The sequence below is a fragment of the Spirillospora sp. NPDC052269 genome (assembly GCF_040679435.1).
Lineage (GTDB): Bacteria > Actinomycetota > Actinomycetes > Streptosporangiales > Streptosporangiaceae > Spirillospora.
Genome location: NZ_JBFAUU010000010.1, coordinates 1 through 114,400, shown reverse-complemented (window position 1 = coordinate 114,400; position 114,400 = coordinate 1). Strand labels below are relative to the sequence as shown.

The 114,400-nt window shown below is 72.4% G+C and carries 100 protein-coding genes and 1 pseudogene (1 of these 101 cut by a window edge); 54 read left to right on the top strand and 47 right to left on the bottom strand.

All coding sequences use genetic code 11. From position 1 onward, the window contains the following. On the bottom strand, nt 1-573 hold the beginning of the coding sequence (locus AB0L06_RS22420; protein ID WP_500233004.1) for a hypothetical protein. 1,680 nt of this gene lie to the left of the window's left edge; 573 of the gene's 2,253 nt are visible here — the first part of the coding sequence; its start codon is at nt 571-573; its stop codon lies off the left edge, out of view. 271 nt (nt 574-844) lie between these two features. Then, complete coding sequence (locus tag AB0L06_RS22415) at nt 845-1,501, bottom strand: YbhB/YbcL family Raf kinase inhibitor-like protein (protein ID WP_500233003.1); 657 nt, start codon at nt 1,499-1,501, stop codon at nt 845-847. A gap of 406 nt (nt 1,502-1,907) precedes the next feature. Between AB0L06_RS22415 and AB0L06_RS22410 the strand changes: the two genes are divergently transcribed. Then, nucleotides 1,908-3,269, top strand: coding sequence for an NAD(P)/FAD-dependent oxidoreductase (locus tag AB0L06_RS22410; RefSeq protein ID WP_500233002.1), 1,362 nt, complete (start codon nt 1,908-1,910; stop codon nt 3,267-3,269). Between the two features lie 114 nt (nt 3,270-3,383). Next, on the top strand, nt 3,384-6,782 hold the full coding sequence (locus AB0L06_RS22405; RefSeq protein ID WP_500233001.1) for an AfsR/SARP family transcriptional regulator: 3,399 nt from the start codon (nt 3,384-3,386) through the stop codon (nt 6,780-6,782). A gap of 17 nt (nt 6,783-6,799) precedes the next feature. On the opposite strand, the gene AB0L06_RS22400 is transcribed toward AB0L06_RS22405, so the two are convergent. Both AB0L06_RS22400 and AB0L06_RS22395 read right to left on the bottom strand, forming a co-directional pair. Next, a complete protein-coding gene (locus AB0L06_RS22400) occupies nt 6,800-7,612 on the bottom strand; it encodes an ABC transporter permease (protein WP_500233000.1) in 813 nt (270 codons plus the stop codon). After that, complete coding sequence (locus AB0L06_RS22395; protein ID WP_500232999.1) at nt 7,609-8,598, bottom strand: ATP-binding cassette domain-containing protein; 990 nt, start codon at nt 8,596-8,598, stop codon at nt 7,609-7,611. Before AB0L06_RS22395 ends, AB0L06_RS22400 begins: the two co-directional genes overlap by 4 nt. Nucleotides 8,599-8,875: 277 nt before the next feature. Between AB0L06_RS22395 and AB0L06_RS22390 the strand changes: the two genes are divergently transcribed. Beyond that, a complete protein-coding gene (locus AB0L06_RS22390; RefSeq protein WP_500232998.1) occupies nt 8,876-9,409 on the top strand; it encodes a PH domain-containing protein in 534 nt (177 codons plus the stop codon). Then, nucleotides 9,406-10,932 (top strand): PH domain-containing protein, encoded by a 1,527-nt coding sequence (locus AB0L06_RS22385; RefSeq protein ID WP_500232997.1) that lies wholly within the window; start codon nt 9,406-9,408, stop codon nt 10,930-10,932. Before AB0L06_RS22390 ends, AB0L06_RS22385 begins: the two co-directional genes overlap by 4 nt. A 72-nt stretch (nt 10,933-11,004) precedes the next feature. Here AB0L06_RS22385 and sepH read toward each other — a convergent pair whose 3' ends face one another. Beyond that, nucleotides 11,005-13,848: a septation protein SepH gene (sepH, locus tag AB0L06_RS22380; RefSeq protein ID WP_500232996.1), complete on the bottom strand. Its 2,844-nt coding sequence runs from the start codon at nt 13,846-13,848 to the stop codon at nt 11,005-11,007. A 448-nt stretch (nt 13,849-14,296) separates the two neighbouring features. Here sepH and AB0L06_RS22375 point away from each other — a divergent pair, with 448 nt between their 5' ends. Continuing rightward, nucleotides 14,297-15,436, top strand: a complete 1,140-nt coding sequence (locus AB0L06_RS22375) for a hypothetical protein (protein ID WP_500232995.1) — start codon at nt 14,297-14,299, stop codon at nt 15,434-15,436. Between the two features lie 113 nt (nt 15,437-15,549). Here the strand turns inward: AB0L06_RS22375 and AB0L06_RS22370 are convergent, their stop codons facing one another. Both AB0L06_RS22370 and AB0L06_RS22365 read right to left on the bottom strand, forming a co-directional pair. Continuing rightward, nucleotides 15,550-16,860, bottom strand: coding sequence for a D-arabinono-1,4-lactone oxidase (locus tag AB0L06_RS22370; RefSeq protein WP_500232994.1), 1,311 nt, complete (start codon nt 16,858-16,860; stop codon nt 15,550-15,552). 9 nt (nt 16,861-16,869) lie between these two features. After that, nucleotides 16,870-18,087 carry an MFS transporter gene (locus AB0L06_RS22365; RefSeq protein ID WP_500232993.1) on the bottom strand — a complete coding sequence of 406 codons (1,218 nt, stop codon included), beginning with the start codon at nt 18,085-18,087 and terminating at the stop codon, nt 16,870-16,872. A 165-nt stretch (nt 18,088-18,252) separates the two neighbouring features. Between AB0L06_RS22365 and AB0L06_RS22360 the strand changes: the two genes are divergently transcribed. Genes AB0L06_RS22360 through AB0L06_RS22350 form a run of 3 tightly spaced genes read left to right on the top strand, consistent with a single transcriptional unit; the run spans nt 18,253 to nt 21,268 of the window. Further along, nucleotides 18,253-19,416: a lytic murein transglycosylase gene (locus AB0L06_RS22360; protein ID WP_500232992.1), complete on the top strand. Its 1,164-nt coding sequence runs from the start codon at nt 18,253-18,255 to the stop codon at nt 19,414-19,416. Between the two features lie 47 nt (nt 19,417-19,463). Continuing rightward, a complete protein-coding gene (locus AB0L06_RS22355; protein WP_500232991.1) occupies nt 19,464-20,465 on the top strand; it encodes a ferrochelatase in 1,002 nt (333 codons plus the stop codon). Further along, entirely contained in the window at nt 20,462-21,268 is an 807-nt protein-coding gene (locus AB0L06_RS22350) for an inositol monophosphatase family protein (protein ID WP_500232990.1), read from the top strand. Before AB0L06_RS22355 ends, AB0L06_RS22350 begins: the two co-directional genes overlap by 4 nt. A 90-nt stretch (nt 21,269-21,358) precedes the next feature. Here AB0L06_RS22350 and AB0L06_RS22345 read toward each other — a convergent pair whose 3' ends face one another. After that, a complete protein-coding gene (locus AB0L06_RS22345; RefSeq protein WP_500232989.1) occupies nt 21,359-21,535 on the bottom strand; it encodes a hypothetical protein in 177 nt (58 codons plus the stop codon). Nucleotides 21,536-21,723: 188 nt separating this feature from the next. Here AB0L06_RS22345 and AB0L06_RS22340 point away from each other — a divergent pair, with 188 nt between their 5' ends. Together AB0L06_RS22340 and AB0L06_RS22335 are read left to right on the top strand one after the other, a co-directional pair. Continuing rightward, a complete protein-coding gene (locus AB0L06_RS22340) occupies nt 21,724-22,377 on the top strand; it encodes a response regulator transcription factor (protein ID WP_500232988.1) in 654 nt (217 codons plus the stop codon). Between the two features lie 152 nt (nt 22,378-22,529). Then, nucleotides 22,530-23,876, top strand: coding sequence for a sensor histidine kinase (locus AB0L06_RS22335; RefSeq protein ID WP_500233215.1), 1,347 nt, complete (start codon nt 22,530-22,532; stop codon nt 23,874-23,876). A 117-nt stretch (nt 23,877-23,993) separates the two neighbouring features. On the opposite strand, the gene AB0L06_RS22330 is transcribed toward AB0L06_RS22335, so the two are convergent. Then, a complete protein-coding gene (locus AB0L06_RS22330; protein WP_500232987.1) occupies nt 23,994-25,697 on the bottom strand; it encodes a serine/threonine-protein kinase in 1,704 nt (567 codons plus the stop codon). Nucleotides 25,698-26,207: 510 nt separating this feature from the next. Here AB0L06_RS22330 and AB0L06_RS22325 point away from each other — a divergent pair. Both AB0L06_RS22325 and AB0L06_RS22320 read left to right on the top strand, forming a co-directional pair. After that, the gene (locus AB0L06_RS22325; RefSeq protein ID WP_131740700.1) at nt 26,208-26,504 is read left to right on the top strand and encodes a DUF4193 domain-containing protein; all 297 of its coding nucleotides are present in this window, start codon (nt 26,208-26,210) and stop codon (nt 26,502-26,504) included. A gap of 108 nt (nt 26,505-26,612) precedes the next feature. Then, nucleotides 26,613-27,761, top strand: a complete 1,149-nt coding sequence (locus AB0L06_RS22320; protein WP_500232986.1) for a hypothetical protein — start codon at nt 26,613-26,615, stop codon at nt 27,759-27,761. 82 nt (nt 27,762-27,843) lie between these two features. Here AB0L06_RS22320 and AB0L06_RS22315 read toward each other — a convergent pair whose 3' ends face one another. Both AB0L06_RS22315 and AB0L06_RS22310 read right to left on the bottom strand, forming a co-directional pair. Continuing rightward, nucleotides 27,844-28,455: a maleylpyruvate isomerase family mycothiol-dependent enzyme gene (locus tag AB0L06_RS22315; RefSeq protein ID WP_500232985.1), complete on the bottom strand. Its 612-nt coding sequence runs from the start codon at nt 28,453-28,455 to the stop codon at nt 27,844-27,846. 76 nt (nt 28,456-28,531) lie between these two features. Further along, on the bottom strand, nt 28,532-28,819 hold the full coding sequence (locus AB0L06_RS22310; RefSeq protein WP_500232984.1) for a DUF4235 domain-containing protein: 288 nt from the start codon (nt 28,817-28,819) through the stop codon (nt 28,532-28,534). Nucleotides 28,820-28,947: 128 nt separating this feature from the next. Between AB0L06_RS22310 and valS the strand changes: the two genes are divergently transcribed. From valS to AB0L06_RS22295, 3 genes are all read left to right on the top strand, one after another. Further along, nucleotides 28,948-31,530 (top strand): valine--tRNA ligase, encoded by a 2,583-nt coding sequence (valS, locus tag AB0L06_RS22305; protein ID WP_500232983.1) that lies wholly within the window; start codon nt 28,948-28,950, stop codon nt 31,528-31,530. Between the two features lie 119 nt (nt 31,531-31,649). After that, nucleotides 31,650-32,831 carry an acyl-CoA dehydrogenase family protein gene (locus AB0L06_RS22300; protein ID WP_500232982.1) on the top strand — a complete coding sequence of 394 codons (1,182 nt, stop codon included), beginning with the start codon at nt 31,650-31,652 and terminating at the stop codon, nt 32,829-32,831. Then, the gene (locus tag AB0L06_RS22295; protein ID WP_500232981.1) at nt 32,828-33,955 is read left to right on the top strand and encodes an acyl-CoA dehydrogenase family protein; all 1,128 of its coding nucleotides are present in this window, start codon (nt 32,828-32,830) and stop codon (nt 33,953-33,955) included. The genes AB0L06_RS22300 and AB0L06_RS22295 overlap by 4 nt, the downstream gene beginning before the upstream one ends. 36 nt (nt 33,956-33,991) lie before the next feature. On the opposite strand, the gene AB0L06_RS22290 is transcribed toward AB0L06_RS22295, so the two are convergent. The 11 genes from AB0L06_RS22290 to AB0L06_RS22240 form a co-directional block, all read right to left on the bottom strand. Continuing rightward, nucleotides 33,992-35,161 (bottom strand): NADH:flavin oxidoreductase, encoded by a 1,170-nt coding sequence (locus AB0L06_RS22290; RefSeq protein WP_500232980.1) that lies wholly within the window; start codon nt 35,159-35,161, stop codon nt 33,992-33,994. A 21-nt stretch (nt 35,162-35,182) separates the two neighbouring features. Next, the gene (locus AB0L06_RS22285) at nt 35,183-36,010 is read right to left on the bottom strand and encodes an SDR family oxidoreductase (RefSeq protein ID WP_500232979.1); all 828 of its coding nucleotides are present in this window, start codon (nt 36,008-36,010) and stop codon (nt 35,183-35,185) included. 17 nt (nt 36,011-36,027) lie between these two features. Continuing rightward, entirely contained in the window at nt 36,028-37,314 is a 1,287-nt protein-coding gene (locus tag AB0L06_RS22280) for a cytochrome P450 (RefSeq protein ID WP_500232978.1), read from the bottom strand. A 107-nt stretch (nt 37,315-37,421) separates the two neighbouring features. Then, on the bottom strand, nt 37,422-38,105 hold the full coding sequence (locus tag AB0L06_RS22275; protein ID WP_500232977.1) for a YidC/Oxa1 family membrane protein insertase: 684 nt from the start codon (nt 38,103-38,105) through the stop codon (nt 37,422-37,424). Nucleotides 38,106-38,133: 28 nt separating this feature from the next. Further along, the gene (locus tag AB0L06_RS22270; protein ID WP_500232976.1) at nt 38,134-38,460 is read right to left on the bottom strand and encodes a DUF6412 domain-containing protein; all 327 of its coding nucleotides are present in this window, start codon (nt 38,458-38,460) and stop codon (nt 38,134-38,136) included. 40 nt (nt 38,461-38,500) lie between these two features. Beyond that, complete coding sequence (locus AB0L06_RS22265) at nt 38,501-39,058, bottom strand: hypothetical protein (protein WP_500232975.1); 558 nt, start codon at nt 39,056-39,058, stop codon at nt 38,501-38,503. Nucleotides 39,059-39,076: 18 nt separating this feature from the next. Continuing rightward, nucleotides 39,077-39,253, bottom strand: coding sequence for a hypothetical protein (locus AB0L06_RS22260; RefSeq protein ID WP_500232974.1), 177 nt, complete (start codon nt 39,251-39,253; stop codon nt 39,077-39,079). Then, a complete protein-coding gene (locus tag AB0L06_RS22255; protein WP_500232973.1) occupies nt 39,241-39,798 on the bottom strand; it encodes a hypothetical protein in 558 nt (185 codons plus the stop codon). The genes AB0L06_RS22260 and AB0L06_RS22255 overlap by 13 nt, the downstream gene beginning before the upstream one ends. After that, nucleotides 39,795-40,268: a hypothetical protein gene (locus tag AB0L06_RS22250; RefSeq protein ID WP_500232972.1), complete on the bottom strand. Its 474-nt coding sequence runs from the start codon at nt 40,266-40,268 to the stop codon at nt 39,795-39,797. The genes AB0L06_RS22255 and AB0L06_RS22250 overlap by 4 nt, the downstream gene beginning before the upstream one ends. Then, nucleotides 40,265-40,795, bottom strand: a complete 531-nt coding sequence (locus AB0L06_RS22245; RefSeq protein ID WP_500232971.1) for a MauE/DoxX family redox-associated membrane protein — start codon at nt 40,793-40,795, stop codon at nt 40,265-40,267. The genes AB0L06_RS22250 and AB0L06_RS22245 overlap by 4 nt, the downstream gene beginning before the upstream one ends. Then, nucleotides 40,795-41,490, bottom strand: coding sequence for a hypothetical protein (locus tag AB0L06_RS22240; protein ID WP_500232970.1), 696 nt, complete (start codon nt 41,488-41,490; stop codon nt 40,795-40,797). Before AB0L06_RS22240 ends, AB0L06_RS22245 begins: the two co-directional genes overlap by 1 nt. 141 nt (nt 41,491-41,631) lie before the next feature. Here AB0L06_RS22240 and AB0L06_RS22235 point away from each other — a divergent pair, with 141 nt between their 5' ends. The 4 genes from AB0L06_RS22235 (at nt 41,632) to AB0L06_RS22220 (ending at nt 43,776) form a co-directional block, all read left to right on the top strand. Further along, on the top strand, nt 41,632-42,186 hold the full coding sequence (locus AB0L06_RS22235; protein ID WP_500232969.1) for a PaaI family thioesterase: 555 nt from the start codon (nt 41,632-41,634) through the stop codon (nt 42,184-42,186). 63 nt (nt 42,187-42,249) lie between these two features. Beyond that, nucleotides 42,250-42,732, top strand: coding sequence for a dUTP diphosphatase (gene dut, locus AB0L06_RS22230; RefSeq protein WP_500232968.1), 483 nt, complete (start codon nt 42,250-42,252; stop codon nt 42,730-42,732). Nucleotides 42,733-42,735: 3 nt separating this feature from the next. Then, nucleotides 42,736-43,563, top strand: a complete 828-nt coding sequence (locus AB0L06_RS22225) for a DUF3710 domain-containing protein (protein WP_500232967.1) — start codon at nt 42,736-42,738, stop codon at nt 43,561-43,563. A 132-nt stretch (nt 43,564-43,695) separates the two neighbouring features. After that, nucleotides 43,696-43,776 carry a hypothetical protein gene (locus AB0L06_RS22220; protein ID WP_500233214.1) on the top strand — a complete coding sequence of 27 codons (81 nt, stop codon included), beginning with the start codon at nt 43,696-43,698 and terminating at the stop codon, nt 43,774-43,776. Nucleotides 43,777-43,846: 70 nt separating this feature from the next. Here AB0L06_RS22220 and AB0L06_RS22215 read toward each other — a convergent pair. The 3 genes and pseudogenes from AB0L06_RS22215 to AB0L06_RS22205 form a co-directional block, all read right to left on the bottom strand. Then, nucleotides 43,847-45,022: pseudogene (locus tag AB0L06_RS22215) on the bottom strand (Cmx/CmrA family chloramphenicol efflux MFS transporter); the annotation flags it as partial. A gap of 435 nt (nt 45,023-45,457) precedes the next feature. Continuing rightward, nucleotides 45,458-46,273, bottom strand: coding sequence for an aldo/keto reductase (locus tag AB0L06_RS22210; RefSeq protein WP_500232966.1), 816 nt, complete (start codon nt 46,271-46,273; stop codon nt 45,458-45,460). Between the two features lie 67 nt (nt 46,274-46,340). Then, entirely contained in the window at nt 46,341-47,015 is a 675-nt protein-coding gene (locus tag AB0L06_RS22205; protein ID WP_500232965.1) for a flavin reductase family protein, read from the bottom strand. Nucleotides 47,016-47,162: 147 nt separating this feature from the next. Here AB0L06_RS22205 and AB0L06_RS22200 point away from each other — a divergent pair, with 147 nt between their 5' ends. Next, complete coding sequence (locus AB0L06_RS22200) at nt 47,163-47,858, top strand: TetR/AcrR family transcriptional regulator (RefSeq protein WP_500232964.1); 696 nt, start codon at nt 47,163-47,165, stop codon at nt 47,856-47,858. Between the two features lie 30 nt (nt 47,859-47,888). Here the strand turns inward: AB0L06_RS22200 and AB0L06_RS22195 are convergent, their stop codons facing one another. Together AB0L06_RS22195 and AB0L06_RS22190 are read right to left on the bottom strand one after the other, a co-directional pair. Further along, nucleotides 47,889-48,425, bottom strand: a complete 537-nt coding sequence (locus AB0L06_RS22195) for a GNAT family N-acetyltransferase (protein ID WP_500232963.1) — start codon at nt 48,423-48,425, stop codon at nt 47,889-47,891. Nucleotides 48,426-48,466: 41 nt separating this feature from the next. Continuing rightward, nucleotides 48,467-49,099: an alpha-ketoglutarate-dependent dioxygenase AlkB gene (locus AB0L06_RS22190; protein WP_500232962.1), complete on the bottom strand. Its 633-nt coding sequence runs from the start codon at nt 49,097-49,099 to the stop codon at nt 48,467-48,469. A gap of 104 nt (nt 49,100-49,203) precedes the next feature. Between AB0L06_RS22190 and AB0L06_RS22185 the strand changes: the two genes are divergently transcribed. Further along, on the top strand, nt 49,204-50,064 hold the full coding sequence (locus AB0L06_RS22185) for a GNAT family N-acetyltransferase (protein WP_500232961.1): 861 nt from the start codon (nt 49,204-49,206) through the stop codon (nt 50,062-50,064). Between the two features lie 51 nt (nt 50,065-50,115). Here AB0L06_RS22185 and AB0L06_RS22180 read toward each other — a convergent pair whose 3' ends face one another. Next, nucleotides 50,116-50,490, bottom strand: a complete 375-nt coding sequence (locus AB0L06_RS22180; RefSeq protein WP_500232960.1) for a helix-turn-helix domain-containing protein — start codon at nt 50,488-50,490, stop codon at nt 50,116-50,118. 9 nt (nt 50,491-50,499) lie between these two features. Then, nucleotides 50,500-51,492: a zinc-binding dehydrogenase gene (locus tag AB0L06_RS22175; protein WP_500232959.1), complete on the bottom strand. Its 993-nt coding sequence runs from the start codon at nt 51,490-51,492 to the stop codon at nt 50,500-50,502. Nucleotides 51,493-51,695: 203 nt separating this feature from the next. On the opposite strand from AB0L06_RS22175, the gene AB0L06_RS22170 reads away from it, so the two are divergent. The 10 genes from AB0L06_RS22170 (at nt 51,696) to AB0L06_RS22125 (ending at nt 65,124) form a co-directional block, all read left to right on the top strand. Then, the gene (locus tag AB0L06_RS22170; RefSeq protein WP_500232958.1) at nt 51,696-52,385 is read left to right on the top strand and encodes a hypothetical protein; all 690 of its coding nucleotides are present in this window, start codon (nt 51,696-51,698) and stop codon (nt 52,383-52,385) included. Nucleotides 52,386-52,457: 72 nt separating this feature from the next. Beyond that, nucleotides 52,458-52,547, top strand: coding sequence for a K(+)-transporting ATPase subunit F (gene kdpF / locus AB0L06_RS22165; protein WP_064744317.1), 90 nt, complete (start codon nt 52,458-52,460; stop codon nt 52,545-52,547). Then, a complete protein-coding gene (gene kdpA, locus AB0L06_RS22160; RefSeq protein ID WP_500232957.1) occupies nt 52,547-54,208 on the top strand; it encodes a potassium-transporting ATPase subunit KdpA in 1,662 nt (553 codons plus the stop codon). The genes kdpF and kdpA overlap by 1 nt, the downstream gene beginning before the upstream one ends. Continuing rightward, the gene (gene kdpB / locus AB0L06_RS22155; RefSeq protein ID WP_500232956.1) at nt 54,208-56,352 is read left to right on the top strand and encodes a potassium-transporting ATPase subunit KdpB; all 2,145 of its coding nucleotides are present in this window, start codon (nt 54,208-54,210) and stop codon (nt 56,350-56,352) included. The genes kdpA and kdpB overlap by 1 nt, the downstream gene beginning before the upstream one ends. Nucleotide 56,353: 1 nt before the next feature. Beyond that, nucleotides 56,354-57,271 (top strand): potassium-transporting ATPase subunit C, encoded by a 918-nt coding sequence (locus AB0L06_RS22150; protein ID WP_500232955.1) that lies wholly within the window; start codon nt 56,354-56,356, stop codon nt 57,269-57,271. Between the two features lie 31 nt (nt 57,272-57,302). Continuing rightward, nucleotides 57,303-59,972: an ATP-binding protein gene (locus AB0L06_RS22145; protein ID WP_500232954.1), complete on the top strand. Its 2,670-nt coding sequence runs from the start codon at nt 57,303-57,305 to the stop codon at nt 59,970-59,972. Continuing rightward, nucleotides 59,969-60,646 (top strand): response regulator, encoded by a 678-nt coding sequence (locus AB0L06_RS22140; protein WP_500232953.1) that lies wholly within the window; start codon nt 59,969-59,971, stop codon nt 60,644-60,646. The genes AB0L06_RS22145 and AB0L06_RS22140 overlap by 4 nt, the downstream gene beginning before the upstream one ends. Before the next feature lie 152 nt (nt 60,647-60,798). Next, nucleotides 60,799-62,622, top strand: coding sequence for an APC family permease (locus tag AB0L06_RS22135; protein WP_500232952.1), 1,824 nt, complete (start codon nt 60,799-60,801; stop codon nt 62,620-62,622). 20 nt (nt 62,623-62,642) lie between these two features. Then, complete coding sequence (locus AB0L06_RS22130; protein ID WP_500232951.1) at nt 62,643-62,978, top strand: SdpI family protein; 336 nt, start codon at nt 62,643-62,645, stop codon at nt 62,976-62,978. A 169-nt stretch (nt 62,979-63,147) separates the two neighbouring features. Further along, a complete protein-coding gene (locus AB0L06_RS22125) occupies nt 63,148-65,124 on the top strand; it encodes an APC family permease (protein ID WP_500232950.1) in 1,977 nt (658 codons plus the stop codon). Between the two features lie 12 nt (nt 65,125-65,136). Here the strand turns inward: AB0L06_RS22125 and AB0L06_RS22120 are convergent, their stop codons facing one another. Beyond that, the gene (locus tag AB0L06_RS22120) at nt 65,137-66,282 is read right to left on the bottom strand and encodes a L,D-transpeptidase (RefSeq protein ID WP_500232949.1); all 1,146 of its coding nucleotides are present in this window, start codon (nt 66,280-66,282) and stop codon (nt 65,137-65,139) included. Between the two features lie 270 nt (nt 66,283-66,552). On the opposite strand from AB0L06_RS22120, the gene AB0L06_RS22115 reads away from it, so the two are divergent. From AB0L06_RS22115 to AB0L06_RS22085, 7 genes are all read left to right on the top strand, one after another. After that, nucleotides 66,553-69,246 carry a sensor histidine kinase gene (locus tag AB0L06_RS22115; RefSeq protein WP_500232948.1) on the top strand — a complete coding sequence of 898 codons (2,694 nt, stop codon included), beginning with the start codon at nt 66,553-66,555 and terminating at the stop codon, nt 69,244-69,246. Then, on the top strand, nt 69,243-69,917 hold the full coding sequence (locus tag AB0L06_RS22110; RefSeq protein WP_500232947.1) for a response regulator: 675 nt from the start codon (nt 69,243-69,245) through the stop codon (nt 69,915-69,917). Before AB0L06_RS22115 ends, AB0L06_RS22110 begins: the two co-directional genes overlap by 4 nt. A gap of 108 nt (nt 69,918-70,025) precedes the next feature. Next, nucleotides 70,026-72,101 (top strand): APC family permease, encoded by a 2,076-nt coding sequence (locus tag AB0L06_RS22105; protein ID WP_500232946.1) that lies wholly within the window; start codon nt 70,026-70,028, stop codon nt 72,099-72,101. Between the two features lie 72 nt (nt 72,102-72,173). Further along, nucleotides 72,174-72,587 carry an OB-fold nucleic acid binding domain-containing protein gene (locus AB0L06_RS22100; RefSeq protein ID WP_500232945.1) on the top strand — a complete coding sequence of 138 codons (414 nt, stop codon included), beginning with the start codon at nt 72,174-72,176 and terminating at the stop codon, nt 72,585-72,587. A gap of 1 nt (nt 72,588) precedes the next feature. Next, nucleotides 72,589-73,434 (top strand): DUF3159 domain-containing protein, encoded by an 846-nt coding sequence (locus AB0L06_RS22095; protein ID WP_500232944.1) that lies wholly within the window; start codon nt 72,589-72,591, stop codon nt 73,432-73,434. 122 nt (nt 73,435-73,556) lie between these two features. Beyond that, the gene (locus AB0L06_RS22090) at nt 73,557-76,025 is read left to right on the top strand and encodes a serine/threonine-protein kinase (protein ID WP_500232943.1); all 2,469 of its coding nucleotides are present in this window, start codon (nt 73,557-73,559) and stop codon (nt 76,023-76,025) included. Next, on the top strand, nt 76,025-77,512 hold the full coding sequence (locus AB0L06_RS22085) for a GlnX family signal transduction membrane protein (RefSeq protein WP_500232942.1): 1,488 nt from the start codon (nt 76,025-76,027) through the stop codon (nt 77,510-77,512). The genes AB0L06_RS22090 and AB0L06_RS22085 overlap by 1 nt, the downstream gene beginning before the upstream one ends. A gap of 84 nt (nt 77,513-77,596) precedes the next feature. Here the strand turns inward: AB0L06_RS22085 and AB0L06_RS22080 are convergent, their stop codons facing one another. Continuing rightward, nucleotides 77,597-78,256, bottom strand: coding sequence for a potassium channel family protein (locus AB0L06_RS22080; protein ID WP_500232941.1), 660 nt, complete (start codon nt 78,254-78,256; stop codon nt 77,597-77,599). Further along, nucleotides 78,256-78,921, bottom strand: a complete 666-nt coding sequence (locus AB0L06_RS22075) for a potassium channel family protein (RefSeq protein WP_500232940.1) — start codon at nt 78,919-78,921, stop codon at nt 78,256-78,258. Before AB0L06_RS22075 ends, AB0L06_RS22080 begins: the two co-directional genes overlap by 1 nt. A 166-nt stretch (nt 78,922-79,087) precedes the next feature. Here AB0L06_RS22075 and AB0L06_RS22070 point away from each other — a divergent pair, with 166 nt between their 5' ends. Continuing rightward, nucleotides 79,088-81,157, top strand: coding sequence for an APC family permease (locus tag AB0L06_RS22070; protein ID WP_500232938.1), 2,070 nt, complete (start codon nt 79,088-79,090; stop codon nt 81,155-81,157). Further along, entirely contained in the window at nt 81,147-82,502 is a 1,356-nt protein-coding gene (locus AB0L06_RS22065) for a class I SAM-dependent RNA methyltransferase (RefSeq protein WP_500232937.1), read from the top strand. The genes AB0L06_RS22070 and AB0L06_RS22065 overlap by 11 nt, the downstream gene beginning before the upstream one ends. A 132-nt stretch (nt 82,503-82,634) precedes the next feature. Here AB0L06_RS22065 and AB0L06_RS22060 read toward each other — a convergent pair whose 3' ends face one another. Further along, nucleotides 82,635-82,955, bottom strand: a complete 321-nt coding sequence (locus AB0L06_RS22060; RefSeq protein ID WP_500232936.1) for a hypothetical protein — start codon at nt 82,953-82,955, stop codon at nt 82,635-82,637. Nucleotides 82,956-83,612: 657 nt separating this feature from the next. Between AB0L06_RS22060 and AB0L06_RS22055 the strand changes: the two genes are divergently transcribed. Further along, the gene (locus tag AB0L06_RS22055; protein ID WP_500232935.1) at nt 83,613-84,533 is read left to right on the top strand and encodes an NADP-dependent oxidoreductase; all 921 of its coding nucleotides are present in this window, start codon (nt 83,613-83,615) and stop codon (nt 84,531-84,533) included. 123 nt (nt 84,534-84,656) lie between these two features. Here the strand turns inward: AB0L06_RS22055 and AB0L06_RS22050 are convergent, their stop codons facing one another. After that, nucleotides 84,657-85,781: a serine hydrolase domain-containing protein gene (locus tag AB0L06_RS22050; RefSeq protein WP_500232934.1), complete on the bottom strand. Its 1,125-nt coding sequence runs from the start codon at nt 85,779-85,781 to the stop codon at nt 84,657-84,659. After that, on the bottom strand, nt 85,778-86,050 hold the full coding sequence (locus tag AB0L06_RS22045; RefSeq protein ID WP_500232933.1) for a hypothetical protein: 273 nt from the start codon (nt 86,048-86,050) through the stop codon (nt 85,778-85,780). The genes AB0L06_RS22050 and AB0L06_RS22045 overlap by 4 nt, the downstream gene beginning before the upstream one ends. A gap of 85 nt (nt 86,051-86,135) precedes the next feature. Between AB0L06_RS22045 and AB0L06_RS22040 the strand changes: the two genes are divergently transcribed. Further along, a complete protein-coding gene (locus AB0L06_RS22040) occupies nt 86,136-86,585 on the top strand; it encodes a MarR family winged helix-turn-helix transcriptional regulator (protein WP_500232932.1) in 450 nt (149 codons plus the stop codon). A 46-nt stretch (nt 86,586-86,631) separates the two neighbouring features. Here AB0L06_RS22040 and AB0L06_RS22035 read toward each other — a convergent pair whose 3' ends face one another. Beyond that, entirely contained in the window at nt 86,632-87,048 is a 417-nt protein-coding gene (locus AB0L06_RS22035) for an organic hydroperoxide resistance protein (RefSeq protein ID WP_500232931.1), read from the bottom strand. Between the two features lie 91 nt (nt 87,049-87,139). Here AB0L06_RS22035 and AB0L06_RS22030 point away from each other — a divergent pair, with 91 nt between their 5' ends. Continuing rightward, entirely contained in the window at nt 87,140-87,595 is a 456-nt protein-coding gene (locus tag AB0L06_RS22030; RefSeq protein WP_500232930.1) for a MarR family winged helix-turn-helix transcriptional regulator, read from the top strand. A gap of 7 nt (nt 87,596-87,602) precedes the next feature. Here AB0L06_RS22030 and sigJ read toward each other — a convergent pair whose 3' ends face one another. Beyond that, a complete protein-coding gene (gene sigJ, locus AB0L06_RS22025; RefSeq protein WP_500232929.1) occupies nt 87,603-88,547 on the bottom strand; it encodes an RNA polymerase sigma factor SigJ in 945 nt (314 codons plus the stop codon). A 153-nt stretch (nt 88,548-88,700) separates the two neighbouring features. On the opposite strand from sigJ, the gene AB0L06_RS22020 reads away from it, so the two are divergent. Further along, entirely contained in the window at nt 88,701-89,318 is a 618-nt protein-coding gene (locus AB0L06_RS22020) for an LUD domain-containing protein (protein ID WP_500232928.1), read from the top strand. Nucleotides 89,319-89,375: 57 nt separating this feature from the next. Here AB0L06_RS22020 and AB0L06_RS22015 read toward each other — a convergent pair whose 3' ends face one another. The 3 genes from AB0L06_RS22015 to AB0L06_RS22005 all read right to left on the bottom strand — a co-directional run bounded on the left by AB0L06_RS22015 (nt 89,376) and on the right by AB0L06_RS22005 (nt 93,504). Continuing rightward, the gene (locus AB0L06_RS22015) at nt 89,376-89,918 is read right to left on the bottom strand and encodes a hypothetical protein (protein ID WP_500232927.1); all 543 of its coding nucleotides are present in this window, start codon (nt 89,916-89,918) and stop codon (nt 89,376-89,378) included. 86 nt (nt 89,919-90,004) lie between these two features. After that, complete coding sequence (locus tag AB0L06_RS22010; RefSeq protein WP_500232926.1) at nt 90,005-93,025, bottom strand: NACHT domain-containing protein; 3,021 nt, start codon at nt 93,023-93,025, stop codon at nt 90,005-90,007. A gap of 167 nt (nt 93,026-93,192) precedes the next feature. Then, nucleotides 93,193-93,504, bottom strand: coding sequence for a hypothetical protein (locus tag AB0L06_RS22005; protein WP_500232925.1), 312 nt, complete (start codon nt 93,502-93,504; stop codon nt 93,193-93,195). A 196-nt stretch (nt 93,505-93,700) separates the two neighbouring features. On the opposite strand from AB0L06_RS22005, the gene AB0L06_RS22000 reads away from it, so the two are divergent. The 4 genes from AB0L06_RS22000 to AB0L06_RS21985 all read left to right on the top strand — a co-directional run bounded on the left by AB0L06_RS22000 (nt 93,701) and on the right by AB0L06_RS21985 (nt 97,262). After that, nucleotides 93,701-94,090, top strand: coding sequence for a helix-turn-helix domain-containing protein (locus AB0L06_RS22000; protein WP_500232924.1), 390 nt, complete (start codon nt 93,701-93,703; stop codon nt 94,088-94,090). Nucleotides 94,091-94,269: 179 nt separating this feature from the next. Then, entirely contained in the window at nt 94,270-94,536 is a 267-nt protein-coding gene (locus AB0L06_RS21995; RefSeq protein WP_500232923.1) for a hypothetical protein, read from the top strand. A 119-nt stretch (nt 94,537-94,655) separates the two neighbouring features. Then, nucleotides 94,656-96,128 carry a hypothetical protein gene (locus AB0L06_RS21990; protein ID WP_500232922.1) on the top strand — a complete coding sequence of 491 codons (1,473 nt, stop codon included), beginning with the start codon at nt 94,656-94,658 and terminating at the stop codon, nt 96,126-96,128. Nucleotides 96,129-96,335: 207 nt separating this feature from the next. Further along, nucleotides 96,336-97,262 carry an LLM class F420-dependent oxidoreductase gene (locus AB0L06_RS21985; RefSeq protein ID WP_500232921.1) on the top strand — a complete coding sequence of 309 codons (927 nt, stop codon included), beginning with the start codon at nt 96,336-96,338 and terminating at the stop codon, nt 97,260-97,262. Nucleotides 97,263-97,421: 159 nt separating this feature from the next. On the opposite strand, the gene AB0L06_RS21980 is transcribed toward AB0L06_RS21985, so the two are convergent. After that, complete coding sequence (locus tag AB0L06_RS21980) at nt 97,422-99,161, bottom strand: MFS transporter (protein ID WP_500232920.1); 1,740 nt, start codon at nt 99,159-99,161, stop codon at nt 97,422-97,424. A gap of 256 nt (nt 99,162-99,417) precedes the next feature. Next, on the bottom strand, nt 99,418-100,296 hold the full coding sequence (locus AB0L06_RS21975) for a TIGR02452 family protein (RefSeq protein WP_500232919.1): 879 nt from the start codon (nt 100,294-100,296) through the stop codon (nt 99,418-99,420). Between the two features lie 117 nt (nt 100,297-100,413). Here AB0L06_RS21975 and AB0L06_RS21970 point away from each other — a divergent pair, with 117 nt between their 5' ends. From AB0L06_RS21970 to AB0L06_RS21960, 3 genes are all read left to right on the top strand, one after another. Next, nucleotides 100,414-101,673 (top strand): DUF3152 domain-containing protein, encoded by a 1,260-nt coding sequence (locus AB0L06_RS21970; protein WP_500232918.1) that lies wholly within the window; start codon nt 100,414-100,416, stop codon nt 101,671-101,673. 103 nt (nt 101,674-101,776) lie between these two features. Next, on the top strand, nt 101,777-103,300 hold the full coding sequence (locus AB0L06_RS21965; protein ID WP_500232917.1) for a 3' terminal RNA ribose 2'-O-methyltransferase Hen1: 1,524 nt from the start codon (nt 101,777-101,779) through the stop codon (nt 103,298-103,300). Further along, nucleotides 103,297-105,828, top strand: coding sequence for a polynucleotide kinase-phosphatase (locus tag AB0L06_RS21960; RefSeq protein WP_500232916.1), 2,532 nt, complete (start codon nt 103,297-103,299; stop codon nt 105,826-105,828). The genes AB0L06_RS21965 and AB0L06_RS21960 overlap by 4 nt, the downstream gene beginning before the upstream one ends. A 129-nt stretch (nt 105,829-105,957) precedes the next feature. On the opposite strand, the gene AB0L06_RS21955 is transcribed toward AB0L06_RS21960, so the two are convergent. The 4 genes from AB0L06_RS21955 to AB0L06_RS21940 all read right to left on the bottom strand — a co-directional run bounded on the left by AB0L06_RS21955 (nt 105,958) and on the right by AB0L06_RS21940 (nt 110,653). Then, the gene (locus AB0L06_RS21955; protein WP_500232915.1) at nt 105,958-106,197 is read right to left on the bottom strand and encodes a TFIIB-type zinc ribbon-containing protein; all 240 of its coding nucleotides are present in this window, start codon (nt 106,195-106,197) and stop codon (nt 105,958-105,960) included. 50 nt (nt 106,198-106,247) lie between these two features. Further along, nucleotides 106,248-107,075 carry a phosphotransferase family protein gene (locus tag AB0L06_RS21950; protein ID WP_500232914.1) on the bottom strand — a complete coding sequence of 276 codons (828 nt, stop codon included), beginning with the start codon at nt 107,073-107,075 and terminating at the stop codon, nt 106,248-106,250. Between the two features lie 10 nt (nt 107,076-107,085). Then, the gene (locus AB0L06_RS21945; protein WP_500232913.1) at nt 107,086-109,779 is read right to left on the bottom strand and encodes a PQQ-dependent sugar dehydrogenase; all 2,694 of its coding nucleotides are present in this window, start codon (nt 109,777-109,779) and stop codon (nt 107,086-107,088) included. A 157-nt stretch (nt 109,780-109,936) separates the two neighbouring features. Continuing rightward, complete coding sequence (locus AB0L06_RS21940) at nt 109,937-110,653, bottom strand: TetR-like C-terminal domain-containing protein (RefSeq protein WP_500232912.1); 717 nt, start codon at nt 110,651-110,653, stop codon at nt 109,937-109,939. Between the two features lie 52 nt (nt 110,654-110,705). Here AB0L06_RS21940 and AB0L06_RS21935 point away from each other — a divergent pair, with 52 nt between their 5' ends. From AB0L06_RS21935 to AB0L06_RS21925, 3 genes are all read left to right on the top strand, one after another. Continuing rightward, entirely contained in the window at nt 110,706-112,193 is a 1,488-nt protein-coding gene (locus AB0L06_RS21935; protein WP_500232911.1) for a carotenoid oxygenase family protein, read from the top strand. A gap of 123 nt (nt 112,194-112,316) precedes the next feature. Then, nucleotides 112,317-112,715: a spore-associated protein A gene (locus AB0L06_RS21930; RefSeq protein WP_500232910.1), complete on the top strand. Its 399-nt coding sequence runs from the start codon at nt 112,317-112,319 to the stop codon at nt 112,713-112,715. Between the two features lie 162 nt (nt 112,716-112,877). Next, nucleotides 112,878-114,077 carry an FAD-dependent oxidoreductase gene (locus tag AB0L06_RS21925; RefSeq protein WP_500232909.1) on the top strand — a complete coding sequence of 400 codons (1,200 nt, stop codon included), beginning with the start codon at nt 112,878-112,880 and terminating at the stop codon, nt 114,075-114,077. A 98-nt stretch (nt 114,078-114,175) separates the two neighbouring features. On the opposite strand, the gene AB0L06_RS21920 is transcribed toward AB0L06_RS21925, so the two are convergent. After that, the coding region (locus tag AB0L06_RS21920; protein WP_500232908.1) for a hypothetical protein at nt 114,176-114,400 on the bottom strand (225 nt) is incomplete at its 5' end.

Here is a 114,400-nt window from a genome sequence, read left to right as displayed (position 1 = left end):
AGCGCCGAACTGGTCGCCAGGACCGCCGAACTGGTCACCTGGGCCACCGAACTGGTCACCGGGACCGCCGAACTGGTCGCCAGGGACGCCGAAGGGGTCGCCGGGACCGCCCGGTCCCCCCTGGCCGCCGGGGCTGCCCGAGCCGCCGAAGGGGTCGGGGACGGCGAACGGGTCGGGGGCGGCGTTCTGGAGGCCGAGGCCCTGCCCGCCCAGGCCCGGACCGGCGAGCGCGCCGGGGGCCGGGGGCGCCTGCCCGCCGGTGGGAGCGGCCATCGGGGACGGCCCGCCGACCGGGACGTCTCCGCCGGGACCGGCCACGCGGCGGTCGAAGCCGGGCTCGAAGCCCTGGTCGCCGCCGTCGAAGCCCTGGTCGTATCCGTCGTCGTAACCGCCGGGCTGGGGCTCGGGCGCACGCCGGCGACCCCGTCCGCGTTCGCGGGGCCGCTCGTCCTCGGCCGTCCAGTTGTCGTCGGCGTCCCCGCCGTCGCCCCGGGCCCGCAGGCCCAGGACCACCAGGACGACCACCAGGACCACGACCAGCACGAGGCCGAAGACCACGATTGTAGAAGTCATGCCACCACCCATTGTCTTGGCCCGGCGAGAGTCGCCAGCGCGGACCGCGGGTCGGTCCCGATCATCGTGCGCGGTCGGTACCCGGCGGACCTCAACCGATTCTGTCCGACCGCTATGACCGTTGTCACACCTTTCGCGCACATAATCCCTCACCCGATGCGTGTCGGACGGCTGTTGCGTGCCGTCCGGAACGCCGATTTCCTCCGGTCCCCGCGGGGTCCGCACTCCTCAGCGCCGCTCCGGCGACCCGAGGGTCTCCGGGGGAACGCGTCTACTTGCCGCCGAAGTTCCCCGTGATCCTGCCCCGCCCGACGGTGTGCTTGGCGATGTCGCCGAGCGCGGTCTGCAGCGAGGCCCCGTTCGCGAAGGGAACCCTGGTGTCCAGCGCGTAGACGGTGAACCGGTACCGGTGCCGCTCGCCCTTCGGCGGACACGGCGCGGTGTAGCCCACCTTCTTCGCGGTGTTGCGCGCCTCGACCATCGTGTCGAGGCGTCCTCCCTCGACCAGCTCGTGCTGAGCCTGGTCGATCCCGGCGACCACCCAGTGCACGTACGTGCCGCCGGCGGCGTCCGGGTCGTCCACCACGATCGCATAGGACTGTGCGGTACGGACGCCACCCGCCGACCAGCGAAGTGGCGGGGTCTTGCCCAGCGCGGCGGAACCAGAGTACGTCGCGCAGGCGTACCGCGCGGGCAAGTCGCCGCCATCACGGAACACGGGGCTGGTCACGGTGAACCATTCCGCGAGTTCGGCGCTCTTGTTCTGGGGCTGCCCGATGAGTCCGCACCCCGACAGGCCGACGACCAGCGCCGCCAGTGCGGCGGTGCCCGTGACACGCCGTCCGCGTCGGCGGTTCCCGGCGTGTGATCCGGCTCCCATGTCCGGACGGACCGGCGCGTTCTCGTGGGGCCGTGCGTTGTCGCTCATGTGGCTTCGTCGCTTCGGAGAGATGCTGTTCATCGTCGATACGCTCCCGGGCGAGATGCTACGCCGCGCCCCACCGTTTTCCCTTCGTTCTCGGCGGTGCGCGAGCCCAGGCCGGCGCCCCCTTCCAGGTCCGCCCCAACCCTAGGGGTTCCGGCGGGGTGGATCGGGTCTTTCGACGCTCGCGGGGACGGCGCCGCCTGCGGCGGTCGCTGTGATCTCGCTCATGTGAGTTGAGTCCCACCAGTCCCCTAGGATGGTAAAGACGTGACGTGTTTCACGGCGTTACAACGCTCCAAGTTTTCCACTCTGGAAACAACTGTCCTTCTTCGGGTTGTTGACCCTTCAAGGCAGTACAAACCGGAGGTAGCTTGTGAATACCTTCACAAGCAGAAAATAGGAGGCCGCGATGGCCAGGACCGCCGAGGGCACCCCTGGCGCTCCCCACATCCTGATCGTGGGTGGCGGCTACGTGGGCATGTACACCGCGCTGCGGCTTCAGAAGAAGCTCAAGCGCGAGCTCAAGCGGGGCGAGGTCAAGGTCACGATCGTCGACCCCAACTCGTACATGACCTACCAGCCGTTCCTCCCCGAGGCCGCGGCGGGGAACATCTCCCCCCGGCACGTCGTCGTCCCGCTGCGCCGGGTGCTCCCCAAGTGCACCGTGCGCAAGGCGCGGGTCACCGAGCTGAACCACGACGAGGGCTGGGCCATCGTGCAGCCGCTCGCCGGACCGCCGGAGCGGATCAACTACGACTACCTGGTGATGGCCGCCGGCGCCGTCCCCCGGATCCTGCCCATCCCCGGCCTGGCCGAGGAGGGCTTCAGCCTCAAGACCGTCGGTGAGGCCATCCACCTGCGCAACCACGTGCTGGAGCAGCTGGAGGTCGCCGAGTCGACCGACGAGGTGGAGATCCGCCGCAAGGCGCTGACCTTCGTGTTCGTCGGCGGCGGCTTCGCCGGTGTCGAGGCGATCGCCGAGGTCGAGGACATGGTCCGCGACGCGACGAAGTACATGCGCAAGATCACGCCGCAGGACCTGCGGTTCGTGCTGGTGGAGGCGTCCGACCGGATCCTTCCCGAGGTCGGGCCGGACATGGGCAAGTGGACGGCCGAGCAGCTGCGCGGCCGCGGCATCGACGTCAAGCTCAAGACCTTCCTGCAGTCGGCGGTCGGCGGCGAGATCGAGCTGTCGGACGGCAGCCGCTTCCCGTCCGGGACGCTGGTGTGGAACGCGGGCGTCAAGCCGTCCCCGGTCGTCCGGCACACCGACCTGCCGCTGGACGAGCGCGGCCGCATCAAGGGCACCGAGTACCTCACCATCGAGGGCATGGTGCGCGCGTTCACCGCGGGCGACAACGCCGCCATCCCGGACCTCACCCAGGAGGGCATGTTCTGCCCGCCGAACGCCCAGCACGCGCTGCGGCAGTCCAAGGTGCTGGCCGCGAACATCGTCCGCTCGCTGCGCGGCAAGTCCCTCAAGCCGTACGTCCACGGCAACCTCGGCGCCGTGGCCGGACTCGGCCTGCACAAGGGCGTCGCGAACCCGCTCGGGTTCAAGCTCAAGGGCTGGCCGGCGTGGTTCTTCCACCGGACCTACCACGGTCTGATGGTCCCGACCTTCAACCGGAAGATCCGCGTCCTGGCCGACTGGACGCTCGCGCTGTTCCTCAAGCGCGAGACCGTCTCGCTGGCCACCGTCGAGCAGCCGCGCGCCGACTTCGAGCTGGCCGCGCTGGACGACGCCAAGCCCAGGCAGAAGGCGTCCTGACCGGGTACGACACGTTCCCGGCATGAGCCCGGCGGATCCGTCCGCCTCCACTGACGACACCCCCGGCGCGCCGTACCGCGCCGGGGGTGTCGTCGCTTCATGGACAATCGGGACGTGCGGATAGCGATTCTGGGGCCGGTCGAGGTCCGGCGCGGGGGCGGCCCTTCCGCCGGGGACGGCGGGGAGCGCGGCGTCGTCGAGCGCAGCGGGGACGTCGTCGAGCTCAGCGGGGCGCGGCTGCGGGTCCTGCTGACCCGGCTCGCCCTGGATCCCGGCCGGACGGTCCCGGCCGAGAGGCTGATCGACGACCTGTGGGAGGACGATCCGCCCGCCGGGGCCCCCAACGCCCTCCAGGCCCTCGTCTCGCGGCTGCGCGCGGCGATCGGCCGCGAGGCGATCGAGTCGCGTCCGGGCGGCTACCGGCTCGCCGTCCCGCGCGAGGCCGTGGACGCGCACGAGTTCGAGGCCCGTGTCTCCGCCGCGCGCGACGTCCCGGACGCGCGGGCCCGTGCGTCCGCGCTTCGCGAGGCCCTGGCGCTCTGGCGCGGTCCCGCGCTCGCCGACGCCGCGCAGCTGCCGTTCGCGTCCGCGCCGTCCGCCCGCCTGAACGAGCTGCGCCGTGCGGCCCTCGAGGACCGCGTCGCGGCCGATCTCGAGGCCGGACGCCACGGTGATCTCGTCCCTGAGCTGCAGGCCCTCGCCGCCGCCGATCCGCTTCGTGAGCCGCTGCGGGCGCTGCTGATCCGCGCGCTCTACGCGTCAGGGCGTCAGGCGGACGCGCTCGCCGAGTACGCATCGCTGCGGACGGCCCTGGCGGACGGTCTCGGCGTGGATCCGTCGCCGTCCGTGGAGGAGCTCCACGTGGCCGTCCTGCGGCAGGATCCGTCGCTGCTCACCGGCCGGGCCGTGGCCGCTCCTCCCGAACCCGTGGCCGGGAACGCGGTGTCCGAGGCGTCCGCCGGGAACCTGCCTGCGCAGTTGACCAGCTTCATCGGGCGCGACGAGGACCTGCGGCGCGTCGGCGCGATGCTCTCCGAAGGGCGGTTCGTCACGCTGACCGGCCCTGGCGGCGCGGGCAAGACGCGGCTGTCGCTGGAGGCGGGACGGCACGCGGCGCGCCTCGCGCCGGACGGGGTGTGGTTCGTGCCGCTCGCGTCCGTCACCGATCCGGGCGAGGTGCCGTCCGCCGTGCTGGCGGCGCTGGGACTGCGCGAGGTGGCGCTGCTGTCCACCAAGTCCGGCTGGCTGACCGCGCCGGAGAACGCCGACCCGCTGGACCGGCTCGCCGGGGCGCTCGCGGACCGGCGTCCCCTGATCATCCTCGACAACTGCGAGCACCTGCTCGACGCGGCGGCGCGGCTCGCCGACCGCGTGCTGGCCGACTGCCCCGGCGCGCGGATCCTCGCGACCAGCCGCGAGCCGCTCGGCGTCACCGGCGAGGCCCTCTGGCCCGTCGAGCCCCTCGATCGGCCACCGGCGCACGTCGACGCCGATCGCGCGGCCGGGTATCCGGCCGTCCGGCTGCTCGCCGACCGCGCCGCGGCCGCCTCCCCGGGCTTCACGGTGACCGGGGAGAACGTCGCCGACGTCGTCCGGATCTGCCGCGCCCTGGACGGCATGCCGCTCGCGATCGAGCTCGCGGCGGCGCGGCTCCGCGCGCTCACCCCCGCGCAGGTCGCCGACCGCCTGGACGACCGCTTCCGGCTGCTCCGCGAGGGCAGCCGCACCGCCCTGCCCCGGCACCGGACGCTCCGCGCCGTCGTCGAGTGGAGCTGGGACCTCCTGGACGCCCGCGAACGCGTGATCTGGCGCCGCCTCGCAGCCTTCCCCGGCGGCGCCGACCTGGACGCCGCCGAAGCCGTCTGCGCCGACGCGCCCCGCGAGGCCGGTGAGGCCGGTGAGGTGCAGGCCGGGGGTGTTCGCGTCGACGCGTCCGGAAACGCCGAGGACGTGCCCGCCGGGGACGTCCTGGACGTGCTGGCCGCGCTCGTCGACAAGTCGCTGGTCACGGTCGTCACCGGCGGCGCGGACGGCGCGCCGAGGTACCGGATGCTGGAGACGATCCGCGCGTACGGGCTGGAGCGGCTGGCCGAGGCGGGCGAGGAGGGCCGGGTCCGGCGCGCGCACGCCGAGTACTTCGCGAGCTTCGCCGAGACCGCCGAGCCGCATCTCACCCGGGCCGAGCAGGTCACCTGGATCGCCCGGCTGAACGCCGAGCAGGACAACCTGCACGCCGCGCTGCGCTGGGCGCTCGACGAGGGCGACGGGCTGCTCGCGACCCGGCTCGCGGCCGCGCTCGGCTGGTACTGGTTCCTGGGCGGACGGGTCAACGAGGCCGTGGACAGCGTGGTCGCGCTCGCCGCCCTGCCCGGCCTGCCGCCGGGGCAGGCGACGGCGCGCGCGTTCGCGCTCGGCGCGATGGCCGTGTTCGAAGGATCGTCCCGCGAGGACGCCGACGCCAACGGATGGCTGCTGCGCGCCAGGAGGCTCACAGAGGAGCTCCCGGACGGCGAGCCGCTGCATCCGGTGCTGCGGATGATGATGGTCACGATGCAGGTGTACGTGGACGGCTGGAACGACCACGTGTTCGGCGGACTCGTGCCGCTCATGGACGACCCCGACCCGTGGGTCCGCGGCCTGGGCCGGTTCATCGCCGGTCACGTCGAGCTGAACTTCGGCCGTACCGCATCGGGGGAGCGGCACCTCGCCGCCGCGCAGGAGGCCTTCCGGGAGTCGGGCGACCGCTGGGGCCTGTCGTTCACCCTCACCGGGCAGGCCGAGCTGCTCGGACGGCGCGGCGAGCACCGTGCGGCGGTCCGGATGCACGAGGAGGCCGTCCGGCTGAACAGGCGGCTCGGCGGCGGCCCGATGGTCATACTGCAGACCGAGATGCAGCTGGCCGTCCAGCTCACGCTGCTCGGCGAGTTCGAGCGGGCGGAGGGCATCCTGGCGTCCGCGCTGCGGGAGGCCGAGCGGATCGGATCGATCGAGGGGACGGCGGCGCTGTTCCACGCGTCCGCGCTGATCGCCCGGCGGCGCGGCGAACTCGCCGAGGCCGTCCGGCTGCTGGACCACGCGATCGGCATGACCGAGGGCTACACCGGATCACCGCAGTTCCGGTCGATGGCGCTGGCGGCCCGGGCCCTGTGCGACCTTGCGGCGGACGACCCGGACGCCGCCCGCCCCCGGCTGGACGAAGCCCTGGCACAGGCGGCCTCGGCCCCCGACTTCCCGATCGTCTCCACCGTCCTCGGCGGGCTGGCCGCCCTGGCCCGCCAGGACGGTGACCCGGTCCACGCCGCCGAGCTCCTCGGCCACGCGGAGGCGCTGCGCGGCGGCCCCGACCTCTCCCAGCCCGACGCGGTCGCCCTCACCGCGACCCTGCGTGCCGAGCTGGGCGACGCGTCGTTCGAGGCGGCCTTCGCCCGTGGCCGCGCCCGGACCTTCGAGGACCTCCTGAAGATCTACGACCTGCCCAGGCCCGAACCGTCGGGTCTCCCGCCGTCCGCCTAGAGGGCCGGCCCGGCCGGTCAGGCGCGCCGCTTGAACGCCCGGAGCGACAGCGGGGCGAAGATCAGCGTGATCCCCAGGCCCCAGGCCAGCGAGACCACGGCGTGGTCCAGGACGGGACCGCCGAGGAGCAGGCCGCGCATCGCCTCGACCAGCTGGGTGACCGGGTTGTTGCGGATCACCCAGGCGAGCCAGCCCGGGATGCCGTGGGTCGACTTGATGAAGGCGGTGCTGAGGAAGCTCAGCGGGAAGATCACCACGAACCCGAAGATCTGCACCTTCTCCGGCTCGTTCACCTTCATCGCGATGAACACCGACGTCCAGGAGAACAGGATCGCGAAGGCGAGCAGCAGCAGGAACGCGCCGACCACCGCGAGCGGGTTCGTGTGGATCCGGAAGCCGATGATGAAGCCGACCGAGAGCAGGACGAACATCGACCACGCCTGCTTGACGGTGTCGGCGATGATCCGTCCGGCGAGCGGCGCGGAGCGGGCGATCGGGAGGCTGCGGAACCGGTCGTAGACGCCCTTGGTGAGGTCGCTGTTCAGGCCGAACCCGGTGCTCATCCCGGCGAACAGGGCGTTCTGGGCGATGATGCCGGGGATCACGATCGGCAGGTACGCCTGGACGCTCCCGGTCATGGACGGGCCGAAGACGTACGCGAACAGCAGCACGAACATGATCGGCTGGATGGAGAGGTCGACCAGTTCCATCGGGTTGTGCTTGATCTGCACCAGGTTGCGCCAGGCCAGCGTGGCGGTGTGGCGCACCGCGGCGGCGGGGGAGACCCGCCGGGTGAGCGGCTGCTCGGGGGCGAGCGCGGCGGTGGTCACGCGCGGGCTCCTTCCGTTTCGGCGCGGACGAGCTCGTCCGCCTCGGCGTCGACGTCGTCGGTGTGGTGGCCGGTGAGGGCGAAGAACACCTCGTCCAGGCTGGACCTGCGCAGCGAGAGCTCGCCGACCGGCACGCCCGCGTCGTCCAGGCGGCGGACCACGGCGGGCATCAGCGCGGGATCGGTGATCGGGACGGTGACCAGGCCGTCCACCGTCTCGGGGGTGGCGCCGGAGAGGTCGGCGACGATGGCCGTGACGGTCTCGGCGTCGGACGCGTCGACCGGACGGACCTCGAGCACCTGCCCGCCGACCTGGGCCTTCAGCGCGTCGGACGTGCCGTGCGCGATGACCTGGCCGCGGTCGATGACGACGATGTCGTCGGCGAGCTGGTCGGCCTCCTCCAGGTACTGGGTGGTCAGCAGGACGGTCACGCCGTCGGCGGTGAGGCCGCGCACGATGTCCCACAGGCCGTTGCGGGAGCGCGGGTCGAGGCCGGTGGTCGGCTCGTCCAGGAACAGGATCTGCGGACGGCCGACCAGGCTCGCGGCCAGGTCGAGCCGGCGCCGCATGCCGCCCGAGTAGGTCTTGGCGGGGCGCCCGGCGGCGTCGACGAGGTCGAACCGCTCGAGCAGCTCGGCCGCCCGCGCCTTGGACGCGCGCCGGGACTGGCCGAGCAGCCTGCCGATCATGACGAGGTTCTCGGTGCCGGTGAGCATCTCGTCCACCCCGGCGTACTGGCCGGTCAGGCCGACGAGCTGGCGCACCTGGTGCGCCTGCCTCACCACGTCGTAGCCGCCGACCGTGGCGTGCCCGGACGTCGGCTCGATCAGGGTCGCGAGAATGCGGGTCGTGGTGGTCTTCCCAGCGCCGTTGGGGCCGAGGACGCCGAGCACGGTGCCCGACTCGGCGGTCAGCGACACCCCGGACAGGGCGCGCGTCTCACCGAACCGCTTCTCCAGGCCTTCGGCCTGGATGGCGTGGGACATGGGGGGTCTCCTTCGTCGTCGCGTACCGGACCTGCCGGGTCCATCAGAAGGTCGGACAAATACGGCGATGTCCGGGTTGATGTGGATCCAGTCTTGCCGCCCGCGCTGTCAGGAGGCTGATCTCCCGCTGACAGCCGCGAGGTTCTTCGCTGAGCCGACCCTCCCCGACCGTCGCACGGGGGTCTGACAAAACCGTCCGTGGAGTCTGGCCCGCCGGACCGCCGATCCGGCGGACCGGTCCGCGGGCGGGCGCCGCCCGGGCAATAGACTGCGACACGTGACGGCGCGGAGCACTCATGCGGTGCGGCTGAGGGAGCCCGCGAACCGGGTGTCGCCGCGCGCCATCGCGCACTGGGCGATCGAGTACCTGCTGTTCTGGGGCCTCGGCTTCGGCCTTTCCTGGGGCGTCGCCGCCTGGCTCGGGAACCGGCCCCGCGACGGCGTGCCGCGCTGGACGACCGCGCACGTCGGCTGGCTGCCCGTCGTGGTCGGGGTCGTCGGCGTCCTGTCGGTCACGGTCGCGCCCGTCTGGCGCTACCGCGTGCACCGCTGGGAGGTCAGCGCGGACGTCGTCTACACCCGGACGGGCTGGTTCACCCGCGACTGGCTCCTCGTCCCTGTGAGCCGCATCCAGAACGTCCACACCGAGCAGGGATGGCTCGAACGGCTACTCGGCCTCGCGCGCCTGCGCATCCACACGGCGTCCCATACCGGCTCGTCCGAGGTGTCCGGCCTGCCCGTGGCGGTCGCCAACCGGCTCGCCGAAGACCTCGCGCACCGCGCCCACGCCCTGAGCGACGACGCCACGTGACCACGCCGCAGGACGCTCCCGTCCCGAGCCCGCCCGTCGACACCGGCGAGGTGCGGTCGGGGCGTTCTCCACGGGACGCGTCCGTTCGGCGCCTGCACCCGTTGACGTTCGTGGTCGGCGCGGCACGGGAGATGGCGGCGCTCGTGGGCGCGGGCGCGACCGGACTGCTCGTCGGCGGCATGTCCACGGCGTTCTACTTCGCGCTCATCGGGCTCGGCTTCGGGCTGGCATGGCACGCCGGGACGTGGGCGACGTTCACCTACCACGTGCACGAGGACCGCTTCCAGACGCGCAGGGCCCTGGTGGGACGGACGGTCAAGAGCATCCCGCGCGAACGGATCCGGGGTGTGGACATCTCGTCCACACTCGGCCACCGGCTCCTGGGCCTCGCGATCGTCCACGTGGACGCGGGCGCGGACGGCGGGGAGATCGTGCTCAACGCGGTGGCGCAGCGCGAGGCCGAGCGGCTCCGGAAGGTCCTCCTCGCGCGCGCCCGCGTGGCCGAGGCCCCGCCGCCGGTGAAACAGCGCCGCGAACTCGCGCACATCCGCCGGCGCTGGTTCCTCTACGCGCCGCTGAGCGGGGCGTACCTGCTGACCCCGTTCGCGGTGGCGGGAAGCCTCCTCGGCACGCTCTACAACCTCGGCGACGATCTCGGGCTGATCACCCGCGACCGCGTCGAGCACCTCGGACGGGACGCGGCGGGCCTGCCCACCGGCGTGGTCGTCCTGATCATCATGCTGTTCCTGGTCGCGATGCCGGTCGCCTCGGTCATCGCGTTCACCCTGTTCAACTGGGACTTCACCGTCTACGAGCGGGACGGCTCGATCGTCGCCGAACGCGGCCTGGTCACCCGGCGCAGCGTCGCCCTGGAACGCCGCCGAGTGCGCGGCGTCGAACTGTCCGACAACCCCTTCGAACGCGTCGCGCGTGTCGTCCGGCTCGGCGCCCTGGTCACGGGCCTGGGTGACGCCGCCCACCGGGGCCGCCTCCTGCCCGCCGCGCCCCGCTCCGTCGCGCTCGCGCTCGCCTCCCGCGTCCTCGGCCCTGTCCCCGCGCCCCTGATCCCGCATCCGCACGCCGCCCGGGGCCGCCGCCTCGTGCGCGCGATGTCCCCGCCCTTGGCGGCGGCGGCCCTCTGCGCCCTCGCCGGAAACTTTTGGCTCACGGGTGTGTCCCTGGTCGCCGCCCTCATGGCCGTCCCGCTGGGCCTGGACCGCTACCGCCAACTCGGCCACGCCGACGACGGTGTCCGCCTGACCGTCCGCTCCGGTTCCCTGCGCCGCCGCCAGTACGTCGTGGAACACGACGCGATCGTCGGCTGGCGCGTCCGCCGCACCCTCTTCCAACGCCGCGCGGGCCTGGCCACCCTCCACGCCGCCGTGGGCGCGGGCGAAGGCGGCTGCGCCGCCGTGGACATGTCCGAATCCGACGCCCTCGCCCTGGCCTGGACGATCACCCCCGACTGGATCGCCCCGTTCCTGGCCCCGCCCGGCCCCGCGAAGACCCCGCGCCGCGCCTGAGCGCGTCTGCCGGGGGCGGAAACGCGAGCGCCCGGCCCCTTCACGGAGACCGGGCGCTGATGCGGGTGGGACTTATTCGGGGCGCCGGGCTCCGAACATGATCTCGTCCCAGGACGGGACGGAGGCGCGCTTGCCCTTCGGCTTGCGGCGGGCGCGCGCGGCGCGCTGCGTGGCCGGCGTGTCGGCGGGCTTCTCGGCCGCAGCTGCGGGCATCGCCGACCGCGCGGCCTTCTTCGCCGCCGGACGGTGCGGGGCGCGCGGTACCGGATGCTCGTCGTCCGCGTCGTCCTCGAGGTCGTTGGACGCCGCGTTGCGCGTGGCGGCGGCCGCCGCCTTGCGCGTGGCCTCCTCGTCCTGCTGCTTGGCCGCGGCCTCACGCTCCGCTGCCTCCTCGGCGGCGGCCTTCTTCCTGGCGCCCGCCTCCTCGGCGTCGCGAGCGTCGTCGTCCGGTGCCGGCTTCCGCTTGGACGCCGAAGCCTTGGCCGCGCGCGTGCTCTCGGCATCGCGCACCGACTCGTCGTCGTCCTCGGCGTCCACCGAGGCGTCGCGCGCGGAGGAAGCGCTGGTCAGCTCGTCCTCAGCCCGCGTTCCGGCCCCGCCGCGCACACCCTCGGCCGCGCGGGGCTCTTCGGACGCGTACGAGTCCTCGTCCACGCCCTGGTCGACACGCGAACCCTCGTCCTCACGCATGTCCTGAGCGTCACGCATGCCCTCGGCAGCGCGTCCGCCCGACGTGCGAGTGGCTTCGGCGCTGCCGGAGTCCTCACCACGCGTTCTGGACGCGCGGGTGCCTTCGGGTGCGTACGAGCCTTCGTCCGCGCGCCCGTCCTCGCTCTGGCCACCGCGCGACCCCTCGCCCGTGCGCACGTCCTGAGCGCCGCGGACGCCTTCAGAGGCGCGTCCGCCGGAGGCGCGGGTGCCTTCGGGCATGTACGAGTCCTCGTCAACGCGCGCGTCCTCGGCCACATGACCGCCCCGGCCACCGCGCGAAGCCTCGCCCGCGCGGGCGTCCTGAGCGGCGCGTCCGCCGGAGGAGAGGGTGTCTTCGAGCGCGTAGGAGTCTTCGCCCACGCGCGAGTCCTGAGCAGCGCGGACGCCTTCAGAGGCGCGTCCGCCGGAGGTGCGGATGCCTTCGGGCGCGTAGGAGTCCTCGTCCAGGCCCTCGCCCGCGCGCGTGGGCGCGGCACCGTGTGAACCCTGGGCACCGCGCGTGCCCTGGGCGCTGCGTGAATCCTCAGCGCTGCGCGAACCTTCAGCGTCGCGCGATTCCTCAGCGGCGCGCCTGGCCTCGCCCGTGCGCATGTCCTGGGCGGCGTGCGAGGCTTCAGAGACGCGGCCATCGGTGGCGCGGGTGCCTTCGGCGCTGCGGAAGTCCTCACCTGCGCGCGCGCTCTGGGCCATACGGGCGTCGTCGTCCTGCGCGCCTTCGGCTGCGCGGACGCTCTCGGAGGCGCGCGTGCTTCCAAGCGCCCCCCCGGTCGCGGACGGCGCCTCGGTTGCGCGTGAGGTCTGAGACCTGCGGGCGCTCTCCGCGTACTCGTCGCCAGACCCGCGCCCGCCCTGAGCCATGCGGGAGTCTTCGGCCCCGTACTCGCCGTCCAACGCGCGCGGGTCGTCCAACGCGCGGGTGGCGTCAGTCGCGTAATCGTCTTCGGCCGGGCGCAGGTCGCGGGTCCCGCGCGTGCCTGCGGACGCGCGGGATCCCTCGGGTGCGTACCGGCCCTCGGGCTGCTGGGCGTCCTCGTACCGGGATGCGCGCGAGGGCCTGGTCGCGTACTCGTCCTCGAACGTGTCCTGACGCCTGCGTGCGCCTTCAGAGGTGCGCGAGTCGTCGGTGTGGTTCTCCTCGGACGCGCGCGGGGTCAGGCTCGTGCGCGAGGACTCGGAGCGGTACGGGCCCTCGGACGCGCGCGAGGAGCGGCGGGTGGGGTCGCCCCCGTAGGGGCCCTCGGCGGCACGCATCGGCTGGGACGTGCGCTCGTCCCCGTACGCGCCCTCGGAGGGGCGGCGCGGGGCGAGGGAGTCGGTGTCCTGGGAGATGGCGGTGTCGCGGAGGATGGCGGCCTCGCGGGCCACGGCCTCACGGGCGGCGATGTCGCGGGACGCGGGGTCCAGGTCGGGACGGACCGGGAACTCGCGCGGGACGCCGTCCAGCGTGCGCGGGGCGTCGTCGGTGAACGGGTCGAAGGCGCGGCGCGCCTCGGTGGCGCGCGGCGCCTCGCCCGGCTCGCCCGCGGGCAGGCCGCGGGAACGGCCGGACACGGTGGAGTCGGAGACGACCTTCATCGCCGGACGGCGCGGGACGAGCGGGGTGACGGTGTCGGACAGGGCCTCGTCGTCCCACTCGACGGCGGTCAGCCGCGCGGCGACCTCGTCCAGCGGGGTGACGTGCCGGCGGCGCGGGTCGAAGGACCACTCGGCGGCGTGCGGACGGCCGCCCTCGAAGAACGACAGGCGGATGCGCCAGGTGCCGTCCTCGCACTTCCAGGAGTCCCACTCGACCTCCTCGAGGTCGACGCCGCCGCGGCCGAGACGCTCCTCGACGGTCTCGCCGAGCGGCGGGCCGGGCTGGGTGTCGCCCGGACGGCGCACCGCGACCCGCTGCGCCTGCTGGGCCATGTACTCGCGTTCCTGCAGGACCGGTCCCTCGAACCAGCGGACGCGTTCGACGGGGATGCCCGCGGACTCGGCGATCTCCTCAGCGGTCTCACCGGACCGGATCCGAGCCTGGATCTCCTTGGGTCGCAAGGGACTCTCCACTTCGATCTCGAACTGGCCGAGGCGGGAGAAGTGCCCTCGCACGGCTGCGCGCAGCCGGTCGTCGACGGGCAGGGTGAACCGGGTGCCTCGGCCCGCGGTGGCCAGGACGAGGTACGTACCGTCCTCGCTGACCGCGACGAGGCGCAGCTCCTGCATGCGTGTCCTTCCTGCCCTGTCCCAACGGCACCGGAGGGGTGCCGAACCACACGCCCGTTCGCGAGTCCGCCTCCCCGCGCTCGCATCGGCCGGTCGTTCGGTCCCCACCAGGGGCGCATGCGTGCCCTTCCCCCGGATTCCCGAGTCTCTCTTTCGGACACACCTGCTGCCAGCACCGTACCCGGCATGTCCGAACATCGCCGCTCTCAAAGCCCTCATCACAGCCGTGAAGAGGGCCGTCCGACCAAGCTTGCCCGTCTCGCGCGCCCATCGGGGGGCGACTCCCCGAACTTGTGGATCCTTTTCCACACCGTGCCTGACCATGCCGGGCGGCCCCGATCCCCGGGCGTTGCGATCGTCACGTCCCGTGCCGGAACAACGTCCGAGTCGCCGTGAGTTCCTGTTGTGGGGACTTTTGAGACGGTTTCGGGTAGAGAGGGAAGATTCGATGGCGCAGCGGAAGCTGCCGGACCTGAGCGCCACGCAGTTGATCGCGAGCGGGGTGGCGACCACGGTCGCCGCCTACGGGGCGTCCTACCTGGGGGTGTACGGGACGATCGTCGGCGCCGCCTTCATGAGCGTGGTGTCGACGGCGGCCTCCGTGGTCGGCAAGCACTACCTGGATCAGGGCAAGGAGCAGATCAAGGAGCGCACCCACCTCATGGTGCCCGATGATCAGGAGCTCGATCCGGGAGAGGCCGCCCGCGCCGCGACCAGCGCGGCCGCGACACGCGCGGCGGGCTCGCCGCTGACGGCGAATCTCCCGGGGGCCACCAGGGTCGCGGACGCGCGTGTCGCCGGGGCCAGGGCCGTGGCGCCGACGGGCCGGGCCCCCGGCCATTGGGCCGAGGGTGATCCCAATTACACCCGGATGGACGACCTGTCCGGCATGGCGTCCGTGTCGGGCGGTGACTCGAACGCGACCCGGCGTGACCTGCCCGCCCTGGGCGACCCCAACGCGACCCGGTTCGACGCGTCCGCGCTGGACGCCACGCATCTCGACCGGAGCCCCGCCGAGACCGTCGCCGACGAGCTGGAGGCCGAGGCGCTCGGGCATGGCGAGGAAGCGGGGGCCAAGGCGTCCCTGCAGGCCGCGCTGGACGACACGCTCGTCTGGGCCAGGCAGCGCTGGAAGATGCTGTCGGCCTCGGCGGTGGTGGTGTTCGCCCTGGTGATCGGCGGCATCACGCTGTACGAGTCGGTCACCGACCGGACGTTCGGCGGGGTCAAGGGCGCGGGCGGGACGATCGGCAACGTGATCCGCGGCCAGAACGAGGGCCATGCCGAGGCGCCGTCGCACGAGCCGTCCCAGAAGCCGACGGACGAGCCGACCGATCCGGCGACGTCCACCCCGGACGGCGGGACGGGTGTGACGGACGGGCCGACGAACCAGCCCAGCGGCCGCCCGACCGAGCAGCCGTCCGAGACGCCGACCACGCCGAGCACGCCCACGCAGGAGCCGACCGACACGCCCACGCACGAGCCGTCCTCCGCGCCGAGCGGCGGCCAGAGCGGTGGCGGCCAGGGCGGCGGTGGCGGCGCGCCGGGCAAGACGGGCGTCCAGGCGCCCGTCCCCGGCGCCAACTAGCCCGACAGGGCGTGGCCGGGCCGGTTAGGCCGGAATAGCGCGAACGGGCCGGGCTCCCTCCGAGGGAGCCCGGCCCGTTCGCGTGCGCGGGACGTTCGCGTGCGCGGGAGGGGTCAGTCGCCGAAGACCTGGCGGGTGTAGGGGTTGGCGAACCGGCGGTCCGGGTCGAGCTCGTTGCGGATCGCCTGGAAGTCCTTGAAACGCGGGTAGACCGTCTCCAGGTAGGCGGCGTCGCGGGTGTGCATCTTGCCCCAGTGCGGGCGTCCGCCCAGCCCGGTCAGGACGTCCTCGACGCCGCCGAAGTAGTAGGCGTGGTCGTCGCGGTGGTAGACGTGCACGGCGATGAACGCGCTGCGGCGGCCGTGGGCCATCGACAGCCAGGCGTCCTCCTCCGGCAGCAGCCGGACCTCGATCGGGAAGCTGATCTTCCAGTCCCGCCGCTCGAACAGGCCGCGCACCTCGCGCAGCGCCTCCGCCAGGCGCTCGCGCGGGATCGCGTACTCCTGCTCCTTGAACCGGACGGTCCGGGGGCTGGTGAACACCTTGTAGGACGTGTCGGTGAACGTGCGCGCGCCGAGCGCCCGCGCCGAGAGCTGGTTGATCGACGGGGTGATCATCGGGGCCGCGTGGGTGATCTTGTTGATCACCTCGAACAGCGAGTTCGACATGAACTCGTCGTCCAGCCAGCCCTTGAACCGCGACAGCGGCTCCGGCGGGCCGTCGACGCGGTTGTTCCGCTTGGTGAGGCAGCCCTCGGTGTGCGGGAACCAGTAGAACTCGAAGTGCTCGTTCGCGGCGTCGAACTCGTCGATGCGCGAGAGGACCTCGTCCCACTTCATCGGCTGTTCCTGCGCGCGCAGGAGGAAGGCCGGGACGGTCTTCCAGGTGATCGCGGTGATGATCCCCAGGGCGCCCACGCTCGCGCGCGCGGCGTCGAACAGGTCGGGGCGCTCGTCGCGCGAGCAGGTGACCACCGAGCCGTCGGCGAGGACGAGTTCCAGCGCGTGCACCTGGGACGCGAGGCCGGCGGCGTCGCGTCCGGTGCCGTGGGTGGCGGTCTGGAGGGCGCCCGCGACGGTCTGCTCCTGGATGTCGCCCATGTTGGCCAGGGCGCGGCCGTGCTCGGCCAACATCCGGTTGAGCGCGTGCAGGGGCAGGCCCGCCTCGACGGTGACCAGGCCGCTCGTGGTGTCCACCGAGCGGACGGCGGTCATCCCGGCCGGCCGGAGCAGGACGTCCTCGGCGACGGCCGCTCCGGTGAAGGAGTGGCCGGTGCCGGTCATCCGGACGGTGTGCCCGTCGGCCGCCGCGGCGCGCACGGCCGCGGAGACCTCTTCGGTGCTGGTCGGAGTGGTGACGCGCCGGGGAGTGGCCGTGTGGTTCCCGGCCCAGTTGCGCCATTTCTGGGTGTTCACGGGGGACATGGCCGAACCCTACTCGGCAATCGTTTGTGAGGAAAGTTCACGTTTACTGATGGCCCGGATCCCGGCCACGGCGACCAGCGCGGCCAGGACCGCCGCGGTCAGCGGGACGCCGAAGGAGGCCGTGGCGCCGTAGCCGTCGGCGACCCGTCCGGCCAGCGCCGCGCCCGCCGCCGCGCCGATGCTCAGCGACGTCGACACCAGCGCCAGGCCCTCGGTGAGCTGGCCGGGTGGGACGATCCGCTCCACCAGCCCGAACGCCGGGATGATCGTCGGCGAGATCGCCAGCCCCGCCACGAACACCACCGGCAGCATCAGCCAGAAGTTCCCGATCAGCGGCAGCGGCACGAGCAGGACGGCCTGCAGGACGATCCCGATGAGGAAGCGGTGGTCCAGCGAGGACGTCCAGCCCCGCGCGCCGTACCAGAACGCGGCGGTCGCGCTGCCGCCCGCGTAGCAGGCGAGCAGCAGCCCGGCCAGCGGCTTGTGGCCCTGGCCGGCGGCGAACGCGATGCCGCCGACGTCCATCGCGCCGAACACGATCCCGATGAAGAGGAAGATCGGCGTCATGATCCGGACGGCCGGGTTGGCGAACACCCCGCCGCGCGGGGACTCCCCGGGCACGTGCGGGCGCGGCGGCGGTTCCGTCCCGCGCAGGCGCGCGAAGGACAGGCCGCCGACGAGCGTGCAGGACGCCGCGACCGCGAGCCCCGCCGCCGGATGCACCCCGGTCGCCAGCGAGGTGACGAGCATCGGCCCGGCGACGAAGATCAGCTCGTCCATCACCGACTCGAACGAGTACGCCGTGCCCATCGAGATGGACGTCCCGCTCAGCACGTGCGACCAGCGCGAACGCACCCACGCGCCCAGCGAGACCTGGGTCATTCCGGCGAGTGCGCTTGCCGGGTACAAGGTCCACAGGGGAGCCTCGAACAGGGCGAACGAGATCAGCAGGGAGAAGGCGGCCGCGTTGGCCGTGACCAGCGGGACGAGCACCCTGCGCTGCCCGTAGCGGTCGGCGAAGCGGGCGCTGAGCGGCGCTGCCACCGCGTATGCGACCGCCATCGTCGCGGAGACCGTTCCGGCGATGCCGTACGATCCGGTCACCGCGGAAACAAGGAGGACGATTCCGATCCCGACCATGGACATCGACATGCGTCCCACGAAACCCGCGGTGACGAACGCCCTTGCTCCGGGAACGGCCAGCAACGCCCTGTACGGACTGGCCAACGTGCTCCTTTAGGTCGGATCTGGATAACTTGATCACGTTACCCGGACTGTTCAACCGATTTTCTCCGGGTAACCACCCCTTGGCGACGTTCGTTGGGATTGGTTGTGGTTACTCCTACGCCTGAGTCGGACTCGGCCGGTGAACCGGCCTTCGAGCCGGCGCCCGTGCCCGCTCCGTCCGGTACCGGCACGAAGAGCCCGCGGCGACGACCGCGCCTCGCCGCGGTCGGGGTCGGCGTGCTGGTCGCCGGGAGCATCGCCGGCGGCGTGTACGGCGTCCTGACCGTGCGGTCCCCCGAGCCGGCCCGCAGGGACGCCGCCGCGACCGCGAGTCCGGACCCGCTGCGCAACGGCCCGGTGGCCAACCTCGACACCGCGCGCGGGCAGGTCGCGCCGCTGCGCCGGGTCGTCCCGCCGGACGTGCTCGCCGTCGGCGGCACGACGATCACCCGCGCCCAGGTCGCCAAGATCGCCAAGGTCGGGCACGTCAAGGACGTGATCGCGGTCGCCGGGGGCGCCGTCCAGCTGCAGGGACGGCAGGTCAACGCGTTCGCCGTCGACCCGTCGGTCTTCCGGTCCTGGACGCCGCCCGGCACCGCCAAGCGCACCGAGCTCTGGAACGCCCTGGCCGCCGACCAGTTCGTGGTGTCGTCGAACGCCGCCGACCAGCTCCAGCTCAGCCGCGGCTTCCAGTACCCGGTCGTCGGCCGGACGGTCCCGAACCTGGTGCTCGGCGGGTCCGGGAACCTCGGCCTGCCCGGCATCGACATGCTGGTCAGCACGAAGTCCGGCACGGGCATGGGCCTGGTGGACGACATCGCCGTCCTGGTCAACGCGCCCGGCGCGAACCCCGGCAAGGTCGCGGGCCAGGTGAAGAGGATCCTCGGCGCGGGCGCCAGCGCGGTGAACCTGCACGAGACCAAGTACCAGCCGTCCGGCCAGGGCGGGAAGGCCGGCAGCTACCTCGACCTCTACCGGCGGGCCGCCACGACCTGCCCCGGCCTGTCCTGGACGGTCCTCGCCGCGATCGGGCAGGTCGAGAGCGACCACGGCCGCAACCCCGGCCGGTCCAGCGCGGGCGCGCTCGGGCCGATGCAGTTCCTGCCGTCCACGTGGGCGACCTACGGCGTGGACGGGGACGGCGACGGCAAGGCCGACATCATGAACCCCTACGACGCGATCCCCGCCGCCGCCAAGTACCTGTGCGCGAACGGCGCGGGCAAGGGCGGCCAGTCGCTGTACCGGGCGATCTTCGCCTACAACCACGCCGACTGGTACGTCCAGAAGGTGCTCGGCCTCGCGCGCGCCTACGCGGCCCAGTACCGATAACCGGGGGTCAGAGGGCGCGTTTGGCGTCGCCTGGTTGGATTGGAGGCATGAGCCAGGCGACGACGGCAGGCTATGACGCGCTGCTGCTGATGTCGTTCGGCGGCCCGGAGGGCCCCGACGATGTGATCCCCTTCTTGGAGAACGTCACGCGCGGGAAGGGGATCCCGCGCGAGCGGCTCGCGAAGGTCGGTGAGCACTACCACCTGTTCGGCGGCGTCAGCCCGATCAACGCGCAGTGCCGCGCCCTCAGGGCCGCGATCGAGGCGGACTTCGCCGAGCACGGCCTCGCGGACGTCCCGGTCTACTGGGGCAACCGCAACTGGGACCCCTACCTCGCCGACACCGTCCGGCAGATGAAGGCGGACGGGATCCAGCGGGCCGCCGCGTTCGTCACGTCCGCCTACGACGGGTACTCCTGCTGCGGCCAGTACGTGGAGGACATCGAGCGCGCGCGAGCCGAGGTCCCCGGCGCGCCCGAGATCGACAAACTGCGCGTCTACTACAACCACCCGGGCTTCGTGGAGCCGTTCATCGAGGCCACCCGCGCCGCCCTGGACGATCTTCCCGAGGATGTCAGGGACGGCGCGCACCTGGTGTTCAGCGCGCACAGCGTCCCGCTCTCCCAGCCGGGCCGCGAGCTGTACCAGGCCCAGCTGGAGGACATCTCCGCCCACGTCGCCGAGCACGCCGCCCCCGGACGGCCCTGGAAGCTCGTCTACCAGAGCCGCAGCGGCCGTCCCACCCAGCCGTGGCTCGAGCCCGACATCGGCGACCACCTGGAGGCCCTGGACGCCGAGGGCGTCAAGGCCGTGGTGAACGTCCCGATCGGGTTCGTCTCCGACCACATGGAGGTCAAGTACGACCTCGACGTGGAGGCGACCAAGCTCGCCGAGAAGCTCGGCCTGGCCTTCCGGCGCGCCGCCACCCCCGGCACCCACCCCCGATTCGTCGCCATGGTCCGCGAGCTGGTCCAGGAGCGCGCAGGGACGGACCGTCCCGCGCTCGGCTCGCTCGGCCCCCGTCCCGACACCTGTGGAGAATGCCGATGACCGCCCCCTCCGAACTGCTGGAACTCGCGCTCGAGACGGCCCGCGAGGCCGCGCGCATGCTGGTGGACAAGCGGCCCGCCGACCTCGGCGTCGCCGCCACCAAGTCCAGCCCCACCGACGTGGTCACCGAGATGGACCGGACGTCCGAGCGGCTGATCACCGAGCGGATCCTCGCCGCCCGGCCGCGGGACGCGTTCCTCGGCGAGGAGGGCGGCTCCACCGGCGGCGACAGCGGCGTCCGCTGGGTCGTGGACCCGATCGACGGCACCGTGAACTACCTCTACGGCCTGCCCGACTGGGCGGTCAGCATCGCCGCCGAGGTGGACGGCGTGGCCGTCGCCGGGGTCGTGGAGATCCCGAACCGGGGCGAGACCTACACCGCCGTCCGGGGCGGGGGAGCGCTGCTGCACACCGCGTCCGGCGTCCGCGAGCTGCGGGTCAACGCCGGCGTCCCGCTGGACCGGGCCCTGGTCTCCACCGGCTTCGGCTACTTTCCCGAGCGCCGTGCCCACCAGGCCGAGGTGCTGACCACGGTCCTCCCGCGCGTGCGCGACATCCGGCGCGGCGGCTCGTGTTGCGTGGACCTCTGCTCCCTGGCCGCCGGACGGATCGACGCCTACTACGAGCGCGGCGTCCAGGCCTGGGACGTCGCGGCGGGGGCGCTGATCGTCGAGGAGGCCGGCGGACGCGTCCAGGGGCTCGCTGGGGCGCCTGTCAGCCCTGAGCTGTGCATCGCCGCGTCCCCGGACCTGTTCGACGCCCTGCACGCCGTTCTGGAGCCCCTGGACCCGGCCAGGGACTGACCGGAGGGCGGGAACGCGGCAGGCCCCGGACGCTATGGGTCGTCCGGGGCCTTCGTGCGTTCACGCAGCGGGGGGCTGGTCGCGCCGGTGCTAGTCGCACCGGGGCGCGTCGACGCCGATGTCGTTGTTCGCTGCGATCCGGCGCAGTTCCTTGATCTCCTCCTGGCGTATGTCCACCAGGTAGACGTCACCTTCTGCGTGGGCGTGGCGCAGCGACTCGTAAGCGTTGTCGAGACGCTGCTGGATCTGACGTGACAGCTCGCCCATGGGCCTCCTCCCGGATCTGACCGTGCCTACCCACGCCTACGCTGGACTCAAACCTGTTTCCAGGCGCGAGTTCGCCGTGTGGCGGGCGGCGGCACGGCCGCCGGACCCGCGACCCCTTACGAGGCTCTTACGAGCTCTGTGGCATACCGGAGGGGTAAGGCGAGGGCGCTGAGCCAAGGGGGATGTACGTGAGGGTTCTGGTCGTCGAGGACGAGCGGGTGCTCGCCGACGCCATCGCCACGGGCCTGCGCCGGGAGGCGCTGGCGGTGGACGTGGCCTATGACGGCGCGGGCGCGCTGGAGCGCACCGGCGTCAACGAGTACGACGTGGTCGTCCTCGATCGCGACCTGCCCAAGGTGCACGGCGACGACGTGTGCAGGCAGCTGGTCTCCGACCGGTATCCGGCCCGCATCCTGATGCTGACGGCGGCGGGCGAGCTCGACCAGCGCGTCGAGGGCCTGTCGATCGGGGCGGACGACTACCTGCCGAAGCCGTTCGCGTTCACCGAGCTGGTCGCCCGGGTCCGGGCGCTCGGACGGCGCGCGTCGGCGCCGCTGCCGCCCGTCCTGGAGCGTTCGGGGATCACGCTCGACCCGTCCCGGCGCGAGGTCACCCGCGACGGGCGGCCGATCGAGCTGACCCGCAAGGAGTTCGCCGTCCTGGAGGTGCTGATGGGCGCCGAGGGCGCCGTGGTCAGCTCCGAGCAGCTGCTCGAGAAGGCGTGGGACGAGCACATCGACCCGTTCACCAACGTGGTCCGGGTCACGATGATGACCCTGCGCAAGAAGCTCGGCGACCCGCCCGTCATCGAGACCGTCCCGGGTGTGGGGTACCGGCTGTGAGCGCGCCCGAACCCACCTCGAACGACCTGCCCGAGCCCGGTTCCGGTTCCGATTCCGGCTCCGGAGACGGCAAGAGGATCCCGGACGAGGCCCGGGGCAAGTCGAGCGACAAGGCCCGCGACAAGGCCCGCGACAAGGCCCGCGACAAGGCGATGGACGGCTCGCCCGTAGACCCGGGGCGGAACGGCGAGCCCTCGCCCGTGCGGCCCTCGGTGACGCCGCCCGGCGCGTCGGCCGGACGTCCCCCGGGGCAGAACGGCGGGCCTTCGGGGCCGTCCGACACCGGGCCCGGCGGGCAGGTCGGCGTGGTCACGACCGGCTCGTTCGCCATGCCGGGGGAGAAGAACGGGGAGCCCAGGAACGGCGAGAGCTCGTCGCTGCTGTCCGACCTGCGGTCCCTGCCGAACCGGATCAGCGTCCGGCTGCGGCTGACCGTCCTGTACGGCGCGCTGTTCTTCCTGGCCGGGGTGCTGCTGCTGTTCGTCACCTACCTGCTGCTGCGGTCGGTGCTCGACTCGGTGTTCCCGGCCGGCACCGGCATCCGCTACCCGGACGGCAGCTACATCTCGTCCGAGGCGATCCGCGACCTGGCCATGCGGCGGATGCTGACCCGCTCGCTGCTGGCGCTGCTCGGCGTCGGGATCATCGCGGTCGTCATGGGCTACTTCGTGGCCGACCGGGCGCTGTCCCCGCTGCAGCGGGTCACCGCGACCGCCCGCCGCCTCTCCGAGTCCACCCTGCACGAGCGGATCGCGCTGGACGGCCCGGAGGACGAGATCAAGGAGCTCGCCGACACCTTCGACGCCATGCTGGAACGGCTCAGCGAGGCGTTCGACGCGCAACGCCGGTTCGTCGGCAACGCCTCGCACGAGCTGCGAACGCCCCTGGCGATCAACCGCACGCTGCTGGAGGTCGCGCTCACCGATCCGGACGCGTCCGACGACCTGAGGACGGTCGGCAAGACGCTGCTGGCCAACAACGCCCGGCACGAGCGGCTGATCGAGGGCCTGCTGCTGCTCGCCCGCAGCGAGCGCGAGCTGACCACCCGCACCCCGACCGACCTGTCGGAGGTCGCGGCGACCGTGCTGACGAACGTCGCGCGCCGCGAGCAGCCGAACGAGGTCACGGTGCACCGCGAGCTGACCCCGGGCACCACCCTCGGCGACCCGGTCCTGCTGGAGCACCTGGTGAGCAACCTGGTGGACAACGCGATCAAGCACAACTCCGACGGCGGCGAGGTCTGGATCCGCTCCGGCGTGCTGTCGGGGTACGCGACCGTCCAGGTGGAGAACACCGGCCCGCTCGTGCCCGCGTACGAGATCGAGCGGCTGTTCGAGCCGTTCCGGCGGCTGAACGCCGACCGGCTGGAGTCCGCCAAGGGCGCGGGCCTGGGGCTGTCGATCGTCCGCTCGGTGGTGCTGGCCCACCGCGGCCGCGTCTACGCCGCGCCCAGGCAGGGCGGCGGCCTGGTGATCACGGTCCGGCTGCCCCTCGCCTGAGCGCGCGGGGGCGGCCGGCACGGAACGGCGAGGGGCGGTGATCCGGCGGGGGCCGGATCACCGCCCCTCGTGCGTGGACGGAGCCGATCGGCCGCTCGGCGGCCGATCAGCCGTTGATCACCTGCTGACGGTGCCGAGCGCGTCCGGGCTGGTGTCGGAGAGGCTCGGCCGCCAGTCCCAGCGGATCGTCTTGAGTGACAGGACGTCCCCGCTGGTCGGGTAGAAGGTCACGTACCCGGCCGCGCACTTGTCCCCTTGGTTGATCATCGGGGTCTCCCGGAAGACCGCCTTGCCGGAGGCGGCAGAGCCGGAGATCGCCGTCAGCTTCGTGATGCAGGTGTCCTTGCCGTCCGGGTAGGTGTAGGTGGCCGTCCCGTACGTGTAGACGAGCGCGAACTTCGCGTTGAAGTTCCTCCGGTTGGCGGCCTTCACCGCCGGCTGCTGCGCGGGACCCGTCCACACGCCGACCATGCCGGTGCTGGTCGACCCGCCGGACGAGGTCGGCGGGTCGTACGTCGGACCGCTGAGCGTCGGACGCGGCGTCGGGGTGTCCTTGGCGGCGAGGGCGATGGCCACGATGACGATGACCGCGATCAGGACGAGCACGCCGCAGCCGATGCCGATCACGAGCGGAGCGTTCGACCCGCCGGACTTCGGCGGCGGGCCGTAGGCAGGCGGCGCGGGACGGTTCGGCGGGCCGTAGGCGGGCGGGCGCTGCCCCTGCTGCTGCTGCTGCGGCGGCGCGCCCTGGTACATCGCCATCGGCGGGGGCGTGATCTGCGGCGACGGGGTGGCCGGCCCGGCGCCGCCCTGACCCGGATAGCCGCCCTGTCCCTGGTACCCGCCCTGCATCGGCATGGGCGGAGGGGTGATCTGGGGACCGCCGCCGTACGGCGACGAGAGCGGGACCGGCGGCGCGGGCGGGGCGTCCAGCCGCGCGGCGATCCGGGTGCCCTGGTCGAGCAGCGCGTCGCCGCCCATCGCGCCGGCCGGGGTCGCGTTGACCGACTGGAGCAGCTGCAGCAGCAGCTGCGGCGCGGGCGGGCGCAGCCCGGCGTCCTTGGACAGGGCGCGCTGCACCATGTCGCGGACGGGCCCGGCGGGCACGCCGGACAGGTCCGGCTCCTCGTTGAGGATCCGGTTGATGATCACCGGCAGCGTCTCCGCCTCGAACGGGGACGTCCCGGTCGCGGCGAACACCATGGTCGCGCCCCAGGCGAAGATGTCCACCGCGGGCGTGAGCGGCGCGCCGGTGAGCTGCTCGGGCGCCAGGTAGCCGGGGGTGCCGACGACCATGCCCGTCGCGGTGACCGCGCTCTCCTGGGAGTTCACGGTGCGGGCGATGCCGAAGTCCACCACGCGCGGGCCGTCGCTCGCCAGCATGACGTTGTTCGGCTTGAAGTCGCGGTGCACGATCCCGGCCTCGTGGATCGCGGCGAGCGCGGTCGCGGTGCCGATCGCGAGCAGCAGCAGGTCCTCGGCGCTCATCCGGCCGCTGTGCGCGATCACGTCGTGCAGCGACGGCCCGTCGATGAACTCGCTGATCACATAGGGCTGGTCGGCCTCGACGTCGAAGTCGTAGACGCGGGCGGTGCACTGCGGGTCGACCTTGGAGGCCGCGGTGACCTCGCGGGCGAACCGCGCCCGAGCCGCCTTGTCGCTCGCCATCTGCGTGTGCAGCAGCTTGACGGCGACGTATTCCCCCGCCGGGGTGCGGCCGAGGAAGACCGCGCCCTGGCCGCCTGCCCCGAGCCGCCCGACGACCTCGTACTGTCCCAGTGCCCGCGGATCGCCCGGCTCCAGCGGAGCGGCTTCCGGCATCAGACCTCCCGTGACCCGCTTGTGTTGTGTGGCGCTGCACGATATCGCGTTAGGTCAGACGTTTCATCGACACGTTGGGTTCAGTGCCTGATCGCGGCATTCCTGGCGATATGCGGGACGGGTGGGGGTCTTGGGGGCCGGGTGTGTGAACCGGGGCGCGACCGGGTACCCGAGCGGTCCCGGAGGCCTTCGGGAGACGCGCCGGGCGCGCGCGGGGGCGGTCGGTGCGCGAGTGGGCGCGGAGAAGGATATGATCCGGCCGCCGTTGTTGCGCCCCGGGCGTCACGGCTCTGTTTCGCAGCGTGGCACCCGGCGGGTGGGTGACGTGCGCCACATCTTCGCGGTCCGGGACGGGTGATCGGTGTCACTCGTGAGAACGGTCGCGCCTCGTGTGGCACAGCTCACTGCCCGTGACAGAATTTCCCGCCCGGATCGGGCACAAGAACGGCCCCCCGAGCGTTAGATCCGCGCGACGGGGCGCATAAAGCATCGAGGGGGATGGAGACGAAGATGGCGACCGATTACGACAGCCCACGCAAGACCGACGACGACCTGAACGAGGACAGCCTTCAGGAACTTCAGGCTCGCCGCGCCGACAAGGCCGCGAGCATCATCGACGAGGACCTGGACGCCGGCGAGGTCGCCGAGCTGCCGGGCGCCGACCTGTCCAACGAGGAGCTGACCTTCCGGGTCGTTCCCCGGCAGGCCGACGAGTTCACGTGCACCCGGTGCTTCCTGGTGCACCACCGCAGCCAGCTGGCCACCGAGAAGAACGGCCAGCCGATCTGCCGTGAGTGCGCGGCCTGACGGACGGCCCGTTCCTCGACGGCCCGTTCCAGGGCCCGATCCCCGGCCCGGTCCCGGCCTGAACCACGGGCCGGCCGACAGGGCAGTTCCGATCCACGGGAGCCGCTGGTGAACGAGGTTCCGGAAGTCAACGAGCGGCGCGGTCCCTCCGGGGACCCCGCCGCCGCACCCGTGCCGGGCGCGGCCTCCGCCGCGCCGGGCGCACACCCGTCCTCTTCCGCGTCGCCGCACGTGCCGGGCCCCACGCCCGGCCGCGAGCGCGACGCCACGCCGGGTGGGACGTCCGACGCGACGTCCTCCGCCATGCCCGGCGACACGTCCGAAGGCACGTTCGGGGACGCCTCCGGCGTCCTGCCCGAGGGCACATCGAGTGCCCGGCCCGAGGGCACCTCCGGTGCCGTGTCCGGCGGCGCGTCCGATGCCGCGTCCGGCGGAGCTCCCGGCGGCACCTTCGACACCACCCCGGGCGGGACGCCCGGGCCGGACGGTCCGGGGACCGACCGGGAGATCGGGGAGCTGGTCGGCCGGCTCGCCGCCGACGAGGGGATGGACCGCGAGACCCGCGGACGCCTGCTCGCGCGGCTCGCCAGGCTCCTCGCGGGAAGCGCCCGCGCCGCGGGCGCCACGGGCGTCGCCCGCGGCCGCTGGCTGGCCGACCTGTTCACCGCCGTCCTCCCGCACGTGCCGATCCGCGACCGGGCCACCCTGGTGGCCCACCACCGCGGCCTCACCGGCGAGGCCCTCGCCGACAACATGGTCAAGGTCGCCGCGAACGCCACCACCGCCGTGGGCGCGGCGGGCGGGGCCCTGGCGGCCGTCGAGTTCGCCGCGCCTCCGCTGCTGCTGTCGGCCCCCGCGCAGCTGGCCGCCGAGACGCTGGTGGTCGCGGCGATCGAGGTGAAGATGATCGCCGAGCTGCACGAGGTCTACGACGTGCGGGTGCAGGGGTCCGGCACGCTCCGGGCCGCGCTGTTCGCGACGTCGTGGGCGCGCCAGCGCGGCCTCAACCCGCTGGAGGGCGGCTCGCTCACCGGCGCGCTCGGCGCGGCGTCCAAGGCGGCGCTGCGCAAGCGGCTGCTCCGCACCCTCGGACGCAGCCTGACCACGATGGGCCCGTTCCTGACCGGCGCCGCCGCCGGAGCCGCGCTCAACCGCACCGCCACCAAGAAGCTCGCCCAGGCCGTCCGCGGCGACCTGCGCAAGCTCGGCGCACCGGCCTCCGAGCTCCCCGGCGATCGCCCCGGCCTCCAGAACTGACCACCACCCCCAGGTCAAAGACGCGCAAAGAAAAGGACGGCCCGCCCGGCACCCCGGGCGGGCCGTCCTTTCACGTTCTCGGTCAGGCGAATTCGAGTTCGTCGGTGACGGAGTCGCGGCCGCAGAGCCACATGCCGAGGGCTTCGCGGGTGCCGCGGACGGTGGGGCCGTTCTTCGCGCTGGGCAGGGCGACCGGGTGGTGGCCGTCGGTCGGCTCCAGGCGGTGCCGCAGCACCCGCCGGTTCAGGAACATGCTGAGCTGGAGGCCCTCGCGGAAGATCGCGGAGGCGGTCCCGTCCGGGACGTTCCGGGTGAGACCGAGGCCGCGCAGGACGTCCTGGTGGTGGACGCCGAGGTCGCCGAGCAGGATCGGCGCGGCGATGCGGCTGGTGGTGCTGGGCTGGTCGGCCCAGTGCCGGGCCCACTCCATCAGGCGGTCGCGGGAGACCGCGCGGGCCCGGTCGGCCTGCGCCTGGTTGGCGTCGTTGACCTTCGGGCCGAACGGCAGGTACGAGGTGAGGAAGTAGTCGAGCCCGATCACGTGGCCGAGGACGTCGCGCGGGGCCCATTCGCTGCACAGGGTCGTCCCGGCGTCGAAGTCGTCGTCGGACAGGCCGGAAAGCGTCTCGATCAGCCGGAAGCGCTCGGCGCGCAGCTCGTCCTCGAAGGGCAGGCGGATCCGGTCCAGCAGCATCGTGGTCGATCCCTTCGTCGCCGGGGGACCGACCACGATACTGGACGGTTCGTCCAATGCCCCGCCGGGGCCCGCGTCAGGACTCGGCGCGCAGCTGGGCGGGCAGCTCGCCGGTGCCCTTGGACCACTGCCTGGCCGCCGCGCGGGTGGCGAGCAGCCGCGCGACCTCCACGCCCACGCCCATGACGACGGCCCAGGCGACGGCCTCGGTGAGCGCGACCTCCGGCGACTCGGGGTTGGCCGGCGGCTCCTTGCCCGTGCTCTTCTTCCACGCCATCGTGATGGCCTTCTTGGCGGCGAAGCCGCCCGCGAAGGCCGCGGCCCCGGCCAGCACCCGCCAGCCGATGTCGCCCTTGTCCGCCATCGAAACCTCCCAGTTCCTCTTCTCGTCCGACGCTATCGGACCCGCCCCGGCCCAAGAGCGCCGCAGGCCGCGGTGCGGCGCGCGGAAAACCGGACCGATCAGTTCGCGGTGGTCAATAGCATTGCGTCATGAACCTTCAGCCGCGTACACCGAGCGTCCCCTCCAAGCCCTCCCTGGACGGCCTGGAGGAGAAGTGGGTACGCCGCTGGGAGGACGACCGGACCTACCGGTTCGACCGGTCCCGTCCTGCGGACGAGGTCTACTCGATCGACACGCCGCCGCCCACGGTCAGCGGATCACTGCACGTCGGCCACGTGTTCTCCTACACCCACACCGACACGATCGCCCGGTACCGCCGCATGCGCGGTCAGGAGGTCTTCTACCCGATCGGATGGGACGACAACGGGTTGCCGACCGAGCGGCGCGTCCAGAACTACTTCGGCGTCCGGGGCGACGCGTCCCTGCCGTACGACCCCGCGTTCGAGCCGCCGGAGAAGCCGGACGCGAAGCGCCAGGTGGCGATCTCGCGCCGGAACTTCATCGAGCTGTGCGACCGGCTCACCGAGATCGACGAGAAGGCGTTCGAGGACACCTGGCGCCGCGTCGGCCTGTCGGTCGACTGGAGCCTGCTCTACACGACCATCGGCGAGGCCGCGCGGGCCGCGTCGCAGAAGGCGTTCCTGCGCAACCTGCGGCGGGGCGAGGCGTACCTGTCGGAGGCCCCGACCCTGTGGGACGTCACGTTCCGCACGGCCGTCGCGCAGGCCGAGCTGGAGGACCGCGAGCAGCCCGGCGCGTTCTACCGGCTGCGTTTCCACACGGGCGACCAGCTGCGTTTCCACGCGGGCGGCCGGCCCGTCCACATCGAGACGACGCGTCCGGAGCTGCTGCCCGCGTGCGTCGCGCTCGTCGCGCACCCGGACGACGAGCGGTACAAGGAGCTGTTCGGGACGACCGTCCGGACGCCGGTCTTCGGCGTCGAGGTCCCGGTCCTCGCGCACCGGCTGGCCGAGCCGGACAAGGGGTCCGGCATCGCGATGATCTGCACCTTCGGCGACGTCACCGACGTCGTCTGGTGGCGCGAGCTCGACCTGCCGACCCGCGCGGTCGTCGGCTGGGACGGCCGGTTCGTCGCCGAGCCGCCCGCCGGGGTCCCGGCGGAGACCTACGCGGAGCTGGCCGGGAAGACCGTCCACTCGGCGCGCGAGCGGATGCTCGAGCTGCTCGGCGAGTCCGGCGACCTTGCGGGCGAGCCCCGGAAGGTCGTCCGGGCGGTGAAGTTCTTCGAGAAGGGCTCCAAGCCGCTGGAGATCGTCACCACCCGGCAGTGGTACATCCGCAACGGCGGGCGCGGGCCGGAGCTGCGCGCCGAGCTGCTGGGGCGCGGCCGCGAGCTGGAGTGGTACCCGGGGTACATGCGCGCCCGGTACGAGAACTGGGTCGAGGGCCTGAACGGCGACTGGCTGATCTCCCGGCAGCGGTTCTACGGCGTCCCGATCCCGGTCTGGTACCGCCTGGACGAGTCGGGCGAACCGGTCTACGGCGAGCCGATCGTCCCGGCCGAGGACACGCTGCCGGTCGACCCGGCGTCCGACGTCCCGCCCGGTTTCACCGAGGACCAGCGCGGCAAGCCGAACGGGTTCACCGGCGACCCGGACGTGATGGACACCTGGGCGACGTCCTCGCTGACCCCGCAGATCGCGGGCGGCTGGGAGCGCGACCCGGACCTGTTCTCCCGCGTCTTCCCCTACAGCCTGCGGCCGCAGGGGCACGACATCATCCGGACGTGGCTGTTCGCGACGGTCGTCCGCGCGCACCTGGAGAACGGGTCGCTGCCGTGGAAGGCCGCCGCGCTGGCCGGATGGATCCTGGACCCGGACCGCAAGAAGATGTCCAAGTCCAAGGGCAACGTCGTCACTCCGATCGGGCTGCTCCAGGAGTTCGGTTCGGACGCCGTCCGGTACTGGGCGGCGAGCGGCCGTCCGGGCACCGACACCGCGTTCGACACCGGGCAGATCAAGGTCGGCCGGCGGCTCGCGATCAAGATCCTGAACGCGTCGAAGTTCGTCCTGGGCTTCGCCGAGCAGCCGCTGGACGAGGACGTCGACACCGAGGCGATCTGGTACCCGGGCGACCTGGCGATGCTGGCCGCGCTGCGCGGGCTGGTCGCCGAGGCGACCGAGGCGTTCGAGGCCTACGACTACGCGCGGGCGCTGGAGCGCACCGAGCGGTTCTTCTGGCAGTTCTGCGACGACTACCTGGAGCTGGTCAAGCAGCGCGCGTACGGATCGGACGCGAAGGCGGCGTCCGCGCGGGCGGCGCTGAACCGGGCGCTGTCGGTGCTGCTGCGGCTGTTCGCGCCGTTCCTGCCGTTCGTGGCGGAGGAGGTCTGGTCGTGGTGGCAGGAGGGTTCGGTCCACCGCGCCTCCTGGCCGACGCAGGACGAGCTGCCGGACGGCGGCGACGCGTCCCTGCTGGACGTGGCGGCCGAGGCGCTGCGCCAGGTCCGCAAGGCCAAGTCGGACGCGAAGGTCTCGATGCGCACCGAGCTGTCGCGGGCGTCGGTCACGGGCGAGCGAGCCGGTGACCTCTCCGCGGTCTCGGACGACCTCCAGGCCGCAGGCCGCATCGCGGAACTGGACCTGGACGGCTCGTCCGAGGGGCCGCTCACGGTCGCGGTGACCTTCGCCGAGACCGACACCGCCCCATAGCCGCGGGGTGACCGAACGGGGTTCGGGCGCTAGCGTAAGCGCGTACTGACACGCGTGGCGGCGGCCTCGTCGGGCCGGGCGCCGCGCGGGTCGTGTCGTCCCCCGGGAGGAGCCGCCCCGTGACGGATCTCGACGAGTACCGGAGCCGGGCGCGCGCCTGGCTGGCGGAGCGCACGGCCGATCTGCCGCCCGATCCGGGCCTGGCGGAGTCGCGCGCGTTCATGGCAGACCTGTACGACGCGGGCCACGTGGGGATCACGTGGCCCGCCGAGTACGGCGGACGCGGGCTGACGGCGGCCGAGGAACGCGCGTTCCAGCAGGTCGCGGCTGATTTCCCGCTGCCGGTCTCGGTGTTCGGGATCGGCCTCGGCATGTGCGGGCCGACGCTGCTGTCGCTCGGCACCGAGGAGCAGAAGCGCCGGTACGTCCGGCCGCTGCTGCGCGGCGAGGAGATCTGGTGCCAGATGTTCTCCGAGCCGGGCGCGGGCTCGGACGTGGCGTCCCTGCAGACCCGCGCGGTGCGGGACGGCGACCACTGGATCGTGGACGGCCAGAAGGTGTGGACGTCGGTCGCGCGGCAGGCCGATCTCGGGCTGCTCATCGCGCGCACCGACCCGGACGTCCCCAAGCACCAGGGCATCACGATGTTCGTCATCGACATGCACGCCCCGGGCGTGGACGTCCGGCCGCTGCGGGACATGACGGGCGAGTCGCACTTCAACGAGATCTTCTTCACCGGCGTCCGCGTCCCGGCGGAGAACGTGGTCGGCGAGGTGAACGGCGGCTGGTCGGCGGCCGTGACGACCCTGCTGCACGAGCGGGTGTCGATCGGGATGGGGGCGACCCGCACCGAGCGTCCGGCGTCGTTCGCGGCGCTGCGCACCGCCGCCCGCGAGCGCGGCCTGCTCGGCGAGCCGGGCGTCCAGGACCTGCTGCTGGACCTCTACCTGCGTGAACGCGCCTTCGACCTGCTCAACGCGCGGATGTCGCAGGAGGTGAGGGCCGGGATCCAGCCGGGCGCGCGCGGCTCGGTGAGCAAGCTGCTCCTGGCCGACCTGACCCTCGGGAGCGCCGACCTGGCGAGCGAGATCCTCGGCCCGGAGTGCCTGACCGGGGACGTTCCGATCGCGCGGGCGCTCGCCTGGGCGCCGGGCATGGCGCTCGGCGGCGGCACCAACGAGATCATGCGGAACATCATCGGCGACCGGGTGCTCGGCCTGCCGCGCGAGCCGCAGGTCGACCGGAACATCCCGTTCAAGGCGCTGAAGGTCGGCACGCAGGCGAAGGAGGACGGCGAGTGAGGCTCATCCCGACCGAGGAGCAGCGGGAACTGGCCGCGACCGTGCGGTCCTTCCTGGCCGACCGAGTGCCGATGAGGCGGGTCCGCGAGATCGCCGAGTCGGACGAGCCGTACGACCGGACGGCCTGGACGCGGCTGTCGTCCGAGCTGGGACTGGCCGGGCTCGCGGTGCCGGAGGCCCACGGCGGCTCGGGAGCCGGGTTCGGCGAGGTCGCGGCCGTCCTGGAGGAGTTGGGCGCGGCGCTGACGCCCGTCCCGTACTTTTCAGCCGTTGTCGCGGCGTCGTTGCTGGTCACGCTGGACGCCAAGGATCTGCTGCCCGGCGTCGCGTCCGGGGAGACGGTCGCGGTCGTCGCGCTTCCCGACGGCTCCGACGGCTCCGACGGCTCCGGCGGTGAGGCGCCGGTGGGGCGGATCGTCGATCGGGGGGAGTGGGTGCTGGAGGGCGCGGTCGAGCGGGTCCCGGACGGGCCGTCCGCCGACCTGCTGCTCGTCGCCGCCTCGACCGGGGAGGGCCGCCGGGGCGTCTTCGCCGTCACGGCGGACGCGCCTGGCCTCACCGTGACGCCGCTGGCCTCGTTCGATCTGACCCGCCCGCAGGCGCGGGTCGAGCTGGGCGGGGCTCCGGCGCGGCTGCTCGGGATGAACGAAGCGGGCGCGGCGTCCGACGCGGGCGCGGCGATCGACCGGACGGCGGACGTCGCGCGCGTGCTGCTGGCCGCCGAACAGCTCGGCGGCATGCGGCGCTGCCTGGACGTGATCGTCGAGTACGCCAAGCTGCGCGTCCAGTTCGGGCGGTTCGTCGGGTCGTTCCAGGGGGTGAAGCACAAGCTGGCGGACATGCACTGCGTCCTCGAACAGGCCGAGTCGGTCGTCCGGTACGCGGTGTGGGCGGCGGACGAGGCGCCGGACGAACTCCCGGAGGCCGCCGCGTTCGCCGCGTCCTTCATGGGCCGCGCCCACTTCCAGGTCGCCAAGGACCACCTGCTCCTGCACGGCGGCATCGGGTTCACCTGGGAGCACGACGCGCATCTCCACTACAAGCGCGCCAAGGCGGACGAGCTCATGCTCGGCTCCCCGCGCGCGCACAGAGCGCGGCTCGCCGAGGCCTTGGGCCTGACCTAGGCGTTCACGCGTTCACGCGTTCACGCGCTCAGCCGCTCAGGCGTAGACGCAGTGCGTGCCGGTGAAGATGGTCGGCATGCACTTGTTGCAGTGGATGCAGAGGGAGGGCGTCGCGGGCTCGGCCTTGATCCGGTTGATCAGGTCGGGCTCGCGCAGCAGTGCCCGCGCCATCGCGACGAAGGCGAAGCCCTCGGTCATGGCCAGGTCCATCGTGGCGCGCTCGGTGATCCCGCCGAGCAGGACGAGCGGCAGGTCGAGGGCGTCCCGGAAGCGTCGCGCCGTCCCCAGCAGGAACGCCTCCTCGTACGGGTAGGCGCGGATGAACCGCTTCCCGACGAGCTGGACGCCGAGCCGCTGCGGCTGCGGGAACGTCGCGGCGAACTCCTTGACCGGCGCGTCCCCGCGGAACAGGTACATCGGGTTCAGCAGGGAGCTGCCCGCCGTGAGTTCGAGCGCGTCGACCGAACCGTCCTCTTCCAGCCACTTCGCGACCTGGACGCTCTCGTCCGGGCGGAGGCCGCCGCGGACGCCGTCGTCCATGTTCAGCTTGGCGAGGACGGCGACGCGGTCGCCCACCTCGTCCCGGACGGCCCGCGCCACGGCCCGCGCGACCCTCGCCCGGTTCTCCAGCGACCCGCCGAAGCGGTCCTCGCGCCGGTTGATCCGCGGACTGAGGAACGAGCTGGCGAAGTAGTTGTGGCCGAGGTGGATCTCCACGGCGTCGAAGCCCGCCTCGATCGCGAGCCGCGCGGCCGTCGCATGGGCGTCCGTGATGCGCTGGATGTCCTGTTCGGTCGCGCGCCGGGTCCTCTGCAGGCTCTGCGGGTTGAACATGCCGACCGGCGCGAGCGACGGCACCCGGTTGGAACGGCTGTTGGCGACCGGTCCAGCGTGTCCGATCTGCGCCGACACCGCCGCGCCCTCCGCGTGGACGGCGTCCGCGAGCCGCCGCAGCCCGGGGACGGCCTCGGGACGCATCCAGATCTGGTTCCGCTCGGTGCGTCCCTCGGGTTGGACGGCGCAGTACGCGACCGTCGTCATGCCGACGCCGCCCGCGGCGTGCCGCCGGTGGAACTCGACCAGGTCGTCCGAGACCAGCGCCCCCCGGCTCATCCCCTCGAACGTCGCGGCCTTGATGATCCGGTTGCGCAGGGTTAGCGGCCCCAGCCTCGCGGGCTCGAACACCTCGGGCACGGTCGTGGGCACGGTCGACTCCTCACAAGGTCGTCAGAAGGTCATCGCGGACGGGTGGCCGTCCGGGCGCATGGCCGCGTCGGTGCCGCCGTCCACGTACAGGACGGCGCCGGTGGTGAACCGCGCCTCGGGCCGGAGGAACTGGTGCACCCAGAACGCGATGTCCTCGGCCTCGCCGAAGACCCCGAGCGGCATCGGGGTGGGGAACTCGTCCGGGTCCTGCCCGGCCGCGTCGCCCAGGGAATCCGTCATCAGCGGCGTCAGCACCGCGCCGGGCGCGATCGCGTTGAGCAGGACGCCCTGTCGCGCCCATTCGGGGGTCACGGCCGTCCGCCGGACCCAGTGCGCGACGGCCAGCTTGGACGTCGTGTAGGCGGTGATGCTCGGCGCGAAGGCGAGGATCTCGGCGGGCATGGCGGCCTGACCCGCGCGGGCCCGGTCGCGCGCGCCGTCCTCGTCGCCCGCGAGGGCGAGCGCGGCCAGTTCGTCGTCCACGAGCGGGACGGTGCTGGCCGAGTTCGAGCTGATCACGACCGCGCGGCCCGCGCCGGACGCGGCGAGCGCCCCGCGCAGCCCGTCCAGCAGCACGACCGGGCCGAAGTAGTTGATCGACATGACCGCCGCGGCGTCCGGGACGCTCGGGCCGACCCCGGCGATCGCGGCGACGCCGTCGAGGCGTCCGCCGCTGAGGGAAAGGACCTCCTCGACCGCGTGGGCGCGTCCGCCGGGGGTGCCGAGGTCGGCGATCACGGACGCGTCGCGCAGGTCGACGCCGATGACGGTGTGCCCGGCCCGTTCCAGCAGCGCGGCGCTGGCCGCGCCCATCCCGGACGCCGATCCGGTGACGGCGAAGGTGCCCATGGCCCGCCCTTTCGGTATCAGTACGTGAAGGACAGGTGTTTGATGCCGTTGATGAAGTTCGAGTAGAGGCGGTCGGGTTCGCCCTCGGCGCGGATCGTCGGGACGCGCTCGAACAACTCGCGGAACATGACGGTGATCTCGCGCCGGGCCAGGTTCGCGCCGAGGCAGAAGTGCGGGCCGGGGCCGCCGAACCCGACGTGCGGGTTGGGGGAGCGCAGGATGTCGAAGCGGTCCGGCCGCTCGAAGACCGTCTCGTCCCGGTTCGCCGAGTTGTAGAAGAGCAGCACCTTGTCCCCGGCGCGGTACCGGTTGCCGTTCATCTCGTGGTCGCGGGTCAGCGTCCGGCGGAACTGGATCACCGGCGTCGCCATCCGGACGATCTCCTCGACCGCGCCCGCGATCCGGCCGTCGAAGTCGTCCAGCAGCAGCGCGCGCTGGTCGGGGTTGTCGGTGAGCAGCTTCAGTCCGTGCGCCATGGCGTTCCGGGTCGTCTCGTTGCCCGCCACCACCAGCAGGATGAAGAACGAGCCGATCTCCTGGTCGGTCAGGGACTCGCCGTCCACGTTCGCGGTGACCAGCGCGGACACCAGGTCGTCACCGGGCTCGCGGCGGCGGCGCCGGGCCAGCTTCATCGCCATGTGGTTCAGCTCGTACCCGGCCGCCAGCCCGGCGGCGAGTCCGTACAGGACGCCGCTGCGGGTGACCCCCGTCCGGAGGAACTCGCGTCCGCCGGTGTATTCGGGGTCGCCGATGCCGAGGATCACGTTCGTCCGGTCGTAGACCATCGCCCGGTCGGCCTCGGGGATGCCCATCATGTCGCAGATGACCTGCACCGGAAGGCGTGCGGCGACGTCGGTGACGAAGTCGCCCGGGGCCGGGCCGCGGGCGAGCAGGCCGTCCACGATGCGGCGGGCGCTCGCGCGCAGGTCCGCCTCGGTCCTGGCGAGGACGCGCGGGGTGAACGCCCGGGACACGATCCGGCGCAGCCGGGCGTGCCGCGGATCGTCCATGTTGATCATCGAGCCGAAGTAGCGGGCCAGGTATCCGGGCAGGTCGGCGATGCTGTTGGAGCACGGCTCGCTGCTGAACACCTCGGGCGTCCGGCTCGCCTCCACCACGTCCGCGTGCCGGACGAGCGCGTGGTAGCCCGCCCCGTGCCTGATGAACGGCAGCTTCAGCTCGCGGTAGAACCTCGGCCTGTCCAGCCGTCTGAGCTCGGCGAACGCCGCCTCGCGGGCGGCCGGGGGCCGGGCCCAGAAGGCGAGGTCGGACAGGTCGGCGTCGTGCGCGGTGGCCGTCGTCATCCAGCACCCCCGAAAACCCGAGTCGCGTTCGGTTCTCTCTATCGAACTCGGGTCCCGGGGGTCCCGTCAACAGGTCGCCGTCACCCGGCGGCCGCCTTCCCGCCCGCTCAGGCCGCGGGGGCGAGGACGGTGCGGCGAAGGACCGTCCGCTCCACGGCCGTCCAGGACGCGGACGTCAGCAGGTAGACGCCGGCCGCGAGCGGCACGAACGCCGCGAAGACCACCGTCCCGAGCGACAGCAGGCGCATCCACATGTTGGGCGCGTGCCGGGACGACCACCAGGCCACCGCCGCCAGCGCCACCAGCAGGCCCGCGAACACCAGCCCGGCGGGCGTGAACAGGCCCGCCCCGGCGACCGCGACGAGGTTCTGCCCGAGCGGCGCCGAGAACAGCGTGTGCGCGAGCAGGACGTTCTGGTGCCCGGCGACCACCGCCGACCGGAACAGCGTGTACATGACCATGAAGAACGGGAACTGGAGCACCATCGGGCCGAGGCCGGTCAGCGGCGACGCGCCCTCCCGCTCGTACAGCGCGGCCGTCTCCCGCCGCAGCCGCTCGGGGTCGCGCCGGTGCCGCTCGCGCAGCCGCGTCAGCTCCGGGACGAGCGCGGCGCGGGCCCGCTCGCCGCGCGCCGCCCGCACCGCGAGCGGCAGCAGCAGGGCCCGGACGGCCAGGGTGAACACGATGATCGCGAGGACGGCGGCGAGGCCGCCCGCGATCGGCTCGAAGACCAGGGTCAGCCCTTTGACCAGCGCATACGCGCCGTCCACGGGCATGTCGAACAGGGACAAGGCTTTTCTCCAAGGCTTGACGGGACGATCAGTGCGAGAGCCTGATCGCCCGTCCCGGGGCCCTGGGGCGCGGCCGTCCGGCCGCGTCGGGATCGCGTTGGGGAAGGAACGCCGTGCGTTGCGTCCGGTCGCGCAGGGTCGTCCGGACGCGTCCGACCACCGGTGCGCCGTCGGCCCGGACGAGGGCGGTCGCGGCGAGCACCACCAGACCGGCGACGGCCGCGAGCGACGCCACGACCACCAGCCGCGGCAGATCACCGCCCGAGGCGCCCGAAGCGCCCGCGAGCAGTACGGCGGGCAAGACGATCAGCCACACCAGAAGGTGCGGCAGCCGCGCGCCCATGTCCCGCCTCATACCGGAATGGACGCGCCGCCCGCTTCGCCGGTTCCCTGACTCATCTCACCAAGAGCAAAGTCGCGGCGGCGAGGACGGACAGGGCCGTGACGTTCTTGACCCACGCCATCCGCGCGGCGATCAGCGCGTCGCGGTCGCGGGAGCGGGCCCAGTAGGTGAGGGCCGCGCTCAGCGCCCGTCCGGCGCCGAACGCCACGCCCGCCAGCAGCGTCGCCGGGGCGCTCATGTGCGCGAGCAGCAACCCCAGAGCCAGGACGTACGGGGACGAGGCCGACACGTACGTCCGGACGCCGGTGCCCATCTCGAAGCCGAACTGGAGCGATCCTGTGCGCAGCCGGTGCATCAGCACCTCCTGCGGGATCTGCCGCGAGTTCTGCGGCAGCGGCAGCCGGATCAGTCCGGCCTCGCGCGCCGCCGCGACCGCCGCGACCAGCACGGTCAGCACCGCGCGCGCCGTCGCCGGGACGGGCGCCGCCAGCCCGGACACCAGCCAGACCACTCCGGCGCTCAGCGCGCCCCCGAGCACCAGCCCGAGGGAGAAGACGGCCAGGACCTCGCCCTGCCGTATCGGGGCCCGCCAACCTGGCGAGAACAGCACGGATTCGCTGTTACGCGTTCAAACCGATCCGGACAGCGCGAACCCGGCCAGGGCCCCGACCGCCGCCCAGCACATCACCGTGGCGGAGAGCGCCGCGGCGGCGACCGCCAGCAGCGCCAGGACCGTGACCGGCAGCAGCGGCTCGGTCAGGCCCCGGCGCAGCCGTCCCGCCGGGAGGGCGGTCAGTTGTAGCACGCCACCGCCTTGCGGCAGATCGTCTTGTACCAGTTCCCGCGCGCGGACTTCTTCCAGCCGTCGTGGCACCGCCAGGTGACGCCCTTGCGGCAGTTCCCGCAGCTCTTGGACACCTTCCAGAGCCAGCCGTCCCACTTGCCGCCGTAGCACTGGTTCGGCCGCAGCTTGTAGCGGTGCGGGTCGGACACGCCGGACCGGTGGTAGCCCTTGTACTTGCCGCTCGTCCGGCAGCACACCGAGCACACCAGGCTCGGCCCGCAGCCCGGCGAGCACCCGACGCTCGGCTCACCGGGCGGGCAGTGCGGATAGATGTCGTAGTAGCCGCTGCTCAGGCTGTACCCCTCGGCGAGCGCCTGCCGCGCGGGCGGCAGCACCCCGATCGCGTTCAGCCCGGCCGTGGCCCCGGCCGCGGCCATCCCCGCCAGCAGCCCGCGCCGGGCGGGCCGGAACCGCGGTCCCTCGTCGGACGCCGGGCGGCGGCGCACCCGCTCGGTTCCGGACGGACGCGGCCCGCGCAGCGGCGGGACGTCCTCGAGCTCGATCATCGCGCACCTCCGACACTCTCGGGTTGCAGCAGTTCACGCAGCGAGTCGGGCGATCCGACCGGGGCCGCCCGGCCCACCCGCCCGTCCTCCGTCAGCACCACCGCGAACGGGGTGGCGGGGACGCGGTAGTCGTCGAACAGCCCGTCGACCTCGTTCGCCAGGACGGTCACGCCGGGCGCGGCCGCGACCGGCGCGGGGCCCGCGAAGACCGCCCGCAGCGGCGGCTCGGCCAGCGACAGGACCTCGTCGCAGACGCCGCAGTCGCGGTCGAGGAAGAGCACCAGGCCGGGGCCGAGCCGCTCGAACCCGGGCGCCGCGGCGCCGGTCTCCGGGCCCGTCGCGGGCCGCGCGGGGGCGGTGCGGCCCGTCCCGGCCAGCGCGTGCACCTGCCGGATCAGGCCCGCCACCACCAGGGCCAGCAGCAGGATCGCCACCCACGACAGCAGCAGCGCACTGGTCTGAAAACTCACCCGAGGCTCCCTTCAGAGGTGTCCATGGCACGGGGGAGGGTCCACAGGAGCACCGCGAGGGCGGCTCCGGCGACGATTCCGGTGGCCGTCGTGGCGCCCGTCGCGGGCGGCGACGCCAGGGCCCCGCCCAGGGCCAGGACGGCCAGTCCGGCGGCCCGCGCCACGACCCACACCGACATCGGCGTCGAGAGATCGCCGCCGCAGCCGCAGGGGACCCTGCGGCCGGATCTCGTCCGGGTCACGTACGCCGCGTAGGCCGCGTAGACGGCGAAGAGGACGGCCGCGGCGGCCAGGGCGCCGCGGGTCAGTTCCGTCCGGCGGAGGGCCAGGCCCATGAGGAGCGCGCCCAGCGCCCCGACCTCGGCCGTCACCGCCAGGGACGCCACGCTCGGCGCGAGCCGGGACGGGACCGTCCCCTGCGCCCGGAGCGCCGCGCCCAGCGACCGTCCGCGCAGGTGGCCGGCCAGGGACAGGACGAGGACGAGCGGGACGGCGACGGCGCCGGTCAGGGCGGCGAGTCCGGCCATCAGCGGACCGCTTCGACCGACAGCGACGCGAGCCGCCCCGGGACGCGCCGGACCTGGTCCTCCTCCGGCAGGACGGTCACCAGCAGCCGGCTCAGCGCGAGTAGGAAGTAGGGGCCCTGGCCGTCCACGGTGTCCTGGAAGAGCTCGCCGCCCGCCACGGACGCGCCGCGCCAGCCCGGCAGCCGCTTGCGCGTCTGGGAGGTCAGCGCGGTGATCTCCAGCAGGCCGAGGCCGGGCACCTCCTTCACCAGCTCGGCGGGCTCGGGGATCGCCACGTGCCGCGCGGCGGGCGCGACGCTGATCCCGTCGTCGTGCTCGGTCAGCCGCAGCCCGGACAGGAACGCCACGGCGTCGGCCGGGCGGCCGCCGTAGAGGTGGGTGAAGACCGCGAAGCGGCGGCCCTCCCACACGGCGGCGAGGGCGACGTCGCGCTGCCCGGTGTCGGGGTCGCGGACGGGCGCCGCGTGCCCGATCCGCAGCCTGCCGCCCTGGACGCGGTACTCCTGCTCGAAGCGGCCGACGCCGATGTCCTCGGCCCAGGCCATCGCGTCCGGCCGGGTTCCGCCGGAAATCTCGTGGAGGCGTCCGCCCGCGGTGACCCGGGTGACCGAGGTGAACGGCCTGCCGAGGTCGTGATCGCCGCTGAGCCGGACGCGGGTGCCGTCAAGGGATCGGTGGATGACCTGGTGTCCCACGGTTCGTCACCTTTCGCCGGAAAGCCCGCCTTTGGGACGGAATGAGCGCGCCGTGACGGAGATCACAATACGTGTGCATTCCGGCCTGGAGAGGTAAACGTGCCGGAAGTGGTCATGAGGAAGAGCCGGTAAATTGAGGTCGTGAACCGCTCCCATCTGACCGTCCCGCCAGCCGGAACGCCCGTGCCCCAGCCCCATCCCGACGCGCCCCTCGGGGAGCCGCTCGGCCCGCACTACGAACAGTGCTTCGGCTGCGGCCCCGGCCACCCGACCGGCCTGCACCTTGCGGCCGTGAGCGAGGACGGGCTCGGCGTCTCGGCGAAGTTCACGGTCGGCGACGTCCACCAGGGAGCCCCCGGTCTCGCGCACGGCGGCGTTTTGGCCACGGCGATGGACGAGGCGCTCGGTATGGTCGTCTGGCTGCTCCGTAAGCCTTATGTGACCGGCCGCCTGGAGACCGACTACGTGCTCCCGGTGCCGGTGGGTACCACCCTGTACATCCAGACCCGCTGCACCGGCGTCGTCGGGCGCAAGGCGTATCTGGAGGCCGAGGCCCGGATGGACGCGCTGGACGGCCCGGTCGCGGTGCGCGCGGCGGCGCTGTTCGTCGAGGTCCCGGTGGCCCACTTCGAGGAGCACGGCGACGGCGTGGGCGGCATGGAGGGCACCGATGTCGGCCGCCGGGTCAATCCCTGACAAGGGGGCCCGCGCCGGCGGAGGCCTGATCAGAGCGGGCGCCGGCGAGCGGCCCGGACGAGAATGGAGCGCGCAGTGAGCGTGGACGTCCTGTTGAAGCGGCTCGACCCCGGGCTGCCCGCGCCCTCGTACGCGCACGCGGGCGACGCGGGCGCCGATCTGTTCGCCGCCGAGGACGTGGACCTCGCGCCGGGCGAGCGCCGGGTCGTCCCGACCGGGGTGGCGATCGCCCTTCCCGACGGTTACGCGGCCTTCGTCCACCCAAGGTCTGGTTTGGGCGCTAAGTTTGGGGTGACCATCGTCAACGCACCCGGTACGGTCGACGCCGGCTACCGGGGTGAGATCAAGGTGACCCTGCTGAACACCGACCAGCGTGCCGCCGTCCGGCTGCGGCGCGGGGACCGCATCGCCCAGCTGGTCGTCCAGCGGGTGGAGCACGCGGTCTTCCACGAGGTCGCAGAACTTCCCGGATCGTCCCGCGGAGCGAACGGTTTCGGCTCCACGGGCGGTTTCGCGGATATCCAGCACAGTCGAGAAGGAGTGTGAGTCGTGGCTTTTGGACGTCGCCGGCGGGACGACGAGCCCGCGAAGGGCCCGGAGAACGCCGCCGAGGAGGCCGTCGAAGCCGCTGAGGCCGAGGCCGAGGAGGCGACCTCCGACGGGGAGGGCGCCAAGGGCGGTCCGTGGGACTCCGAGGACTCCCACCCCGAGATGCAGCGCCTGGACTTCGGCGCCATGCAGATCCCGGTCGCGCCGGGCCTCGGGTTCCAGGTGAACTTCGAGGCCACCCAGGTGGACGAGGAGGGCAACCCGCTGGACGGGCGGCCCGTCGCCGTCCTCGTCCAGTACGAGGAGAGCGCGATGCAGCTCCAGGTGTTCGCGGCGCCCAAGCGCAGCGGCATCTGGGCCGAGGTGCGGCGCGAGACCGGCCAGGACATCACCGAGAACGCCGGTGGCCAGGTCCAGGAGGTCGAGGGCCCGTTCGGTGACGAGCTGCTGGCCATGGTGCCCGCGGCCCTGACCGAGGAAGTCCTGGCCGAGATGCCGGACGAGGTCAAGGAGCAGATCCCCGCCGAGTTCATCGAGCAGGGCTGGGCTCCGCAGATCATCCGGTTCGTCGGTGTGGACGGCCCGCGCTGGTTCCTCCAGGCCGTGGTGCAGGGCGCCGCGATCGAGGACGAGGAGCAGTGGCAGGTCCTCGAGGACGTGCTGAGCGGCGTGGTCGTCGTCCGCGGCGACTCCCCGATGCCCCCGCGCGAGCTGCTGGAACTCCAGATCCCGAAGGAGTTCCAGGAGGCCGCCGAGGAGGAGTCCGAGGAGAACGGCGAGACCTTCAACCCGTTCGAGCGCGGCCCGGAGATCACCGAGGTCCGCTGACCCGCACGGTCGCAGGGAAGGCCCGTCGCGCGCGCGGCGGGCCTTCCGCATGTCGTGACCCTCACCTGGCCGCCCCCGGCCGTCCCCCTGCGGAGACTTGCCCGGACGGCCTTTCCGAGGGTCAATCGGGTCATGTCGAAGCGCACTCGCAAGCGTCGCTGCCGGAAGCGGAACAAGTCGAACAAGGGACGCCGCCCCTGCGCCCGCCACTGACCCCGTCCACTGCGCTGGGCTTGTCCACGGCGCTGGCCTCGTTCAGGGCGCTGGGCCCGTCCACGGGACCGGCCTCGTCCACCGCGCCGGATCGGGCCATGGTCCTGATCAAGGGGACGCCCGCGGCCAGCGCGGCTCCGGCGAGACCGGCGCTCACCCATACGGGCGCCCGGTAGCCGAGGCCGCCGTCCACGGCGAGCCCGCCGAGGACGGGACCGACGACCGCGCCCACGTTGAGCGCGGCCGTCGCGAACGCGCCGCCCATGGTCCGCGCGTCCGAGGCCGCGTAGAGCGCGCGGGCGATCAGCGTCGAGCCGACGCCGAATCCGAGCGCGCCCTGCGCGAACACCAGCGGGACGACGACCGCCGGGACGTCCGTGAACGCCGCGAGCGCGACCCACCCGGCGGCTAGCGCGATACCGCCGCCCGCCAGGACTGTCCGGGGCCTGGTGTCGGCGAGCCGTCCGGACGCGCTGACCCCGGCGAACGCCCCGAGCCCGAACACCATGAGCAGCGCCGGGACCCAGCCGTCCCCGAACCCCGCGACCCGGGTGACCAGCGGCGCGAGGTAGGTGAAGGCGCAGAACGTCGCGCCGTTGACCAGCGCGCCCACGCCGAGGACGAGCAGCACGTCCGGGCGGCGCAGCACCCGCAGCTCTGCCCGAAGCGCCGTCCCCTCCGGGGAGCTCGGCTCGGGGGACGTGTCGTCCGGGACGGACGTCATGATCGCGACGAGGGCGGGCGCGGAGACCAGCGCCACGGCCCAGAACGCCGCGCGCCACCCCCACAGGTGGCCGAGCAGGGCCCCGGCCGGGACGCCCGCGACGCACGCGAGGGTGACGCCGCCGAGGAGTGTCGCGGTCGCGCGGCCCTTGGCGTCGGGCCGGACCATGGCGACCGCCGCAGCGACGGCGACCGAGAGGAACCCGGCGTTCGCGAGCGCGGCGATCACGCGGGTGACCAGCAGCACCGCGAAGCTGGAGGACAGCGCCCCGGCCACGTGGACGGCCAGGAACGCGGCGAGGAACAGCAGCAGCGCCCGGCGGCGCGGCCAGCGCCGGGCGAGGGCCGCCATCAGCGGCGCGCCGACGATCATTCCGGCGGCGAACGCCGAGGTGAGGGTCCCGGCGGTCCCGACCGGGACGCCGGTGTCGCGGGCGAGGTCCGGGAGCAGCCCGGACAGCATGAATTCCGATGTCCCCTGCGCGAACACGGCCAGCGCGAGGACATAGAGGGCGAACGGCACGACGACTCCGTCATGAAGGCATGCGAAACGTACGGAAGCGGAAGGGCCGTGAGAACGGCCACCGCAGGGAGCCCACACCCCGAAACCGACCAAGTCCACGAGCACGCGAACGACGCAAGTACGCGACGACGCAAGTACGCGAACGCCGCGAACGTACGAACGACGCGAGTGCGCGAACGACGCAAGCACGCGAACGACGTGAACGTGCGAACAGCGCGAACGTGCGAACGGCGTGAGTGCGCGAAGGCGCACGAATGCCGAAGGCGCGCGAGTGCGTGATGGTGGTGGGGCTGGGGTGTGGGCGAGCGGAGTGCTCTGCGCGGTGGTCAGAGGCCGGGGCGGCTCAGGTGTGAGCGGCCGCGCCGGTCAGTGGGTGATGGCCACCGCGGTCGGTGGCCTGCGTCTTGACGCCTCGGGAGAGGACACGAGGTCACCCTATGCCAGGCGCTCGAGCGTCGTCATGTCGGTTTCGTCCAGTTCGAGGCGGACGGCCGCCATGTTCTGCTCCAGGTGGGTGAGCGACGCCGTGCCCGGAATCTGCACGAGGGTGGGGGAGCGCGTGAGGCCCCACGCGAGGGCGACCTGGTAGACCGTCGCGCCGTACCGCAGCGCGACCCTCCGCAGGCCGTCGTCGGCGAGGCGCACGCGCCCGCCGCCGAGGGCCGAGTGCGCGACGTAGATCACCTTCGCCTCGGCGCACTCGTCCACCAGGGGCGCGTCGCTCTGGTCGAGGACGCCGAACCGGTTCTGGACGGCCGCGACCGGCGCGACCGCCCGCGCCTCGGCGAACTGGGCGCGCGTGACGTCCGCGACGCCGATCCCTCGGACGAGCCCCTGGTCGCTCAGCTCCGCGAGCTGCGCGAAGCGGTCGGCGAGGGACTCGTTCGGGCGTCCGGACTGCAGGTAGACCAGGTCCAGGACGTCCAGGTCCAGCTCGGCGAGGTTCTGCTCGACGACGGCGCGGACGTCCTGGCCCGGCCCGACCTTCGTCGCGAACGTCAGGCCGTCCGGGTAGGGGCGCAGGGCGCGGCGGAGGATCTCGTTCGCGCGGCTCGTCCCACGCGAGTAGAACGCGGCGGTGTCGATGTGCGTCACGCCCAGCTCGACGGCCCGCCGCGCCACCGCGACGGCCGTCGTGTGGTCCACCGGGAGCCGTCCCGGCATTCCGGGCAACCGCATGGCGCCCAGGCCCAGGCGGCCGGCGTCATGCCTCGGCCGCCCGGTGCCCCCGCGCCGGAATCCGCCCCCCATGGACGACATTCTCCCAGCATGCTGGGCCGTTCGTCGCTCCGTCCACCCATCAGGGCATGGGTGGGGGCTATCCGACCTTCTGTCCGGTGGCCGCGGCGCGGTCGATGTCCTCGGTGCGGTAGCTCAGTTCGGGGATCTCGGCGAGCCGGGACGGGTGGACCTGGTCGCCGAGGCCGTAGAACTGCTGGAAGCTCATGATCAGGGGACGCCACAGGTCCGGGTCGATGCGGTTCTCGTGGCCCTCCATGGTGATGGACGGGTGCACGTGGACGCGCTGCACGCGGGTCTCGACGACCATGCCCCAGCCGCCGAGGTCCTCGGCGAGCGGGCGCGTCCTCTCGACGACCGCCTCCATCGTCACCGGGCACTCGGCGACGCGCGGCGGCCGGACGGTCTCGGAGTCCACCGGGGTCAGCCCCGAGACGCCGAACTTGTCGCGGACGTGCCGGTAGCCGCGCTCGGCCCTGGCCTCCGACATCGGGTCCGAGCCGGTCGTCTTGGCCAGCCGGTCCACGGCGCCGACCTGGCCGGTGGACGGGAGGTTGATCGTGATCTCGCCGGTCGCGAGCACGTTCTGGCAGGTCTTGGACGAGGTGCTCATGCCCAGCACGCACCGCCATCCCAACCAGAAGGCCGAGGACATCGGCGCGAGGTTCGGGTGGCCGTCATGGTCGGTGGTGCCGAGCAGGACCACAGGGGTTCCGAAGTACAGAATGGATGGTTCGATGCCGATGTGCTCCATGCGCCCAGCATGGAGGGGACCCCGTCCGGTCGCTGGCGGTAATCCGACGCCGCGTTATGCCGTGGTCGACGGTCGACGGTCGGCGGCGAAGTCAAGAGCGGTGCTCTCGAAATTGTCTGCCGCTCTTTTCCATGCCAGACTCGGGGTATGAACGCGAGCCGCACCGCCAGGGAACGGGCCAGGGCCGAGCTCACTCGGGAGATCAAGGAGGAGGCGCGGCGACAGCTGGCCGCGTCGGGCGCGCCAGGGCTGTCGCTGCGCGCGGTCTCGCGCGAGCTGGGCATGGTCTCGTCCGCGCTGTACCGCTACTTCCCGAGCCGGGACGAACTGCTCACCGCGCTGATCGTGGACGCCTACGACGCCGTCGGCGAACGCGCCGAGAAGGCCGACCGGGACGCCGCCGGGGACGGCTTCCGGGCGCGCTGGCGGGCCGTCTGCCACGCGCTGCGCGACTGGGCGGTCGAGCATCCGCACGAGTACGCGCTGATCTACGGTTCGCCGGTGCCCGGCTACTCCGCCCCCGAGGACACGATCGGTCCCGCGACGCGCTTCCCGTTCGTCCTGATCGGCATCGCGCAGGACGCGGCGGTCGCCGGAGGCCTCGCCGCAGGTGGCCCCGTGCCCACCGGACGGCTCGCCGGGCAGCTCCAGGGGATCTCCGACGCGGGCGCGCCGGACGTCCCGGCCACCGCGATGGCCCGTCTCGCCGCGCACTGGTCGCAGCTCACCGGCATGATCGGCTTCGAGCTGTTCGGCCAGTTCGCCAACACCCTCGACCCGGCCGACGACTTCTTCGCCTTCAGCGTGGACCGCATGGCCGACGACCTGGGCCTTCCCGCCTAGGGCGGGTGGACGGCCACCGTCCGCCGCAGCTCAGCGGGGGCGGGCGGCGGACGGGTCCGCGTCGCCGAGCTCGATGCGGTAGCGGAAGTCGATGTTCGGCGAGCCGAGCTTGGACGGGCGGACCGCGCCGTCCAGGGCCATGCCGTGGCGCTCGTAGAACGCGCGGGCGCGGGTGTTCACGTCGAGCACCCACAGCACCAGTGCGGGGACGTGCGCCGGGACGGCCTCGATCGTCCGGCGCATCAGGGCCGTCCCGATGCCGCACCGCCAGCTGGCCGGGCCGAGGTACAGCATGTACAGCTCCCACGCGCGGCCGGAGTCGAGGTCGTCGTCGCGGGGCGGGCCGGAGGCCGCGAACCCGGCGACCTCGCCGTCCACGTCCGCGACGAGGACGGTGAGGTCCGAGCCGGGCGCGGTGCGCTCCCGCCAGCCGTCGATCCACTGCGTCCAGTGGAGGGCGTCGAGCTCGGCGTCCGGGACCGCTCCGCGGAAGGCCGTCTGCCAGGCGGTGACGTGCACTTTCGCGATGGCCTCGACGTCCTCGGATGTGGCGTGACGCACGTTCATGGAGTTGATCATGCCCGATTCGGGCCCTTGCAACGTCGGTTCTAGCGGACGCCGCGCGGGCGGAACTGGACGCTGATGCGCGGCCCCAGCGGGCGGGCCGACTTCGGGACGGCGTGCTCCCACGTCCGCTGGCAGCTGCCGCCCATGACGATCAGATCGCCGTGCCCGATGTCGTGGCGCAGCGTCGGCCCGCCCCCGCCCGCCGGACGCAGCAGCAGCGGACGCGGCGTGCCGAGCGACACGATCGCGACCATCGTGTCCTCGGTGCTCCCGCGCCCGATGCGGTCGCCGTGCCAGGCCACGCTGTCGTGCTCGTCCCGGTACAGGCACAGGCCCGCCGTCCGGAACGGCTCGCCGAGTTCCTCGCGGTAATGGGCGCTGAGCCGGTCGCGCGCCTCGTCCAGGACGGGATCGGGCAGCGGATCGGTCTCGCCGTAGTGCGCCAGCAGGCGCGGCACGTCCACGACGCGCTCGTACATCCGCCGCCGCTCGGCCCGCCACGGGACGTCCGTCATCAGCCGCCCGAACAGCGCGTCCGCCCCCGCCAGCCACCCCGGCCGCAGATCGACCCAGGCCCCGTGGGCGAGCGGCGTCCGCCGCACGTGCGCGCCCAGCTCACGCGGCCCGCCCTCGGCTCCGACGTCCAGCAGCGATCCCTGGAACACACCGTTCATGCGCCCAGCTTATCGAACTCATGTTCGACTTCGGTGAATTGGGGGTGCGGTGGGACGGTGGCCTGTCCGACCATGCGGGGATGGACTCCGTGCGGATCAGACCCATGACCTCGGATGACCTTCCCGCCGCCGAACGCGTCACCGCCGCCGCCTTCCTGGAGCTCGACCGGCTGAACAGGCGCTGGGACGACCCGGAGCCGGAGCCGTTCGACGAGGCGGACGGCCGGCGCTGGAAGGAGAAGATCGGCGTCCTGATCGCCACCGACCCCGGCGGATGCTGGGTGGCCGACGAGGGCGGCGAGGTCCTCGGGATCGCCGTCTCCCAGAACCGGGGCGGCCTCTGGTACCTGTCCACCTACGCCGTCCTGCCCGGCAGCCAGGGCAAGGGCGTCGGGAAGGGGCTGATGGACGCGGCGCTGGCACACGCGGACGGCCGTCCCGGTATGTTCTCCGCGACCGGGCACCCTGCCGCCACCCGCCGCTACCGCCTCGCGGGCTTCACGCTGCACCCGGAGATGCGCATGGCCGGACGCGTCGACCGCTCGGCCCTGCCCGTGGTCGAAGGCCTCCGCGACGGACGCCCCGCCGACTTCGCATGGATGGACGAGCTGGACGAGCGCCTGCGAGGTGGCGGTCACGGCCCCGACCACATCGCCATGGCCGGGACGATGCAGCTGATCGTCTCGTCCTCGCCGGCCCGGCGGCCCGGCTACGTCTACTTCGACGAGACCCGGGACCGCCCGTTCCTGCTGGCCGCCGGCGACGTCGAGACGGCCGAGAGGCTGCTGTGGGAGGCCCTCGCGCGCACGCGCGGGGAAACGCTCGTCAACCGCATCACGACCGCGAACCACTGGGCGATGGACGTCGGCCTGGCCGCGCGCCTCGACCTCGGCCAGGAGGGCTACCTCGCCCTGCGCGGACTGCCCGAGCCCGCCCCGTACCTCGCCAGCGGCGGTTACCTCTAGCCGCCCGCCGACGGCCGCGTCTGGCCGCCTGTCAGCGGCGCCCGCCTGCGGTTACGTCTGGCCGCCCGACAGGCGGGCGGCCAGCCGGGCGCGGAGGGTGGTGAGACGGGCGATCTCGGCGTCCAGCGCGGCGAGCCGTGCGCCCGCGACGCCGCCACCGCCTTCGGCGGGCATGGCGGTGGCGGTGCAGCGGGTGCTGTCGTCGACCAGGGCGTCCAGGCGGTCGGCGACCCTCGCCAGGTCCTCGACGGTCAGGCCCAGCGACAGCAGGTCCCGGACGGTCCGGACGCGCGCGACGTCGTGCGGGGTGTATTCGCGCTGGCCGGAGGCGGTGCGGATCGGCGGGGGCAGCAGGCCGCGCTGCTCGTAGAAGCGCAGCGCTCGCGGGGTGGTTCCCGCTGCCGCCGCCGCGTCGCCGATCCGCATCCGGGCCTCCTAGACCTCGACGACCACCGAGCCCAGGTGCTCGCCGGTCAGTAGTTCGTGCAACGCGCGAGGAGCGTTCTCGATGCCCTGGAACCGGGTGTGGGGAAAGGCGATCTCGTCCGCGCGCAGCCATTCGCCGAAGCGGCGCGTCCACTCGGCGCGCGTCTCCGGGTCCAGTGCGAGGACGCCGCGCAGGGACGTCCGCTTGCGGATCAGGGCGAAGAGGTCGAGCTCGATGGGCGCCGAGGTTCCGGAGCCGCCGGGGGCGAGTTGTGAGGAGAGGGTTCCGACGAGGGCGACCCGGGCGTCCGGGGACGCGACGCGGACGGCGGCGCGGAGCTGGTCGCCGCCGACGTTGTCGACGACCACGTCGATGCCGTCCGGGGCGGCCTTGAGCAGGGCGTCCGGCGTGGACGCCTCTTCGCGGGACAGAGCCGCGTCGTAGCCGAACTCGGCGACCAGGCGTTCGGCCTTCGCGGGGGATCCGGTCGTGCCGATCACGCGTCCGGCGCCGAGCAGGCGGGCGATCTGCCCGGCGAGCGAGCCGACGCCGCCCGCCGCGCCCGTGACCAGCACCGTCTCGCCCGGACGCATCGGAGCCTCGCGCGTCAGCGCCGAGTACGCCGACACACCCGGCGCCAGGTATGCGGCCGGATCGGGCAGCTCGCCGTCCAGCCGGACGTACCGCCCCTCGGGCAGCAGCGCGTACTCGCGCCACCCGAGCCCGTGGGACACCAGGTCACCGGGCCGGACGGACGCGTCGTCCGGCGCGGACACGACCTCGCCCACGGCCGCGCCGATCAGAGGGTCTCCCGGGTTGAGACGGGGCAGCGGTGTCTCGCCCTCGCCCGCGCCGACCAGCAGCCGCAGCCCCGGGAAGACGTGGAACACCAGGTTCCGGACGAGCACGCCCTCGCCGTCCGGCACGGGCGTCTCGACGATCTCGAAGTTCTCCGGCCGGGGCAGCCCGGCCGCCCGCGAGACAAGGCGGATCTCACGCATCACAGGCACTCCAAAACGGGTTGGGAACCGGGCGACGCTAACCCCTGACGTGTGCGTCAGAGGCAAGCCGTTAGGGGTGCGTTAAGCGCCCGCGGAGCCGCGCTAAGGAACCGTCAATGCCCAACAAATAGGGATGTACCAGGCGCTTTACTCCCGGTGTGCCCCCGAAGAAAGGGGGCTCCCGGACACCGAGGAGGACCGCGATGGAGCGCCTGGAGGAGGCCGCCTGGCCGATGGCCGGCGGCGTCCTGACCGTCTTCGTCCTCGCCGTGGTGCTGAAGTCCGCGCCGTGGCCCTGGGGGTACGCCGCCGTCGCGGCCGCCGTCGGGGCCTTCGCGGCCCGCGTCCCGCTCCCGGCGGCCGCCGGGCTCGGCGTCGCGGGCTGGGCGTTCGCCACCGGCTTCGACGTGCGGGGGAGCGGGGACCTCGGGGTCTCCGGCTCCGCCGACGCGTGGCGGCTGGCCGCCCTCGTGGCGGTCGGCCTGGCGGCGGCGTTCCCCGCGGCGGCCCGAACCTGGGCCGAGGCGCCTGGAACGGCCGGACGGCACGTCCCGGCGATCCGCTTCGGGACGGCCTCGCGCCGTCCCGGAACGGACGCGCCGGTGATCGCCGCCGTCCCGGCCGCAGGGGCGCTGAACTGCGACGATGATCTGCGCCAGGCGCTGGCCGGGCTCGCGTTCGACCTCCCGCCCGCCCCGTGCGGATGCGGCTCGGAGCACCCGATGCCGCCCGTCCCGGACGGGCAGGCGCACGCGGTGCCGCGGCAGCGCGCGCCGCGGTCGGCGACGCGGCGGGAGGCCCTCCGCACGCCCGGTGACCGGATCCGGCACGGCGCGGCCGGGGGCCCGCCCTCCCCGGGATCTTCGACAAAGGAAACCGAAAGCGATGAGTGACGTCGAGTTCGTCCTGCTGACACTGGTGGTCTTCGCCGTGCTCGGCCTGTTGGTGAAGGGCGTGGAGAAGCTGTGACCGCCGAGAACGTGGTCGGGCTCGTCCTGGCCGCCGTGCTGTTCGTCTTCCTGATCGCGGCCCTGCTGTTCCCGGAGAGGTTCTGATGAGCACGACCGTCGCGGGAGTGCTGTTCGCCGCCTCCCTCGTCGTCGCGATCGCGGTCGTCTACCGGCCGCTCGGCGACTACATGCACCGGGTGTACGCGGGGACGCGGCACTCGCGGTTCGAGAAGGTCCTGTACCGGCTGATCGGGGTCCGTCCCGACGCCGAGCAGACCTGGGGCGTGTACGCGCGCAGCGTCCTCGCCTTCTCGGTCGTGAGCGTCCTGTTCGTGTACCTGCTCCAGCGGGTGCAGAACCACCTGCTGCTGTCCCTCGGGTTCAAGCCCGTGGCGTCCGACCAGGCGTGGAACACCGCCGTCAGCTTCACCACCAACACCAACTGGCAGTCCTACTCGGGCGAGGTCACGATGGGCCACCTGGTCCAGATGGCCGGCCTCGCCGTGCAGAACTTCGTCTCGGCCGCCGTCGGCATGGCCGTCGCGATCGCCCTCGTCCGCGGCTTCGCCCGCAAGAGGACCGACCAGCTCGGCAACTTCTGGGTGGACCTCACGCGCGGCGTGATCCGGATCCTGCTGCCGATCGCGTTCGTGGGCGCGCTCGTCCTCGTCGCGGGCGGGCTGATCCAGAACTTCGGCTCCGGGCACGACGTGACGACCCTCGCGGGCCAGGCCCAGCACCTCACCGGTGGGCCGGTGGCGTCGCAGGAGGTCATCAAGGAGCTCGGCACCAACGGCGGCGGCTTCTACAACGCCAACTCCGCGCACCCCTTCGAGAACGCCGCGACCTGGACGAACTGGTTCGAGATCTTCCTGATCCTGTGCATCCCGTTCTCGCTGTGCCGGACGTTCGGCCGGATCGTCGGGCAGAACCGGCAGGGTTACGCGATCGTCTCGGTGATGGCGACCCTGGCGGTCATCAGCCTCGTCCTGACCAACGTGTTCCAGCTGATGCACCACGGGACGGTCCCGGTGGCGGCCGGCGCGTCCATGGAGGGCGTGGAGACCCGCTTCGGGGTGTCGAACTCGGCGACGTTCGCCACGGCGACCACGCTGACCTCGACCGGCGCCGTGGACTCCTTCCACGACTCCTACACCAGCCTCGGCGGCATGATGACGATGTTCAACATGATGCTCGGCGAGGTCGCGCCCGGCGGCACCGGTTCCGGCCTCTACGGGATGCTCGTCCTGGCCGTCATCACGGTGTTCGTCGCGGGCCTCATGGTCGGCCGCACCCCCGAGTACCTCGGGAAGAAGATCGGCGCGCGCGAGATGAAGTTCGCGTCGATGTACTTCCTGACCACGCCCATGCTGGTGCTGTTCGCGACCGGGCTCGGCCTCGCGCTGAGCGCGGGCCGGGACGGGATGCTCAACGGCGGGGCGCACGGCCTCAGCGAGGTCCTGTACGCGTTCACCTCGGCGTCCAACAACAACGGGTCGGCCTTCGCGGGCCTCTCGGCGAACACGCCCTTCTACAACACGGCCACCGGCCTGTGCATGGCGTTCGGACGGTTCGTCCCGATCGTGTTCGTCCTGGCGCTCGCCGGGTCGCTCGCCAAACAGGGCGGCACCCCCGAGTCGGACGGCACGCTGCCCACCCACCGGCCGCAGTTCGTCGGCCTGGTCGCGGGCGTCACCCTCATCCTCGTCGCCCTCACCTTCCTCCCCGCGCTCGCGCTGGGCCCGCTGGCCGAAGGAATCCACTGATGACCACCCAGACACTCGAGGCCCCCAGCCCGGCTCCCCAGCGGCCACCGGCCAAGGTGAAGGGCGGGCTGCTCGACCCGAAGCAGCTGCTGAAGTCCCTGCCGGACGCCGTCCGCAAGCTCGACCCCCGCACGCTGTGGCGCAACCCGGTCATGCTGATCGTCGAGATCGGCGCGGTCTGGACGACGATCCTGGCGTTCGTCCACCCGAGCGTGTTCGCCTGGGCGATCGTCGTGTGGCTCTGGCTGACCGTCGTCTTCGCCAACCTGGCCGAGGCCGTCGCCGAGGGGCGCGGCAAGGCGCAGGCGGACGCGCTGCGCAAGGCCAAGACCGACGCCAAGGCGCGCCGCGTCCTTTCCTGGAAGCCGGGCACGACCACGCTCCGCGAGGAGGAGGTCGGCGCGCCGGACCTGCGGCAGGGCGACGTCGTCGTGGTCGAGGCCGGGCAGATCATCCCCGGGGACGGCGACGTCGTCGAGGGCATCGCCTCGGTGGACGAGTCGGCGATCACCGGCGAGTCCGCCCCGGTCATCCGCGAGTCCGGCGGAGACCGGTCGGCGGTCACCGGCGGCACCAGGGTGCTGTCGGACCGGATCATCGTGAAGATCACCCAAAAGCCGGGCGAGTCGTTCATCGACAAGATGATCGCCCTGGTGGAGGGCGCCAACCGGCAGAAGACGCCGAACGAGATCGCGCTGAACATCCTGCTGGCCGCGCTGACCATCATCTTCGTGATGGCCGTCGCGACCCTCCAGCCGATGGCGATCTTCTCCAAGGGCAACAACCCGGGCGTGGCCGACACGCTCTCGCTGGACACCCACGGCGTCACCGGCGTCGTCCTGGTGTCGCTGCTGGTCTGCCTGATCCCGACGACGATCGGGGCGCTGCTCAGCGCGATCGGCATTGCGGGGATGGACCGGCTCGTCCAGCGCAACGTCCTGGCGATGAGCGGACGCGCCGTCGAGGCGGCGGGCGACGTCAACACGCTGCTGCTCGACAAGACCGGCACGATCACGCTGGGCAACCGGCAGGCGTCGGACTTCGTCCCCGTCGACGGCGTCCCCGAGGACGAGCTGGCCGACGCGGCCCAGCTGTCCAGCCTCGCGGACGAGACGCCCGAGGGCCGCTCGGTCGTCGTGTTCGCCAAGGAGCGCTACGGCCTGCGCGAACGCCAGCCCGGCGAGCTCGCGCACGCCGAGTGGGTGCCCTTCACCGCCCAGACCAGGATGTCCGGGGTCGATGTGGACGACCGGGAGCTGCGCAAGGGCGCGGCGAGCGCGGTCGCCGACTGGGTGCGCGAGAAGGGCGGGACGGTCCCCGGGCAGCTCGGACGGATCGTGGACGGCATCTCGGCGTCCGGCGGGACCCCGCTGGTCGTCGGCGAGTCCACCGGCGGCGAGACCCGCGTCCTCGGCGTCATCCACCTCAAGGACGTCGTCAAGGCCGGGATGCGCGAGCGGTTCGACGAGATGCGCCGGATGGGCATCCGGACCGTCATGATCACCGGCGACAACCCGCTGACCGCCAAGGCGATCGCGGAGGAGGCGGGCGTCGACGACTTCCTCGCCGAGGCCAAGCCGGAGGACAAGCTCGCCCTGATCAAGAAGGAGCAGGACGGCGGACGCCTCGTCGCGATGACCGGCGACGGCACCAACGACGCCCCCGCGCTCGCGCAGGCCGACGTCGGCGTGGCCATGAACACCGGGACCTCGGCCGCCAAGGAGGCCGGGAACATGGTGGACCTGGACTCCGACCCGACCAAGCTCATCGAGATCGTCGAGATCGGCAAGCAGCTGCTCATCACCCGCGGCGCGCTGACCACGTTCTCCATCGCCAACGACATCGCCAAGTACTTCGCCATCATCCCGGCGATGTTCGTGGCGCTGTTCCCCGGCCTGGACGCGCTCAACATCATGCGGCTGCACAGCCCGCAGAGCGCGATCCTGTCCGCCGTCATCTTCAACGCGCTGATCATCATCGCGCTGATCCCGCTGGCCCTGCGGGGTGTGGTGTACAAGCCGTCCAGCGCGTCCAAGCTGCTGAGCCGGAACCTGTACGTCTACGGGATCGGCGGGATCGTCGCCCCCTTCGTCGGCATCAAGATCATCGACCTTCTCATCCAGTTCCTTCCGGGGATGTCCTGACATGCGTATTCCAAGCTGGATCCGGCAGCACCTCGCCGCCGTCCGCGCCCTGCTCGTCCTGACGGTCGTGCTCGGCGTCGCCTACCCGCTCGCGGTGTGGGGCGTCGCCCAGGTCCCGGGGCTGCGGTCGCACGCCCAGGGCTCCCTGGTCTCCGCCGACGGCCGGACGGTCGGCAGCTCGCTGATCGGCCAGTCCTACACCGACAAGCTCGGCAACCCGATCAAGAAGTACTTCCAGAGCCGTCCGTCGGCGGCGGGCGCGGGGTACGACCCGACCGCGTCGGGCGCGAGCAACCTCGGCCCGGAGAGCATCGTCGACACCCTGCCCGACCCGAAGCTGGTCACGGCGGGCAAGGCCGACGAGAACGCCAAGACCAGCCTGCTGACCACCGTCTGCACGCGCAGCAAGGCGGTCGGCGAGCTGGAGGGCGTGGACGGGAGCCGTCCGTTCTGTGCCAAGGACAGCGGTGTCGGCGCGGTGCTCGCCGTGTTCGGCGACCGCAACCGGCGGGGCGAGGTCCCGCACCCGACCCGCGTCGTCAGCGTGAACGAGGAGGAAGGCGTAGTAAAAGCACCGTTCACGGCCACGTACGACGGGGTGAAGGTCGAGCTGGCGAAGTACGGCGAGGACTACTCCAAGGGCCTGATCGTTCCGGTCCGGGGCGACGCGCCGAGCAGGCCGGCCGTCCCCGCCGACGCGGTCACCGCGTCCGGTTCCGGTCTCGACCCGCACATCTCCCCGGCGTACGCGGAGATTCAGCTCAAGCGGGTCGCGGAGGCCCGGCACACGGACGTCGCGGCGGTCCGGAAGGTCCTCGACAAGTACACGAGCGGACGCGACCTTGGGTTCATGGGCGAGCCCCGGGTGAACGTGCTCGACCTGAACATCGCCCTCGACCGGAAGTTCCCGGTCCAGTAGGCCGGGAGCGGGGGAGGAGCCGGGAGGTTCGATGGGGCGGGGTCGACTGCGCGTCTACCTGGGGGCGGCGCCGGGCGTCGGGAAGACGTTCGCGATGCTGTCGGAGGGGCGACGCCGGCTGGAACGCGGCACGGACGTGGTCGTGGGATACGTCGAGACGCACGGCAGGCCCCGCACCGCGGAGCTCCTCGAGGGACTGGAGGTCGTGCCCCGCAAGAGCATGGAGTACCGGGGCACGACCTTCACCGAGCTCGACGTCGACGCGGTCATCGCCCGCCGCCCGAAGCTCGCGCTGGTGGACGAGCTGGCGCACACCAACGTGCCGGGCTCGGCGCGCGCCAAGCGCTGGCAGGACGTCCGGGCGATCCTGGACGCCGGGATCGACGTCGTCTCCACCGTGAACGTCCAGCACCTGGACTCGGTCAACGACGTGGTCGAGCGGATCACCGGCGTCCCGCAGCGGGAGACCGTGCCGGACGAGGTGGTCCGCCGCGCCGACCAGGTCGAACTGGTCGACATGACGCCGGACGCGCTGCGCCGCCGGATGGCGCACGGCAACGTCTACGCGCCCGAGAAGATCGACGCGGCGCTCGGCAACTACTTCCGGATCGGGAACCTGACCGCGCTGCGCGAGCTGGCGCTGCTCTGGCTCGCAGACAAGGTGGACGACCAGCTCGACCGGTACCGGGCCGACCACGAGATCCGGCGGACGTGGGAGGCCCGGGAGCGCGTGGTGGTGGCCCTCACCGGCGGCCCGGAGGGCGACACCCTGATCCGCCGGGCCGCGCGGATCGCCGCGCGGACCAAGGGCTCGGACCTGCTGGCCGTGCACGTCGCGCGCAGCGACGGCCTCACCGACGCCGATCCCGCCACGCTCGCCCGCCAGCGCACCCTGGTGGAGAGCCTCGGCGGAAGCTACCACCAGGTCGTCGGCTCGAACGTCCCGGACGCGCTGCTCGACTTCGCGCGCGGGGTGAACGCGACGCAGCTGGTGCTCGGCGCGTCCCGGCGCGGGCGCGCCGCGCAGCTGTTCTCGCGCGGCGTCGGCGTCACCACGACCGCGCAGTCCGGGCCGATCGACGTCCACCTGGTCACGCACGAGGAGGCCAACCAGGGCCGCCGCTGGAAGGCGCTGCGCACCACGTGGGGCGTCCCGCGGGAGCGGCGGCGGGCCGGGTTCGCGCTCACCGCCGTCCTGTTCCCGCTGCTCACGTTCGTCCTGGACCGGACGCGCTCGGAGTTCTCGCTCGCCAGCGACATCCTGCTGTTCCAGGCGGCGGTCGTCGGCGTCGCGCTGTTCGGCGGGTTCTGGCCCGCGCTGTTCGCGGCGGTCGGCGGGTCGCTGTTGCTGAACTACTACTTCACACCGCCCGTCTACGAGTTCACCATCAACGAGCCGGAGAACATCCTTCAGCTGGTGGTGTACGTGATCGTCGGGCTGACCGTGTCGACCGTCGTGGACGTCACCGCGCGCCGGGGCCGCGAGGCCGCCGCGGCCCGCGCGGACGCCGAGGTGCTGTCCACGCTCGCGGGCGACATCCTGCGCGGCGGGGACGACCGTCCGCTCGCCGCGATCCTGGAACGGCTGCGCGAGACGTACGGGCTCAGCGCCGTGACGCTGCTGGAACGCACCGCGCAGGACGGTCCGGACGACAACCGCGACCCGTCCAGCTGGACGATCGTGGCGACCACCGGCGGCGCGCCGTGCACCACGCCCGACGAGGGCGAGGCGGACGTGCTGCTGGACGACGGGGCGCTCGCGCTGGTGCTGCGGGGCCGGACGCTGCCCGCCGAGGACCGCCGGATCGTGGAGGCGTTCGCGGCGCAGGCGGCGGTCGCGCTGCGGCAGCGGCGGCTCGCCGAGGCCGCCGAGCAGGTCCGGCCGCTGGAGGCCGCCGACCGGATGCGGACGGCGCTGCTCAACGCGGTCAGCCACGACCTGCGCACCCCCCTCGCCTCGGCGAAGGCGGCCGTCGAGTCGCTCCGCAGCCCGGACGTGACCTGGTCGATCGAGGACCAGGACGAGCTGGCCGCGACCGCCGCCGAGTCGCTGGACCGCCTGGACCGCCTGGTGGTGAACCTGCTCGACATGAGCCGCCTCCAGGCCGGGTCGCTCGGCATGGCGCCGGTCCCGGTCGCCGCCGAGGACGCCGTCGCGCGCGCCCTGGACGACCTCGGCGACGCGCCGGTCGACATCCGCGTCCCGGCCGGGCTGCCCGAGATGCTCGCCGACCCGGCGCTGCTGGAGCGGGTGCTGGTCAACCTGGTCTCCAACGCCGTCCGGCACAGCCCGGCGGGCGCGAACGTGCTGGTCACCGCCAGCGCGCTCGCGGACCGGCTCGAACTGCGCGTGATCGACCGGGGCCCCGGCATCCCGGCCGGGGAGCGCGACCGCGTCTTCGAGCCGTTCCAGCGGCTCGGCGACCGCGACAACCACACCGGCGTCGGGCTCGGCCTCGCGCTCTCCCGCGGCCTGGCCGAGGCGATGGACGGCTCGATCACCATCGAGGAGACCCCCGGCGGCGGCCTCACCATGGTCCTCACCCTGCCCACCGCGCGGGCGAGCACCACCCCCTCGGCCGTCCCCTCCCCGGCCACCGACCCGGCCACCGCGGACCCGCTCATGCTCGACCGCGTGGCCGCCTTCCGGCACCGCCGCGAGGACGACAGGGAATCATCGAACGAACGGGGACAACGATGACGCGCGTCCTTGTGGTGGACGACTCACCGCAGATCCTGGCGACGCTCCGGCTCAACCTGCGCGCCAGGCACTACGAGGTGACCGTGGCGACCGGTGGCGGGCAGGCGCTCACCCGCGCCGCCGACTGGCATCCCGACCTGGTCATCCTCGATCTCGGCCTGCCCGACCTGGACGGCGTGGAGGTGATCCGGGGGCTGCGCGGCTGGAGCCGCGTCCCGATCATCGTGCTGTCCGGACGCGCCGGGTCCAAGGACAAGGTCGACGCGCTCGACGCGGGCGCCGACGACTACGTCACCAAGCCGTTCGGCGTGGACGAGCTGCTCGCCCGCATCCGCGCCATCACCCGCCGCGCGCCGCTCGACGAGGACCATCCGTCCGTCCGGCTGGGCCGCCACACGGTCGACCTGGCCCGCAAGACCGTCACGGCTGGCGACGAGTCGCGGACGCACCTCACACCGACCGAGTGGGGGATCCTGGAGCTGCTGGTCAGGAACCCCGGCAAGCTCATCCCGCAGCGGCAGCTGCTCACCGAGGTGTGGGGTCCGGCCCACGTCAAGGAGACCCACTACCTGCGCGTCTACCTGGCGTCCCTGCGCCGCAAGCTCGAGGACGACCCGTCCCGCCCGCGCCACCTGATCACCGAACCGGGCATGGGCTACCGCTTCGAGCCCTGAGGCCTCGACCGGGCCGCGCCTCCGCCTCCTGTGAAGGACGTGTCAGGACCGCGGCGCGGGCCGTTCGGAACGCGTTAAGACCCGCCTCACAAAGCCCCCACAAGGTGCACGATCGGCATGGAACCGGCAAATGGTGCCGGTAAGGAGAGTGCGTGGTGGAGCTCGTGGGTGACGGCGCCGAGGAACGGCACCGGCTCGGAGTGGTCGGCGGCCTGGCCGCCCTGTCGCTGGACGCGATGGCGTCGGTGGCGTACGGCCCGGAGGCGATCGTCCTGGTCCTGGCCCTGGCCGGGGGAGCGGGGATGGGGTTCACCCTCCCGGTGACGCTCACCATCGCCGGGCTGCTGGCGGTCCTGACGGTGTCCTACCGCCAGGTGATCGCGACCTTCCCCGAGGGCGGCGGCGCGTACGGGGTCGCCAAGCGGTACCTCGGACGCCGGTCGTCGCTGGTCGCCGCCGCGTCGCTCGTCGTGGACTACGTGCTGAACGTCGCCGTGTCGGTCGCGGCCGGGGTGGCGGCGCTGACCTCGGCCGTCCCGGAACTGCTGCCCTACACGCTGTGGCTCTGCCTCGGTGTGCTGGCGCTGATCACCGCGATCAACTACCGGGGCATCGCCGACAGCGCCCGGCTGTTCGTCGCGCCGACGGTCGTCTACGTCGGCGCGATCCTGGCCGTGGTCGCCGCCGGGCTCCTCCGCGACCACGCGGTGGTGTCCGAGCACGCCGTCCAGGCGCAGGCGGACGGCCTGAAGACGGTCGGCGTCCTGCTGCTGCTCAAGGCGTTCGCGAACGGCTGCGCCGCGCTGACCGGCGTCGAGGCGATCGCCAACGCCGTCCCGTCGTTCAAGAGGCCGCGCGTGCGGCGCGCCCAGCACGCCGAGGTCGCGTTGGGCGGCCTGCTCGCGGTCATGCTGATCGGCATCGCCGTGCTCATCGAACGGTTCTCCATCCGGCCGGTCCCGGGCGTGACGGTGCTGTCCCAGGTCACCGAGGCGTCCCTCGGGCACGGCGTGATGTTCTACGTGGTGCAGTCCGCGACCGTGGTGCTGCTGGCGCTCGCCGCGAACACCTCGTTCGGCGGGCTGCCCGTCCTCGCCCGGCTGCTCGCGTCCGACAACAACCTGCCGCACCTGTTCGCGCTGCGCGCGCGGCGGCAGGTGCACCGGTACGGCATCGGCTTCCTCGCGCTCACCTCGGCCGCGCTGCTCGTCGCGGCGGGCGGCGACATGAACACGCTCGTCCCGCTGTTCGCGATCGGGGTCTTCGTCGGGTTCACCCTGTCCCAGGCCGGGATGGTGCGGCACTGGTGGACGGACCGTCCGCGCGGCTGGCAGGGCCGGCTCGCCCTGAACGGGTTCGGCGCGCTGCTCACCGGCGTCGCCGCCGTGATCGTCACCGCCACCAAGTTCCTGGAGGGCGGCTGGCTCATCCTGCTCATGCTCCCGGTGCTCGTGCTGGTCATGGAGCGCGTCCACCACGCCTACGACCGGATCGGCGAGCGGCTCGGCCTCGGGCACGTCCCGTCGCCGCCGCGGCCGGGACGGGCCCTGGTCGTCGTGCCGGTCGGCGGGGTCAGCACGCTCACCCGGCAGGCCCTCGCCGCCGCCCTCAGCCTGGGCGACCGGGTGGTCGCGGTCCGCGTCGTCCACCCGGACGAGGAGGGGGACCGTGTCCGTTTCGTGGAGGAGTGGGAGCGCTGGAACCCGGACGTGGAGCTCGTGGTGATCTCCGACGCGCGGCGCCGTCTCGTCGAGCCGATCGTCGAGTACGTCCGCGGCGTCCGCGGGAAGCAGGTGTTCGTCCTGATCCCCGAGGTCGAGCCCGAGCATGTCTGGGAGCGCGTCCTCCAGAACCAGCGCGGCGCGGTCCTCGCCCACGCGCTGCGCCGCGACACCGACAGCGTCATCTGCCGCATGAGGTTCCGCGTGGCCCCGCTGCCCGCGCAGGACCGCCGCAACCCGCAGCCCGTCCACTGACCCCCGGAGGAGGAAGAATCGTGATCGAGGGAATCGTGCTGGCCGTCGCCGGACTCGCGGTGCTGGTCAGCGGCCTGGCCGCGGCGTCCGGACGGCTGCGCCGCAACGCCTTCGTGGGCATCCGCACCCGCACGTCCATGTCCAGCGACGAAGCGTGGGCCATCGTGCACGACGCGGGCGGGCCGTGGATCACCGCGGCCGGCCTGGCGCTGCTGATCGGCGGCGTCGTCACGGCGACCGCGGGGTCGAACACGGTGCGGATGACGGCGACGCTCGTGAGCGTGGCCCTCTGCGTCCTGCTGACCCTGGTCGCCGTCTACATCGGACACACGGCCTACCGCGACCGCGTGCGCTGACCGAAGCCGCACGCCGCCGGGGGCGCTCGCTGGACCGCTCGTCCTGACACGTTCGTCCCGATTGGTTCACCCGCGCCCGGCATCCCGCCCCGATCGGTCGCGCCGGGCGCGCGTAAGGGGCCCGCCCGATGGAAAAGTCCCCGTTACCGAACGGGTTACGGAGGCGGCGATGGCCGGGACGGACGTCGGGGGCGGTGGGGCCGGAAGCGGAGCCGTGCTGCTGTCGCGCTGGCGCGCCTGGCTGCTGGAGGGCCTGACCGACCGCAGCGGCGTCCACCCGGGCCCGCACGGGAAGCTCCCGAAGGAGGACAAGGGCCACAGATGGTGGCGGGTCATGTGCCTGACCGGCGTCGACTACTTCTCCACGCTCGGCTACCAGCCCGGTATCGCCGCGCTCGCCGCCGGGCTGCTGTCCCCGATGGCGACGATCGTGCTGGTCGCGCTGACCCTGTTCGGCGCGCTGCCGGTGTACCGGCGGGTGGCGGCCGAGTCCCCGCACGGCTCGGGCTCGATCGCCATGCTGGAGCGGCTGCTGCCCTGGTGGGCGGGGAAGCTCCTGGTGCTGGTGCTGCTCGGCTTCGCCTGCACCGACTTCATGATCACCATGACGCTGTCCGCCGCGGACGCCTCGGCGCACTTCGTCGCCAACCCGCTCGCCCCGTCCGCGCTGCACGGCCAGAGCATGTGGATCACGCTGGTGCTGCTGGCCGCGCTCGGCGGGGTGTTCCTCAAGGGGTTCCGCGAGGCGATCGGCATCGCGGTCGTGCTGGTCGTGGTCTACCTCGGGCTCAACCTGGTCGTGGTGGCGACGGCGATCGGGCACGTCCTGACGCACCCGGTGCGGGTCGGCGACTGGTGGGACGCGGCGCGCGCCGCGCACTCCTCGCCGTTCGCCATGGTCGGCGTCGCGCTGCTGGTGTTCCCGAAGCTGGCGCTCGGCATGTCCGGGTTCGAGACCGGCGTCGCGGTGATGCCGCAGATCCGCGGGGACGGGTCGGACACCTACGCCAGGCCGGCCGGACGCATCCGGGAGACCCGCAAGCTGCTCACCACGGCCGCGCTGATCATGAGCGGCTTCCTCATCCTGTCCAGCTTCGCCACGACCGTCCTGATCCCGGCGGACGCGTTCAAGGCGGGCGGCCAGGCCAACGGCCGCGCGCTCGCCTACATCGCGCACGAGTACCTGGGCGGGGCCTTCGGGACGGTCTACGACGTGTCCACGATCGCGATCCTGTGGTTCGCGGGCGCGTCCGCGATGGCCGGGCTGCTCAACCTCGTCCCGCGCTACCTGCCCCGGTACGGCATGGCGCCGGAGTGGGCGGGCGCCGTCCGGCCGCTGACCCTGCTCTTCATGGCCATCGCCTTCCTGGTGACCTGGCTGTTCGACGCGAACGTGGACAAGCAGGGCGGCGCGTACGCGACCGGCGTGCTGGTGCTGATGCTGTCGGCCGCGTTCGCCTCGTGCGTCGCGACCTGGCACCGCGGACGCCACCGCGCGTCCGCCGGGTTCGGGCTGATCACGGCCGTGTTCGTCTACACCCTGTCCGCCAACGTGGTGGAGCGGCCGGACGGCATCAAGATCGCGTCGCTGTTCATCGCGGGCATCCTCGTCACCTCGTTCGCCTCGCGGGTGCACCGCGCGTTCGAGCTGCGCACCGGGACGGTCACGCTGGACCGGGAGGCCGGGCGCCTGGTGGACGCCGCCGCCGCGTTCGGCCCGCTGCGGATCATCGCCAACGAGCCGCAGGCCCGCGACCGCGAGGAGTACGCGCTCAAGGAGTGCGCGCAGCGCGACGACATCCCGATGCCGGACGAGCAGCACATCCTGTTCCTCGAGGTCACGTTGTCCGACTCGTCCGACTTCGGGGCGGATCTGGACGTGCAGGGCGAGGTGCTGCACGACTACCGGGTGCTCCGGGTCACCGGCCCGGTCGTCCCGAACACGATCGCCGCCGTCCTGGTGGCGCTGCGCGAGCGGACCGGCGTCCCGCCGAACGTCTACTTCGACTGGACCGAGGGGCCCCCGCTCAGCGAGCTGCTGAAGTTCCTGGTCTTCGGGGCCGGCGAGGTCGCCCCGGTGACCCGCGAGGTGCTGCGCCGCGCCGACCCGGACCCGTCCCGCCGCCCCCGCGTCCACGTCTCCTAGCGGCTCGGTCTCCTAGCGGTGCGACTTTCTGGCGCCCTGGTTCCCCGCCGGCCGAGGCTCTACCGCCTGCGGCTCCACTGCCCGGGGTTCCACCGGCCGAGGCTCCACCGCCCCGGGCTCCACCGGCTGGGGCTGCACCGGGCGGGGCTGCACCGGGCGGGGCTCCGGCCGGACGGCCGAACCGGTCTTCCAGCGCGTCCAGGGCATCTGCCAGTATCCGTACCCGTTCGTCCAGGCCAGGGGACGGTTCGTCCCCGTGACGATGACGACGTCGCCGCGCTGCGACCGGTTGTAGAACCAGGCCGCAGCCGCCGGGCCCGCGTTGACGCAGCCGTGGCTGACGTTCGCCCTGCCCTGCGAGCCGACGGACCAGGGCGCGGAGTGGATGTACTCGCCGCTCGCCGAGATCTGCACCGCGTACCGCACCTTGAGCTTGTAGTAGCGCGGGTCGCCGGGGTCGGTCACGCCCATCCACTCGGACGTCATGACCACCGGATCGCTCTTGCCCATGACCAGGTGGACGCCGTTGGTCGTGGTGTAGGCGGGCTTCCCGCCGCGTCCGGCGCTGATCGGCATGATCCGCACCACCCGGCCGTTCTCCTTCACGCGCATGCGGTGGGTGCGGGTGTTGACGACACTGATCCGGGCCCGTCCTACGCGGAAGCCGCGCGTCACGTTCTTCGCGCCCGGCACCCCGTTGTCCTGGACGTCCTTCAGCCGCGCGTCCAGCGTGATCCGCTCGCCGCTCGGCCAGTAGTGGCGCGGCCGGTACACGGCCTGCCGCGACGACACCCAGTACCAGCCGCCGGGAACGGGCTGCGACATCCGCACCATGAGGGCGCGCTCGACGTCCTCGCGGGACGACACCGGGCGGCTGAACGTCACGATGATCGGCATCCCGATCCCGACCACCTCGTCCTCGCGCGGCGTCACGGCCGAGATCCGGAACGTCCGGGCGCGCATCTCCTTCAGGCTGGGCGGGGACGGGGTGGAGCCGTCGTCGGTGGGGGCGGCGGCGGGCGTGGCGATCGCGTCGGCGCGGGCGAGCCCGCCGGACGCGTCGCCGCACCCGGTGAGCGCGGGCACGAGGAGGGCGAGCGCGGCGGCCTTCCACGGCGGGACGGCCAGGCCCGGGACGGCCAGGACACGGTGCAGCATGCGTACCTCGGGACGGTGTGAGGACCATCGGTGATCATCAGGTCACCGAAAGCGATGACCCTCGGCAAACTAGGGGTTGATCGGAATCGGGACGCCGCGGGCGGCCGAAGTCCCACGTCTCGATTGGATGACGACGCCGCGCGACCCGGCGGACGGCCCTCTCCGCTTCTCCCGCGTCCCTCGTCCGCAGGTCGGGCACGCCGCGGCACATCCCGGCCGAACCAGAGCGCGGGACACCTCTTTGGTAGATTTCGCCTGGGGGAGGCCATCATGGGGACGCGGGGCGAGCTCCGCATCTACCTCGGTGCGGCGCCCGGAGTCGGCAAGACGTACGCGATGCTCGGCGAGGCCCGTCGCCGCGCCGCGCGCGGCTCCGACGTGGTCGTCGGCTTCGTGGAGAGCCACGGACGCGCGCGCACCGCCGAGCAGATCGGCGATCTGGAGGTCGTGCCGCGCCGCACGCTGACCTATCGCGGCAGCGACTTCACCGAACTCGACGTCGACGCCGTCATAGCGCGCCGTCCCGAGGTCGTCCTGGTGGACGAGCTGGCCCACACCAACGTCCCGGGCTCGCGGAACGCCAAGCGCTGGCGCGACGTCGAGGAGATCCTGGACGCCGGGATCGACGTCATCTCCACGGTGAACATCCAGCACCTGGAGTCGATGAACGACGTCGTGGAGCGGATCACCGGGGCCCGGCAGCGGGAGACCGTCCCGGACGCGGTGGTGCGCCGCGCCGCCCAGGTCGAGCTGATCGACATGACCCCCGAGGCGCTGCGCCGCCGGATGGCGCACGGCAACGTGTACGCGCCGGAGAAGATCGACGCCGCGCTCGCCAACTACTTCCGTCCGGGCAACCTGACCGCGCTGCGCGAGCTGGCCCTGCTGTGGCTGGCCGACAAGGTGGACGAGGCGCTCGAGCGCTACCGCGGCCAGCACGGCATCACCGAGCCGTGGGAGGCGCGCGAGCGGATCGTGGTCGGCCTGACCGGCGGCCCGGAGGGCGACACCCTGGTCCGCCGCGCCGCCCGGATCGCCACCCGCGCCGGACGCGCCGACCTGCTCGCCGTCCACGTGGCCCGCGCGGACGGGCTGGCGTCCGGCGGGTCCGCCCGGGACCTGGACCGGCAGCGCGCGCTGGTGGAGGGCCTCGGCGGCAGCTACCACCAGGTCCTCGGCGACGACCCGGCCAAGGCGCTGCTGGAGTTCACCCGGGGCGTGAACGCGACGCAGCTCGTCCTCGGGTCGAGCCGCCGCCGGGGCTGGCAGTTCGTGTTCGGGCCGGGCGTGGGCGCGACGGTCGCGCGCGAGTCGTCCGAGATCGACGTCCACCTGGTCACGCACGAGCACGTCGGGAAGGGCCGCGGGCTGGTCAGCCTCGCGGGCAGCCCGCTCAGCGTCCGCCGCCGCGTCGCCGGATGGGTCATGGCGCTGCTCGGCCCGCCCGCCCTGATCGCCGTCCTGGACGCCGGCGACCGGCCGGGCCTGACCACCGACCTGATGCTGTTCCTGGCGCTGACCGTCCTGGTCGCGCTGGCCGGCGGGCTGTGGCCCGCGATCCTCGCGGCGGTCCTCGGGTTCCTGGCCGTGAACTGGTACTTCACGCCGCCGCTGCACACCCTGACCATCGCCGAGCCGCGCAACGCGCTCGGCCTGCTGGTGTTCGTCGCCGTCGCGGTGGCGGTCTCGTCGGTGGTCGACCTCGCCGCCCGCCGCACCCGGCAGGCCGCGCGCAGCGGCGCGGAGGCCGAGACGCTGAGCCTGCTCGCGACCTCCGTCCTGCGCGGCGAGAACGCGCTGCCCGCGCTCCTGGACCGCGTCCGCGAGACGTTCGGGGTGCGGGCGGTCGCGCTGCTGGAGCACACCGGCGACGGCTGGCGGACGCGCGGCGCGGTCGGCGCCGACCCGGCCGCCGATCCCGACGACGCGGAGGTGACCGCCGAGGTCGGGGGTGCGGACGGCGGCGCGTTCGGCGGCGAGGAGGGCGCGGAGACGGTGCTCGCGCTGTCCGGGCGGGTGCTGCCCGCGTCCGACCGGCGGGTGCTGTCGGCGTTCGCCTCGCAGGCCGGGGCCGTCCTCGCGTGGCGGCGGATGGCCGACGAGGCGGCCCGCGCGCGGCGGCTGGAGGAGGGCGACAAGATCCGCACCGCGCTGCTCGCCGCCGTCTCGCACGACCTGCGCACCCCGCTCGCGTCGATCAAGGCCGGGGTCAGCAGCCTGCGCGCCACCGACGTCCAGTGGGACCCCGACGACGAGGCCGAGCTGCTGGCGTCGGTGGAGGAGTCCGCCGACCGGCTGGACGGCCTGATCGGCAACCTGCTGGACATGAGCCGCCTCCAGACCGGCGTGGTCACCCCGCTGATCCGCCCGGTCGCGCTGGACGAGGTGCTCCCGCGCGCCCTGCTGAACGTCCCGGAGGACCGCGTCCGGATCGACGTGCCGGAGACGCTGCCGCCGATCGCCGCCGACGCGGGGCTGCTGGAGCGGGCCCTCGCCAACGTGGTCGAGAACGCCGTCCGGCACAGCACCGAGCCCGTCCTGGTCACGGCGGGGGAGCTGCGCTTCGGCCGCGAGCCGGACCGGGTCGAGCTGCGCGTCGTCGACCGCGGCCCCGGCGTCCCGAGCGCGGTGAAGGAGCGGATGTTCGCGCCGTTCCAGCGGCTCGGGGACGCGCCGAAGGGCGACGGCGTCGGGCTCGGCCTCGCCGTCGCGCGCGGCTTCGTCGCCGCGATGGACGGCGCCCTCACCCCCGAGGACACCCCCGGCGGCGGCCTCACCATGGTCTTCGGCCTGCCCATCGCCCCGGGCGGCCCCCCGGCCGCCCCGCCGGGCGTCCGCGAGGACCCCACCCGGTCCTGGGACGATCACGAGGGCCGGAACCCGACCGGCCAAGATGGTCGGAACCCGCCCGAACAAGACGGCCAGAACCCGAACGGGCGGGACGAGCGAGAGGACAGGACGTGACACGCGTTCTCGTCGTGGACGACGAGCCGCAGATCGTGCGCGCGCTGCGGATCAACCTGAAGGCGCGCGGCTACGAGGTGGACGCCGCGCCGGATGGCCGGACCGCGCTCGACCTCGCCGCGCGCCGCCACCCGGACGTGATCCTGCTCGATCTCGGCCTGCCCGACATGGACGGCACGGAGGTGATCCGCGGCCTGCGCGGCTGGCTGAGCGTCCCGATCATCGTGCTGTCGGCCCGCCAGGAGTCCGACGACAAGGTGGAGGCCCTGGACGTCGGGGCCGACGACTATGTCACCAAGCCGTTCGGGATGGCCGAGCTGCTGGCCCGGCTGCGCGCCGCCGTCCGCCGCTCCGCGCCGGTCGAGGAGGCCGCCGTCGTCCGGACCGACGCGTTCAGCGTGGACCTCGCCGCCAAGCGGGTCGAGCGGAACGGCGCGGACGTCCGGCTCACCCCGACCGAGTGGCACATCCTGGAGCTGCTCGTCCGCAACGCCGGGCGGCTCGTCAGCCAGCAGCAGCTCCTCCAGGAGGTGTGGGGCCCGTCGTACGCGAAGGAGACCAACTACCTGCGCGTCTACATGGCCCAGCTGCGCCGCAAGCTGGAGGACGACCCGTCCCACCCCAGGCACCTGATCACCGCCCCCGGCATCGGCTACCGCTTCGAGGCGTGAGCCCGACGGCCCCACGGGTCGCTAAGAACGCGTTAAGACGGATCGGGGCCGCGTCAAGACGGCGTTAGCGCGTCCGGAATGGCCCGTTTTACGCGGAAGCGTTCTGGTGTGCGAATCCCCCTGTCCAGGGCGCCCAAGCGCCTCCTCGTCGGCCGTCCGCTGCGCACCGAACAACTCGGTGAGACGCTGCTGCCGAAGAAGCTCGCGCTGCCGGTCTTCTGCAGCGACCCCCTGTCGTCCAACGCCTACGCCACCGAGGAGATCCTGCTCGGGCTCGGGCTGGGCGGGGTCGCGCTGCTGCACCTCGCGCCCTGGGTGGCGCTCGCGGTCATCGTCCTGCTCGCGGTCGTCGTGCTGTCGTACCGGCAGACCTGCCACGCCTACCCCGGGGGCGGCGGCGCGTACGCGGTGAGCCGCGCGAACCTCGGCGTGAACGCCTCGCTCGCCGCCGCCAGCGCGCTGCTGGTCGACTACGTGCTGACCGTCGCGGTGTCGGTCGCGGCGGGCGTCGCCAACGTGACCTCGGCGTTCCCGGCGCTGGTCCCGTACGCGGTGCCGATCTCGCTCGCGCTGGTCGCCGTCCTCGCGCTGATGAACCTGCGCGGCGTCAAGGAGTCCGGGACGGTCTTCGCGGTCCCGACCTACGGTTTCGTCGCGGTCGTCTACTTCATGATCCTCTGGGGCGCGCTGCGGATCGCGTTCGGCGGGACCCTGCGCGCCGAGTCCGCCCCGTTCGGCATCCACGCGCAGCACGGTTCGACCGGGCTGCTCGCGGTCGCGCTCGTCCTGCGCGCGTTCTCGCAGGGCTGCACCGCGCTGACCGGCGTCGAGGCGGTGTCGAACGGCGTCCCGAACTTCAGGCGGCCGAAGAGCCGGAACGCCGCCGCGACCCTCGCGATCATGGGCGTCCTGACCATCGTGATGCTCGCCGGGATCTCCCTGCTCGCCTTCCTCAGCAGGGTGCACATCACCGACGACCCGTCCCGGCTGGTCGGCGCGCCCGCCGGATACGAGCAGAAGACCGTGATCACGCAGGTCGCGGCGGCCGTGTCCGGCGGCGACCACACCCTGCTGTTCTTCCTGGTCGCCGGGTTCACCGCGGCGATCCTGGTGCTGGCCGCCAACACCGCCTTCAACGGGTTCCCGATCCTCGGGTCCATCCTCGGCGCGGACGGCTTCCTGCCCCGGCAGTTCTCCCGGCGCGGCGACCGGCTCGTCTTCAGCAACGGCGTCGTCATCCTCGCGCTGCTCGCGGGGCTGCTGATCTGGGCCTTCGACGCCAGCACCACCCGGCTGATCCAGCTGTACATCATCGGCGTGTTCGTGTCGTTCACGCTGTCCCAGGTGGGCATGGTCCGCCACTGGACGCGTGAGCTGCGCCTCTGCCCGCCCGGACGGCGCGGGCACGTCCGCCGCGCCCGCGTGATCAACGCGTTCGGCGCGATGCTCACCGGACTCGTCCTGGTGGTGGTGCTCGTCACCAAGTTCACCCACGGCGCCTGGATCGTGGTGATCGCGATGCCGGTGGTCTTCTGGATGATGAAGGCCATCCACCGGCACTACGAGCGCGTCGCCGTCGAGCTGACCCCCGGGGACGACGCCGTGGCGCTCCCCAGCCGCATCCACGCCGTCGTGCTGGTCTCCCGGCTGCACACCCCGGCGCTGCGGGCCCTGGCGTTCGCGCGCGCGTCCCGGCCGTCCACGCTGACCGCGGTCACGGTCAAGACGTCCGACGCCGAGGTGGACACCCTGCGCGCCGAATGGGCCGAACGCGACATCCCCGTCCCGCTGGTCGTCCTGGACTCGCCGTACCGGGACATCACCGGGCCCGTCCTGGACCACGTGGCGCGGCTGCGCCGCCGGTCCCCGCGCGACGTCGTGGCGATCTTCATCCCCGAGTACGTCGTCGGGCGCTGGTGGGAGCAGCTGCTGCACAACCAGAGCGCCCTGCGGCTCAAGGCCCGGCTGCTGTTCCGGCCGGGCGTCATGGTCATCAGCGTCCCGTGGCAGCTGGGCTCCGCGCGCACCGAACCCGAGCCCGACCCGCCCGGCTCCGCGGGAGCCGATCCGTCCGGCTCCGGGGGGACCGAACCGCCCGGCGCCGCGGGAACCGACCCGTCCGGCCCAGGCGGGGCCGCGGCGTCCGGCTCGGGCGAGACCGTGTCGTCCGGGTCCGGGGGATGATGGGGGTGACGGTGCCGTATCAGCGTTCCTGGGCCGGTTCTTTCGCCGACCGGATGCCTTAGGCTTCGAATCATGGACGAGCGAGCGGCCGGTACGACCACCTCCACCGCCGGGGGCGGGGCCCGGCCCAGTGGCCTGCGGCGATTCCTGCGGCGCATGGCCTCGAGCAAGGAGGAGCTGGAGGCCGAGGAGCTCCAGCGGTCGACCGGTGAGGAGGGGGCGACCCCCATCCACGAGTGCTCGGCCCGGCAGCGCGCCTGCGTGGCCGGTACGCTACGGACCGTGACACTGCGACCCCGAGGCGGAGCCCCGGCCCTGGAGGCCGAGCTCTATGACGGCACCGACGTTGTCAATCTGGTCTGGCTGGGCCGGCGCAAGATCGCCGGGATCGACCCCGGCCGGCGCCTGCGCGCCGAGGGGCTGGTCAGCCTCCAGGACGGCCGCAAGGTGATGTTCAACCCCCGCTACGAACTGCGGGGCGCGTGACATGGCGGCCGGCGAGAGCGCCGCGTCCGGCGACGCCCCGACACCCGGCCCCGGCCAGCCCCCCGGCCCCGGCCCGTCCGGCGCCGAGGCCGCGCCCGGCGCGGCCTCCGGCGGCGCGGGGCTCCTGACCGTCGAAGAGGTCATCCGCGCCCAGCTGACCAAGGTGTTCGGCGGGCGGCGCGGCGTGCTCGAGGGCGCGGTGCCCACGATCGCCTTCACCGGGGGCTGGGTCGTCACCCACGACCTGCGGCTGTCGCTGTACATCGGCGGCGGCTCGGCGCTGCTGCTGCTCGCGGCCCGCGTCGTCCAGCGGAGCACGCCCCAGTTCGTCCTCAACAGCCTGGTCGGCATCGCCATCGCGGCGTTCTTCGCGCTGCGCTCGGGCAAGGCGCAGGACGCGTTCCTGCCAGGCATGCTCTACTCCGGCGCCGTCAGCCTGCTCATGCTGCTGTCGATCGTGAGCCGCTGGCCGTTCGTCGGGTTCATGATCGGCGCGGCGAACCCCGAGGACCCGTTCGGCTGGCGCAAGGATCCGGCCATGGTGCGGGTGTGTACGCGGCTGTCCTGGCTGCTCATGCTGCCCGGGGTGCTGAAGCTGGCCTTCCAGATCCCGCTGTACCTGGCCGACCAGGTCGTCGCGCTCGGCGTGGCGAAGGTCGTGCTCGGCTGGCCCGCGTACGTGGGCGCCCTCGGCCTGGCGCTGCTGATGCTCATGCGCACGAGCACCCCGATGCAGGGCGGCGCGCTCCAGATCGCGGGCGCCACCGCCGAATCCGCTGCGGGGAACGCGTCCGGGCAGGTCCCGGACACGGCGCCCGCCGGTTCCATCGAACCTTCGGAAAGCTGACCGGATTCAGCCGTCAGAAACCCGTAAAAACCCGGCGTGTCGCGACATTTAGCGACCTACGATCTTGACTGATCCCGGGGCCAGGGGGCTCCGGTGGAGTCGAGGTCGGTGACGGCGCGAAGATGCGGTGCCTGCGCTCCGGTTGTTCCGGGAGCATCGAGGACGGCTACTGCGACGTGTGCGGATTCCCGCCGGACGGGACGGCCTCGGCGCCGTCCGCGGCGAAGGTCGGCGCGCTCGCGAACCATGGAAACCGAAGCCCGGGCGGGCGGGCCGGCGCGGGCGCGGGGACCGCGACCACCGGCGCGGACGGACGGGCCGGCTCGACCGGCGGCGGTTCGACGCCGTTCGCCATCCTCGGCCCCGCCGCGGGGGTGCCGGACGAGGTCCTGGCGCGCACCCTGAGCGGACGCGTCGCCTCCCGGCGCGCGAGCGGCGACGGGTCCGGGAAGGCGGAGGCGCGCGGCGGACGCGCGGGGTCCGGAACGTCCGGCTCGCGCCCGGCGCACGGCACGCAGGGCACGCGCGGATCCCGGGGTTCCCGCGGGTCGCGGGGCTCGCGGGGGAGCAGGGGCTCGTCCGGGTCGTCCAGGCGCGGTGAGCTCGGCGCGGGCCTGGTCGAGATGCCCGAGGTGCCGGAGCGCGACCCGGCCACCGCGATCATGCAGGACCCGAGCGTCCCCGAGCACAAGCGCCGCTGCGGGCACTGCGACGCACCGGTCGGCCGCGGCCGGGAGGGCGGCCCCGGCCGCTCCGAGGGCTACTGCCCCAAGTGCGGCACGCACTTCTCGTTCACCCCGAAGCTGGGCCCGGGGGACCTGGTCGGCGGGCAGTACGAGGTGCTGGGCTGCCTCGCGCACGGCGGGCTCGGCTGGATCTACCTGGCCAAGGACCGCAACGTCTCGGACCGCTGGGTCGTCCTGAAGGGCCTGCTCGACACCGGCGACCCGGACGCGATGGAGGCGGCGCTCGCCGAGCGGCGGTACCTCGCCGAGGTCGAGCACCCCAACGTCGTCAAGATCTACAACTTCGTCCAGCACGGCGACGCGGGCTACATCGTCATGGAGTACGTCGGCGGGCGGTCGCTCAAGGAGCTGGTGCTGGAGCGGCGCGCGGCCGGGGAGCCGCTGACGCCCGCGCAGGTGATGGCCTACGGCCTGGAGGTGCTGCGCGCCCTCGGCCACCTGCACGAGAGGGGCCTGGTCTACTGCGACTTCAAGCCCGACAACGCGATCCAGACCGAGGAGCGGCTGAAGCTGGTCGACCTCGGCGGCGTCCGGCGGCTGGAGGACGAGGAGGGCGCGGTCTACGGCACGGTCGGCTACCAGGCGCCCGAGATCGCCGACGAGGGCCCGTCGGTCTCGTCCGACCTGTACACGGTCGCGCGGGCGATGGCCGTGATGAGCTTCGAGTTCGGCGGCTACACCGGCGTCCACCGGACCGGCCTTCCGGACGCCGCGGACGTGCCGGTCCTCGCCGCCAACCCGTCCTTCGACCGGCTGCTGCGGCGCGCCGCGCACGCCGATCCGGACGAGCGGTTCTGGTCGGCGCAGGAGATGACCGAGCAGCTCACCGGGGTGCTGCGGGAGACCCTCGCCGCGCAGGACGGGAAGCCGCGGCCCGCCGCGTCCACGCTGTTCGGGCCGGAGACGCGGGTGGTGGGCGCCCGGATGGGCCGTGCCCCGACGTTCCGGCAGGCCGCCTCGGCGCTGCCGGTGCCGCTGGTGGACCCGGCCGACCCCGGCGCGCGGAACGTCGCGGCGCTCGCCGCGTCCGCGCCCGAGCAGGTGGTCAGCGCGCTGGACCACGACCGCCCCCGCTCGGTGGAGGAGACGCTTCTGCTGGTCAGGGCGCTGATCGAGCGGCGCCAGCAGGAGCGGGCGCGAGAGATGATCATGGCCCTGGACGAGGCGGACTGGCGGGCGCACTGGTTCTGGGGCCTGGCCGCGCTGGCCGAGGGCGACGGCGCCGCCGCCATCGGCGAGTTCGGCCGCGTCTACGACCTGCTGCCCGGCGAGACCGCGGTGAGGCTGGCCCTGGCGTTCTCGGCCGAGGCGGTCGGCGACAGCGCCGGCGCCGTCCACCTCCACCGGACGGTCTGGCGCACCGACCACTCCTACGAGAACGCGGCGTTCGGGCTGGCCCGGGCGCTGGTCGCCGAGGGCGACGACAGGGCCGCCGTGCAGGTGCTCACCGAGGTTCCCGCCTCGTCCGGACGGCACCTGGACGCGCAGGTCGCCGCCGTCGTCGTGGCGATCCGGGGCTGGGCCCCGGACGCCGACCCGATCCGGTGGCGCGCGACCCGCAGGGACCTGCTGGCGGCCGCCGACCGGGTCGAGGCGCTGGACCTGCCCGAGGAGCGCGGCGCCCGCCTGATCGCCCTGCTGCTGGAGGCCCTGGTCGCCGAGCTGGACCGGAGCGGCGACCCGCCACCGGACCGGCGCGTCCTCGGCGTTCCCTACACGGAGAAGGCGTTGCGCGGGGCGCTGGAGGGCGTCTACCGCGACCTCGCACGGCTCTCCACCTCGCGGAGCCGCCGCCGCGGCTTCGTGGATCGCGCCAATTTCATCCGACCGAGGACGGCGTTCTGATGGCCTCCACACCGGCCCTGCTGCCCGCGGACGAGGACGGCATCCGGCTGCCCGTCCAGGACGCCGGCCACACATGGATCAATCCGCGCGGCTGGCTCACCCCCGACCTCGTCCGCAACCTGGCGATCCTGATCACGGGGCTGGCGATCGTCCTGGCGGTGCTGGCCTCCGTCCAAGCGTCCGGCGGCAAGGCGGGCTTCGAGGAGATCGGCCACAAGGCGGGCCCGCAGGTCGTCGCGTCGTCCGACCTGTACCTGGCGCTGAACAACATGGACGCCCAGCTCGCGAACGCCCTGCTCATCGGGAACGCGCAGGGCCTGAGGGTCACGCGCGAGCAGGTGCTCGGCGACTACGAGGCGGGCCGCCGGCAGGCGGACACCGACCTTCAGAAGGCGTCCGCGCTCGCGGGGGACGACCAGCGGGCCGCGACGGCGCTGCGTCAGGCGCTGGACGGTTTCGGCCACTACCAGGCGCTCGCCGCGCAGGCGATCCAGCTGGACGGCCAGCATCCCCACCCGGCGGCCAGGCCCTCGCCGGCCGTCCTCACCCTGTACAGGCAGGCGACCTCCGAGATGAAGGGGACGGTCCTGCCCGCCGCCGAGGCGCTCCGCACCGCCAACGCCGACCGCGTCGAGAGCGCCTACCAGAGCAGGTACCGCGCGCTGAACGTCGGTGCGGGCACCGTCCTGGGGGTCGGCCTGGCCGTCGTCGTCGCGCTGGCCGTGCTCCAGTTCTCCCTGGCCCGCCGCACCCGCCGCATGGTCGCCCCGGCGCTCGTCGTGGCCACCCTGGTCGCCCTCGGCGGGACGATCTTGGCCACGTTCACCTTCGCCCTGGCCGCCGACCACCTGCGCGTCGCCAAGACCGACGCCTTCGACTCGGTGCTCGCCCTCACCCGGGGCCGCGCGATCGCCTGGGACGCCAACGCCGACGAGTCCCGCTACCTCGCCGACCCGCAGCAGGCGGACCTCTACCAGACCGCCTTCTACACCAAGGCGAACGAACTGGTCGACACCGGCAGCGTCCACTCCGGCGGGTACGAGACCAGCCTCGGACAGGACGTGTCGCGGTACCAGGGGAGCGCGGAGCAAGGCCGCTACATCGTCACGTTCGGCGGCCTGCTCGGGAAGGAGTTCCGCAACATCACCTTCCCCGGCGAACGGGCGGCGGCGGAGGACGCCCTGGAGCGCTGGCAGATCTATCAGGGCAACGACGCGCGGCTGCGCGACATGGTGGCCGGTGGGCAGCTCCAGGCCGCGGTGAGCTTCGACACCTCGCCGGGCGACAACGCCTCCAACGGCTCGTTCACCGCCTTCGACGCGGCGATGCGCAGGGTCATCGACGTCAACGACGAGCAGTTCACGGAGAACATCAAGACCGGCGGTGACGACCTGTCCGGCTGGACGGTCATCCCGCCCGTCGGGGCGGTCGTGATCATCGTCCTCGTCCTGGCGGGCGTCCGGCCCCGCCTGGCCGAGTACCGCTAGCGGAGGACGGGAGAAGACGGGAACGACCGGAAAGGCCCCGCCGCGCCCGGAAAGGCGCGGCGGGGCCCTGAGGAGCGGCGGGCGTCAGTTGGCGCTGAGCAGCTCGGCGAGCTCGTCCTCGACGTCCTGGGACGCGACGAACATCAGCTCGTCGCCGGGCTCCAGGGTGTCGTCCGGGGTCGGGACGAGCACCCGGCCCTCGCGCAGGATCGCGACCAGGGCGGTGTCGCGCGGCCAGGTGACCGACCCGACCCGCTCGCCGCCGAGCGGCGCGTCCTCGGGCAGGGTCAGCTCGACCAGGTTCGCCTCGCCCTGCCGGAAGGTCATCAGCCGGACCAGGTCGCCGACGCTGACGGCCTCCTCGACCAGCGCCGACAGCAGGCGCGGGGTGGACACCGCGACGTCCACGCCCCACGACTCGTTGAAGAGCCACTCGTTCTTCGGGTGGTTGATCCGGGCGACGACCCGGGGCACCCCGTACTCGGTCTTGGCGAGCAGCGACACCACCAGGTTGACCTTGTCGTCGCCGGACGAGGCGACCACGACCTGGCAGCGCTCCAGGGCCGCGTCGTCCAGGGCGGCGATCTCGCACGCGTCGGCGAGCAGCCACTCGGCGCGCGGCACCATCTCCACCTTGATCGCGCGCGGGTTCTTGTCGATCAGCAGGACCTCGTGCCCGTTCTCGAGCAGCTCGGCCGCGATGGACCGGCCGACGGCGCCGGCCCCGGCGATGGCGACCCGCATCAGTGCTCTCCCTCGGTGCGCACCGCGACGGCGGCGTTGATCCGGTCCAGGTCCTCGGCACGGCTGATCGCGTGCACGATGTCGCCGTCCTGGATGACGGTGTCGGCCTCGGGCACCAGGGCCTCGCCCATCCGGGTGAGGAAGGCCACCCGCGTGCCCGCCGCGGCCTCCAGCGTCGCGACCTTCTCGCCGACCCACGTGGAGCCGGCGTCTAGCTCGGCGAGCACGACGGTGCCGGTCGGGTCGCGCCACAGCGGCTCGGCGCCCTCCGGCAGCAGCCGGCGCAGGATCTGGTCGGCCGTCCACCGGACGGTCGCGACCGTCGGGATGCCGAGGCGCTGGTACACCTCGGCCCGGCGCGGGTCGTAGATCCGCGCGACCACGTTGTCCACGCCGAAGGTCTCGCGCGCCACCCGCGCGGAGATGATGTTGGAGTTGTCGCCGCTGGACACCGCGACGAACGCGGACGCCTGGTCGATGCCCGCCTCGGTCAGGGTGTCCCGGTCGAAGCCGACGCCGGTGACCCGGCGGCCGCGGAAGCCGCCGCGCAGCCGCCGGAACGCCTCGGGGTTCTGGTCGATGATGGCCACAGAGTGGCCTTTGTCCTCCAGGATGTGGGCGAGGGTCGATCCGACCCGCCCGCAGCCCATGATCACGATATGCACGGCCGTTCCTTCTCCGGAGCCCGAGGTTTCCGATGATCCTTGCCGGGCTGCAAAACTACACAGCCGCCTGACCTCTTACTACCCGACCCCACGTCACGGCGCTGCCGGGAACGGCCGCCACGGGGTGTTGAGAAGTCGCAAAGGGGGCAGGCTAGAGTCTGCTCTCGTGTCGAAGGCTCCGGACCTTGTGAAGCGCCTGCTACTGGGACGCGCCCTGCGCAGCGCTCAGCAGCACGAGCAGCTGCTCCCCAAACGGATCGCGCTCCCCGTGTTCGCGAGCGACGCCCTGTCGTCGGTGGCCTACGCGCCGCAGGAGATCCTGCTGGCGCTGGGCGTCGGCGGCCTGGCGATGTACCGCTACACCCCGTGGGTGGCCGCGGCCGTCGTGGTGATTCTACTCACCGTGGTGGCCTCCTACCGCCAGAACGTCCGCGCGTACCAGAGCGGCGGCGGCGACTTCGAGGTCGCGACCACCAACCTGGGCGACAACTGGGGCGTGGTCGTGGCCAGCGCCCTGCTGGTCGACTACGTCCTGACGGTGGCGGTGTCGGTGTCGTCCGGCGTGGAGAACCTCGGCGCGCTGCTGAAGTTCCTGCAGCCGCACGAGGTGCTCGTCGCGATCGGCATCGTCGTCCTGGTGACGATCGCCAACCTGCGCGGGCTCAAGGAGGCGGGCGTCGCGTTCGCGATCCCGACCTACCTGTTCATGTTCTCGATCATCCTGATGCTGATCTACGGGATGGTCCGGCTCGGCTTCGGCGCGCACCTGAAGGCGGAGACCGCCGACTACAAGATCATCGGCAAGGAGGCCGGGCTCGGCGGCGCCGCGCTGGTCTTCCTGCTGCTGCGGGCCTTCTCGTCCGGCTGTGCGGCCCTGACGGGCGTGGAGGCGATCTCCAACGGCGTCCCGGCGTTCCGCAAGCCCAAGGGCGACAACGCGGCCAAGACGCTGCTGATGCTCGGCCTGGTCGCGATGACGATGTTCGGCGGCGTCACCGCGTTCGCCCACTACACCAAGGCCAAGTTCGCCGAGCCGAGCCAGGGCAGCCAGCTGGTCGACCCGGCCACCGGCAAGGTCGTCCACGACGCCGACCCGGTGATCGCGCAGGTCGCGCACACCGTGTTCTCCAACTTCACGCCGGGCTTCGCGCTGGTCACCACGATGACCGCGCTGATCCTGTTCCTGGCCGCCAACACCGCCTTCAACGGCTTCCCGGTGCTCGGCTCGGTCCTCGCGCAGAACCGCTACCTGCCCCGCCAGTTCCACACCCGCGGCGACCGGCTGGCGTTCTCCAACGGCATCATCATCCTCGCCACCCTGGCGGGCCTGCTGATCTACGCCTACGACGCGTCGGTGAGCAAGCTGATCCCGCTGTACACGGTCGGCGTGTTCGTGTCGTTCACGGTCAGCCAGGTCGGCATGGTCCGGCACTGGAACCGCCTGCTGCGCACCGAGCAGGACGCCCAGCAGCGCCGCCGCATGCGGACGTCCCGGGCGATCAACTCCTTCGGCGCGACGCTCACCGGGATCGTCCTGGTGGTCGTGCTGGTCACCAAGTTCATGCTCGGCGCCTACATCGTCTGCATCGCGATGCCGGTGCTGTTCCTGCTGATGAAGGCGATCCGCAAGCACTACGACCGGGTCTCGGCCGAGCTGGAGCCGACCGGCGAGGACGTGGCGCTGCCCGCCCGCAACCACGCGATCGTCCTGGTCTCCAAGATCCACAAGCCGACGCTGCGGGCGCTGGCGTACGCCCGGGCGACCCGTCCGTCCACGCTGGAGGCCGTCACGGTCTCGGTCGACGCCGACGAGGCGCACCGGCTCCAGGAGGAGTGGGACGCGCTGGACGTGCCCGTCCCGCTGAAGATCCTCGACTCCCCGTACCGGGAGATCACCCGGCCCGTCCTGGACTACGTCAAGAGCGTCCGCCGCAAGTCCCCCCGGGACGTGGTGACCGTGTTCATCCCCGAGTACGTCGTCGGCCACTGGTGGGAGCACTTGCTCCACAACCAGAGCGCGCTGCGGCTCAAGGGGCGGCTGCTGTTCCAGCCGGGCGTCATGGTCACCAGCGTCGCCTGGCAACTCCAGTCGTCGGACCGCCTGAAGGGCCGCGCCGAACCGGCGTTCGGGTCGTCCTACCGCATGCCGACCGGCTCCGGTGGGAACGGCGAGGGGACCGGGCGGCGGGATGAGGCGTCCACTGGTGGCGGTATCGTTTCGGAACGTGACAGCTGATCTCGGACCCCACGAAGGCGACCTCCTCGAACTGGAGGTCGGCAACGTCGCCAACGGCGGCTTCTGCGTGGCCCGGCACGAGGGCCGCGTGGTCTTCGTCCGGCACGCGCTCCCCGGCGAGCGGGTCCGGGCCCGGGTCACCGAGGCCACCAAGCGGTTCCTGCGCGCGGACGCGGTGGAGATCATCACCGCGTCCGACGACCGCGTCGAGGCGCCGTGCCCGTTCGCCGGCCCCGGCCGCTGCGGCGGCTGCGACTGGCAGCACGCGTCGCTGCCCGCCCAGCGCCGCCTGAAGGCCGCGGTCGTCGAGGAGCAGCTCGCCCGCGTCGCCGGGATCACCCGCACCGTCACGGTCGAGGAGGTCCCGTACCCGTTCGCGGGCGAGGACATGACGCCCCCGCCCGGCCTCGGCTGGCGCACCCGCGTCCAGTTCGCGGTCGAGAACGGCACGCCCGGCCTGCGCCGGCACCGCTCGCACGACATCGAGCCGATCGACGAGTGCCTCATCGCCCACCCGGGCGTCGAGATCATGGGCATCGAGACCAAGCGCTGGCAGGGCGCCAACAGCGTCGAGGGCATCACGTCCGCGGCGACCGGCGACCGCCTCGTGTCGGTCCGCGGCCCGAACCCGCGCAAGATCCGCGTCCCGCGCCTGGACGTGCCGGTCCGGCTGATGCGCGGCAAGCCCGAGCAGGGCACCACGCCGCCGTACGTCCGCGAAGAGGTCCAGGGACGGATGTTCCAGGTCTCCGGGTCCGGCTTCTGGCAGGTGCACCCGGGCGCGGCGCAGACCCTCGCCGCCGCCGTCATCGACGCGCTGGAGCCCAAGCCCGGCGAGATCGCCCTCGACCTGTACTGCGGCGTCGGCCTGTTCTCGGCGTTCCTCGGCGAGCGCGTCGGCCGCAACGGCCTCGTCGTCGGCATCGAGTCGGACGGCCAGGCCGTCCGGGACGCCAAGTTCAACCTGCGCGACCTGCCGCAGGTCTCGTTCGAGCGCGGCCCGGTCGAGGAGGTCATCGCCGACCTGGAGTTCGGCCGCTCCGACGACTCGTCCGCCAAGACGCAGAACAAGCGCGCCAGCGGCCACCGCGGCGGCTCCCGCATGCGCGGCGCCGACGTCGTCGTCCTCGACCCGCCCCGCCAGGGCGCGGGCCGCGAGGTCGTCGACCGCGTCGCCGCCCTCGCCGGCCGCAAGATCGCCTACGTCTCCTGCGACCCGGCGACCCTGGCCCGCGACCTCGGCTACTTCTCCGAGCGCGGCTGGACCCTGGAGTCCTTCCGCGCCTTCGACGCCTTCCCCATGACCCAGCACGTGGAGTGCCTGGCCACGCTCGTCCGCGGCTAGCCGCAGGTCACAGGCCGTTCCTCGCGGAACCCGTCGCACGCGCCGCCGGTGTTCTCAAGATCGTCACGCATGAGTCGCGCACGATCTCGAAGACCCGGCGGCGCTCCGCGTTTCGGTCGGCCGCGCCGACCATCACCCTGTCCCGGACAGTGCGGCGTCCAGGCGAGGGCCCACGACGTCCATCTCGGCCAGCCCTCCGATGTGGTCGAGCCCGTCGAACTCCAGGACGGTGAACCCGAGTTCCTCCAGCCGCGCGCGGTCCTCGCGGTTCCGCCGTGCGATCGCGCTGCCGCCGACCAGGTCGAACATCCGGCAGGACGGTGTGCCGTCCGCGGACCCGAACCAGGTGAGCTTCGGCCCGGTCTTCTTCGCGAGAGCCTCCGAGTCGTCCCGTCCGCGCCACTCCCGGTACATCAGGACGCCCATCCATTGCTCGGCGGCCTTCTCGGGCATCCCCGCCGTGATGAGCCCCCCGGGCCCCCTCGACGTACCCGAGCCAGTAGTCGCCGCCGGACAGGAGTGGAAAGCCGCCCACCATGAGCCCCACGGCCCGGTCCGTCAGGGGAGCGAGGAACCCGGCCAGCGCCCCCATTCCGGAGTACCCGCCGAGCACGAACTCGGACATCCCGGCCGCGTCCGCGACGGCGTGCAGGTCGGACAGCTCCATCTCCGTCGGGTAGGCGGTGAAGGACGAGGCGTCGAACTCACCGCCCGCCTCGTCCTCGGCCTCCAGTACCCCCACGACCTGCCGGGGCTTGTACCGGACGACCCGATGCCGCGCGCTCAGCGCGGCGGCCAGCTTCGCCTGCTCGACCCGGAGCCGCGTCGGCAGGACGATCGCGGGCCCGTCCTCCCCGACGACCTCGTACCAGAGCCGGAACCCGTCCGCGGTCTCCACACTCGCCACGACAACCTCCACTCGATGAGTGCCGCGACCCTATGCCGACGGAGAGCCGTCAGGAGGCGTGATCGCGCGACGAGGAGGCGATCGGCACGCGCCTCGCGCCGGCCGCGGCCGACGCGGCTCGGTGGCGGGACGCGCCGCGGGCTTGACCTCGACTTTGGTCGAGGTTCTAGCGTGGTGATCACTTGAGACTTGGGGAGATCATGATGCGAGCTGCGGGATTCAGTGAGCCGGGCGGGCCGGACGTTCTACGCATCCTGGACGTGCCGACGCCGGAGGCCGGGCCGGGGGAGATCCGGGTCCGGGTGCGGGCGGCCGGGGTGCAGCCGTTCGACCTCGCCGTCCGGGAGGGCTGGACGCCCGGCTACCTGGACGCGCCGCCGCCGTTCCCGCGCGTGCCGGGCAACGAGTGGGCCGGTGTGGTCGACCAGGTCGGGGACGGCGTGACGGAGTTCGCGGCCGGGGACGAGGTGATGGGCAACTCCATCCTCGGCTCCTACGCCGAGTTCGTCGTCGTGCCCGTCGCGAACGCCGTGCGCAAGCCCGCCGGGATGCCGTGGGAGGTCGCCGGGGCGTTCCCCGCCGCCGTCATGACCCCGCACATCGCGCTGGACGACCTGCGCGTGGGGGAGGGCGACACGCTCTTGATCCACGCGGCGGCGGGCGGCGTGGGCGCGGTCGCCGTCCAGCTGGCGGTGATCGCGGGCGCCACGGTCATCGGGACGGCCCGCGAGGAGAACCACGACTACCTGCGTTCGCTCGGCGCGATTCCGGTGACGTACGGCGAGGGCCTGGCCGACCGTGTTCGCGCCGTCGCGCCCGACGGCGTTGACGCCGCCCTGGACGGCGCGGGCGGTCACGCCCTGGAGGTCTCGCTCGAGCTGGTCAAGGACCGCGGCCGCATCCTCACGCTGGTCGAGCACGACCGCGCCGAGGAGCTCGGAATCATGGTGACCACGTTCTCGAAGCGCTCGATGACGCGGGTCGCCGAGGTCGCCCGCCTCTACGAGGACGGGCGGCTGAGCCTGAACATCAAGGGCGCCCACTCGTGGACGCGCGCGGCCGACGCGCACCGGCAACTCGCGACCGGTCACGGCCGGGGCAAGGTCGTCCTGGTCATGGACTGACCTCGGTGGGCACGGAGGGCGCGGCGGGCCCGGTGGACGTCCCGCCGCCGCTCGTCCCTACCTCGCGGCGTCCATGACCGCCGCGTGTTCCTGCTTGGCGGCGTCCATGACCGCCGCCTGTTCCTATCCGGCGGCGTTCATGACCGCCGTGATCAGGCCGGTGTTCTCCGGCGCGCCGCCTCCGCCGCCGATCGCGAACCGCCGCCGGACGTAGCTGTAGGCGATCCCGGACGCGGGGTCGGCGAACGACTGGGCACCGGCCGCGCCGGAGTGCCCGAACGAGTCCGTCCCCAGTTCCGGATACCGCTGGGAGAACACCTCGAAGCCGAGCGCGAAGTGGTTCCGCTCGTGCGTGACGAGGTCGGTGCCCGTGTCCTGGGGCGTCGTGAACTCGGCGATCGTGTCGCCGGTGAGCAGCGGCGGGGCCGTGGCGTCGCCGATGGCCGCCGCGTACATGCCCGCGACGCCGCGCGCGCTCCCGACGCCGCCGGACGACGCCGGGCCGAGCGCCCGCGTGTTCCGCGTGTTCGCGAAGCCGACGAGGAACTCGCCCATGTCGTCCACCTGCGGGGCGTTCGCGTTGAAGGCGATGGCCGTGAGGCTGCCGCTGTGGAGGCGCCCCATGCGCATGGTCGGCGGGAGAACCGGCAGGAACCTGGACTCTTCCGATTCGGGCAGTCCGAGGAAGAAGTCCAGTTCGCGCGGGGCGCGGATCCGCTCCTCGAAGTGCTCCTGGATCGTCAGGCCCGTGGCGCGCCGGACGACCTCGCCGGTCAGCGCGCCGATCACGAACGCGTGGTACCCGTACGCCGTCCCGGGCTCCCAGAACGGCCGCTGCCCGGCCAGCCGCGCCGCGAGCAGCCGGTCGTCCGCCAGCTCCTCGCTGGTGAACCCGCCGTCCACCCCGATCACTCCGGACCGGTGTCCGAGCAGCTCGCGCAGGGTCAGGAGCTCCTTTCCGTGCCCGCTGAACTCGGGCCAGACCTCGGAGACCGGCTGGTCCAGCTTGAGCGTCCCGTCCTGGACGAGCATCGCCACGACCAGGTGCGCGGCGCCCTTCGCGGTCGAGTACAGGGCGGTGACCGCGTTCTCGCCGGTCGGCGAGGCCCACAGGTCGACGACCTTCCGGCCATGCTGGAACACGGCCAGCTGAGCGTCCGGATCGCCGTCCGGGCCGTCCACGACCGCCGCGAACGCCGCGCGGACGCCCTCGAACCCGTCCGCCGCGAACCCGTGCGCGTCCCTCATCGCAGTTCTCCCTGCTCGTCGCTCACCAGACCGTCGATCGTCGCGAAGAACTCCGCGATCCCCGGACGGTTCGGACCCTTCTCCCGCGAGATCCGGAAGTCCTCGGCGCTCCGCCACTCGACGATGTCCAGCCACTCGCCGCCGGGCAGCTCCACCAGCCGCGCGCCGGCGAATCCCGCGCGGTCGGCCTCGAAGTCGGCCACCATCGCGGGGCGGGCCGCGAGCAGCCGCTCCCTGTCGTGCGCCGTGAACCGGGTCAGTTCGATCACCGTGTCTCGCCTCCTTCAACGGGACGAGACGGTATAGTCACCTCCAGATAAAGTCAACATAGGTGACAATCACTTGGAGGTGACCATGCGGCGCGGAGAGCGCAAGCGCACGGACCCGGACCTCGGCATCCTCACGACCCGGCTCTTCTTCGGCATCCAGCGCGAACTGTTCGACGTCCTGGCCGGCCAGGGGTACGGCGACCTGCGTGCGCAGCACGGCGCCGTCCTCGCCCACCTGGACGAGGAGGGCACCCGCGCCACCGACCTCGCGCAACGCTCCGGCCAGCACAAACAGGTCATCGGCAAGCTCGTCGACGAACTCGAGGCGCTCGGCTACGTCGAACGCCGCCCCGACCCGTCCGACCGCCGCGCCAAGCTCGTCGTCCCGACCGAGCGCGGCCTCGCCCAGATGCGCGACTCGGACGCGATCCTCGCCGCCATCGAGGCTCGCCACGCCGAGACCTTCGGCGCCGACGCGTACGCCGAGTTCAAACGCCTCTACCGCCTCATGGCGGAGTCACCGCCGACCACGTGACGGGGCGTCGCCGGCCGGGTGGCGGAGTCGCCGGGCCCTTCGGCGGCTACTCGATGACGATCTCGAACGGGATGTTGCCGCGCGTCGCCTTCGAGTACGGGCATGCCGCGTGCGTCGCCTCGACGAGTTTTTTGCCCGCCTCGCCCTCGAGGTGCTCGGGAAGCTCCACGCGCATGACGACGCCGATCACGAAGCCGCCGTCCGAGGCGTCCTTGCCGATGCCGACCTCGGCCGTGACCGAGACGTCCTTGACGTCCAGTTTCATCTCTCGTGCCACGGCGCCCATCGCGCTCGAGAAGCAGGCCGCGTAGCCCGCCGCGAAGAGCTGCTCGGGGTTGGTGCCCTTCCCGTCCCCACCGAACACGGGCGGGAAGGCCAGGGCCAGGTCGAGCTGACCGTCCGAACTGACGGCCCGCCCGTCACGTCCGTTGGCGGTGGCGACGGCGGTGTACAGCGCGTCCATGATCGGACTCCTCTCGGGAAGGTCTCTGTCGCGATCAACTGTACACAACTCAGTTGCGCACAACTTAATTGCGTGGAGATATCCTGGCCACATGACGACCGACGGCCGCGCCGACGACCTGCTCCGCCTGGACAACCAGCTCTGCGTCTCGCTGAACGCCGCGTCCCGCGCGCTCACCGGCGTCTACCGCACCGTCCTGAAGGACCTCGGCCTCACCCTTCCGCAGTACCTCGTCATGCTCACCCTCTGGGAGCACGCCGAGCTGCCGGTCAAGGAGATCGGCGACCGCCTCCGCCTGGACTCCGGCACCCTGTCGCCCCTGCTCAAGCGCCTGGAGGCCGCGGGCTACGTCCACCGCCGCCGCAGTGCGGAGGACGAGCGCTCGGTGGTCATCACCCTCACCCCGGTCGGCGAGGCCCTGCGCGCCCAGGCCGCCGGCGTCCCCCTCCGCATGGCCGAGGCGTCCGGCCTGACCGAGGACGAGTTCCAGACCCTCCGGGCCCTCCTCGCCACGGTCACCGCCAACCTCGACCAGGCGGCCTTCTAGACGGCGCTCAGCTCGCCGCCGCCCAGGCCCGGAGCTTCTCCGGGTTGCGATGCACCCAGATGTGCTTGATCCGGTCATCCGCGATCTCGAACGCGAACACCGTCACGACGACGCCGTCCTGCTCGGCGACCAGACCGGGCTGGCCGTTGACCGTCCGCTCCACGAACCTGTGGTTGGCGGGCACCCGTCCGGCGAGGTGGACCCAGGCGTGCGCGATCTGCTCGCCGCCTTCGATCGGCTCCAGGAAGGTGACGGCGAGGCCGCCGCCGTCCGCGACCGCCAAGGCGTCGGGATCGAGCAGGCCGATCAGGGCCTCCAGGTCCTTGGCCTCCCACGCCTGCTTGAAGTCCCGGACGACGCCCGCCTGCCGGGCCGTCGGACTCACCGGAGCCTGCGACTCGCGGATCCGGCGGCGCGCCGAGGAGGCCAGCTGCCGGCACGCCCCCGGCGTCCGGCCGACGATCTCGGCCACTTCGGCGAAGGAGTGGCAGAAGACGTCGTGCAGGACGAACGCGACGCGCTCGGCCGGGGTCATCGACTCGAGCACGACCAGGAAGGCCAGATTGACCGACTCGTCCAGGGTGACCCGGTCGGCCGGATCGACGGCGGCGCCGCCCGTCCGCCCGCTCACCCACTCCGTCCCGCCGGGCAGCGGCTCGGGCAGCCATTCGCCCACGTAGGTCTCCCGCCGCGCCCGCGCGGACCTGAGCACGTTGAAGCACACCCGGCTGGCGACCGTCGTCAGCCAGGCGCCGGGGGACGCGATGGCGTCCTGCTCCTCCCGTGACATGGCGTACCAGCGGGCGTAGGTCTCCTGGACGGCGTCCTCGGCCTCCGCCAGGGACCCCAGGAGCCGGTACGCGAGATTGATCAGCTGCCGCCGCTCGCCCATGATCGCGTCCAGGTCGGACCGGCCCGAGTCGATGTCGTCTACCCCGGATCGTGTGGTCATGCCGTCCGCCCCTTTGGTCGCGTTCCGTCCTCACTGGTCCGACACGACGGCACGCCGGAATGTCAGGCCGTCGAGCCACCAGACATTCCGCCGGGCCGCCGTGTCGAACGCAGGGACGACATCATCCAGCGAAACAGAAGGCGCGGGAACACCATGACCACCCAGACGTTCACCGAACCGGCGACCGGGCAGAGCCTCGAGCGGGCGGCCAAGGCGCTCACCGAGAACGGCTTCACCGTCGAGATCCTCGACGACGTCGCCGCCGCCCGCGCCCGCGTCGACGAGCTGATCCCGGACGGCTCCAGCGTGTTCACCGGGGCCAGCGAGACCCTCCGCCTGTCCGGCATCGACGAGGACATCAACGCCAGCGGACGCTACGACGCCGTCCGCCCGCGCGGCCACGCCATGGACCGCGCCACCCAGCTCGCCGAGATCTGGCGCCTGATGGCCACCCCCGACGTCATCCTGGCCGGCGCCCACGCGGTCACCGAGACCGGCTCCCTCGTGATCGCCTCCGCCAGCGGAAGCCAGCTCCCCGCCATGGCCGGCGCCGCCGCCCGCGCCATCTGGATCGTCGGCGCGCAGAAGATCGTCCCCGACCTCCCCACCGCCCTGCGCCGCCTGGAGGAGCACTGCCTCCCCCTGGAGAACGACCGCGCCATGACCACCTACGGCAAGCCCAGCGCCCTCAACCGCCTCCTCATCCTCAACGCCGAACCCACCCCCGACCGAGGCACCGTCCTCCTCCTCCGAACCCCCATCGGCTTCTAACCCGAACGGGAGCCGTCCCCCCCCACCGGACGGCTCCCAGACCCACCAGGTGGGTGATCAGCACGACGACCACGCAGTCCTCGGTAGGAAGTGGGACAGGTCGTCCAGTGCTTCACGCGGGACGAACACCGGCCGCGTGAGTAGGCGATCGCCTGCTCGCTGCACATCGATCACGACGCCCAAGGACACCGATCCGGGGACACCCGCATCCATGTAGGAAAGCTCCTCGTGAGGCTCGAACGCCTCAGCGCGATCGAGTATCCACTGTTCCACCACCGAGGGAACGCGGCCGACCAAGGGCACGCCCTCCACGAGGACCTGAGGCCCGCGCAACGCGTTGACCACGACGCCCGCCAGCCGTTCACCCCGGTAGTAGAGCTTCAAGCCGAACTTCGGGTACTCGCCTTCCAACACCGTGTCGACCGTTGCCTCCGGACCACGCCGGCGCAGGTGTCGCTGCGGCTCGTCAGTGACGTCACTCAGCACGTCCGATACTCCGTCGGGCCGCATTCCGAATGCCAGTGGCCCCACTGTGACGAACGGATCCAGCGTCCATCGCAGCCGCTCGCCCTCCGGCGACACCTTCCACCACTCGAACATGAAGACGCAGCGTAGAGGACGGCCGGGATCGGAGCAGGCGCGTCCATGGGCGGACTATTGCACTCCTTCTGGCGGTCGTGGGGTGGTCAGAGGCCGTCGGTGGCGGGAGGCAGATCCGCGTAGGCGCGGTCGAGCAAGCGGCCGGCTTCGCTGTCGGGCGGGCAGTGGCGGCTGAGGCGCTGGTGTGTTCTGAGCCGCCATCCGAGAGGCAGGCGTTCGGCGTCCACGATCAGGTGACGCAGGATGAGGATCGCCCATTCCGTCGGAGCACCGCCGTTCAGGAAGTAGAGACACTCTTCGTAGCGTGCGACCAGACGCTCCTGGTCTATATGCCGATCGAGGGCGGCCCAGCTCAGCCTGAGGTAGGCGCTGGCAGCGGACGTCGACACCTCCGAATTCCAGACGAAGGTGGTGACGACGGGCTCCGGATGGTCCTCATCCCAGAGCAGGGCGTCGAGCGCGTGGACCAGGACATCGCTCTCCAGGTGGCATGCGAAGTTCGCTGAACGAATGAGCTGGTCGGTGGTGATGGTCTGGTCGCGTGTCAATGAATTGCGCAGCCAATTCGCGTCCGAAGTCCGTCTGACCTGCGCGAGGTCGCTGACCAGACGGATCTCTGGCCGACCGTCCGCCCAGACACGTTTGAGGCGCAAGCTGGCGCTCAGTCCCTCCCAGCCTTCGGGCCCCAGATGCGACTGCCAGAGTCCTGTGCAGCGCCTCCACGAGTCGAGCGGCTCAGGGGCGTCAGGGAAGAGTTCGCCGCCGGTGATCTGCTCCTTCGCGGCCACGAGGAGGACGAGCACGTTGGCCGAATGCAGCGCAACACGTGTGGGGACGGAGTGCCGGACAGGCTCGTACTCGTTCATCGTTCGCCCTGTGCGCTGTGAGAACGCCCTGCGGAAGAAATCACGGAGGAGCTCGCCCAGGGCTTCGCGGTCCGGCACATGAGCGATCAGCCTTCTCAGGAAGTCCACGATGGGGAGGCGGTCGGTGAGTGGGGCGAACGACAGAAGCGCGTGCAGGAAGGCGTCATCCGGGAGCAGGCGCCGACTGCGGGCGGCCCTGGCGGTGGACGTCAGGTCCGACAGTTCGCGGACGGTCAGGCGGGCGACCAGGTACTCGCCGAACGTCGCGTGCAGGAACTCGTAGGTGCCGCGTATCTCGCCGTCCTGCACGGCCTGCGAGCGATGGACGAAGAAGAAGCGGCCGACGACCACCTGCCCCGGCGTCAGCGCCGCGCGGACGGACCCATGGTGCGCGGTGGCGGGCTCGGGGAGCAGCGCGGCCAGGTCCCTGGTGAGTTCGTCCTCGCTGACCCACTGGCGGCCTCGGTTGAACATGGCGAACGCGGTGATCGAGAGGCGTTGCAGCTCGTCCTCGACGGCATTCGTGAAGGGGGCGCCGTCCAGTTCGGGATGGAGCTTGCGGACCTCGCGTTCGGCGAAGCGGGTCAGCAGGCGCTCGTACAGGTCGGCCGAGTCGAGGGTGTGGTCGTCCTTCTGGAGGGCGTTGTCATCGGAGTCGTACAGCGCCAGCATCAGCAGGAGCAGCGGCTGGGACGCCAGGTCAGGGTGGCGCAGCGCCGTCTCGGGAGGGAGCGGTGACAGGCCGCGGGCGGCGAGGGCCGACGCGTTCGCGCTGTTCCAGACGTTCAGCCAGCGGGTGGTCTGGGACTCGGAGAACGGCTCCAAACGGACGGCCACGATGCCGCCGGACGGGATGCGCATGCGGTCGGCCACCGACGTCCTGCTGGTGACGAGCACCGCGACCGGACGGCCCTGCGCCGCCTCGCGTTCCTGGAAGCGGACGACCTGCTCCAGGTAGTCCGACTGGCTGACACCCGTCGCCTGGAGAAGCTCGTCGAAGCCGTCCAACAGGACGACCGGCAGCGCGTCCCCGGCACTGCGCGCGAGGTCCGGCCAGCTGATGGTCTCGCCCGTGGCGGCCCGGATGCCGGCCTCGATCTGGGTCTGGAGATCGCCGTCCGCCGGGACCTCGCGCAGCGCCACGCGCACCGCGAGGAAGTCCTCGGGCGGCAGCGACGCCGCCAGCGTCTCCGTGAACTTCGACTTGCCCGACCCCGGCTGACCGAGCAGCAGAAGAGGCTCGCAGACCGTGGTGAACGACGTCAGGTACCCGACCAGGAACGCCTGCAGATCATCGTGGACGCGCAGGAGGCCCCAGGTCTCCTCCTGGTTGAGCCGCACGGCCGTCTGGTCCGCCTGCGCGACCCGGTACCGCGGGTTGACGTAGATCTCGGCGAGGCTCGGGAAGGTCAGGGCTTCGGGTGACTCGGCGCTCAACGCCACCGGACGGTCCAGCCGCGCACGATGCGCCCGTGCCAGGGCGGCCCGCCGGTCGTCAGGGGCAGCCCCGCTCGAGAACCGTTCGAGGACGGCGCGCAGCCCCTCCAAGCCCGTCCGCAACGACGCCAACTCCGCGTGTGTGGCCTGGTGGTCCATCCGGTCCGTCCAGAACGCGAGTTCGGGGAAGTCCGTGGCCAGCCGCAGATACAGCTCCTGGTATCGCCGCGCCGCGGCGACGGGCACGTCCTGGTGGAGCATGAGCTGCGTCTGCAGATTCAGTGCCCCGTTGGCCGACACCAGCTCGGCGACGGCCATGCCGAGCGCTGTGAAGAATGGCAGGCCGTCCTGGTGAGGTGGGCCGCCGTGGTGGACGAACCTGCGCTCAAGGGCGTTGTCGGGCTGCGTCAGATAGGAGACCACTTCCTTCAGCTGCCGGGACGGCTCGGCCCCCACGAGACTCAGCTGGTCGGCGCGCGTGAAGGTGCGCAGCTCCAGGGGGAGATCGGCTGCGGCGAGGGCGTCGAAGAAGGCGGCCAGCATGATGACCTTGCGGGCCGCTTCGAGACGCTCGGTACGGGAGAAACGGGACAGGCCGCGCATGCGGTCGCTCAGGCCCGAGACCAGTTCGCGGCTCAGGCTGCCCAGCTCGCCCTTCGCGTCGAACAGACTCAGGGCCAGTTCGCTGCCGCCGGCGGTCGGGGTGAGGAGCACGCCGCCCATGAGACGGTCGAGGGCTTCGACGACGGGGCTCTTCCCGCCCAGGATCTTGACGGCGTCCTTGTAACTGAGTCCGCGGGCCATACCGGTGAGACGCGCGTAGCGAGCGATGCGTTGCGGCTCGGACGACCGGACGAGCAGGAGCGGAGGGCGGAGGGGGTGGTGCCTCCGGTCGGCGCGGGGGTGGGGTGCGCCGGGCTACGGGGCCCGGGGGACCCGCGCCGACCGGAGGGGTCGTGGGAGGACGTCGGTCAGCGGCCCAAGAAGGCCGTGACGACGGTGGCCAGGACGGCCGCCGCCGCGGTGATCAGTGACAGCAGGGCGACGGTGTGGCGGAAGCGGGTGTCGAGCGAGCCGCGGGTGACCTGTTCACGCTCGGCGGCGGTGAGCCGGTCGTCCAGGTCCTGGAGCCGGCGGATCAGGTCGTCGGCGCGACGGTCGTGCAGGTCGTCGCGTTGGAGCAGCAGGGCGAGCCTGCCCTCCAGCCCGGCGATCCGGACGTCGGTGCCGCGGCGCAGCTCCGCCAGGGCCAGCTCGACGGTGAGGGATCCTTCCTCGGTCAACGGTCTTCAGCCTCTCGTCGTTCGCGGGCCGCGCCGGTGACCGGGGAGGTCCGTCCCACGGACCCGTGTTTCCACCATAGGAATGTTCCGGCAAGGTGACAAGGGCATGTCTGGTAATAACCGGAAACTCTGATGTGGGAAATTTTCCGCTTCCGATTGCTGGATGTTCCTTACTGTTTCCGCCATGCTGGGGGGCATGGGAAACGGCCCCGACAGGGAGCGGGTCGCCAAGTACGTGGTGGCGCGGCGCGGTGCGCTCGGCCTCACGCAGGAGCAACTCGCCGAACGCGCGGGCGTCACGGTCAAGACCGTCTACAACCTCGAGGCGGGCGGACGCTGGCCGCAGGCGCGGACGCGCGGAGCGATCGAGGCGGCGCTGCAGTGGCGGTCCGGCGACCTCGTGCTGGTCGGCGACGGTGGCGAGCCCGACGAGGCCGACCGGCGCGCGGCGCGCGGCGACGAGGCGGTCCGCGAGCTCGCGGAGCTGGACGCCTACTTCGCCGACCTCCGCGCCGGCGCCGGCGACAAGCGCCGGATGGCGCTGGCCTTCCTCCGCGCCCTGTACAACGAGCCCGACGGGCGCTGACCTGCCCCGACGCGTGGCCGCATCCGGCATTTGAGAATTTCTCGTACTGACCGGTTGTTGCGGACTTGACCCGGGGGCACACTAGGGGAGCCGGACCGGGTCAGCACGGCCCGGCGGGCGTCGCCGATCCCGGTGCGCCCCGGGGTCCCGCTCCCATCGGATGAGGAGTGGTCGAAGCGATGCTCGCCCTCGCTATCGCGACCGGCGCCGGGTTGCTCGGCGTCCTGGCACTGGTGCTCGCGCTGGCGGCCGTCCGGCAGGGCCGTGAGATCCGCGCCGGGCAGCGCCGCATCACCCGGGAGGTCGAACTCCAGACCCGCGTCCTGGCCGCCGCGGCCCGCCTCGCCGCGACGTCCGGCGAAACCCCAGGTGAGCGGCCGGACGGCGCCCCCGGGTCCCCGCCGTCCGAGGGTGACGGGCGTCCGGACGAATCTCCGGCCCTTTGACCGATCCTTGGCGTCACCCGATGTAACGACACGCGGACGCAACGCTAGGACAATGCCCCCGGCCGGGCTACAACGGACTCGATCACGTCGCTGTTCGGCCAGGTCAGGGGGGAGTAAGAGTGATCCAGAAGGGAACTGGGCGGATCGGCGCCCGGGGTCTCGCCGTGCTGACGGCGGTCCCTCTGCTGGGGGTCGTCCCCGTGCTCGTCTATCAGGTCGCGGCGCAAGCCGACGGGCCGGTCAGTGCGGGCGCGCGCAAGCACCACCGAGGCCACAAGGCGCGGAACGCGGGCCCGAGGGCACGCCCGCACAAGGGCGGTAAAACCGGCAAGTTCGGTGTGTCCGTGGGCCCCGGCAAGGCGGCCACGGCCGCCAAACTGGTGCTCCAGACGTCCGGTCCGACCGCACAGCTCGTACCCGGCCACACCTACAGCTGGCCGTTCACGGTGACCAACAACGGCAAGAGCAAGGCCGCGCCCGCGACCCTGAAGGCGCCGCTGCCGGCCTCGCTGGAGTACGTGTCGGGCCCCGAGGCATGCTCCTTCGCGGTGAACACCGGCGGCGCGTCGGCCATTGGCGGCGCGTCCGGCGGCGCGGTCTGTGCGATCGGCGCGCTGAAGCCGGGCCAGACGGTCAAGGGCGCTCTCAACGCGAAGGTGTCCACGAAGGCCAGGCCGCGTGAGCGGGTGGCGAGCACCGCCACCGTGTGGTGGGGGTCGTCGTCGGTGTCCAAGCAGTTCCCGGCGACGACCGTCGTCGAGACCGCGGACGTGTCGGTCGTCAGAAGGGGGCCTGAGGCGACGCGTCCGGGCCAGGCGATCCCGTACGTCACGACGGTCACCAATGCCGGCCCCGCGGCCGCGCAGAACGTGGTGGTCAGCGGGACGCTCCCGCAGGGGGCCGTCCTGAACGGCTCGTCCTGTTCTGCCGCTGCCACGGGCGGAGCCGGTGCCGTCTCCGGAAACGGCGCCCCGAACGGCTATGTGTGCAACCTCGGAACGCTCGAGGTCGGCGCGAAGAAGGAGATCCGCACCTCGGTCACACTGCGCGGCGCGAAGCGCGGGCAGGTCCTGGAGGCCCCGGTCCACGTGAGCACGTCCACGACGGAACTGAACCTCGTCAACAACAACACGACCTTCAAGACCCGGGTGCTGCGGGCTCCGGTGATCACGGCGCACCGGCCCGTCCACGAGCATTCCCCCACGTCGGGGCGTCCTCGCCAGATGTTCCCGACGCTGGGACGGCCGGGCCACGCGCTCCCCGCGACAGAGCACCAGGCCCATGTGGCCGCGGCGCCGGGCGGACACGGGCACCAGCTGCCCACGTCGGAGCAGCACGGCCGCAACCAGTCGGTGCCCGGACGGCCCGCAGGCGCTCCCAAGCAGCTCCCGGGGCCCGCCGGGCAGATCCCGCGCCTTCGCCACGCCGTCATCCGGCATGGCCACCTGGGAATCCCGCATGGCCTGCACTTCCTGCCGCGCACCGGGGACGAGAGCGCTCTCATCGTGGACGGGGCGATCGGCCTCCTCGGCGGCGGCCTGATCCTGATGTTCGTCGGACGCCGCCGTCGCGTGATCCGCAGCAGCGAGTAGGCGGCGCGAAAGCGACCCCGCGACCACCCTGCGACGACCCCGCGACCGCGCGGTCCGAGGCCCGGACGGTGAGTGCCACCGTCCGGGCCTCGCGGCGTCCACCCCCGTCCGGGCCCGGACCCGTCCGCCCCCGTCCCGTGCCGCCGCGTGTGCGCAGGGTCACCCCCGGGCGTGCGTACGAGGTCAAGACGTATGAGGATGGTGGGTATGCGCCTTCGAATCTTCACTGAGCCCCAGCAGGGGGCGAGTCACGAAACACTCCTGGCCGTGGCCAAGGCCACCGAGGACCTCGGGTTCGACGCCTTCTTCCGCTCCGACCACTACGTGAAAATGGGGGACGTGTCGGGCCTGCCCGGGCCGTCCGACGCGTGGATCACCCTCGCGGCCCTGGCCCGCGAGACCAGCCGGATCCGGCTCGGCACGCTGATGACCGCCGCGACGTTCCGGTACCCGGGCCCGCTGGCGATCGCGGTCGCGCAGGTGGACCAGATGAGCGGCGGACGCGTCGACTTCGGCATCGGCACCGGCTGGTTCGAGGAGGAGCACACCGCCTACGGCATCCCGTTCCCGAGCCTCGGTGAGCGGTTCCAGCGGCTCGAGGAGCAGCTCCAGATCCTCACCGGCCTCTGGCGGACGCCCGTCGGCGAGACCTTCGACTTCGAGGGCACGCACTACACCCTCAAGGACTCGCCCGCGCTGCCCAAGCCGGCCCGTCCGGACGGCCCGCCGATCCTGATCGGCGGCTTCGGGGCCAAGCGGACGCCGCGCATCGCCGCGCAGTACGCCGACGAGTACAACGCCCCGTTCGCCCAGCTCGGCGACACCGCCGCCGCGTTCGGACGGGTCCGGGACGCCGTCCAGGCGCGGAAGCGGACGCGTCCGATGGTCTACTCGGCCGCCCAGGTCGTCTGCTGCGGCCGGGACGAGGCGGAGATCGGGCGCCGCGCGGCCGCGATCGGACGCGAGCCGGACGAGCTGCGCGAGAACGGCCTGTGCGGGACGCCCGCCGAGATCCTCGAGAAGATCGGGAAGTTCGGCGAGGCCGGTGCGGAGTGCCTCTACCTGCAGATTCTCGACCTGTCCGACATCAACCACCTTGAGCTGATCGCCTTTGAGGTCCTGAACAAGCTCTGACCGCCTCCACGCCGCCGCCACCGCCGCCACCGCCTCCGCAGCCACCGCTTTCGCCGCGCCGCCGCGACCGCCCGCGAGGCATCGGCCGACGAACGCGCGACTCCCGTGTTCCGCACGCGCACGCCGCGCGGAACACGGGAGGAGACCCGGGGAGCGAGGTCAGGCGGTCGCGGGCGCGGCCTCCCCGACGGCCGCGGTCTCGTCCTCGTCGCGGGCGCGCGGCGGGAGCAGGAACGCGATCAGGAAGGTCGCCCCGAGCAGCCCGGCCACGATCCACAGCGTGATCTTCATGGCCGCGCCGAAGCCGGTCTTCGCCGAGTGCTGCGCGGACGACTGGACGATCGCGGCGACGCGTCCCGCCGACCGCGGGTTCGCGGCGGCCGCCGCCCGGACGTCGGACTCCAGCCGGACGCACGTCTCCGGGTTCCTCGCCTGGTCCTTGGCGGTGGCGCGGTCGTGCCCGCAGGCGCGCAGCCCGGCGGTGATCCGGTCCTGGGCGGACGGCGCGACCCCCGCGGTCGTGAGGCTGGCGCGCAGGGCCGGCGCGTCCCGGTCGGAGGCCGTCGCGACGTGCCCGCCGAGCAGTCCGAAGAACACCGTGCCGAGGACGGCCGCGCCGAGCGCCGCGCCGAGCTGCTGCACCGCCGACAGCGTGCCGCCCGCCGACCCGGTCTCGTGCGGTTCGACCGAGGCGAGCACGATGTCGAAGAACGGGGCCATCAGCAGGCCCATGCCGAATCCGGCGACGGCCAGCGAGGGCGCCAGCTGCCACGGGGAGACGCCGATCCCGGCGAGCTGGAGCGAGAGCACCAGCCCGGCCACGCCGGCCGCCATGACCAGCGCGCCGATCTGGAGCGCCGTCCGGCCGTGCTTCTGCATGGCCATCGCGACCGGGAAGCCGAACACCGTTCCGACCGACAGCGGGATCTGTGACAGGCCCGCCTTGAGCGGCGAGTACCCGAGCCCGAGCTGCAGGTAGAGCGAGTAGGTCAGCGAGAGTCCGACCATCCCGGCGAAGAACACGATCCCGACGACGAGCCCGGTGGAGAAGCCGCGCTTGGTGAACACCGACGGGGTGATCAGCGGGTCGGCGCCGCGGCGCTGCCGCCGCAGCTCGTACCAGGCGAACACGAGGAACACCGCGCCGGACGCGGCCATCAGCGCGAACGTCCAGGCGGGCCAGCCCAGCTCGCGGCCCTGGACGAGCGGGTAGACGATCAGCCCGGCGCCGAGCGCGGCGAGCAGGGCGCCGAGCAGGTCGAGCCGGGATCCGTGGCCGTCCCGTCCGGGCGGCAGGAAGATCGCGCCGAGGACGACGGCGGCGACGCCGAGCGGCAGGTTGATCAGAAAGATCATCCGCCAGCCGGTGCCGAAGAGGTCGGCGTCGATCAGCCAGCCCGCGAGCACCGGCCCCGCGACCGAGGACAGGCCCATGACCGGCCCGAACGCGCTGAACGCCTTGGTCAGCTCCTGCGGCGGGAACATCCGGCGCATCATGCCGAGGCCCTGCGGGATCATCATCGCGCCCGCGAGGCCCTGCAGCAGCCGCGCGCCGATGAGCATGCCGGGGGAGACGGCGGTTCCGCACAGCAGCGAACCGATCGTGAAGCCGGCCGCGCCGATGATGAACATCCGCCTGCGTCCGAAGAGGTCGCCGAGGCGTCCGCCGGTGAGCAGGCCGATCGCCATCGCCAGGGTGTACCCGGCCGCGAGCCACTGGATGGTGGCGGCCGATCCGCCCAGGTCGGAGCGGATGGTGGGGGCGGCGATCGTGGTGACCAGGGCGTCCAGCATGTCCATGACCTCGCCGAGAAGGATCACCGCGAGCGCCGCCCAGCGCCAGCGGAACGGCTGTGGCTCGGTCGCCGGGGGCGCCTCGCCGGTGGTGTCGATCATCATGGCTCCCGAAGGAAGAGAACAATGTTCGTAGCCACAAACGACGTTCTCATGGAGAACAGTGTTCGTGTCAAGTACGATGTTCGTACCGTGGAGCGGCGATGTCCGGCCGGGGATAACCTCTCTCGTATAGAGACGATATATCTCGTTCAGGGCATGTCAAGATGTATCGCGAAATTCCTGGAGCCGCCGGAACGCCGAAGCGCCGCCGCCCGCGAACTCGCGGGACAGGCGGCGCTTCGTGGCGGCGTTCGGGCTGCTAGAAGCCCTCGAAGGCCCGCTTGAAGGGAGCGAGGCGCGGCGCGCCGGGCGCGGTGTCGTAGATGGCGAGGACGACCGTCTCGAATCGGCGCGCGAACGGTCCTTCGTCGGGACGGAGCGCGTCCGCGAACGCCTCGGCCACCTCGGACGGGTCGTTGCGGAACACGCCGCACCCCCACGCGCCGAGGACGATCCGCCGGTGACCGTGCGAGGCCGCGGCCGCCAGCACCTTCAGGGCGCGCCGCCGCAGCACCTCGGGAAGGCGGGCGAGCTTGTCGGCGTCCCGCACCGCGCCGCGGTTGGGCGCGGGCGAGGTGAGGAACGCGACACGGTACGGCTCGTCCAGCAGCGCTCCGGAGTCGGTCCGGAAGACCGGCACGCCAGGGGAGTAGATCACGTGGTCCGTGTACAGAGGGTCCCGCAGCTCGCGGTGGACGTCGTAGTACTCGGGCGCGGCCTGCAGCGTCGCGTACAGACCGGACGCGCGCGCGAGCCCCTCCTCCTGCGCCTGCGCGCCGCTGAGGAACCCGCCGCCGGGGTTCTTCGCGGACGCGAAGTTCAACGCCAACGGCTCCGCCCCGCGCCCCGGCCCCGCAGTGCCGTCCGGCCCGGCCATGCCCTCGCCCAGGCGGCGGGCCGCCTGCAGCGTGGTCTCGGACGTCACCTCGACGCGCGTGCGCGGGGCGTCGTCCGCGACCGGCGGCAGGAGGTTCAGGAGCGCCGCCAGCTCCTTGGGGCGGTGCAGGACCGTCCCGTCCACGGACGCCCGCAGCGCCGCGCTCAGGTCGATCTCGTCCCCGGACGGTGCGCGGTAGCCCTCGCGATCGAGGATCTCGAGGGTTTGGCGGGCCTGGGCCCGCCTCTGTTCTCTGCTCATCAGGCGGATGATCTCGGACATACACCCCGCCCTGCCAGTCATTTTCACGTTCTGGCGACCTGCCGATCAGGCCAAAAGGATCGAATCCGGTCGGGTATCTGGCATGCTTGCTCCGTCATGGAGCCCCCTCGCCCCCGCCGGGGACGGCGCGATCCGTACCCGCAGCAGAACCCGTACGGCCAGCAGCCCTACGAGCAGTCGCCGTATGGTCCGCGGCACGACGAGCAGCAGTACCAGCCGCAGCAACCGCAGGCCCCGCAGCAGCCTCAGCAGCCGCGCCGACCCCAGCCGCAGCCCCAGCGGCCGGCGCAGCAGCAGGCCCCGCATCCGCAGCAGCCTCCGCATCAGCCGCCACAACCGCCGCAGCACCCGCAACAGCCGCAGCCCCAGTACCACCCGGCCCCGCCGCCGCCGCAGCACGCTCCCGCTCCCACCCCCGCGCCCGACGACCTCCCCGGCGGTGGCTTCTTCGAGGACGAGCCGCCTCAGGGCGGGCACATCGCGGACGGCGTGTTCGACCCGACCGGACGCGTCGGCCGCCCCGTCCTGGACGAGCGGCTCTCCGTCGACCTGGACCGTGACTTCGCCGGCGCCGACCGCGGCCGGACGTTCACCTATGTGCTCGGCATCGGCGCGCTCGTGCTGATCGCCGGGACGGGCATCACCGCGATGGTCGGCGCGACGATGGTGTCCGGCGGCAAGCCGCCCAAGCCCCAGCTCGAACCGCAGGTCGTCCCGACGATGGGCGCGCACCCAGGCGACGTCCCGCCCGACCCGCCGACCGTCCCCATGGCGCACGAGCCGTTCATCCCCGACCACGGCACCGGTAAGTTCGTCCGCGCCTCGGGCGAGACCCTGACGACCGGCCACGGCAAGGTGCGCCGCTACGCGGTCGAGGTCGAGGGCGGGATGAAGCAGTCCACCACCTCGTTCACGCACCTGGTCGACCGGATCCTCACCGACCCGCGCGGCTGGACGGCCGGCGGCAAGCTCGGGTTCAGGCGCGTCGGCGCCGGGCAGCAGGCCGACTTCGTGATCAAGCTCGCGTCCCCGGAGACCACCGACAAGCTGTGCGCCTCCACCGGGATCATGACGGCCGGACGCGGCAACTGCTCCTCCGACAAGGAGGTCGTGATGAACCTCCGCCGCTGGCTGATGACGACCACCTACTACCAGGGGCAGACCGGCTCGTACCGGGCGCAGATGCTGAACTTCGAGGTCGGGCGGATGATGCACTACAAACGGGCGTCCTGCCCGGGTGGGAACAAGCCCGCGCCGGTGATGATGCAGCAGCTCGCCGGGCTCGGCGGATGCCGTCCGAACGCCTGGCCCTTCGACCGCAGGGGCCACTTCGTGACGGGCCCGGAGAGCCCCTGACGCGGGCCCGTCCCAGAGCGGACGCCCGCACCGACCCGTCCGACCGGCCCGAACACCCGCTAAACCGGTGGTCGGGCCCGGACGAGTCGGGCATCCTGGCCGGGTGCTGCTGACGATCACGACCACCCGCGCGCCCGCGACAGACCTGGGCTTCCTGCTGCACAAGCATCCGGACAAGGTGCAGCGGTTCGAGCAGGCGTCCGGCGTCGCGCACGTCTTCTACCCCGAGGCGGACGAGACGCGCTGCACGGTCGCGCTGCTGTTGGAGGTCGACCCGGTCAAGCTCGTGCGCACGCGAGGCAAGTCCAGCCCGGACTTCTCCCTCGGCCAGTACGTGAACGACCGTCCGTACGCGGCGTCCTCTCTGCTGGCGTCCGCGATGGCCGGCGTGTTCCGCACCGCGATGCGCGGGCGCTGCGACGCCCGGCCCGAACTCCCGGACGTTCCGCTCCCGCTGGAGATCTCCCTGCCCGCGCTGCCGTGCCGCGGCGGCCCCGAACGCGCCGAACGCTATTTCGCGCCGCTCGGCTGGCACGTCGAGGCCGTCCCGGTGCCCCTCGACCCCGGCTTCCCCGACTGGGGCGACTCGCGCTACGTGAGCCTGACCCTGACCGGCGAGGTCCGGCTGGCCGACGCGCTCAACCAGCTGTACGTCCTGCTGCCTGTGCTGGACGAGGCGAAGCACTACTGGATCGCCCCGGACGAGGTGGACAAGCTCATCCGCGCGGGGGAGGGATGGCTCGCGGCGCATCCGGACCGCTCCGGCATCACCCGCCGCTATCTCGCCAACCGCCGTCCCCTCGTGCGCGCGGCTCTGGGCCGCCTCGCCGACTCCGACGACGCCCCTGAGGACGCCCTCGACCAGGCGCCTCTCGAAGAGGAGCCCGAAGCCACGGCGACCCCGGAGGCTCCGGAGAAGGCCGGGGCCGCGGCGACCCCGGAGGAGGGGCCGAAGGTCTCGCTGGCGGAGCAGCGCGCCGAGGCCGTCCTCGCCGCGCTGCGCGAGCAGGACGCGCGTACCGTGCTCGACCTCGGCTGCGGCACCGGCAAGCTGCTCGCGCGCCTCAAGCAGGACCGGGCGTTCGAGCAGGTCACCGGCGTGGACGTGTCGTACCGCGCGATCGAGATGATGCGCCGCCGCGGCCTGCCGGACGACCCGTCCGACCCGCGCCGTCCGGCCCGCGTGCGGGTGTTCCAGTCCGCGCTGACCTACGCCGACCGCCGGTTCGAGGGCTACGACGCGGCCGTCCTGATGGAGGTCGTCGAGCACATCGACCCGCCGCGGCTGGCGGCCGTCGAGGGCGTGGTGTTCGGCGCGGCGCGTCCGGCGTCGGTCGTGGTCACGACCCCGAACGCCGAGTACAACGTCCGCTACGACGGCCTCGCGGACGGCGCGATGCGGCACCCCGACCACCGCTTCGAGTGGACGCGCGCCGAGTTCGCCGCGTGGGCCGACCGGGTGGCCGCCGGGAACGGCTACCGCGTCCGGTACGTCCCGGTCGGTGACCGCGACCCCGAGGTGGGCGCGCCGACCCAGATGGCCGTCTTCACCCGCGACACCTCAGACGACCCAGGCAACCCAGACAACCCAGGCAAGAAGGACGCCCGAGAGGAGAGCACCCGATGACCGAGATCCGACTGCCCGAAATGGGGCTGGTCGTGCTCGTCGGCGTGTCCGGATCGGGCAAGTCGTACTTCGCGCGCCGCCACTTCAAGCCCACGCAGGTCGTCTCGTCCGACCGCTGCCGCGGGATGGTCTCGGACGACGAGAACGACCAGTCGGCTACCGGCGACGCGTTCGCGCTGCTGCACCACATCGTCAGGACGCGCCTGCGGCGCGGCCTGCTGACCGTCGTGGACGCCACGAACGTCCAGGCCGGGTCGCGCCAGCAGCTCCTCCAGATCGCCAGGGACTGCGACGTGATGTCGGCGGCGATCGTGCTGGACGTCCCGGAGGGCGTCGCCGCCGCGCGCAACGCGGACCGCCCCGACCGCGACCTGCCGGACCACGTGATCCCGCGCCAGGGGCGCGAGCTGCGGCGCGGCCTGCGCATGCTGCAGGGGCGCGAGTTCAAGCGCTCCTACGTCCTGCGCGGTGTCGAGGAGATCGACGCGGCCACGGTCGTCTACGAGAAGGCGTGGAACGACAAGCGCGAGCTGACCGGCCCGTTCGACATCGTCGGCGACATCCACGGCTGCCGTGCCGAGCTGGAGGACCTGCTCGCCGAGCTCGGCTACGCCGTCGACCGCGACGACCAGGGACGTCCCGTGGGCGCGCGTCACCCCGAGGGCCGCACCGCCGTCTTCGTCGGCGACCTCGTCGACCGGGGGCCGGACTCGCCGGGCGTCCTGCGCCTGGTCATGGGCATGGCCGAGGCCGGGACCGCCCTGTGCGTGTCCGGGAACCACGAGCAGAAGCTCGTGCGCGCGCTCAACGGCCGCAAGGTGAAGGTCGCGCACGGCCTGGCCGAGTCCCTGGAGCAGCTCGCGCGCGAGCCGGACGAGTTCCGCGACCGCGCGCGCACGTTCATGGACGGCCTGATCAGCCATTACGTCCTGGACGGCGGGAAGCTCGTCGTCGCGCACGCCGGTCTCAAGGAGGAGTACCACGGGCGCGCGTCCGGACGCGTCCGCTCGTTCGCGCTCTACGGCGACACCACCGGAGAGACCGACGAGTACGGGCTGCCCGTCCGCTACCCGTGGGCGCGCGACTACCGGGGCAAGGCGATGGTCGTCTACGGCCACACGCCCGTCCCGAACGCCGAGTGGCTCAACAACACCATCTGCCTGGACACCGGTGTGGTGTTCGGCGGCAAGCTGACCGCCCTGCGCTACCCGGAGAAGCAGCTCGTCCAGACGCCCGCGCACGAGGTCTGGTACGAGCCCGCGCGTCCGCTGAAGGACGACTCCCGCGACCACGACCTGCTGAAGATCGAGGACGTGATGGGCGCGCACGGCGTGGAGACCACGCTGATGGGGCGCGTGTCCGTCCGGGAGGAGAACGCCCTCGCCGCGCTGGAGGTGATGAGCCGGTTCGCGGTGGACCCGCGCTGGCTGGTGTACCTGCCGCCGACGATGGCCCCCGCGGACGCGTCGTCCCTGCCCGGCTACCTGGAGCACCCCGCGCAGGCGTTCGCGGCGTACCGGGACCTGGGGCTGACCCAGGCGATCTGCGAGGAGAAGCACATGGGCTCCCGCGCGATCGCCGTGGTCGCGCGCGACAGGGAGACGGCCGAGACGCGGTTCCGCATGGACGACGGCACGACCGGCGCGCTCTACACCCGCACCGGACGGTCGTTCTTCAAGGACGCGGCCCGCACCGACGCCGTCCTCACGCGCCTGCGCGACGCGATCGGCAAGGCGGGCCTCTGGGATGAGCTGAACACCGGCTGGCTCGTCCTGGACTGCGAGCTGCTGCCCTGGTCGGCGAAGGCGATGGAGCTGATCCGCACGCAGTACGCGGCGACCGCCGCCGCCGCGCGGGCCGCGCTCCCGGCCGCGTCCACGGCCCTCGCCCAAGCGCACGCACGAGGACTGGACATCGCGGACCTGCGTGAACGCACCGAGCACCGTGCCGCCAACGCGGCTCGCTTCCGCGACGCGTTCGCGCGCTACTGCTGGGAAGTCGACGGTGTCGGCGACCTGCGGATCGCGCCGTTCCAGCTCCTCGCCGCCGAGGGGGAGACGCTCGCGACGACCCGCGGCCACGACTGGCACATGTCCATGGCGGGCCGCCTGGCCGAGGCCGACGAGTCGGGCCTCGTCCGGAGCACCGCGACGCGGATCGTGGACCTCGCCGACCCCGCGTCCGAGGCGGACGCGACGTCGTGGTGGGAGCGGCTCACGGCGGACGGCGGCGAGGGGATGGTCGTGAAGCCCCTCGGCCCGCTTCCGCTGGAGCGCAAGGTGCAGCCGGGCCTGAAGGTGCGCGGGCGCGAGTACCTGCGGATCATCTACGGTCCCGACTACACCGACCACCTGGACCGGCTCCGCTCCCGCTCGACGGGCCGCAAGCGGTCGCTCGCGATGCGCGAGCACGCGCTCGGCCTCGCGGCCCTCGACCGGCTCGCCGCCGGGGAGCCGCTGTGGCGCGTCCACCAGGCCGTGTTCGCCGTCCTGGCCCTCGAGTCCGAGCCGGTGGACCCGAGGCTCTGAGAAACGCTCTCAGCCGCGCCTGACCCCGTCCGGCCCGTCCGGCCCGGCCTGGCGAACGGGAACGAGAACGCGAACGGCCCGCGCCTCTCCGGTGCGGGCCGTTTCGTGTCAGCGCTGGTGAGACGCCGATCAGGTCGTGAAGAGCGCGTGGAACAGTCCGCCATGGTGTCCGTGGTGCCCGTGGTGGTAGTCGTGGTGACCGCCCCAGTGCGGGGCGGGCGGCGCGACGTGGTAGCCGCCCTCCATGCGGGTGAGAGCCTCCAGCTCGCCATAGTCGAGGAAGACGCCACGGCAGTTGTCGCACTGCTCGATCTGGACGCCATTGCGGTTGTACGTGCGCATGAAGCCGTGGCACTTGGGGCAGTGCATCGCCTAGGTCGTCCTTCCAGTCCAGCCATTCAACGCAATCAATGGTAAATCTATGACAGAGCGGGCAGCTCTGCGATTCTGACGCACGCACCCACCAGCCCGGTTTCCTCGGGAGCCAGATCGCGATCCTGCTCGGCCGCCAGCCGGAGCGACGTCGCCGCGATCTGCACCACGAGCGCGCGCGACGGCATGTCCAGGACCGTCCACTCCGACCCCTCGTCAGGGGGAACGGCCACCCCACCCGCCTCCCGGTACGCCCGCAGGAAGCGCCCCCAGGCGTCCGGCGCCACGATTCCCACCGCGAACAACGCGGCTAGGCGTGCGAGATCCCACACCGGATCGCCGCATCCGATGTCCTCCACATCGATGAACCGCCACGTGCCGCCCTCGCCCGCGCGCACGAGCTGGCCCAGGTGAAAGTCGCCGTGCAGCAGCCGCTCGTCCCTCACCTCAGGGACGAGCGAGTCCCCGCGCACCCATGCGGGCAGGCCGGCGAACGCGCGTCGCACAACGTCGGCCGCCTCACCGTCTCCCATCCGCGAGACGGCGCGGGCCACCCGCGTGGGACGTCCGAACGACGGCGTGTCCGCAGGCACGGGGACGGCGTGCAGCCTGGCCAACAGGCGTCCGGCGTCCTCCCACGGCGGATCGAACGGATCGACGGGCGTTCCGTAGCGCTCCAGCGTGACCGTCCGCCCCTCGACCTCGAGCGGCGGCCCCAACGGCGCGTTGAACAGCTCGGGCAGGGACGCGGCGATCTCGACGCGGCGGACGAACTCGGGGCCGACGGCCCGTCCGGGACGGTGCGCCTTCGCGACCACGTCCCGGGCCCGGACCACCAGCACATCATTCCGGTCATAGATGACTTGCGGGGACACCACGCAAGTATCACCTGTTGAAGACCTCCATCTCCCACAGCGAGTACCCGTACTTGGTCGCGCGCTTCGTCCCGACCATCCGGACGTACCGCGCCTGCACGGGGGCGAACGCGACGTAGTCCACGCCGCCGTTCCCGTTCGTGCGCGCGTGGACGGTCGTCCACGTCCGCCCGTCCTTGGACACCTGGATCTGGAACGCCGTCGCGTACGCCGACTCCCAGCGCAGGATCACGTACCCGACCTGCCGCACCGAGCCCAGGTCCACCCGGAACCACTGCGGATCGGTCCGCTTGCTCGACCAGCGCGACTTGCCGTTGCCGTCCACCGCGTTCCGCGCCGGGTACCACGACTGCTCGACGCTGGACGCCGCCGCCGGGCGCTTCAACGCCAGGTTCGCCTTCAGCCGGTACGTGGCCGTCAGCGTCCTGTCCGTCGCGACGGTGACGTTGTGCGCGGACGCGCCCTTGTCGGACCACCCCACGAACTCGTACGCGCGCCCGCCGACGATCTGCGTGGCCGTCGGCGCCGCGACCGACACCACCGATCCCTTGATGACCGTCCCGGTGAGCGGTGCCTTCCCGGTGCGCTGCCCCTGCGTCAACGGGATGCCCGCCGGGCTGCTCGCCAGCGTCAGCTTCGCCGTCTTCGGATGCAGCTCCACACTCCGGGTGTCGGTCAGCCCGGACGAGTCGGTCGCGGTCAGCCGCAACTCGATCCAGGACGGGTACTCGTGGTCGGGCGCGACGAACGACCCGGACGTCCCGTCCTGTCCCGTGATCTCGTGCGTATGGCAGTTGCTCGGGCAGTGATGCATGATGATCTGCCAGTTCAGCGCCTTGCCGCTGAGCGCCCCGTCCTCCGCGTCGGTCGCCGTCCCGGTGAACGGGATCCGGTCGCCGACCTGCCACGTCAGCCCGGACGCGGGCGTGGTGATCTTCGCGACCGGCGGCGTGGACCCGGCCGTGACCCGCAGGGTCGCGGTGTCGGACGCGCCGCGCGCGTCGGTCACCCGCAACCCGACGTTGTACGTGCCCGCCTTGTCGTAGACGAAGGACGGCTTGGCGTCGTGCGAGTCCCCGTACGTCCCGTCGCCGTTGAGGTCCCAGTCGTACGCGAGCGGCAGGTCGCCGTCCACGTCGGACGACGTCGACGCGTCGAAGTGCACGGTCAGCGGCAGTCTCCCGCTCACCACATCGGACTTGATCGCGGCGACCGGCGGGTTGTTCCCGCCCTCGTAGACCCACCGGACGACCCGTCCGGCGATCACGTCCACGCCGAACATGTCACCGTCCGGCCCGGCCTCCAGATCGACGATGGCGCCAGAGGACGCATCGAACGACTCAACACTCTTCGGGTCCGGCAGGCCGTTCGCACCCGCGCGCATGGCCCACACGCACTTGCGCGCGTAGTCGGCGAAGAACAGCGCTCCCTTGTACCGCTGCGGGTACACGCTCCCCGTGTAGAACGCCGTCCCGCTGATGGCCGAACCGCCCGTCCCACACGCCTCGTTGGGCACGACCTTGTCGGAGTGCTTGTACGCGAAATACGGCGCGGTCACAGCGGACGCACCGGCCGCATAGAGCTTCTGGCACGCGGTGAGGCCGACGGCCTCGTAACCGACGTTGTGGCCCGTCCCCTCGTAGCAAGGCCACCCGAAGTTCGCGGCTTTCGTAGGCGAAGCCGGGATCCGGTCGATCTCCTCCCACGTGCTGAGCCCGACGTCCCCCACCCACACCTCGTTCGTCCCCGGACGGATCGTGAACCGGTACGGGTTCCTGAACCCGTGCCCGATGATCCGCTTGGCGTTCTCGTCCCCGGCCGTCGCCGGGTTCCCGGGCGCGGGCTTCCCCGTGTCCGGATCGATGCGGATGATCGAACCGTCCAGGCTCGTCGGGTCGTTCGGCGTGTTCACATCCTGCGCGCGCAGGGATCCGCCCTCGGCCGTCGGCGCCTTCAGGTTCTCGCCCGGCTTCCCGGGCGGGTCACCGCAGGGGTTCTTGGTCTGCCCATAGTCGGCGTACGTGTAGGCGGCGCCGTCCCCCGCGCCCGCGTAGAGCATGCCGTCCGAACCGAACTGGAGCGTCCCGACCGTGTGGCTCGGGAACTGCTGGCACCAGTCCTCCAGCAGCACCGTCTCGGTCACCGGCCCGGCGGCCGCGCGCGGTGCGAGCGCCCCCGCCGCCTGCACAGGCGGCGTCAGCACCGAGATGCGGCCCGAAACCACGCATCCGTCCTTGTTCGCGCCCGGCGGGTCCGGACACTGGTCGTCCGTGCCGTTCGCGGATGGCCACCTCGGATACGTCCCGCCCAACTCGCCGTTGTACGTGTAGAGCACGTACACGCGCGGATCCGTGGGGAATTTCGGGGCCAGTGCAAGCCCGAGTAGTCCCCGGTCCCACCCGTTGAACACCTGCTGCCGCAGGTCCGCGTACACGACCGGGTTCGTGTCGGTGAGCGACTGGAACATCTTCACGATGCCGCTCTTCTCCGCCACGAACACCCGTCCGTCCGGCGAGAACCGCACCGCCGTCGGGTTCGTCAGCCCCGACAGGACCGTCTGCTGCCGGAACCCGCCAGGCAGCGCCGCCCGCGCCGCGCCTGCCCTTGGCAACGACGCCCCGGTCAGCAGCGCCGCTCCCAGCACCACCGCCACCAGCAACGCCACCGGACGCCGCGTCCACCCCGTCCCGGCCCGTTCGCCCACGACCGCACCCCTCCCGACCCCAGGTGCGGAACCGCGTGATCCGCCGCTGTAGCAGGGAACGATGAACGAAAACCGCATTCATGTGGAGAGCTGGACCGAACGTGGCCAGAGTGGACAAACCGTCAACCGCCATGCCGCCTCACACGACGCCTGACGCCTAACCGTCCGCCACTGCGCCACCATCCGCCACTGCGCCACCGTCCGGGATGACGGCGCCAAGCCCGACGGCCAACGTCCGAAGCAGCGGAACGAAGACCGTCTCCTCGTCCGCGGGCGTGAAGTGCCCGCCCAGCTCGAGCATCACGTATCCGTGCAGGGCGCTCCAGAGCTGCGCCGACACGTCCGCCGGATCGGCGCTGCCCGCTCCAGGCAGCACCCCGGCCAGCATCGCCCGCCCCGTCGCCTCCACCAGGACGCCGAACGTGCCGGCCCCCTCGGTGAACCGTCCGCTCCGGATCTCCTCGCCGTCCTCGCAGAGCGTGCCGAGCACGACGCCGCCGAACATGACCGAGTAGAGATGCGGGTTCGCCAGCGCGTTCGCCCGGTACGCGACGGCCAGCCGCGCGAGGTCGGCGAGCGGGTCGTCGCTCGGCGGGACCTCCGCGAGCATCGCCGCCAGCCGCTCGAACCCCTCGTCCACGACCGCCCGCACCAGCTCCGGCATCCCGCCGAAGTGCGTGTACACGACCATCGTGGACGCCCCGACCCCGGCCGCCAGGCGGCGCGCCGTCAGCGCCTTCGGCCCCTCCTCGGCCAGCAGCCGCGCCGCCGCCTCCAGCAACCGCGTCCGCACGTCGGCCGACGCCCCGCCCGCGTCCGATCCCGCGGTCTTCGTCGATGCCGGTTTCGCCGCAGCCGTTGACGCCTCGCTCATAACAGCGTTATATCCCACATAACAGCGTTATTCGCAGCGGAGGGCAAGCCCGATGACGAACGGAAACGGAATCCTCGACGGCCAGTACGCGCCCGTGCGCGAGGAGCTGACGGTCACCGAACTGGAGACCACCGGCGAGATCCCCGCCCACCTCGACGGCCGGTACGCGCGCATCGGCCCCAACCCGTTCACCGCCCCCGACCCGGCGACGTACCACCTGTTCACCGGCGACGGCATGGTCCACGGCGTCCGCCTACGCGACGGCCGCGCCGAGTGGTACCGCAACCGCTGGGTCCGGCACGCCGACCTGGCCCGCCAGATGGGGGAGCGCCCCCGCGCCGGACGCGCGCACGCGGGCATGGACTACGCCGTCAACACCAACGTCGTCGCCCAGGCCGGACGCACCTTCGCGCTCGTCGAGGCGGGCTGCCGCCCCTACGAGCTCACCGACGAACTGGAGACCGTCGGCCCCTGCGACTTCGACGGCACCCTCCCCGGCGGCTACACCGCCCACCCGCACCGCGACCCCGCCACCGGTGAACTGCACGCCGTCTCGTACTTCTTCGGCTGGGGCGACAAGGTCCGGTACACCGTCCTCACCAAGTCCGGACGCATCCGCAAGGTCGTGGACGTCCAGGTCAACGGCAGCCCGATGATGCACGACTTCTCCCTGACCGAGCACTATGTCGTCCTGTACGACCTGCCGGTCACGTTCGACCCCCGCATGGTCGCCGCCGGGATGCCGTCCGCCCTGGCCGGCCCCATGACGTCCCTGCTGTCCCGTGTCATCGGCCGCCGCACCCTGCCCGAACCGGTCGTCGCCGCCGCCATCCGCTCCCGCCGAGGCGGCGCCCCCGGCCTCCCCTACTCCTGGAACCCCGCCTACCCCGCGCGCATCGGCCTGCTCCCACGCGAGGGCCGCGCCACCGACGTCCGCTGGTTCGACATCGACCCGTGCTACGTCTTCCACCCGCTCAACGCCTACGAGGACGGCGACACGATCGTCCTGGACGTCATCCGCCACCCGCGTATGTTCGCCACCTCCACCGTCCCCGGCGAAGGAGCCCCCAGCCTGGACCGCTGGACCCTCGACCGCACGACCGGCCGCGTCAGCACCGAGCGCCTGGACGACCGTCCCCAGGAATTCCCCCGCCACGACGAACGCCTCGTAGGACGTCCCTACCGCTATGGCTATGGCGTGGGCATCGACATCGCCGGTTCCGACTTCGGCGAAGACGACCGCGTCGACCTCGCCGTTTTCGAACCGGACGCCGTCCTCAAGCACGACCTCCTGAACCGCAAGACCGAGGTGCACCGCCTCGGCCTGAACCGGATCGCGAGCGAGTTCTCCTTCGTCCCGTCCTCCGACACGTCCGCCGAGGACGACGGCGTCCTCATGGGCTACGTCCTCGACACCACCACCGACCGCAGCGACCTGGTCTTCCTGGACGCCGCGACCCTGGAACAGACCGGCGCGATCCACCTCCCCGCCCGAATCCCCAGCGGCTTCCACGGCAACTGGATGCCCACGCCCTCCTGACCCGGCCCACCGCGCCGGACCACCTGCCACAGCAAGATCATTTTCGGTTCACCCGCAGGTGGGCGGGCCCGGGTGAAGATCATTCCGGATCCTGGAGCGGGCCGGTGTCCGGAAGGAGTGATCGTGAAGCGCATCGCCGTCCTCTCGCTCGCCGCCGCGGCCGCCACCACCGGCCCCGGCGCCCTCGCCGCCACTCCGGCCTCGGCCGCCTCCGCGTCCGCCATCTGCGGCTCGGGATACTCCGTCATCGACTCCAAAGCCGTGAACGGCTCGACCATCCACCTGTCGTACGACTCGGGCTCGGGCAAGAACTGCGTCGTCACCATCAAGACCAAGGACGTCGGCAGCGCCACGCGTACCGGCGCCTACCTGTACGTGCAGGGCAGCAGCCCGATCAGCGAGATCGACAACTTCACGACCTACGCGGGCTTGGTCTACGCCAACGCCGCCGGTAAGTGCGTCCAGTGGGGTGGCGGCACGAACTACCAGTACTGGTACAACGACTGGTCGCACTGCGGCTGAGCCCGCTGACCCCAGGACCGACCAGGGGAAACACGAGGGCCCCGAGGCGGAACCACCCGCCTCGGGGCCCTCGGCGTGCGGCCACCGCCCGAGGTTGGGTCTGTTCCTCCGCCCGAACTTGTACTACAACAAGTAGTACTACCCAACGTCGGAGGTGCAACGGTGCACGCTCTTGTCATCGGCGCCGGCCTCGCCGGTCTCGCGACCGCGCGCGGACTCCTCGCCGCGGGCCACGAGGTCACCGTCCTGGAACAGGCCCCCGCCCTCCGCGCGCAGGGAGGCGCCCTCACCGTGTGGCCGTTCGGCAACGCGGTCCTGTCGGTCCTGGGCGTCCACCCCGAAACCGCGGGACAACCCATCGCCGAGGTCGACCTCCGCACACCCACCGGCAGGACGGTCCTCCACTGCGACCTCACGGGGATCGCCCACGAGGCCGGAGCCCCCGCCGTCGTCATCTCGCGCGAGGCACTCCTGCGCCAGCTGGCATCCGGCATCCCGATCGACTACGACGCGAGCTTCGCCGGCCTGGCCCACACACCGCGCGGCGTCACGGTCACCACGACGAACGGCGCCCAGTACAGCGCCGATCTCCTCATAGGCGCCGACGGCGTCCACTCACGCGTGCGCGCGCGTCTGGTCGATGCCACCCACGCGCGCCCAACCGGCATGGCGACCTGGCAGGGCCTGATCCCAGCCCCCTTCCATCCCGGAACGCGCTCGACGATGATGCTCGACCGCACCCGTGAGTGCGGCTTCATGAGCGCGGGTGACGGCATGCTCGCCTTCTTCTTCGACGTCCCCTGGACGCCCAGCGACACCGTCCCGGCCCACCCGCTCGCCGAACTCCGCGAGCACTTCCGCGACTTCGCCGCTCCCATCCCCGACCTTTTTGACGCCCTGACCGACGACGACCTGGAACTCTTCCCCCACACCAGGCACCACGTCGCGCGCGTATGGGGCCGAGGCCCCTGCACCCTCGTCGGCGACGCCGCACACGGCATCCCTCCAGTCCTGGCGCACGGCCTCAACCAGGCCCTGGAGGACGTAGCCGTCCTGATGACCGAACTCGCCGGACGATCCGACCCCACCAAGGCCCTGCGCGCCTACGAACGAACCCGTCGCCGCCGAGTGGCCCTGGCCGGCGCCCTGGCCCGAGACGCCATCCGGCTCACCGGACCGGCCTCCATCGGACACAGCCTCCCCATGCTCAACCTGACGTCCCTGGCCCCAGTCAAAGCCGGGGGCGCCCTGCTGGGAACCCTGCTCCGCAGCCTCAGCCACCGCCGCCACGACGAGCTGAGCGCGCTGTCCGTCTCCCGGCCCCCGGCTGCCCTACATGTCGTCCGCGCGTCCGCGACTTGACGTCCGCGGAACGAGTAGGTAACGTACCTCTTCGCGCCTTGAGGGATGCAGGACGTCGCTGAGCGGTGGCCGGCCCGGTGTGCGCGACCATCAAACGATCATGCGGATTCGATCCGTCGTGCCCGCATGTCTTGATGGCGTCGGAAATGCTCGATTTTGCGAATCGGTGCGGATCTGGTGAAATGGAAGTGCTGCAGGGAACGGCCGCGAAAGTGGACGGGAACTGCGGAATCGGGATCGGCCGGAAATTGACAAGCCGGGCGGAACTGATAAAGTAAATGAGTCGCCACGGAGCGAAAGCCGCAGAGAATGCGGACGGAGCG

Coding starts and splice junctions, on each gene's coding strand:
- AB0L06_RS22245 (WP_500232971.1), bottom strand. CDS start 40,795: ATGGCCGGACTCGCCGCCCTGACCGGCGCCGTCGCCGTCCCGCTCGTC.
- AB0L06_RS22335 (WP_500233215.1), top strand. CDS start 22,530: ATGGACGGCTCGCCCGTAGACCCGGGGCGGAACGGCGAGCCCTCGCCC.
- AB0L06_RS22190 (WP_500232962.1), bottom strand. CDS start 49,099: ATGAACGGTGTGTTCCAGGGATCGCTGCTGGACGTCGGAGCCGAGGGC.
- AB0L06_RS22350 (WP_500232990.1), top strand. CDS start 20,462: ATGACCGCCCCCTCCGAACTGCTGGAACTCGCGCTCGAGACGGCCCGC.
- AB0L06_RS22195 (WP_500232963.1), bottom strand. CDS start 48,425: ATGAACGTGCGTCACGCCACATCCGAGGACGTCGAGGCCATCGCGAAA.
- valS (WP_500232983.1), top strand. CDS start 28,948: ATGAACCTTCAGCCGCGTACACCGAGCGTCCCCTCCAAGCCCTCCCTG.
- kdpA (WP_500232957.1), top strand. CDS start 52,547: ATGAGCACGACCGTCGCGGGAGTGCTGTTCGCCGCCTCCCTCGTCGTC.
- AB0L06_RS21935 (WP_500232911.1), top strand. CDS start 110,706: ATGACGAACGGAAACGGAATCCTCGACGGCCAGTACGCGCCCGTGCGC.
- AB0L06_RS22180 (WP_500232960.1), bottom strand. CDS start 50,490: ATGCGGATCGGCGACGCGGCGGCGGCAGCGGGAACCACCCCGCGAGCG.
- AB0L06_RS21975 (WP_500232919.1), bottom strand. CDS start 100,296: ATGAGCAGAGAACAGAGGCGGGCCCAGGCCCGCCAAACCCTCGAGATC.
- AB0L06_RS22010 (WP_500232926.1), bottom strand. CDS start 93,025: ATGGCCCGCGGACTCAGTTACAAGGACGCCGTCAAGATCCTGGGCGGG.
- AB0L06_RS22170 (WP_500232958.1), top strand. CDS start 51,696: ATGGAGCGCCTGGAGGAGGCCGCCTGGCCGATGGCCGGCGGCGTCCTG.
- AB0L06_RS21985 (WP_500232921.1), top strand. CDS start 96,336: ATGCGCCTTCGAATCTTCACTGAGCCCCAGCAGGGGGCGAGTCACGAA.
- AB0L06_RS22200 (WP_500232964.1), top strand. CDS start 47,163: ATGAACGCGAGCCGCACCGCCAGGGAACGGGCCAGGGCCGAGCTCACT.
- AB0L06_RS22410 (WP_500233002.1), top strand. CDS start 1,908: ATGGCCAGGACCGCCGAGGGCACCCCTGGCGCTCCCCACATCCTGATC.
- AB0L06_RS22055 (WP_500232935.1), top strand. CDS start 83,613: ATGCGAGCTGCGGGATTCAGTGAGCCGGGCGGGCCGGACGTTCTACGC.
- AB0L06_RS22280 (WP_500232978.1), bottom strand. CDS start 37,314: ATGACGACGGCCACCGCGCACGACGCCGACCTGTCCGACCTCGCCTTC.
- AB0L06_RS22115 (WP_500232948.1), top strand. CDS start 66,553: ATGGGGACGCGGGGCGAGCTCCGCATCTACCTCGGTGCGGCGCCCGGA.
- kdpB (WP_500232956.1), top strand. CDS start 54,208: ATGACCACCCAGACACTCGAGGCCCCCAGCCCGGCTCCCCAGCGGCCA.
- AB0L06_RS22090 (WP_500232943.1), top strand. CDS start 73,557: ATGCGGTGCCTGCGCTCCGGTTGTTCCGGGAGCATCGAGGACGGCTAC.
- AB0L06_RS22210 (WP_500232966.1), bottom strand. CDS start 46,273: ATGGGGGGCGGATTCCGGCGCGGGGGCACCGGGCGGCCGAGGCATGAC.
- AB0L06_RS22415 (WP_500233003.1), bottom strand. CDS start 1,501: ATGAGCGACAACGCACGGCCCCACGAGAACGCGCCGGTCCGTCCGGAC.
- AB0L06_RS22015 (WP_500232927.1), bottom strand. CDS start 89,918: ATGTTCGAGTGGTGGAAGGTGTCGCCGGAGGGCGAGCGGCTGCGATGG.
- AB0L06_RS22205 (WP_500232965.1), bottom strand. CDS start 47,015: ATGGAGCACATCGGCATCGAACCATCCATTCTGTACTTCGGAACCCCT.
- AB0L06_RS22255 (WP_500232973.1), bottom strand. CDS start 39,798: ATGATCGAGCTCGAGGACGTCCCGCCGCTGCGCGGGCCGCGTCCGTCC.
- sepH (WP_500232996.1), bottom strand. CDS start 13,848: ATGCAGGAGCTGCGCCTCGTCGCGGTCAGCGAGGACGGTACGTACCTC.
- AB0L06_RS22020 (WP_500232928.1), top strand. CDS start 88,701: ATGACCACCCAGACGTTCACCGAACCGGCGACCGGGCAGAGCCTCGAG.
- AB0L06_RS22125 (WP_500232950.1), top strand. CDS start 63,148: ATGGCCGGGACGGACGTCGGGGGCGGTGGGGCCGGAAGCGGAGCCGTG.
- AB0L06_RS22310 (WP_500232984.1), bottom strand. CDS start 28,819: ATGGCGGACAAGGGCGACATCGGCTGGCGGGTGCTGGCCGGGGCCGCG.
- AB0L06_RS21995 (WP_500232923.1), top strand. CDS start 94,270: ATGCTCGCCCTCGCTATCGCGACCGGCGCCGGGTTGCTCGGCGTCCTG.
- AB0L06_RS22315 (WP_500232985.1), bottom strand. CDS start 28,455: ATGCTGCTGGACCGGATCCGCCTGCCCTTCGAGGACGAGCTGCGCGCC.
- AB0L06_RS22085 (WP_500232942.1), top strand. CDS start 76,025: ATGGCCTCCACACCGGCCCTGCTGCCCGCGGACGAGGACGGCATCCGG.
- AB0L06_RS22030 (WP_500232930.1), top strand. CDS start 87,140: ATGACGACCGACGGCCGCGCCGACGACCTGCTCCGCCTGGACAACCAG.
- AB0L06_RS21940 (WP_500232912.1), bottom strand. CDS start 110,653: ATGAGCGAGGCGTCAACGGCTGCGGCGAAACCGGCATCGACGAAGACC.
- AB0L06_RS22330 (WP_500232987.1), bottom strand. CDS start 25,697: ATGCCGGAAGCCGCTCCGCTGGAGCCGGGCGATCCGCGGGCACTGGGA.
- AB0L06_RS22060 (WP_500232936.1), bottom strand. CDS start 82,955: ATGCCCGAGAAGGCCGCCGAGCAATGGATGGGCGTCCTGATGTACCGG.
- AB0L06_RS22325 (WP_131740700.1), top strand. CDS start 26,208: ATGGCGACCGATTACGACAGCCCACGCAAGACCGACGACGACCTGAAC.
- AB0L06_RS21980 (WP_500232920.1), bottom strand. CDS start 99,161: ATGATGATCGACACCACCGGCGAGGCGCCCCCGGCGACCGAGCCACAG.
- AB0L06_RS22000 (WP_500232924.1), top strand. CDS start 93,701: ATGGGAAACGGCCCCGACAGGGAGCGGGTCGCCAAGTACGTGGTGGCG.
- dut (WP_500232968.1), top strand. CDS start 42,250: ATGGAGCGCGCAGTGAGCGTGGACGTCCTGTTGAAGCGGCTCGACCCC.
- AB0L06_RS22035 (WP_500232931.1), bottom strand. CDS start 87,048: ATGGACGCGCTGTACACCGCCGTCGCCACCGCCAACGGACGTGACGGG.
- AB0L06_RS21970 (WP_500232918.1), top strand. CDS start 100,414: ATGGAGCCCCCTCGCCCCCGCCGGGGACGGCGCGATCCGTACCCGCAG.
- AB0L06_RS22095 (WP_500232944.1), top strand. CDS start 72,589: ATGGCGGCCGGCGAGAGCGCCGCGTCCGGCGACGCCCCGACACCCGGC.
- AB0L06_RS21960 (WP_500232916.1), top strand. CDS start 103,297: ATGACCGAGATCCGACTGCCCGAAATGGGGCTGGTCGTGCTCGTCGGC.
- AB0L06_RS22175 (WP_500232959.1), bottom strand. CDS start 51,492: ATGCGTGAGATCCGCCTTGTCTCGCGGGCGGCCGGGCTGCCCCGGCCG.
- AB0L06_RS22120 (WP_500232949.1), bottom strand. CDS start 66,282: ATGCTGCACCGTGTCCTGGCCGTCCCGGGCCTGGCCGTCCCGCCGTGG.
- AB0L06_RS22100 (WP_500232945.1), top strand. CDS start 72,174: ATGGACGAGCGAGCGGCCGGTACGACCACCTCCACCGCCGGGGGCGGG.
- AB0L06_RS22375 (WP_500232995.1), top strand. CDS start 14,297: ATGGCGCAGCGGAAGCTGCCGGACCTGAGCGCCACGCAGTTGATCGCG.
- AB0L06_RS22185 (WP_500232961.1), top strand. CDS start 49,204: ATGACCTCGGATGACCTTCCCGCCGCCGAACGCGTCACCGCCGCCGCC.
- AB0L06_RS22285 (WP_500232979.1), bottom strand. CDS start 36,010: ATGGGCACCTTCGCCGTCACCGGATCGGCGTCCGGGATGGGCGCGGCC.
- AB0L06_RS22345 (WP_500232989.1), bottom strand. CDS start 21,535: ATGGGCGAGCTGTCACGTCAGATCCAGCAGCGTCTCGACAACGCTTAC.
- AB0L06_RS22140 (WP_500232953.1), top strand. CDS start 59,969: ATGACGCGCGTCCTTGTGGTGGACGACTCACCGCAGATCCTGGCGACG.
- AB0L06_RS22145 (WP_500232954.1), top strand. CDS start 57,303: ATGGGGCGGGGTCGACTGCGCGTCTACCTGGGGGCGGCGCCGGGCGTC.
- AB0L06_RS22220 (WP_500233214.1), top strand. CDS start 43,696: ATGTCGAAGCGCACTCGCAAGCGTCGCTGCCGGAAGCGGAACAAGTCG.
- AB0L06_RS21955 (WP_500232915.1), bottom strand. CDS start 106,197: ATGCACTGCCCCAAGTGCCACGGCTTCATGCGCACGTACAACCGCAAT.
- AB0L06_RS22370 (WP_500232994.1), bottom strand. CDS start 16,860: ATGTCCCCCGTGAACACCCAGAAATGGCGCAACTGGGCCGGGAACCAC.
- AB0L06_RS22270 (WP_500232976.1), bottom strand. CDS start 38,460: ATGAGGCGGGACATGGGCGCGCGGCTGCCGCACCTTCTGGTGTGGCTG.
- AB0L06_RS22355 (WP_500232991.1), top strand. CDS start 19,464: ATGAGCCAGGCGACGACGGCAGGCTATGACGCGCTGCTGCTGATGTCG.
- AB0L06_RS22080 (WP_500232941.1), bottom strand. CDS start 78,256: ATGCGGGTCGCCATCGCCGGGGCCGGCGCCGTCGGCCGGTCCATCGCG.
- AB0L06_RS22150 (WP_500232955.1), top strand. CDS start 56,354: ATGCGTATTCCAAGCTGGATCCGGCAGCACCTCGCCGCCGTCCGCGCC.
- sigJ (WP_500232929.1), bottom strand. CDS start 88,547: ATGACCACACGATCCGGGGTAGACGACATCGACTCGGGCCGGTCCGAC.
- AB0L06_RS22040 (WP_500232932.1), top strand. CDS start 86,136: ATGCGGCGCGGAGAGCGCAAGCGCACGGACCCGGACCTCGGCATCCTC.
- AB0L06_RS22050 (WP_500232934.1), bottom strand. CDS start 85,781: ATGAGGGACGCGCACGGGTTCGCGGCGGACGGGTTCGAGGGCGTCCGC.
- AB0L06_RS22395 (WP_500232999.1), bottom strand. CDS start 8,598: ATGTCCCACGCCATCCAGGCCGAAGGCCTGGAGAAGCGGTTCGGTGAG.